96 protein-coding genes, 2 tRNA genes, 1 pseudogene and 1 riboswitch (1 of these 100 only partly in view) are annotated in these 113,795 nt (G+C 72.1%); of the genes and pseudogenes, 39 read left to right on the top strand and 60 right to left on the bottom strand.

What is annotated here, in order from left to right; all coding sequences use genetic code 11:
• Together AC0VY3_RS04630 and AC0VY3_RS04625 are read right to left on the bottom strand one after the other, a co-directional pair.
• Window positions 1–163, bottom strand: partial view of a hypothetical protein gene (locus AC0VY3_RS04630; RefSeq protein WP_103510908.1) — the start only. It extends 377 nt beyond the left edge of the window; the window shows 163 of its 540 coding nt (coding positions 1–163); the start codon lies at window positions 161–163; the stop codon falls past the left edge of the window.
• Between the two features lie 137 nt (window positions 164–300).
• Window positions 301–1,146, bottom strand: a complete 846-nt coding sequence (locus tag AC0VY3_RS04625; protein ID WP_103510909.1) for a MurR/RpiR family transcriptional regulator — start codon at window positions 1,144–1,146, stop codon at window positions 301–303.
• Window positions 1,147–1,309: 163 nt separating this feature from the next.
• Here AC0VY3_RS04625 and AC0VY3_RS04620 point away from each other — a divergent pair, with 163 nt between their 5' ends.
• Window positions 1,310–1,726, top strand: coding sequence for a hypothetical protein (locus AC0VY3_RS04620; protein ID WP_475549007.1), 417 nt, complete (start codon window positions 1,310–1,312; stop codon window positions 1,724–1,726).
• 450 nt (window positions 1,727–2,176) lie between these two features.
• Here the strand turns inward: AC0VY3_RS04620 and AC0VY3_RS04615 are convergent, their stop codons facing one another.
• Window positions 2,177–3,583, bottom strand: coding sequence for a cystathionine beta-synthase (locus AC0VY3_RS04615; protein WP_103510911.1), 1,407 nt, complete (start codon window positions 3,581–3,583; stop codon window positions 2,177–2,179).
• Window positions 3,584–3,742: 159 nt separating this feature from the next.
• Here AC0VY3_RS04615 and AC0VY3_RS04610 point away from each other — a divergent pair, with 159 nt between their 5' ends.
• From AC0VY3_RS04610 to AC0VY3_RS04600, 3 genes are all read left to right on the top strand, one after another.
• Window positions 3,743–4,744: an SGNH/GDSL hydrolase family protein gene (locus AC0VY3_RS04610; protein ID WP_103510912.1), complete on the top strand. Its 1,002-nt coding sequence runs from the start codon at window positions 3,743–3,745 to the stop codon at window positions 4,742–4,744.
• A gap of 153 nt (window positions 4,745–4,897) precedes the next feature.
• The gene (locus AC0VY3_RS04605; protein ID WP_475549006.1) at window positions 4,898–6,118 is read left to right on the top strand and encodes an acetyl-CoA C-acetyltransferase; all 1,221 of its coding nucleotides are present in this window, start codon (window positions 4,898–4,900) and stop codon (window positions 6,116–6,118) included.
• A gap of 569 nt (window positions 6,119–6,687) precedes the next feature.
• Window positions 6,688–7,575, top strand: a complete 888-nt coding sequence (locus tag AC0VY3_RS04600) for a hypothetical protein (RefSeq protein WP_242742622.1) — start codon at window positions 6,688–6,690, stop codon at window positions 7,573–7,575.
• Window positions 7,576–7,614: 39 nt separating this feature from the next.
• Here the strand turns inward: AC0VY3_RS04600 and AC0VY3_RS04595 are convergent, their stop codons facing one another.
• The 3 genes from AC0VY3_RS04595 to AC0VY3_RS04585 form a co-directional block, all read right to left on the bottom strand.
• Complete coding sequence (locus AC0VY3_RS04595; protein ID WP_030581455.1) at window positions 7,615–7,932, bottom strand: hypothetical protein; 318 nt, start codon at window positions 7,930–7,932, stop codon at window positions 7,615–7,617.
• A gap of 155 nt (window positions 7,933–8,087) precedes the next feature.
• Complete coding sequence (locus tag AC0VY3_RS04590; RefSeq protein WP_103510915.1) at window positions 8,088–8,972, bottom strand: Bax inhibitor-1/YccA family protein; 885 nt, start codon at window positions 8,970–8,972, stop codon at window positions 8,088–8,090.
• A gap of 187 nt (window positions 8,973–9,159) precedes the next feature.
• Window positions 9,160–9,245, bottom strand: a tRNA-Leu gene (locus AC0VY3_RS04585).
• Window positions 9,246–9,812: 567 nt separating this feature from the next.
• On the opposite strand from AC0VY3_RS04585, the gene AC0VY3_RS04580 reads away from it, so the two are divergent.
• Both AC0VY3_RS04580 and AC0VY3_RS04575 read left to right on the top strand, forming a co-directional pair.
• The gene (locus tag AC0VY3_RS04580) at window positions 9,813–10,583 is read left to right on the top strand and encodes an ABC transporter ATP-binding protein (protein WP_103510916.1); all 771 of its coding nucleotides are present in this window, start codon (window positions 9,813–9,815) and stop codon (window positions 10,581–10,583) included.
• A gap of 67 nt (window positions 10,584–10,650) precedes the next feature.
• Window positions 10,651–13,182, top strand: coding sequence for an ABC transporter permease (locus tag AC0VY3_RS04575; RefSeq protein WP_103510917.1), 2,532 nt, complete (start codon window positions 10,651–10,653; stop codon window positions 13,180–13,182).
• Window positions 13,183–13,280: 98 nt separating this feature from the next.
• On the opposite strand, the gene AC0VY3_RS04570 is transcribed toward AC0VY3_RS04575, so the two are convergent.
• The 15 genes from AC0VY3_RS04570 to AC0VY3_RS04500 all read right to left on the bottom strand — a co-directional run bounded on the left by AC0VY3_RS04570 (window position 13,281) and on the right by AC0VY3_RS04500 (window position 32,516).
• Window positions 13,281–14,612, bottom strand: a complete 1,332-nt coding sequence (locus AC0VY3_RS04570) for an SAM-dependent methyltransferase (RefSeq protein WP_103510918.1) — start codon at window positions 14,610–14,612, stop codon at window positions 13,281–13,283.
• Between the two features lie 328 nt (window positions 14,613–14,940).
• A complete protein-coding gene (locus tag AC0VY3_RS04565; RefSeq protein WP_475549005.1) occupies window positions 14,941–16,326 on the bottom strand; it encodes an NAD(P)/FAD-dependent oxidoreductase in 1,386 nt (461 codons plus the stop codon).
• Window positions 16,327–16,786: 460 nt separating this feature from the next.
• Entirely contained in the window at window positions 16,787–17,728 is a 942-nt protein-coding gene (locus tag AC0VY3_RS04560; RefSeq protein WP_103510919.1) for a Ppx/GppA phosphatase family protein, read from the bottom strand.
• Window positions 17,725–18,267 carry a DUF501 domain-containing protein gene (locus AC0VY3_RS04555; RefSeq protein WP_475549004.1) on the bottom strand — a complete coding sequence of 181 codons (543 nt, stop codon included), beginning with the start codon at window positions 18,265–18,267 and terminating at the stop codon, window positions 17,725–17,727. Before AC0VY3_RS04555 ends, AC0VY3_RS04560 begins: the two co-directional genes overlap by 4 nt.
• A 79-nt stretch (window positions 18,268–18,346) precedes the next feature.
• Complete coding sequence (locus AC0VY3_RS04550) at window positions 18,347–18,817, bottom strand: FtsB family cell division protein (protein ID WP_475551638.1); 471 nt, start codon at window positions 18,815–18,817, stop codon at window positions 18,347–18,349.
• Between the two features lie 303 nt (window positions 18,818–19,120).
• A complete protein-coding gene (gene eno / locus AC0VY3_RS04545; protein WP_030086171.1) occupies window positions 19,121–20,401 on the bottom strand; it encodes a phosphopyruvate hydratase in 1,281 nt (426 codons plus the stop codon).
• Window positions 20,402–20,735: 334 nt separating this feature from the next.
• Window positions 20,736–21,440: a transglycosylase family protein gene (locus AC0VY3_RS04540; protein ID WP_475549003.1), complete on the bottom strand. Its 705-nt coding sequence runs from the start codon at window positions 21,438–21,440 to the stop codon at window positions 20,736–20,738.
• Window positions 21,441–21,445: 5 nt separating this feature from the next.
• Window positions 21,446–21,621: riboswitch (cyclic di-AMP (ydaO/yuaA leader) on the bottom strand.
• A 291-nt stretch (window positions 21,622–21,912) separates the two neighbouring features.
• Window positions 21,913–22,941, bottom strand: a complete 1,029-nt coding sequence (locus tag AC0VY3_RS04535) for a transglycosylase family protein (RefSeq protein WP_475549002.1) — start codon at window positions 22,939–22,941, stop codon at window positions 21,913–21,915.
• 176 nt (window positions 22,942–23,117) lie between these two features.
• Window positions 23,118–24,419, bottom strand: a complete 1,302-nt coding sequence (locus AC0VY3_RS04530; protein ID WP_475549001.1) for a cytochrome P450 family protein — start codon at window positions 24,417–24,419, stop codon at window positions 23,118–23,120.
• On the bottom strand, window positions 24,416–25,981 hold the full coding sequence (locus tag AC0VY3_RS04525) for a tetratricopeptide repeat protein (protein WP_475549000.1): 1,566 nt from the start codon (window positions 25,979–25,981) through the stop codon (window positions 24,416–24,418). The genes AC0VY3_RS04530 and AC0VY3_RS04525 overlap by 4 nt, the downstream gene beginning before the upstream one ends.
• 41 nt (window positions 25,982–26,022) lie before the next feature.
• A complete protein-coding gene (locus AC0VY3_RS04520) occupies window positions 26,023–27,051 on the bottom strand; it encodes a nucleoside triphosphate pyrophosphohydrolase (RefSeq protein WP_278191922.1) in 1,029 nt (342 codons plus the stop codon).
• Window positions 27,052–27,094: 43 nt separating this feature from the next.
• On the bottom strand, window positions 27,095–27,751 hold the full coding sequence (locus AC0VY3_RS04515; protein ID WP_475548999.1) for a SurA N-terminal domain-containing protein: 657 nt from the start codon (window positions 27,749–27,751) through the stop codon (window positions 27,095–27,097).
• Window positions 27,752–27,873: 122 nt separating this feature from the next.
• Window positions 27,874–29,529 (bottom strand): serine/threonine-protein kinase, encoded by a 1,656-nt coding sequence (locus tag AC0VY3_RS04510; protein ID WP_278191923.1) that lies wholly within the window; start codon window positions 29,527–29,529, stop codon window positions 27,874–27,876.
• On the bottom strand, window positions 29,526–30,116 hold the full coding sequence (locus AC0VY3_RS04505; RefSeq protein WP_103507961.1) for a hypothetical protein: 591 nt from the start codon (window positions 30,114–30,116) through the stop codon (window positions 29,526–29,528). Before AC0VY3_RS04505 ends, AC0VY3_RS04510 begins: the two co-directional genes overlap by 4 nt.
• Before the next feature lie 99 nt (window positions 30,117–30,215).
• Window positions 30,216–32,516 carry an N-6 DNA methylase gene (locus AC0VY3_RS04500; protein WP_475548998.1) on the bottom strand — a complete coding sequence of 767 codons (2,301 nt, stop codon included), beginning with the start codon at window positions 32,514–32,516 and terminating at the stop codon, window positions 30,216–30,218.
• 208 nt (window positions 32,517–32,724) lie between these two features.
• On the opposite strand from AC0VY3_RS04500, the gene AC0VY3_RS04495 reads away from it, so the two are divergent.
• Entirely contained in the window at window positions 32,725–33,453 is a 729-nt protein-coding gene (locus tag AC0VY3_RS04495) for a hypothetical protein (RefSeq protein ID WP_475548997.1), read from the top strand.
• 35 nt (window positions 33,454–33,488) lie between these two features.
• Here the strand turns inward: AC0VY3_RS04495 and AC0VY3_RS04490 are convergent.
• Both AC0VY3_RS04490 and AC0VY3_RS04485 read right to left on the bottom strand, forming a co-directional pair.
• Window positions 33,489–33,635 (bottom strand): annotated as a pseudogene (locus tag AC0VY3_RS04490) (cysteine hydrolase); the annotation flags it as partial.
• Window positions 33,636–33,773: 138 nt separating this feature from the next.
• Window positions 33,774–34,520: a GNAT family N-acetyltransferase gene (locus AC0VY3_RS04485; RefSeq protein WP_103507964.1), complete on the bottom strand. Its 747-nt coding sequence runs from the start codon at window positions 34,518–34,520 to the stop codon at window positions 33,774–33,776.
• A gap of 116 nt (window positions 34,521–34,636) precedes the next feature.
• On the opposite strand from AC0VY3_RS04485, the gene AC0VY3_RS04480 reads away from it, so the two are divergent.
• Together AC0VY3_RS04480 and AC0VY3_RS04475 are read left to right on the top strand one after the other, a co-directional pair.
• Complete coding sequence (locus tag AC0VY3_RS04480) at window positions 34,637–35,239, top strand: GNAT family N-acetyltransferase (RefSeq protein WP_475548996.1); 603 nt, start codon at window positions 34,637–34,639, stop codon at window positions 35,237–35,239.
• Between the two features lie 92 nt (window positions 35,240–35,331).
• Complete coding sequence (locus AC0VY3_RS04475; RefSeq protein WP_475548995.1) at window positions 35,332–35,991, top strand: hypothetical protein; 660 nt, start codon at window positions 35,332–35,334, stop codon at window positions 35,989–35,991.
• A 54-nt stretch (window positions 35,992–36,045) separates the two neighbouring features.
• Here AC0VY3_RS04475 and AC0VY3_RS04470 read toward each other — a convergent pair whose 3' ends face one another.
• Together AC0VY3_RS04470 and AC0VY3_RS04465 are read right to left on the bottom strand one after the other, a co-directional pair.
• Window positions 36,046–36,831 carry an HNH endonuclease family protein gene (locus tag AC0VY3_RS04470; RefSeq protein ID WP_475548994.1) on the bottom strand — a complete coding sequence of 262 codons (786 nt, stop codon included), beginning with the start codon at window positions 36,829–36,831 and terminating at the stop codon, window positions 36,046–36,048.
• 144 nt (window positions 36,832–36,975) lie between these two features.
• Window positions 36,976–37,284: an ArsR/SmtB family transcription factor gene (locus AC0VY3_RS04465; RefSeq protein WP_103507967.1), complete on the bottom strand. Its 309-nt coding sequence runs from the start codon at window positions 37,282–37,284 to the stop codon at window positions 36,976–36,978.
• A 61-nt stretch (window positions 37,285–37,345) separates the two neighbouring features.
• Between AC0VY3_RS04465 and AC0VY3_RS04460 the strand changes: the two genes are divergently transcribed.
• On the top strand, window positions 37,346–38,338 hold the full coding sequence (locus AC0VY3_RS04460) for a zinc-binding dehydrogenase (protein ID WP_475548993.1): 993 nt from the start codon (window positions 37,346–37,348) through the stop codon (window positions 38,336–38,338).
• A 53-nt stretch (window positions 38,339–38,391) separates the two neighbouring features.
• On the opposite strand, the gene AC0VY3_RS04455 is transcribed toward AC0VY3_RS04460, so the two are convergent.
• Window positions 38,392–39,330: an SCO6745 family protein gene (locus tag AC0VY3_RS04455; protein ID WP_475548992.1), complete on the bottom strand. Its 939-nt coding sequence runs from the start codon at window positions 39,328–39,330 to the stop codon at window positions 38,392–38,394.
• 124 nt (window positions 39,331–39,454) lie between these two features.
• Here AC0VY3_RS04455 and AC0VY3_RS04450 point away from each other — a divergent pair, with 124 nt between their 5' ends.
• Window positions 39,455–40,042 carry a TetR/AcrR family transcriptional regulator gene (locus tag AC0VY3_RS04450; RefSeq protein ID WP_475548991.1) on the top strand — a complete coding sequence of 196 codons (588 nt, stop codon included), beginning with the start codon at window positions 39,455–39,457 and terminating at the stop codon, window positions 40,040–40,042.
• Window positions 40,043–40,179: 137 nt separating this feature from the next.
• A complete protein-coding gene (locus AC0VY3_RS04445) occupies window positions 40,180–41,028 on the top strand; it encodes a nucleotidyltransferase domain-containing protein (RefSeq protein ID WP_475548990.1) in 849 nt (282 codons plus the stop codon).
• 2 nt (window positions 41,029–41,030) lie between these two features.
• Here the strand turns inward: AC0VY3_RS04445 and AC0VY3_RS04440 are convergent, their stop codons facing one another.
• Complete coding sequence (locus tag AC0VY3_RS04440; RefSeq protein WP_475548989.1) at window positions 41,031–41,816, bottom strand: GntR family transcriptional regulator; 786 nt, start codon at window positions 41,814–41,816, stop codon at window positions 41,031–41,033.
• Window positions 41,813–42,352, bottom strand: coding sequence for a GntR family transcriptional regulator (locus AC0VY3_RS04435; protein WP_475548988.1), 540 nt, complete (start codon window positions 42,350–42,352; stop codon window positions 41,813–41,815). Before AC0VY3_RS04435 ends, AC0VY3_RS04440 begins: the two co-directional genes overlap by 4 nt.
• 143 nt (window positions 42,353–42,495) lie before the next feature.
• Between AC0VY3_RS04435 and AC0VY3_RS04430 the strand changes: the two genes are divergently transcribed.
• Window positions 42,496–42,888 (top strand): ATP-binding protein, encoded by a 393-nt coding sequence (locus AC0VY3_RS04430; protein WP_475548987.1) that lies wholly within the window; start codon window positions 42,496–42,498, stop codon window positions 42,886–42,888.
• 76 nt (window positions 42,889–42,964) lie between these two features.
• Here the strand turns inward: AC0VY3_RS04430 and mfd are convergent, their stop codons facing one another.
• Complete coding sequence (gene mfd, locus AC0VY3_RS04425) at window positions 42,965–46,498, bottom strand: transcription-repair coupling factor (protein ID WP_475548986.1); 3,534 nt, start codon at window positions 46,496–46,498, stop codon at window positions 42,965–42,967.
• Window positions 46,499–46,944: 446 nt separating this feature from the next.
• On the opposite strand from mfd, the gene AC0VY3_RS04420 reads away from it, so the two are divergent.
• Window positions 46,945–47,952 (top strand): helix-turn-helix transcriptional regulator, encoded by a 1,008-nt coding sequence (locus tag AC0VY3_RS04420; RefSeq protein WP_103507277.1) that lies wholly within the window; start codon window positions 46,945–46,947, stop codon window positions 47,950–47,952.
• Between the two features lie 55 nt (window positions 47,953–48,007).
• Here AC0VY3_RS04420 and AC0VY3_RS04415 read toward each other — a convergent pair whose 3' ends face one another.
• Both AC0VY3_RS04415 and AC0VY3_RS04410 read right to left on the bottom strand, forming a co-directional pair.
• Window positions 48,008–48,262, bottom strand: coding sequence for a hypothetical protein (locus AC0VY3_RS04415; RefSeq protein WP_103507276.1), 255 nt, complete (start codon window positions 48,260–48,262; stop codon window positions 48,008–48,010).
• Window positions 48,259–49,668, bottom strand: coding sequence for an amidohydrolase (locus tag AC0VY3_RS04410; protein ID WP_475548985.1), 1,410 nt, complete (start codon window positions 49,666–49,668; stop codon window positions 48,259–48,261). The genes AC0VY3_RS04415 and AC0VY3_RS04410 overlap by 4 nt, the downstream gene beginning before the upstream one ends.
• 196 nt (window positions 49,669–49,864) lie before the next feature.
• Between AC0VY3_RS04410 and AC0VY3_RS04405 the strand changes: the two genes are divergently transcribed.
• On the top strand, window positions 49,865–50,041 hold the full coding sequence (locus AC0VY3_RS04405; protein WP_003968635.1) for a thiazolylpeptide-type bacteriocin: 177 nt from the start codon (window positions 49,865–49,867) through the stop codon (window positions 50,039–50,041).
• Between the two features lie 100 nt (window positions 50,042–50,141).
• Here the strand turns inward: AC0VY3_RS04405 and AC0VY3_RS04400 are convergent, their stop codons facing one another.
• The 13 genes from AC0VY3_RS04400 to AC0VY3_RS04340 all read right to left on the bottom strand — a co-directional run bounded on the left by AC0VY3_RS04400 (window position 50,142) and on the right by AC0VY3_RS04340 (window position 70,856).
• Window positions 50,142–52,094 carry a TOMM precursor leader peptide-binding protein gene (locus tag AC0VY3_RS04400; protein WP_475548984.1) on the bottom strand — a complete coding sequence of 651 codons (1,953 nt, stop codon included), beginning with the start codon at window positions 52,092–52,094 and terminating at the stop codon, window positions 50,142–50,144.
• Window positions 52,091–52,846, bottom strand: coding sequence for an ABC transporter permease (locus AC0VY3_RS04395; protein ID WP_103507790.1), 756 nt, complete (start codon window positions 52,844–52,846; stop codon window positions 52,091–52,093). Before AC0VY3_RS04395 ends, AC0VY3_RS04400 begins: the two co-directional genes overlap by 4 nt.
• Before the next feature lie 58 nt (window positions 52,847–52,904).
• Complete coding sequence (locus AC0VY3_RS04390) at window positions 52,905–53,891, bottom strand: ABC transporter ATP-binding protein (RefSeq protein ID WP_242742399.1); 987 nt, start codon at window positions 53,889–53,891, stop codon at window positions 52,905–52,907.
• A gap of 61 nt (window positions 53,892–53,952) precedes the next feature.
• Window positions 53,953–55,065, bottom strand: a complete 1,113-nt coding sequence (locus tag AC0VY3_RS04385; RefSeq protein ID WP_475548983.1) for a site-2 protease family protein — start codon at window positions 55,063–55,065, stop codon at window positions 53,953–53,955.
• Window positions 55,062–56,129, bottom strand: a complete 1,068-nt coding sequence (locus tag AC0VY3_RS04380; RefSeq protein WP_103507787.1) for a lantibiotic dehydratase C-terminal domain-containing protein — start codon at window positions 56,127–56,129, stop codon at window positions 55,062–55,064. Before AC0VY3_RS04380 ends, AC0VY3_RS04385 begins: the two co-directional genes overlap by 4 nt.
• Complete coding sequence (locus tag AC0VY3_RS04375) at window positions 56,126–58,972, bottom strand: lantibiotic dehydratase (protein ID WP_475548982.1); 2,847 nt, start codon at window positions 58,970–58,972, stop codon at window positions 56,126–56,128. The genes AC0VY3_RS04380 and AC0VY3_RS04375 overlap by 4 nt, the downstream gene beginning before the upstream one ends.
• 13 nt (window positions 58,973–58,985) lie before the next feature.
• Window positions 58,986–60,575, bottom strand: coding sequence for a nitroreductase family protein (locus tag AC0VY3_RS04370; protein WP_475548981.1), 1,590 nt, complete (start codon window positions 60,573–60,575; stop codon window positions 58,986–58,988).
• 82 nt (window positions 60,576–60,657) lie between these two features.
• Window positions 60,658–62,730 carry a TOMM precursor leader peptide-binding protein gene (locus AC0VY3_RS04365; RefSeq protein WP_475548980.1) on the bottom strand — a complete coding sequence of 691 codons (2,073 nt, stop codon included), beginning with the start codon at window positions 62,728–62,730 and terminating at the stop codon, window positions 60,658–60,660.
• Complete coding sequence (locus AC0VY3_RS04360; RefSeq protein ID WP_475548979.1) at window positions 62,720–64,972, bottom strand: TOMM precursor leader peptide-binding protein; 2,253 nt, start codon at window positions 64,970–64,972, stop codon at window positions 62,720–62,722. Before AC0VY3_RS04360 ends, AC0VY3_RS04365 begins: the two co-directional genes overlap by 11 nt.
• Window positions 64,973–64,977: 5 nt before the next feature.
• The gene (locus AC0VY3_RS04355) at window positions 64,978–66,873 is read right to left on the bottom strand and encodes an AfsR/SARP family transcriptional regulator (protein ID WP_475551637.1); all 1,896 of its coding nucleotides are present in this window, start codon (window positions 66,871–66,873) and stop codon (window positions 64,978–64,980) included.
• A 14-nt stretch (window positions 66,874–66,887) separates the two neighbouring features.
• Window positions 66,888–67,136, bottom strand: a complete 249-nt coding sequence (locus AC0VY3_RS04350) for a hypothetical protein (protein WP_103507234.1) — start codon at window positions 67,134–67,136, stop codon at window positions 66,888–66,890.
• Window positions 67,137–67,485: 349 nt separating this feature from the next.
• Window positions 67,486–70,071 carry an ABC transporter permease gene (locus tag AC0VY3_RS04345; RefSeq protein ID WP_475548978.1) on the bottom strand — a complete coding sequence of 862 codons (2,586 nt, stop codon included), beginning with the start codon at window positions 70,069–70,071 and terminating at the stop codon, window positions 67,486–67,488.
• On the bottom strand, window positions 70,068–70,856 hold the full coding sequence (locus AC0VY3_RS04340; protein WP_103507236.1) for an ABC transporter ATP-binding protein: 789 nt from the start codon (window positions 70,854–70,856) through the stop codon (window positions 70,068–70,070). Before AC0VY3_RS04340 ends, AC0VY3_RS04345 begins: the two co-directional genes overlap by 4 nt.
• A gap of 473 nt (window positions 70,857–71,329) precedes the next feature.
• Between AC0VY3_RS04340 and AC0VY3_RS04335 the strand changes: the two genes are divergently transcribed.
• Genes AC0VY3_RS04335 through AC0VY3_RS04325 form a run of 3 tightly spaced genes read left to right on the top strand, consistent with a single transcriptional unit; the run spans window position 71,330 to window position 73,760 of the window.
• Window positions 71,330–72,976, top strand: coding sequence for an MFS transporter (locus AC0VY3_RS04335; RefSeq protein ID WP_475548977.1), 1,647 nt, complete (start codon window positions 71,330–71,332; stop codon window positions 72,974–72,976).
• A gap of 23 nt (window positions 72,977–72,999) precedes the next feature.
• Complete coding sequence (locus AC0VY3_RS04330; protein WP_475548976.1) at window positions 73,000–73,317, top strand: hypothetical protein; 318 nt, start codon at window positions 73,000–73,002, stop codon at window positions 73,315–73,317.
• 53 nt (window positions 73,318–73,370) lie between these two features.
• Complete coding sequence (locus AC0VY3_RS04325) at window positions 73,371–73,760, top strand: VOC family protein (RefSeq protein ID WP_030633142.1); 390 nt, start codon at window positions 73,371–73,373, stop codon at window positions 73,758–73,760.
• Window positions 73,761–73,848: 88 nt separating this feature from the next.
• On the opposite strand, the gene AC0VY3_RS04320 is transcribed toward AC0VY3_RS04325, so the two are convergent.
• Window positions 73,849–74,385 (bottom strand): ATP-binding protein, encoded by a 537-nt coding sequence (locus tag AC0VY3_RS04320; RefSeq protein ID WP_475548975.1) that lies wholly within the window; start codon window positions 74,383–74,385, stop codon window positions 73,849–73,851.
• Between the two features lie 167 nt (window positions 74,386–74,552).
• Between AC0VY3_RS04320 and AC0VY3_RS04315 the strand changes: the two genes are divergently transcribed.
• The 7 genes from AC0VY3_RS04315 (at window position 74,553) to AC0VY3_RS04285 (ending at window position 80,782) form a co-directional block, all read left to right on the top strand.
• Complete coding sequence (locus tag AC0VY3_RS04315; protein WP_103507238.1) at window positions 74,553–75,467, top strand: helix-turn-helix domain-containing protein; 915 nt, start codon at window positions 74,553–74,555, stop codon at window positions 75,465–75,467.
• A complete protein-coding gene (locus AC0VY3_RS04310; protein ID WP_158688325.1) occupies window positions 75,430–75,549 on the top strand; it encodes a DUF397 domain-containing protein in 120 nt (39 codons plus the stop codon). Before AC0VY3_RS04315 ends, AC0VY3_RS04310 begins: the two co-directional genes overlap by 38 nt.
• 476 nt (window positions 75,550–76,025) lie before the next feature.
• On the top strand, window positions 76,026–77,996 hold the full coding sequence (locus AC0VY3_RS04305; RefSeq protein ID WP_475548974.1) for a sensor histidine kinase: 1,971 nt from the start codon (window positions 76,026–76,028) through the stop codon (window positions 77,994–77,996).
• A 129-nt stretch (window positions 77,997–78,125) separates the two neighbouring features.
• Entirely contained in the window at window positions 78,126–78,542 is a 417-nt protein-coding gene (locus tag AC0VY3_RS04300; RefSeq protein WP_103508449.1) for a roadblock/LC7 domain-containing protein, read from the top strand.
• Window positions 78,539–78,895, top strand: coding sequence for a DUF742 domain-containing protein (locus AC0VY3_RS04295; RefSeq protein ID WP_103508448.1), 357 nt, complete (start codon window positions 78,539–78,541; stop codon window positions 78,893–78,895). Before AC0VY3_RS04300 ends, AC0VY3_RS04295 begins: the two co-directional genes overlap by 4 nt.
• A complete protein-coding gene (locus AC0VY3_RS04290; protein ID WP_103508447.1) occupies window positions 78,876–79,490 on the top strand; it encodes a GTP-binding protein in 615 nt (204 codons plus the stop codon). The genes AC0VY3_RS04295 and AC0VY3_RS04290 overlap by 20 nt, the downstream gene beginning before the upstream one ends.
• Window positions 79,487–80,782, top strand: a complete 1,296-nt coding sequence (locus AC0VY3_RS04285) for a cytochrome P450 (RefSeq protein WP_103508446.1) — start codon at window positions 79,487–79,489, stop codon at window positions 80,780–80,782. Before AC0VY3_RS04290 ends, AC0VY3_RS04285 begins: the two co-directional genes overlap by 4 nt.
• A 90-nt stretch (window positions 80,783–80,872) precedes the next feature.
• On the opposite strand, the gene AC0VY3_RS04280 is transcribed toward AC0VY3_RS04285, so the two are convergent.
• The 4 genes from AC0VY3_RS04280 to AC0VY3_RS04265 all read right to left on the bottom strand — a co-directional run bounded on the left by AC0VY3_RS04280 (window position 80,873) and on the right by AC0VY3_RS04265 (window position 86,973).
• Window positions 80,873–82,024, bottom strand: coding sequence for a cytochrome P450 (locus AC0VY3_RS04280; protein WP_475548973.1), 1,152 nt, complete (start codon window positions 82,022–82,024; stop codon window positions 80,873–80,875).
• Between the two features lie 229 nt (window positions 82,025–82,253).
• A complete protein-coding gene (locus tag AC0VY3_RS04275) occupies window positions 82,254–83,159 on the bottom strand; it encodes a cellulose-binding protein (RefSeq protein ID WP_475548972.1) in 906 nt (301 codons plus the stop codon).
• Between the two features lie 248 nt (window positions 83,160–83,407).
• Entirely contained in the window at window positions 83,408–85,990 is a 2,583-nt protein-coding gene (locus AC0VY3_RS04270) for an SUKH-4 family immunity protein (protein WP_475548971.1), read from the bottom strand.
• A 5-nt stretch (window positions 85,991–85,995) separates the two neighbouring features.
• Window positions 85,996–86,973 (bottom strand): SMI1/KNR4 family protein, encoded by a 978-nt coding sequence (locus tag AC0VY3_RS04265; protein WP_030633156.1) that lies wholly within the window; start codon window positions 86,971–86,973, stop codon window positions 85,996–85,998.
• Between the two features lie 235 nt (window positions 86,974–87,208).
• On the opposite strand from AC0VY3_RS04265, the gene AC0VY3_RS04260 reads away from it, so the two are divergent.
• Together AC0VY3_RS04260 and AC0VY3_RS04255 are read left to right on the top strand one after the other, a co-directional pair.
• Window positions 87,209–87,733 carry a YwqJ-related putative deaminase gene (locus AC0VY3_RS04260; protein ID WP_030086269.1) on the top strand — a complete coding sequence of 175 codons (525 nt, stop codon included), beginning with the start codon at window positions 87,209–87,211 and terminating at the stop codon, window positions 87,731–87,733.
• A gap of 10 nt (window positions 87,734–87,743) precedes the next feature.
• Entirely contained in the window at window positions 87,744–88,244 is a 501-nt protein-coding gene (locus tag AC0VY3_RS04255; protein ID WP_475548970.1) for an SUKH-3 domain-containing protein, read from the top strand.
• Window positions 88,245–88,568: 324 nt separating this feature from the next.
• On the opposite strand, the gene AC0VY3_RS04250 is transcribed toward AC0VY3_RS04255, so the two are convergent.
• Complete coding sequence (locus tag AC0VY3_RS04250) at window positions 88,569–89,900, bottom strand: sensor histidine kinase (RefSeq protein WP_475548969.1); 1,332 nt, start codon at window positions 89,898–89,900, stop codon at window positions 88,569–88,571.
• Between the two features lie 406 nt (window positions 89,901–90,306).
• Between AC0VY3_RS04250 and AC0VY3_RS04245 the strand changes: the two genes are divergently transcribed.
• The 6 genes from AC0VY3_RS04245 (at window position 90,307) to AC0VY3_RS04220 (ending at window position 95,144) form a co-directional block, all read left to right on the top strand.
• Window positions 90,307–90,379 (top strand) — tRNA-Gln (locus AC0VY3_RS04245).
• Window positions 90,380–90,488: 109 nt separating this feature from the next.
• A complete protein-coding gene (gene glmU / locus AC0VY3_RS04240) occupies window positions 90,489–91,937 on the top strand; it encodes a bifunctional UDP-N-acetylglucosamine diphosphorylase/glucosamine-1-phosphate N-acetyltransferase GlmU (RefSeq protein ID WP_475548968.1) in 1,449 nt (482 codons plus the stop codon).
• A 120-nt stretch (window positions 91,938–92,057) separates the two neighbouring features.
• Window positions 92,058–93,035, top strand: a complete 978-nt coding sequence (locus AC0VY3_RS04235) for a ribose-phosphate diphosphokinase (RefSeq protein WP_006125162.1) — start codon at window positions 92,058–92,060, stop codon at window positions 93,033–93,035.
• Window positions 93,036–93,242: 207 nt separating this feature from the next.
• Window positions 93,243–93,833, top strand: a complete 591-nt coding sequence (locus AC0VY3_RS04230; protein ID WP_103507389.1) for a 50S ribosomal protein L25/general stress protein Ctc — start codon at window positions 93,243–93,245, stop codon at window positions 93,831–93,833.
• 124 nt (window positions 93,834–93,957) lie between these two features.
• The gene (gene pth / locus AC0VY3_RS04225) at window positions 93,958–94,551 is read left to right on the top strand and encodes an aminoacyl-tRNA hydrolase (RefSeq protein ID WP_103507390.1); all 594 of its coding nucleotides are present in this window, start codon (window positions 93,958–93,960) and stop codon (window positions 94,549–94,551) included.
• Window positions 94,552–94,673: 122 nt separating this feature from the next.
• Window positions 94,674–95,144 carry a hypothetical protein gene (locus tag AC0VY3_RS04220; RefSeq protein ID WP_242742421.1) on the top strand — a complete coding sequence of 157 codons (471 nt, stop codon included), beginning with the start codon at window positions 94,674–94,676 and terminating at the stop codon, window positions 95,142–95,144.
• Between the two features lie 45 nt (window positions 95,145–95,189).
• Here the strand turns inward: AC0VY3_RS04220 and ppc are convergent, their stop codons facing one another.
• The gene (gene ppc / locus AC0VY3_RS04215; RefSeq protein ID WP_103507392.1) at window positions 95,190–97,919 is read right to left on the bottom strand and encodes a phosphoenolpyruvate carboxylase; all 2,730 of its coding nucleotides are present in this window, start codon (window positions 97,917–97,919) and stop codon (window positions 95,190–95,192) included.
• Between the two features lie 399 nt (window positions 97,920–98,318).
• Between ppc and AC0VY3_RS04210 the strand changes: the two genes are divergently transcribed.
• Together AC0VY3_RS04210 and AC0VY3_RS04205 are read left to right on the top strand one after the other, a co-directional pair.
• On the top strand, window positions 98,319–99,314 hold the full coding sequence (locus tag AC0VY3_RS04210; RefSeq protein ID WP_103507393.1) for an acyl-CoA desaturase: 996 nt from the start codon (window positions 98,319–98,321) through the stop codon (window positions 99,312–99,314).
• Window positions 99,311–99,997 (top strand): TetR/AcrR family transcriptional regulator, encoded by a 687-nt coding sequence (locus AC0VY3_RS04205; RefSeq protein WP_103507394.1) that lies wholly within the window; start codon window positions 99,311–99,313, stop codon window positions 99,995–99,997. The genes AC0VY3_RS04210 and AC0VY3_RS04205 overlap by 4 nt, the downstream gene beginning before the upstream one ends.
• A 49-nt stretch (window positions 99,998–100,046) precedes the next feature.
• On the opposite strand, the gene AC0VY3_RS04200 is transcribed toward AC0VY3_RS04205, so the two are convergent.
• Window positions 100,047–100,424, bottom strand: coding sequence for a VOC family protein (locus tag AC0VY3_RS04200; RefSeq protein ID WP_475551636.1), 378 nt, complete (start codon window positions 100,422–100,424; stop codon window positions 100,047–100,049).
• On the bottom strand, window positions 100,424–101,233 hold the full coding sequence (locus tag AC0VY3_RS04195; protein ID WP_103507397.1) for a trans-aconitate 2-methyltransferase: 810 nt from the start codon (window positions 101,231–101,233) through the stop codon (window positions 100,424–100,426). Before AC0VY3_RS04195 ends, AC0VY3_RS04200 begins: the two co-directional genes overlap by 1 nt.
• A gap of 89 nt (window positions 101,234–101,322) precedes the next feature.
• Between AC0VY3_RS04195 and AC0VY3_RS04190 the strand changes: the two genes are divergently transcribed.
• On the top strand, window positions 101,323–101,820 hold the full coding sequence (locus tag AC0VY3_RS04190) for a MarR family winged helix-turn-helix transcriptional regulator (protein ID WP_103507396.1): 498 nt from the start codon (window positions 101,323–101,325) through the stop codon (window positions 101,818–101,820).
• On the opposite strand, the gene AC0VY3_RS04185 is transcribed toward AC0VY3_RS04190, so the two are convergent.
• Window positions 101,776–102,561: a LuxR C-terminal-related transcriptional regulator gene (locus AC0VY3_RS04185; protein ID WP_475548967.1), complete on the bottom strand. Its 786-nt coding sequence runs from the start codon at window positions 102,559–102,561 to the stop codon at window positions 101,776–101,778. The genes AC0VY3_RS04190 and AC0VY3_RS04185 overlap by 45 nt on opposite strands.
• Window positions 102,562–102,843: 282 nt before the next feature.
• Between AC0VY3_RS04185 and AC0VY3_RS04180 the strand changes: the two genes are divergently transcribed.
• Window positions 102,844–103,284, top strand: a complete 441-nt coding sequence (locus AC0VY3_RS04180) for a GNAT family N-acetyltransferase (protein WP_242742427.1) — start codon at window positions 102,844–102,846, stop codon at window positions 103,282–103,284.
• Between the two features lie 36 nt (window positions 103,285–103,320).
• Here AC0VY3_RS04180 and galK read toward each other — a convergent pair whose 3' ends face one another.
• From galK to galT, 3 genes are read right to left on the bottom strand one after another with little or no spacing between them, the layout of a single operon-like run.
• Window positions 103,321–104,502 carry a galactokinase gene (galK, locus tag AC0VY3_RS04175; protein ID WP_103507691.1) on the bottom strand — a complete coding sequence of 394 codons (1,182 nt, stop codon included), beginning with the start codon at window positions 104,500–104,502 and terminating at the stop codon, window positions 103,321–103,323.
• On the bottom strand, window positions 104,502–105,476 hold the full coding sequence (galE, locus tag AC0VY3_RS04170) for a UDP-glucose 4-epimerase GalE (protein WP_475551635.1): 975 nt from the start codon (window positions 105,474–105,476) through the stop codon (window positions 104,502–104,504). The genes galK and galE overlap by 1 nt, the downstream gene beginning before the upstream one ends.
• A 14-nt stretch (window positions 105,477–105,490) precedes the next feature.
• Window positions 105,491–106,534 carry a galactose-1-phosphate uridylyltransferase gene (gene galT / locus AC0VY3_RS04165; protein ID WP_103507690.1) on the bottom strand — a complete coding sequence of 348 codons (1,044 nt, stop codon included), beginning with the start codon at window positions 106,532–106,534 and terminating at the stop codon, window positions 105,491–105,493.
• 236 nt (window positions 106,535–106,770) lie between these two features.
• Here galT and AC0VY3_RS04160 point away from each other — a divergent pair, with 236 nt between their 5' ends.
• Both AC0VY3_RS04160 and AC0VY3_RS04155 read left to right on the top strand, forming a co-directional pair.
• Window positions 106,771–108,441, top strand: a complete 1,671-nt coding sequence (locus tag AC0VY3_RS04160; RefSeq protein ID WP_103507689.1) for a sodium:solute symporter family protein — start codon at window positions 106,771–106,773, stop codon at window positions 108,439–108,441.
• Between the two features lie 15 nt (window positions 108,442–108,456).
• Complete coding sequence (locus AC0VY3_RS04155; RefSeq protein ID WP_475548966.1) at window positions 108,457–108,765, top strand: hypothetical protein; 309 nt, start codon at window positions 108,457–108,459, stop codon at window positions 108,763–108,765.
• A gap of 24 nt (window positions 108,766–108,789) precedes the next feature.
• On the opposite strand, the gene AC0VY3_RS04150 is transcribed toward AC0VY3_RS04155, so the two are convergent.
• The 3 genes from AC0VY3_RS04150 to AC0VY3_RS04140 form a co-directional block, all read right to left on the bottom strand.
• Window positions 108,790–109,512, bottom strand: coding sequence for a helix-turn-helix transcriptional regulator (locus tag AC0VY3_RS04150; RefSeq protein WP_103507687.1), 723 nt, complete (start codon window positions 109,510–109,512; stop codon window positions 108,790–108,792).
• 252 nt (window positions 109,513–109,764) lie between these two features.
• Complete coding sequence (locus tag AC0VY3_RS04145; RefSeq protein ID WP_475548965.1) at window positions 109,765–111,663, bottom strand: outer membrane protein assembly factor BamB family protein; 1,899 nt, start codon at window positions 111,661–111,663, stop codon at window positions 109,765–109,767.
• 106 nt (window positions 111,664–111,769) lie between these two features.
• A complete protein-coding gene (locus tag AC0VY3_RS04140; RefSeq protein WP_475548964.1) occupies window positions 111,770–113,695 on the bottom strand; it encodes an outer membrane protein assembly factor BamB family protein in 1,926 nt (641 codons plus the stop codon).
• Window positions 113,696–113,795: the final 100 nt, after the last annotated feature.

Raw genomic sequence — 113,795 nt, 5'->3', positions numbered from 1 at the left:
CGCGCGCCAGGGCCACGAAGGCCGCGGTGACGATGAAAAGCGCCGCCCCGGCCAGCAGCCCGATCCGCCGACCGGTCAGCCCCGGAACGAACGCCCCCGCCGCCGCGGCCACCAGACCCGGCCACCACAACGGGGCCGCCCCGGCCCGTACGGTCACGGCCACTCTCGCCAGCGACTGTCCTCCGCGCCCCACGTCCGTACCCCTCTCTCGCTCCCCGTCCGCCGGTCCTGGTGCCGGCCCTTCCGGGCGCGGAGATTAGCGGCCGCAGATGAAGGTGGCCTGAGAATCCGCGGCAGGGGTCACTCCACGAACAGACCGCGGGCCGCCGCCCGTACGTCGAACTCCTCCAACCGCGCCTGGGCGTCGGGCAGTCCGTCGCACATCGCCTCCAGCAGCACCCGGCCGAGCAGCATCGGCGCGCAGACGGTGTCGAAGGAGAGCCCGGAGCCGATCGCCGCCGGGAGCAGCAGATCGCTGTGCTTGGCGACGGGCGCGAAGGCCGAGTCGGCGACCGTCACCACGGTCAGCCCCTGGTCCTGGGCGTACGCGAGCGCGTCCACGGTCTCCTTGGGGTGGCGCGGCAGCGCGAAGCACATCAGGGCGGTGGCCCCGGCCCGGCGGGCGGAGTCGATCCGGTCGGGCAGCATGCTGCCGCCCTCGTCGAGCACCCGGACGTCGGGGTGCACCTTGGCGGCGAAGTAGCCGAAGCCGCGCGCCTGCGAGGAGGCGGCGCGCAGCCCCAGCACCGGCAGCGGCCGGGAGTCGGCGAGCAGCCGCCCGGCCCGCTCCACGGGCGCGGGGTCGGCGAGCACGGCACAGAGGTGCTGGAGGTTCTCGATCTCGGCGCGGACGGCCTGTTGGTACTCGTTGTACGACTCCCCCGCGTCCTCCTGCTCCGCGTCGGCGGGCGCGACCTCGCGCAGATGCCTGCGCAGCGCCGGATAGCCGTCGAAGCCGAGGGCCACGGCGAAGCGGGTGACGGAGGGCTGGCTGACCCCGGCCAGTTCGGCCAGCTCCACACTGGAGAGGAACGGCGCGTCGGCGGCCCGGCGGACCATGCAGTGCGCGATGCGCCGCTGGGTGGGTGTGAGCCGGTGGCCCTCGAAGAGCCGCTGCAACCGTGCGGCGGGGCTGCTCCCACTCATGCTGTCCCCTTGCTGGATCCGTCGCGCCACGACCGGCGCCGACCGTTCTATTCAGCCAGGAAGGTCGCTGTATGTCCATATGCAGGACTCGGGGGGGTAGCCCCAAGAGATTCGGGGGCTAGCCCTACTGTCACGCGGGCCCGGGCTCCGTACCGTCGTCCGCATGGAAGCCCGTGACCCCGAGATCCAGAAGGAGCTCGCCGCCACCCTTCAGGCCCGCGGCGAGCTGGGTGCGGAGTACGAGTCCGTGCTCATCGAATCGTTCCTGGAGAAGGTCGAGCAGCGCCTCGACAGCACGCTCGACCGCAGGGTCCGCCGCCAGCTCGCCGAGCAGCAGATGACCAACGCCCGAGGCGCGCGTCCGGCGCAGCCGGAGACCTTCGGGGAGCGGTACGCGCTGGGGATCGTCTCGTTGATCCTGGCCGTCCCGCTGTCCGCGATCGGCGTCGTGAACGCCGGGATCGAGGGGCTGGTGGTGGCCTGGCTCGGCATCGTGGGCGTCAACGCGTTCCAGGCGGCGCGGGGCGGGGGGCTGTTCCGCCGCCGGGAGGAGCAGGCGCGGTCCGACTGGAAGGACTGAGCCCGCCGCTCACGACGGGCCCCGATCCGTCCGGGCCCGGCCACCGGCATGTCCGGACCCGTCCAGGCCCGTCCGGGCCGTCCGACGGGCCCGGAACACGACCGCGCGGCCGGACCCACGGGGAGTCCGGCCGCGCCGACGTCTGCGGAGGTATGTCGCGGGGACCGCCGCACCCCCGGTTGCCCGGGGGGCGGGACGACGGCGGTCCCCGCGAGGGACGCGGTCCGGGTCAGGGCCGGATGCCCGCGTCCGGGCGACGGTGGAGGTCCGGGAGCCGCTCCGTAGTCCGGTGTCGCCGTTCTGGGTGCCGGCGGGTTTCCCTGCCGACACCCACCAATGTGCCGGAGCCGTGTTAAGCGGGTGCTGCGCGGACGTGACGCGCTCGTACCGTTTTCGCGAAGCCCGGCCACAGGCCACCACCGGGGGTGCCCCGGAGGTGTCCCCGGACCGTCAGGCCTTCGCCGTGCCCGCGTCCTTGGCGAGGAACGCCAGCAGGTCCTGCCTGCTCACGACGCCCTTGGGCTTGCCCTCGACGAGCACGATCGCCGCGTCGGCCCCCTCCGTGCCGCCGAGCACGGCCATCAGGTCCTCGACCGGTTCGCCGGAGCCGACCTGCGGCAGCGGCGCCGACATGTGCTTCTCCAGCGGGTCGGTCAGCGAGGCGCGCTGGGTGAACAGCGCGTCCAGCAGCTGCCGTTCCACGACGGAGCCGATGACCTCGGCGGCCATCACGTCCGGGTGGCCGGCGCCCGGCTTCACGATCGGCATCTGGGAGACGCCGTACTCGCGGAGCACGTCGATGGCCTCGCCGACCGTCTCCTCGGGGTGCATGTGGACGAGGGAGGGCATCGGGCCCTCCTTGAAGTCCAGGACCGCGCCCACATTGGCGGAGGTGCCGGAGTCCTCCAGGAAGCCGTAGTCGGCCATCCACTCGTCGTTGAAGATCTTGCTCAGGTAGCCGCGCCCGCTGTCGGGGAGCAGCACCACGACGACATCCTCGGGGCCGAGCCGCTTGGCGACCTCCAGGGCGCCGACGACCGCCATGCCGCAGGAGCCGCCGACGAGCAGTCCCTCCTCCTTGGCGAGCCGGCGGGTCATCTGGAAGGAGTCCTTGTCGGACACCGCGACGATCTCGTCGGTGACGTTCCGGTCGTACGCGCTCGGCCAGAAGTCCTCGCCGACGCCCTCGACCAGATAGGGACGGCCGGAGCCGCCGGAGTAGACCGAGCCCTCCGGGTCGGCGCCGATGACCTGGACCGCGCCGTCGCTGATCTCCTTGAGATAGCGCCCGGTGCCGCTGATGGTGCCGCCGGTGCCGACGCCTGCGACGAAGTGTGTGATCTTCCCCTCGGTCTGCTCCCACAGTTCGGGACCGGTGGTCTCGTAGTGCGACCGGGGGTTGTTCGGGTTGGAGTACTGGTCCGGCTTCCAGGCGCCCGGCGTCTCGGTGACCAGCCGGTCGGAGACGTTGTAGTACGAGTCCGGGTGCTCGGGGTCAACGGCGGTCGGGCAGACGACGACCTCGGCGCCGTACGCCCGCAGCACGTTGATCTTGTCCGTGGACACCTTGTCCGGGCAGACGAAGATGCACTTGTAGCCCTTCTGCTGGGCGACGATGGCGAGCCCGACGCCCGTGTTGCCACTGGTCGGCTCGACGATCGTGCCGCCGGGCTTCAGCTCCCCGCTCTGCTCGGCCGCTTCGATCATGCGCAGCGCGATGCGGTCCTTCACCGACCCGCCGGGGTTGAAGTACTCGACCTTGGCCAGGACGGTCGCCTGGATATCTGCCGTGACGTTGCGCAGCCTCACCAGCGGGGTGTTGCCGACAAGACTGATCATCGAATCGTGGAATTGCACCGTGTACTCCGGGATCTCCGAGATGGTCCGGCCCAGAGTATGCGTACGGGACGCACTGTGCGTACGGGAAGGAGTACACGGAGCCCCGAGCGGGGCAAGTAGGTACGTGTACGGCTGTACGGCGAGGAGGAGGTGGACCGGACTGTGTCGAGAGCAAGGGTGGCACGGCGGATCGCGGCGGGCGCGGCCTACGGCGGTGGCAGCATCGGGTTGATCGGTGCGGCGGCCGTGGGCGTGTTCCTGGCGGAGGTCCAGCTCGCGAAGAGGCAGGTGGGCGGCGGCACCGCTCCGGTTCCGCCGAGTGCGGACGGGCGGTACGGGGTGGCGTTCGCCGGGCCGAACGATCCGATGCGGCTCGGGATGCTCGGGGATTCGACGGCCGCGGGGCAGGGGGTGCGGCGGGCCGGGCAGACCCCGGGGGCGCTGCTCGCCTCGGGTCTCGCGGCGGTGTCCGAGCGGCCGGTGGATCTGCGGAACGTGGCCCTGCCGGGGGCCCGGTCGGACGATCTGGAGCGGCAGGTGTCGCTGCTGCTCGCGGATCCGGCGCGGGTCCCGGACGTCTGCGTGATCATGATCGGGGCGAACGACGTCACCCATCGGATGCCCGCGACCCAGTCGGTGCGCTGTCTGACGACGGCGGTGCGCAGGCTGCGGACGGCCGGTGCGGAGGTGGTCGTCGGGACCTGCCCTGACCTGGGCACGATCGAGCCGGTCTACCAGCCGCTGCGCTGGCTGGCCCGGCGGGTGAGCCGGCAGCTGGCGGCGGCGCAGACGATCGGGGTGGTGGAGCAGGGCGGGCGCACGGTGTCGCTGGGCGACCTGCTGGGCCCGGAGTTCGCGGCGAACCCGGGCGAGCTGTTCGGCCCGGACAACTACCACCCCTCCGCCGAGGGCTATGCCACGGCGGCCATGGCGGTGCTGCCCACGCTGTGCGCGGTGCTGGGCCTGTGGCCGGAGACCGACCGGCTGGACGGGGCGCGGCGCGAGGACATCCTCCCGGTGGCGAAGGCGGCCTCCCAGGCGGCCCGGGAGGCCGGTACGGAGGTCACGGGGGCTCGGGCGCCCTGGGCCCTCCTCAAGCACCGCAGGCGGCGGCGTCTGCCCGCCTCCACGGAACCCACCCCGCACACCCACCCGGACGCCGCCCACGGGCACGCGTAACGGGTGGCGTCCGACGGCAGGCCGTGCTGAGCAAGCGCTTAGAAAAGAGTTCCGCATCACACGGCCTGCCGGGTGACCCCGGCGATACGTCCGGGTAACTTCCAGAGGAGTTCTGCCGTCCACACAGCCTTCCAGCCCCCTTGGAGCCGCGTGATGCCCGAAGCCGTGATCGTCTCTGCCGCCCGTTCGCCGATCGGCCGCGCCTTCAAGGGTTCCCTGAAGGACCTGCGCGCGGACGACCTGACCGCCACGATCATCCAGACCGCGCTGGCCAAGGTTCCCGAGCTGGACCCGAAGGACATCGACGACCTGATGCTGGGCTGTGGTCTGCCCGGCGGCGAGCAGGGCAACAACCTGGGCCGCATCATCGCCGTGCAGATGGGGATGGACCACCTTCCCGGCTGCACGGTCACCCGCTACTGCTCCTCCTCGCTGCAGACCAGCCGGATGGCGCTGCACGCGATCAAGGCGGGCGAGGGCGACGTCTTCATCTCGGCGGGTGTCGAGATGGTGTCCCGCTTCACCAAGGGCAACTCCGACAGCCTGCCGGACACGCACAACCCGCTGTTCGCCGAGGCCGAGGCCCGCACCGCCGCCCGCGCCGAGGAATCCGGTGCGAGCTGGCACGACCCGCGCGAGGACGGCCTCGTGCCGGACGCGTACATCGCGATGGGGCAGACGGCGGAGAACCTGGCCCGGACCAAGGGCGTCACCCGCCAGGACATGGACGAGTTCGGCGCACGGTCGCAGAACCTCGCCGAGGAAGCCCTGAAGAACGGCTTCTGGGAGCGGGAGATCACCCCGGTCACCACGCCCGACGGCACCGTCGTCGCCAAGGACGACGGCCCGCGCGCGGGCGTCACCCTGGAGGGCGTGCAGGGCCTGAAGCCGGTCTTCCGCCCCGACGGCCTGGTCACCGCGGCCAACTGCTGCCCGCTCAACGACGGCGCCGCCGCCCTGGTGATCATGTCCGACACCAAGGCGCGCGAGCTGGGCCTGACCCCGCTGGCCCGGATCGTCTCCACCGGCGTCTCCGGCCTCTCCCCCGAGATCATGGGCTACGGCCCGGTCGAGGCCAGCAAGCAGGCGCTGAAGCGGGCCGGCCTGACCATCGACGACATCGACCTCGCCGAGATCAACGAGGCGTTCGCCGCCCAGGTCATCCCCTCCTACCGGGACCTCGGCCTGCCGCTGGACAAGGTCAACGTCAACGGCGGCGCGATCGCGGTCGGCCACCCCTTCGGCATGACCGGCGCCCGCATCACCGGCACGCTGATCAACAGCCTCCAGTTCCACGACAAGCAGTGGGGCCTGGAGACGATGTGCGTGGGCGGCGGCCAGGGCATGGCGATGGTGATCGAGCGGCTGAGCTGAGCCGCAGCGGAGGGTAGGGGTCGCGCGAGGTACGAGTGCGGCACCTGCCCGCAGCGGAGGCGAAGCTCAGCGCGACCACGAGCACGAGCGGCTGAGCTGAGCCGCAGCGGAGGGTAGGGGTCGCGCGAGGTACGAGTGCGGCACCTGCCCGCAGCGGAGGCGAAGCTCAGCGCGACCACGAGCACGAGCGGCTGAGCTGAGCCGCAGCGGAGGGTAGGGGTCGCGCGAGGTACGAGTGCGGCACCTGCCCGCAGCGGAGGCGAAGCTCAGCGCGACCACGAGCACGGGCGGCTGAGCTGAGCCCTCTCGACTCCCGCGCGGCGGGGGTTTCGAACCCCACCGAGCTCCGACCGTGACCGAATCTCCCCCAGGATGTGATCTGCGTCCCGGGGGAGAGTCGTTTCTGCAGGTCACGGCCTTTTGGGGCTAAACATCGGACCGAAAGACCTGTCCATTTCGTGACGTAATGCACTGACAGCACGTACCGGTACAGGCCAAGCTGATGTAGGAAGTCGGGGGTATCGATTGAGACCGGGAGTATGTCAGTGAGCGCCATGTCATTTGCCCTGTTGCTGACCACCGCCGCTGCCACGGCCGTCGGCGCCGCCGCACTGCACGCCGCTCACGGGCTGCGCAAGCAGGTCGCGGCGCTGCGCACGGAGCTGGCGGCGAGCCACGCTCTCGGCGCCTCGGTGCCAGCGCAGAGCCGCAGTTCGGCCACCCCCGCCGAGGAGATACGCGCGGCCGTCGCCGAGGCGCTCGCCGAGGAGCGGGAGCGCGAGCTGGCCGAGGCGCGCGCCTTCTGGGCCGCCCAGGAGGCCCGTGACGCCGCCGACGCCCCCTCCCTGCTGGGCGGGCTGTCCGGCCTCGGCGACGACACCCCGTACTACCTGCCCCGGCAGGCCGACTTCGCCGGTCTGGAGTCGATGGACCTGGAGGCGGCCGAGGCGATGGAGGAGCTCGTCGAGCTGAGCGAGCGGACCCTCGCGGAGCACGAGATCGGCGAGCTGACCGATCTTCCGGCGGACCTGCAGACGGACCTGTCGACCGGGCTTCCGGAGACCGCGGAGTTCCCCGAGGACTCCCCCGAGCTGGCCGCCGCCCGCCGCCGCCACCCCTCGCACCCGGACTTCGTCCCTGTACAGACACCGGTGGTCACCGACCACGAGCGCACCGTGAACCGGCTCGAAGAGCTGGCCGACACGGCGACCGAGCTGACCGATGTGCGGCCCGGCCCGCTGGGCACGCTCGATGTGTACGTCTTCGCCGACGGCACCACGCTCTGCATGACCCCCGGCCACCGCGAGACCGCCGAGCGGCTCGCCGACGCGCTGCGGGCGGGCCGGCAGCCGGTGCTGCTGGGCGGCTCGGGCGTCTCGGGCGCCTACGCGCTGACCTTCTCCTGCGGCGAGGACAACGTGTACATCCTCGCCGACCGCGTCATCGCCTCGTTCTGACCGCCGGGCGCGGGCCGCTCGCACGCGAACCCGCGCCGCTCACGCGAAAGCCCGCGCCGCCGCTTCCCCGACATACCGCACGGCCTCGTCCAGCTCCTGGGACGGGGCCGTTTCCAGTGCCACGGCCAGGTCCCGCCCGGCGACGGCGAGCTGGTCGCCCACGGCGAACACCCCGGCGTCCGGCAGCTCCCGCGGCTCCGCGTCCGGGTTCTCCAGGCGCTGGGCCCGTACGGCGAGTTCACGGGCGGCGGCCAGCGCCTCGGCGGCCGCACCGCGCTGGAGGCGGCTCTGCGGGGCCGAGCGCAGCCGGTCGGCGAAACGGTCCACGGCCAGGATCAGGGGCGTCGTATCGAGCACCCGACCGACCCTACGCGCCGCGCCCGCACGATCGCACCGGAGGGCGGAGGGCGGACGACGGAGGGGGAACGCGGAACGGCCCGCGGACACGAGGTCCGCGGGCCGTTCCGGTGCTACGGGTGCTGCGAGTACGGCGGATGCCGCTATGCGGTCGGTCAGTCGTCGCCGCTGAGGATCGCGACCAGGCGCAGCATCTCGATGTAGATCCACACCAGGGTCACGGTGAGGCCGAAGGCCGCCAGCCACTCCTCCTCGCGCGGAGCGCCGTACGCGATGCCGTCCTCGACCTGCTTGAAGTTCAGGGCGAGGATGCACGCGCCGATGACGATGGCCACGATGCCGAAGATCACACCGAGCGCGCCGCTGCGGAAGCCGAGGCCGTCACCGCCGCCGAACACGGCGAACAGGAGGTTGACCATCATGAGCAGCATGAAGCCGATGGCGGCCGCCATCACGAAGCCGTAGAAGCGGCGCGTGACCCGGATCAGTCCGGTGCGGTAGGCGATCAGCACACCGGCGAAGACCGCCATGGTGCCGATCACCGCCTGCATCGCGGCGCCCGGGGCGACGTACATGCTGACGATGTTGCTGACGATGCCGAGGAAGACACCCTCGAACGCCGCGTAGGTCAGGATCAGCGCCGGCGAGGGCCGGCGCTTGAACGAGTTGACCAGCGACAGGACGAAGCCGATCAGCGCGGCACCGATGGCCACGCCGTAGGCGGTGCCCAGATTCGCCTGGTCGACCGGCATGATCCACCATGCCGCCGCGGCGGCCAGGATCACGGTGCCGAGCGTCATCGCCGTACGCGTCACGACGCCGTCGATGGTCATCACGTCGGAACGGGCGGGCGCCTGCGGGGCGCCGTGCGTGTCCGTCTGCGCGTAGGGGTTGGTGGCGTACGGGTTGGCGGCGGTGCCCTGCGCGTAGGGATTGGTGCCCGTCGCGGTGGCCCCGGCCTGCGGCGGCGCGTTGAAGCCCGCGTGGCCGTTGTCGCGGCTGAACCCCCGTCGCGAGAAGACCGGGTTGCTGCTCCTCATCTCACTCCTCCATGGCCACACTGCGTGGCCTTGCCACAAGAGTAATGGGTAGGCAAAAGAATCACCCTAGTGCCAGGGGAGGATCTTTACGGCAGACCGCGACGTGTTCCCACGGCGACACGCGTGGGGCATGGATGCGGACACCTGGATGCGGACCGTTACGCCGGGTCACGCTCGGTGCGGCGCGTGGTGCCCGGAGCCGGACTCGAACCGGCACGCCCCCGAGGGGCAGCGAGGTTTAAGCTCGCCGTGTCTACGTTCCACCATCCGGGCGTGCCGCGCGGCTCCGCGTTTGGCTACCGACCCTATCCGGGGACGTCCCTCGATCAGCGGAACAGTGGCGCGATGTTGTCTTATTTTATTGACCGCTTGAGGGTCCGTCAGCACAACGGGCCGGGCTGACCACACGCCCGCGGCCGATCATGGGCGGTCGGCGCACCGCATGGGATTGACGGAAAGTCGCCGCACTCGTACGGCCCAACGCGCCAGGTCCGCGCCAGGCCTCGCCAGGGCGTCCGCCACCCTCGGGTCCGGCGCGGCTCCGGAAGGGCCCGCCCACCGCCGCGAACGCCGCCGCGAACGCTCCGCGGCCGCGTCCGTACGCGCTCACTCCGGGTGACCGTGGAGCGACGGCCACGACTCCGGTCAGGGTCGGTGTCATACCCGAGGAGGACGGATCGACGCCTGTGATGCGACTCAAGAGGGCCCCGGGAACGGGCATCGGGAGTGACGACCCGGCGTGATCCGGACGTAAGGATGGAGTAAGTCCCCGAGGCATGGCGTCAGCGCCCGCCTCAGCACGGCCCACCTCATCCGCATCACCGAACCAGGAGCGTCCCTGTGACCACCACCCCCACCGTTCACCGCGCCACCGCGGTGGCTGCCCGCGCCACGGAGCTGTCGAAGGTCTACGGCGAGGGCGAAACGCAGGTCGTCGCCCTGGACCGGGTGACCGTGGACTTCCCGCAGGGCGAGTTCACCGCGATCATGGGTCCCTCGGGCTCCGGCAAGTCGACGCTGATGCACTGCGTCGCCGGGCTCGACAGCTTCAGCAGCGGTTCGGTGCGCATCGGCGATACCGAGCTGTCCACGCTCAAGGACAAGCAGCTCACCCAGTTGCGCCGGGACAAGATCGGCTTCATCTTCCAGGCGTTCAACCTGCTGCCGACGCTCACCGCGCTGGAGAACATCACCCTGCCGATGGACATCGCGGGCCGTAAGCCGGACGCCGCGTGGCTCCAGAAGGTCATCGACATGGTCGGGCTCTCGGAGCGGCTGAAGCACCGCCCGACCGAGCTCTCCGGCGGCCAGCAGCAGCGCGTCGCCGTGGCCCGCGCCCTGGCCGCGCGGCCCGAGATCATCTTCGGTGACGAGCCGACCGGAAACCTGGACTCCCGCTCCGGCGCCGAGGTCCTGGGCTTCCTGCGCAACTCGGTGCGCGAGCTGGGCCAGACCGTGGTGATGGTGACGCACGACCCGGTGGCCGCCTCCTACGCCGACCGGGTCATCTTCCTCGCGGACGGCGCGGTCGTCGACCAGATGATCGAGCCGACCGCCGACCGGGTACTCGACCGGATGAAGGCGTTCGACGCGAAGGGCCGCACGAGCTGACGCGTGGGGCCCGAGGCCCCGCCGCGTCCCCGACCCCCTTCCGGAACCCATCACAGGACACTCAGACATGTTCCGTACCGCCCTGCGCAATGTGCTCGCGCACAAGGCCAGGCTGCTGATGACCGTGCTCGCCGTCATGCTCGGCGTAGCGTTCGTCTCCGGCACCCTGGTCTTCACCGACACCCTCGGCAACGCCTTCCGCAACCAGTCCGCCAAGAGCTACGACAACGTCGCCGTCGCCGTGGAGACGTACGCCGGCGACGACGAGAAGAACCCCGGCATCGACGAGGCCACCCTGGAGAAGATCCGGGGCCTGGACGGCGTCGCCTCCGCCACCGGCAGGGTCTCCGGCTTCGCCGGGGTCGCCGACCCGGACGGCAAGCTGATCGGCAACGGCTGGTCCAACACCGGCGCGAACTTCTCCCCCGGCAAGGACGGCAAGGACTCGCAGTACGTCTTCACCGACGGTTCGGGCCCGGCGAAGAGCGGCTCGGTCGCCCTCGACAAGGACACGGCGGACAAGGGCAAGTACCGCGTCGGCGACCCGGTGCGGGTCGCCACAAACGGGCCGGTGAAGGAGTACACCCTCTCCGGGATCTTCACCACCGAGGACGGCGCGGTCAACGCGGGCGGCAGCCTCGTGCTGTTCGACACCGCGACCGCCCAGAAGCTCTACCTGAAGCCCGGTGTCTTCAAGGACGCCACGGTCACCGCGGCGGGCGGCGTCTCCGACCAGAAGCTGCTGGACGAGATCACCCCCCTGCTGCCCGTGGACGCGACCGCGCAGACCGGCAAGGCGCTGGCCGAGCAGCAGGCGAAGGACATCGAGTCCGGGCTGAACGGCCTCAACGGCATGCTGCTGGCCTTCGCGGGCATCGCGCTGTTCGTCGGCATCTTCCTCATCGCCAACACCTTCACCATGCTGGTCGCCCAGCGGACCCGTGAGCTGGCCCTGATGCGTGCCATCGGCGCCACCCGCCGTCAGGTGAAGCGCTCGGTGCTGCTGGAGGCCGCCTTCGTCGGCGTGCTCGCCTCCGTCATCGGCTTCGCCCTCGGTCTCGGCCTCGCCACCGGTCTGCGCTCCGCGATGGGCCTCATGGGCGGCAAGATCCCGGCCGGTCCGCTGGTCGTCTCGCCGACCGCCGTGATCTCCGCCTTCGCGGTCGGCATCCTGATCACCGTGCTGGCCGCCTGGCTGCCCGCCCGCCGGGCCTCGAAGATCGCCCCGGTCGCCGCGATGAGCAGCGTCCACGCCACCGCCTCCGTCAAGTCCCTCGTCGTACGGAACTCGATCGGCGGTGCGATCGCCCTGCTCGGCTCGGCGGGCATCGTCGGCGGCGCGGCGAGCGGCGGCACCTCCGGCCGGCAGTTGGTCGCGGCGGGCGCGTTCTTCGCCCTGATCGGCGTCATCGTCCTGATCCCGCTGCTCTCCCGCCCGGTGATCGCGCTGGTCCGGCCGCTGCTGAAGAAGGTGTTCGGCGTCTCCGGGAAGCTGGCCTCGCAGAACGCGGTCCGCAACCCGCGGCGCACCGGAGCCACCGCCTCCGCGCTGGCCATCGGGCTGACCCTGGTCACCGGCATCTCGGTGCTCGGCGTCACGCTCGGACAGGCCATCGACAAGATGACCACGGACAACATCAAGGCCGACTACATGGTCACGATGGCCAGCGGCGACTCGCTGGACGAGTCCGCGCTCACGGCCCTGTCGAAGGCCGACGGCGTCTCCGCGCTCTCCCCGCAGCAGGCGGCCTGGTTCGAGGTCGACGGCGAGCACCACGCGGCCTCGGGCGTCACCCCGGGCGATGTGGAGAAGGTCTTTTCGCTGACCACCGAGTCCGGTTCGCTGGCCTCGCTCAAGGACGGCCAGGTCGCGGTCGGCTCCAAGACCGCGAAGTCGAACGGCTGGAAGACCGGCGACACCCTCCCGGTGAAGTTCGACGACGAGAAGAAGGGCGAGCTGACGATCGGGGCGACCTACGAGGAGAACGAGTTCCTCTCGCCCTTCGTGATCCCGAAGCAGCTGGCCGACCAGCACAGCGTCTCCTCCCGCCCCGAGATCCGCGAGATCTGGATCAAGACGGACGGCGGCGCGAGCACGGCCAACGAGCAGTCCATCGTGGACGCGCTCGGCGACAACCCGGCGATGAGCGTCATGGACCGGCAGGACATCCGTGACATGTTCGGCGGCTTCATCAACACCGCCCTCAACATCATGTACGGGCTGCTCGCCATGGCCCTGCTGATCGCGGTCCTCGGGGTCGTCAACACCCTCGCGATGTCGGTGTTCGAGCGGCAGCAGGAGATCGGCATGCTCCGCGCGATCGGTCTCGACCGGGGCCGCGTCAAGCGGATGATCCGTCTGGAGGCCGTCGTCATCTCGGTCTTCGGCGCGGTGATCGGGGTCGGCCTGGGCGTCTTCCTCGGCTGGGCGATCGGCCGGACCCTGTCCGCCGACATCCCCGGCTACGCCCTGGTCATCCCGTGGGACCGGCTCGGCATCTTCCTGCTCCTGGCCGGCCTGGTGGGCGTCCTCGCCTCGCTGTGGCCCGCCCGCAGCGCCGCGAAGCTCAACATGCTGACGGCGATCAAGACGGAGTAGCCGAGGTCCCGGGGCCGGGACGCAGGGGACGACGAGGGGCCGGTGCACCGCTGGAGAGCGGCGCACCGGCCCCTCGCCCGTTGCCGTACGGGTACGGGTCAGGCGTCCGTGTCCGCAGCCGTATCCGCGTCCTCGGCGGGCTCCGTCCAGCTGCGGGTGCGCAGCGGCAGCCGGGAGGAGCCGCTGTCCAGCGGGCGCACCGCGAGGATCTGGTTGACGCCGATCTTGTTGTGCTCGAAGGAGAGCGCCGAGGCGGCCATGTACAGCCGCCAGACCCTGGCCCGGCCCGGGGTGGTGGCGCGTACCGCCCGCTCCCAGTGGCGTTCCAGGTTGGCCACCCACTGGCGCAGGGTCAGCGCGTAGTGCTCGCGCAGCGCCTCGACGTCCCGGGCCTCGAAGCCGGCTTCCTCCAGGGTGGCCAGGGTGCGGCCGACCGGGGCCAGTTCGCCGTCCGGGAAGACGTACGCGTCGATGAAGGCGTCGATGCGGTAGGCGTCCTCGTCCTTCTCGGGGCGGCGGGCGATCTGGTGGTTCAGCAGGCGGCCGCCGGGCTTCAGGAGGGCGTAGAGGTCGTCCGCGTACTCGCGGTAGCGGACCGAGCCGACGTGCTCGGCCATGCCGATCGAGGAGATCGCGTCGTACGGCGCGTCACGGACGTCCCGGTAGTCCTGGACCCGGATCTCGATGCGGTCGGTCAGGCCCTCCTCGGCGATGCGCTTGCGGGCGTGGGCGGCCTGTTCCTGGGAAAGGGTGATGCCGGTGACGTGGGCCCCGTAGTGGCGGGCGGCGTGGATGGCCATCGAGCCCCAGCCGCAGCCGACGTCCAGGAGCCGGTCGCCGTCCTTCAGGGCGAGCTTGCGGCAGACCAGGTCGAGCTTGTCGCGCTGGGCGTCCTCCAGGGTTCCGCCGTCCTGCCAGTAGGCGCAGGAGTAGACCATGGAGGGGCCGAGCACCAGGGTGTAGAAGTCGTTGCCGACGTCGTAGTGGTGGCTGATGGCCTCCTTGTCGCGGCGTCTGGTGTGCAGCGGCCCGGTGCGGCGGCGCACCTCCTCCGCGGGCGGGGCGGGCGGCGGCCAGGGGCCCGCGAGGTCGAGCAGGCCGCGGGCGAAGGCGCGGACCTTGGGGTCGCGGACCGGGTGGACGGAGTCCTTGGCGTCGGCGCCCCGGTCCCAGAGCAGCCCGGCGATCCGGTCGAGCACCTCGTACAGATCACCGTCGACGTCGATCTCCCCGGCCACCCAGGCGCGGGCCAGGCCCAGTTCGCCGGGCTTCCACAGGATCCGCCGCAGGGCGCGGCGGTGGCGGATCACGAGGACCGGGGCGCCGGGCGGACCCGATTCGCTGCCGTCCCAGGCCCGGATCCGGACCGGCAGGGGTTCCGAGAGCAACTCCTCGGCAAGAGCGGTCAGCCGCGACGCGGCGTCTGCCATGGCGCACACCTCCGTGGTGTTTCCCCGACAAGCACAACAAGCACAGGCAACGGACATGCTCGTAGCCCCGTCGCGACACCTCGGTGCGGCGGCGAGGTACACCTGCGTCAACTCTCCTCGCACACTCCGTCATCCCGCTACCGGGCAACGAATCGGCAAAACGCGTGTATGTGCCATCCACATGGGCGGGAACGGGCCATCACCCCGGTCGCGGCCCCGGTCCGGGCCGATCGCCGGATACGCCGAAGGGGCCGTCCGCACCACGGATGGCGGACGGCCCCTTCGGGCGTCGTACGGGGTGCTCCTCGCGGAGCGGGTCACCGAGGGGTCAGGAGGCCTTGGCCTTCTCGCCCTCGGCCTTGGCGGCGGCCGGAGCCGGGGCCGGCTTGGCGGCCTCGTAGAACTCCTCGCGCGGCGTCTCCATGGCGCCGAGCGAGACGACCTCGCGCTTGAGGAACATCGCCAGCGTCCAGTCGGCGAAGATCCGGATCTTACGGTTCCAGGTCGGCATGGCCATGCCGTGGTAGCCGCGGTGCATGTACCAGGCGAGACGGCCCTTGAGCTTGATCTTCACCTTGCCCATGACGATCATCGCGACGCCCTTGTGCAGGCCGAGACCGGCGACCGCACCCTTGTTGGCGTGGCTGTACTCCTTCTGCGGGAAGCCCCGCATGCCGGAGATCACGTTGTCGCCGAGGACCTTCGCCTGACGCAGCGCGTGCTGGGCGTTGGGCGGGCACCAGGCGTTCGGGTTGCCGGCGCGGCGGCCGACCATGTCCGGCACCTGGGCGTTGTCGCCCGCGGCCCAGATGTAGTCGGTGCCCTGCACCTGGAGCTTCTCGGAGGTGTCCACGTGGCCGCGGGGGCCGAGCGGCAGGCCGAAGCGGGCCAGCGCCGGGTTCGGCTTCACACCGGCGGTCCACACGATGGTGCTGGAGTCGACCTCCAGGCCGTTCTTCAGCACCACGTGGCCGTCGACGCAGGAGTCCATCGAGGTGGAGAGGTAGATCTCCACGCCGCGGCTCTCCAGGTGCTCCTTGCCGTAGGCGCCCAGCTTCGGGCCGACCTCGGGAAGGATCTTGTCGGCGGCGTCGACCAGGATGAAGCGCATGTCCTCGCGCTTCACGTTGGTGTAGTACTTCGCCGCGTCGCGGGCCATGTCCTCGACCTCGCCGATGGTCTCCGCGCCGGCGAAGCCGCCGCCCACGAAGACGAACGTCAGCGCCTTGCGGCGGACGTCCTCGTCGGTCGTGGAGTCAGCCTTGTCCAGCTGCTCCAGGACGTGGTTGCGCAGACCGATGGACTCCTCGATGCCCTTCATGCCGATGCCCTGCTCGGCGAGGCCGGGGATCGGGAAGGTGCGGGAGACCGCGCCCATCGCGATGACCAGGTAGTCGAAGGGCAGCTCGTAGGCCTCGCCGACGAGCGGCGCGACCGTGGCGACCTTGCGGTCCTGATCGATGGTCGTGACACGACCGGTGAGAACCTCAGCCTTGGGCAGCACGCGTCGCAGCGGGACGACGACATGCCGAGGCGAGATGCTGCCGGCGGCAGCTTCGGGGAGGAAGGGCTGGTACGTCATGTACGACCGCGGGTCGACGACCGTGACGGTCGCCTCTCCGTATCGCATCTTCTTCAGAATGCGACGAGCTGCGTACAGGCCTACGTACCCACCGCCTACAACGAGGATCCTGGGACGCTCCGTGGTGCTCATGCCATCGAGTATCCACCCCGCCCCAGGGGGGTGCTCGTGAGCCCCTTCACAAGGATTGGCCGACCCTCTGCTACACTTCGCCGCCCACGTGACCCAGGTCATGGGCACGAAAGGGAACCACGACACCGTAGGAAACGTTGTTCACCGCTTGTGAGCTGGCCCTTGGCCCTGCGGACCGGGTGAACCACCGCTCCTCTTCATGCCGGCGCAACGCTCTCGGAACATGAGCGCGACACCTCCGCACGGCCTCCGGCGCGGCCGGCTGCGGCCCTACGGGCCCGAACCGCGACCAAGAGGGCCCAATTCCTTGTGAAGAACTTCACGAACTTATCTGCGGCGTGTCCCCGAGGAGGTCGCCCGGGCGGCCCAGAAGGCCCGGATCGGGGCTCAACGGTGCAGGTGACGGTGCGATTGAGCGGGCAGCCCGAGGGCTGCCCGCCCGTACCGGCCGGACCGTCGCCTACGCGGCGCTCCAGGCGATGCCGTCCAGGATGTCGTGCTCGCTGACGACGACCTCATGGGCTCCCGTCCGCTCCATCACGGCGAGCAGGACGAGCGCCCCGGCGCCGATCACGTCGACCCGGCCGGGGTGCATCACGGGAATCGCGGCGCGCTCCTCGTGGGTGGAGCGCAGCAGGTGCTCGGTGATCGCGCGGACCTGGCCGCGGGAGATCCGGGAGTGGTGGATGGCCGCGGAGTCGTACTCCGGCAGCTCCAGTGCGATCCCGGCGACCGTGGTGACGGTGCCCGCCAGGCCGACGAGGGTGCCGGCCCCGGTGAGCGGCACGGTCTGCTCGGCGAGGTCGAGGGCGGCGTCGATGTCCGCGCGGATCGCGGCGGCCCGCTCGTGGCTGGGCGGGTCCATGACGGCCCCGTCCACGACGAGGTGACGCTCCGTCATCCGTACGCAGCCGATGTCCACGGACCGGGCGGCTTCCACCCGGTCCGAGCCGAGGACGAACTCGGTGGAGCCGCCGCCGATGTCGACGACCAGATACGGCTTCGTCAGGTGGTCGCTGCCCGCCAGTTCCTTGGTGGCCCCGTCGAAGGAGAGCTGCGCCTCCTGGTCGCCGGTGATCACCTCGGGCTCGACGCCCAGGATGTCCCGGACCCCGGCCACGAACTCCGCGCTGTTCTCGGCGTCGCGGGAGGCGGAGGTGGCGACGAAGCGGATCCGCTCCGCGCCCAGTTCCCCGATCGCCGCCGCGTACTCCCGGCAGGCCGCGAACGTCCGCTCCAGCGCCTCGGGGGCCAGCCGGCCGGTCCGGTCGACGCCCTGGCCGAGGCGGACGATCGTCATCCGCCGGTCCAGCTCGGTGAAGGAGCCGGTGGCGGGGTCCGCGTCGGCGACGAGGAGCCGGATCGAGTTCGTACCGCAGTCGACGGCGGCGACCCTGGTCACGCGTCCTGCCCTTCCGCGTCCACGGCGCACGGCGTGACGCAGGGGCCCTTGGCCCACCACTCGGGCAGCATCGCGATGGCCTCGTCGCCCAGCGGGTTGACCCCGGGCCCGGCGGCCAGCGAGTGGCCGACCAGGACGTGCAGGCACTTCACCCGGTCCGGCATGCCGCCGGCGCTCGGGAAGCCCTCCAGGACCTCGATGGCGTCGCGGCGGGTGATGTAGTCCTCGTGCGCGGCCCGGTAGGCGTCGGCCAGCTCCGGGTCGTTCTCCAGACGGGCCGTCATCTCCTTCATGACCCCGTTGGCCTCCAGCGTGCCGATCGCCGAGGCCGCCCGGGGGCAGGTCAGGTAGTACGTCGTCGGGAACGGCGTGCCGTCCTCCAGACGGGGCTGGGTCTCCACCACGTCCGGGTTGCCGCACGGGCAGCGGTGCGCGATGGCGCGCAGACCGCGCGGCGGACGGCCGAGCTGCTGCTCGAACGCGGCGATGTCCGCGTCGGTGGGCTTGGTGGACTCGGTCTGCGGAGGGGGCGTTTCCATGCCTGCCTTGGTTCTGCTCGGAAGCTCGTAGAGGTGGACGTACACAGGAACGTTCGGAGGAACGTGCGGGGTCGGTCGGTCAGTCGCGGTCGGCGCTGTCCACGCCGTCCCAGAGGTTCGCGTGCCACGGACGGTCGCTCGCGCCGGGCTCGCCGCGCCGGTCCTCGGCCGCGTCCGGGTCGGCCACGGTGTAGGCGGTCTCCCCGGGCAGGACGTAGTGGAGGTGCTGGCGGGCCAGACGCATGATGTACGCGTCGTCCTGGAGCCGCGCCTTCTCGTCCCGCAGCTCCTCGGTGCGCCGCTCCGCGTGCTGCGAGAGCCGCTCCTGCTCGGCGATCTCGTCGCGCTGGGAGACGTACTGCCGCATCGGGTAGGCGAGCGCCACCACCAGGGAGCAGACCACCAGCGCCAGGAACGCGGCCCGGCCGGTGAGCCGGGAGCGGCGGGCCTGGCGGCGGTTCTGGGATCGGTACACGCGGGCCGCGGTCTGCTCGCCGAGCAGTCGCAGCCTGGTCGCGGTGGAGAACCGGTCGCGGTCCTTCCCGGCCATGTCTCCCGCCTCCCAGAGCTTGTCGTCGAACTGCCGTCGTCGCCCGAAGGGCGGCCGGGCGGCGACCGGTGCGTGCGATCGCAAGGCGCCGGGACGGCCTCGGATAGGGCCTCCCCTGCTCGAACGTAGCTGAGAGCTTGGGGAAGGAGCTACTCGGCCATTTCGGCAACGCCGCGAGCGTGCGCGTCAGACGCCGCCCGGCAGGCGGCAGTTTGACGACAAGCTCTGACGCACGTCCGTCCCCGCACACGGTACGGGACCGGGTGCGGGGACGGGCGGAGGCTACCTACTTGCGACTACGGGTCAGCCCTTGAAGCGCGGGAAGGCGGAGCGGCCCGCGTACACCGCGGCGTCGTCGAGGATCTCCTCGATGCGCAGCAGCTGGTTGTACTTGGCGACGCGGTCCGAACGGGCCGGGGCGCCGGTCTTGATCTGGCCGCAGTTCACGGCGACGGCGAGGTCGGCGATGGTGACGTCCTCGGTCTCGCCGGAGCGGTGCGACATCATGCACTTGAAGCCGTTGCGCTGGGCCAGCTCGACGGCGTCCAGGGTCTCGGTCAGCGAACCGATCTGGTTGACCTTCACGAGCAGGGCGTTGGCGGAGCCCTCCTCGATGCCGCGGGCCAGGCGCTCGGGGTTGGTGACGAAGAGGTCGTCGCCGACGATCTGGACCTTGGAGCCGATGCGGTCGGTGATGACCTTCCAGCCGGCCCAGTCGTCCTCGTACAGCGGGTCCTCGATGGAGACCAGCGGGTACGCGGAGACGAGCTCCTCGTAGTACTCGGTCATCTCGGCGGCCGAGCGGGACTTGCCCTCGAACTCGTAGACGCCGTCCTTGTAGAACTCGGACGCGGCGACGTCGAGCGCGAGCGCCACGTCACGGCCCGGGACGTAGCCGGCCTCCTTGATGGCCTCGACGATGAGGTCCAGGGCGGCGCGGTTGGACTCCAGGTTCGGGGCGAAGCCGCCCTCGTCGCCGAGTCCGGTGGACAGGCCCTTGGTCTTGAGGACCTTCTTCAGCGTGTGGTAGATCTCCGCGCCCCAGCGCAGGGCCTCGGAGAAGGACTCGGCGCCGATCGGCGCGATCATGAACTCCTGGATGTCCACGTTGGAGTCGGCGTGCGAGCCGCCGTTCAGGATGTTCATCATCGGAACGGGCAGCAGGTGCGCGTTCGGGCCGCCGAGGTAGCGGAAGAGCGGCAGGTCGGACGCCTCGGATGCGGCGTGCGCGACGGCCAGCGAGACGCCGAGGATGGCGTTCGCGCCGAGCGAGGCCTTGTTCTCGGTGGCGTCCAGGTCGAACATCGCCTGGTCGATGAGGCGCTGCTCGGTGGCGTCGTACCCGACGAGCTCCGGGCCGATCTGCTCGATGACGGCGAGGACGGCCTTCTCGACGCCCTTGCCCTGGTAGCGGTTGGGGTCACCGTCGCGAAGCTCTACAGCCTCGAACGCACCGGTGGAGGCGCCGGACGGAACAGCAGCACGGCCCGTGCTGCCGTCGTCGAGGCCAACCTCGACCTCGACCGTGGGGTTGCCCCGGGAGTCGAGGATTTCCCTGGCTACGACGACGTCGATGGACGGCACGAGGCATCTCCTTCTGGGATCTGACACTGGTTGTGCAGGGTCACTGTGGCCTTGCGACCCGAGCCTATCCGGCCCGGCCGCGTCGGCCAGCCGACCGCCCGTCTCCTGGGACGAAAAAGGACCCAAGGACCTGCGTAACGGGACAAAACTCTAGATATCTACTGAGCGGTAACACGTGTTGCCGACAAGAGGTGAACGCAACCGCACCTCCCTCGGCCCCCCGCCCACGAAGAACCCGGCCCGGCGCGCTGGGGGGGATGAGCGCGCCGGGCCGGGAAGCCGTGCGAGGAGAAGCGCCGCCGGACGCCTCTCCTCCGGGGAGGAGATACGGCGTCTACTTCAGGTGGAGCTGCTGACCCGGGAAGATCAGGTCGGCGTCCTCGACGATGTCGTCGTTGAGCTTGAAGAGCTTGCTCCAGCCGCCCTTGACGCCTTCCTTCTCGGCGATCTTGCTCAGGGTGTCGCCGGCCTTGACCTTGTACTCGCCGTCACCCTTCTCGACCTTCTCGCCGGTCGGAGTGGTGACGGTCTTCCTGCTCTCGGCCTTGGGGGCCTCGCGCTGCTCGGAGCGCGTGGTGGGCTGCTCGGCCTGACGCTCCGGCTGCGCCTGCTCGGGCTTGCTCTCGGACTGGCCGGAGCCGGTGTTCACGCCCGGGTCCACGCCGTCGTTGGTGAGGCCGCCGGCGCCGGCGCAGGCCCAGGCGCCCGGGCCCTGCAGGTCGAGGAGCTTCTCGGCGGTGGCGATCTGCTGGTCCTTGGAGGCCAGGTCGGCACGCGCGGCGTACTGCGTACCACCGGCGGCGGCCCAGCTGGACTGCGAGAACTGCAGTCCGCCGTAGTAGCCGTTGCCGGTGTTGATGGACCAGTTGCCGCCCGACTCGCACTGGGCGACGGCGTCCCAGGTCTCGACGGAGGCGGCGGATGCGTTGGTCGCGCCCATCAGCGGGACGGCGACGGCGGCACCGGTGACACCCGCGAGGGTGGCGATACGGGCGGCCTTGGACGGGCGGCGGTGCTTGCCCTTGCTGTTCAGCAGCATGGAACGAATCTCCTCACCGACGCCTACGAGGTGAGCTGTCGGGTTCGGGCTGATGAGTTGCCCGGCCGTGCGTCTTGCGCACGGCTTCACCCCTAGCCGGTCCCGTACACCCCCTGGAGGGGCTGTGCGGACCCGGCGGCCTACCTGGGTCCCCCGCTCCTGCCTACGGCGCTTACGCGTCTGTTCCCTTCGACCGACGGCAGGATTCGGCGTGACGGTCGACGGGGCCCGCGGTGCGAGCGGCTCCGACCGTAAACACAGGCAACCCCGACATTCAAAGATGGACATAGAGGGCAATCAACCCGAACTCACTGCGACCGATGGGGCATTTCCGCAGGTCGGGAGCGATACGCGCGGACCGGCCGGGCGAGACGCGCCAGTTGAAGCAAAGAGACCCATGTCTCACTTCCGCAAAAGTGGACATAGGTCTCTGAACTGCCTGATTTTCCCGGGCGTTTTCGCCCGAATTGAATCAGTTGGCGGCAGGCACCTCGGCGCTCTCCGGCACACCCTGACCAGCGCCCTGGTCCGCACTCCGCTCCGCGTCCTGACCCAGGCCCAGATCCAGGCTCTGGCCGGGCAGGATCAGGTCCGGGTCGGAGCCCAGGAGGTCCTTGTTGGTCTCGTACAGGCCGGTCCAGCCGCCGGGAAGTTCCTGGGCGTCGGCGATGGCCCAGAGGTTGTCGCCGGGCTGCACCGTGTACGCACCGGCGCCCGCAGCGCCACCGTCGCGCGCGTCGCCGTCACCGCGCGAGGCGTGCCGGCCGGAACCACGCGGGCCGTCGTCCTGGCCGCCGGCGGCCTCCTCGGGCGCGGGGGCGCCGCGGTGCTTGCCGCCCTGGCCGCTCTCTCCGGTCGAGGCGTCGGGGGCGTCGGAGGGGCCGGTGGCGTCGGGAGCCTCGGAGGACGGCGGGGTGGTGGGCGTCACCGAGGAGTCGGGGGTCTCGCTCCCCTCGCCCGTACCGTCGCTCTCCTTCTCATCCTTCTTCTCACCCTTGCCGGACTTGTCGGCCCCACCGGACTCGCCGGATTCATCCGCTTCGTCGGGTGCGTCCGCTTCGTCGGTCGGGGTGCTCGTCGGATCGGGAGTCGGCGAGGTGCCCGGGTCGACGCCCGGCAGGCTGCCGTCCACCGCGAGACCGGAGATCACCGCACAGCTGGGCCACGCCTTCGGGCCCTGGTCGTCCAGGACCTTCTCGGCGACGGAGATCTGCTGCGACCGGCTGGCGAGGTCGGCGCGGGGCGCGAACGCCGTGCCGCCGTACGCCGACCAGGTCTCCTGCGAGAACTGGAGCCCGCCGTAGTAGCCGTTGCCGAGGTCGGCGCTCCACATGCCGCCGCTCTCGCACTCCGCGACCCGGTCCCAGGTGGAGGCCTCGGCCGCGTGCGCGCCGCTCGCGCCGAGCAGCGGGATGGCGATGGCCGATCCCGTCACACCTGCGGCGACGACGATGGCGGGTGCCTGGCGAGGGCGGCGGTGTCTGCCGTTCGCGGAGCCCATGGGTATGCCTTCCGTGCGACTGACAAGCGAGTGACCCGTGTGCCGCGCGGCAGGAACAGATGCCGCCGCCGACGCACAAGTGACGCGTGAGCAACGTGCGACCGACGCGTCGAACCGTGAACCTAGCGGGACCCGAACGTGTGTCACAAGTCGATGCAGCGCAGATCACGTGAAAGTCACAGAGTTGACAGCGTGTCACTTCTTTCGGAGCGGCTGCCCGGCTCGAACTCGACGGGAAGCGTGCGCAGTCCGCGCATGATGAGCCCGCCACGCCAGCGCAAATCGCCAGGTTCTCCCGCAAGTCGCAGGTCAGGAAGGCGTCTCAACAGCGTTGCCAGCGCGGTCTGCCCCTCCAGCCGGGCCAGCGGCGCCCCCAGGCAGTAGTGGATGCCGTGCCCGTATCCGAGGTGCTGATTGTCACGCCGTGCAAGGTCCAGCGTGTCCGGATCCGCGAACCGCTCCGGGTCGCGGTCGGCCGCCGCGAGCACCACGAGTACGGGATCCCCGGCGGCGATCTCCTCGCCGCCCAGGGTCAGCGCCTCGGTGGCGTACCGCCAGGTCGCCATCTCGACCGGCCCGTCGAACCGGAGCAGTTCCTCCAGCCCGGTCGCCAGCAGCTCGCTCTCCCCGGCGTCCAGGGAAGCTTGCAGCGCGGCCCGCTGCTCGGGGTGGCGCAGCAGCGCGTAGGTCCCGTTCCCGATCAGATTGACGGTCGTCTCGAACCCGGCGAAGAGAAGGATGAACGCCATGGCGGCCGCCTCGTTCTCCGTCAGGTGCTCGCCGTGGTCGCTGGCCCGGATCAGCCCGGAGATCAGGTCGTCACCGGGGCTCTCCCTCTTCCGGTGGATGAGTTCGGCGAGATAGCCGCGCATCTTCTTCACCGACCGGGCGACCCCGCCACGCGGCCCGCCACCGTGCCGGATCATCATGCCCGCCCAGTCCCGGAAGTCGTCCTGGTCCTCGCGGGGGACGCCGAGCAGATCGCAGATGGCGTAGATGGGGAGCGGAAAGGCGAGGTCGTGAATGAGGTCGGCCTCCCCCTTCTCGATGAACTCGTCGATGAGCCGGTCCGTCAGCTCCTGCACGCGTGGCGCGAACTCCGCGACCCGGCGCGGGGTGAACGCCTTGGACACGAGCCGGCGCAGCCGGGTGTGGTCCGGCGGATCGATATTGAGCAGATGCGTCATCAGCTCCGCCTTGCGCTCCCCCGGGATCCCCGTCTTCCCCTTGGCGTGCGGCGACTCGGCGTGGTTGGCCGGATTCTTGGAGAGCCGTGCATCGGCGAGCGCCTGCTTGGCATCCCCGTACCGGGTCACGAGCCAGGCCTCGACCCCGCTGGGCAGCGCGGTGCGGTGCACGGGGCGGTGCTCGCGGAGCCAGGCGTATGCGGGGTAGGGGTCGGTGGCGAACTCCCAGGTGAAGAGTTCGGGGGTGCTTTCGGGGGTGGCGCTGTGGGGGCAGGCGGGGGTGTCGTTCACGCCTCGACGGTATCGGGCGGGAGGTCGGTGACCGTGCGCAGTGCGGGGAGGGCGCGTGCTGCCTCCGGGTGCCCGGAGGCAGCTGCCAGGGACAACCAACTGTGTGCGCGTGCGGCCAGCACCGTGCCCAGGTGGTACTGCGCTTCCACGTGGCCGGCCATGGCGGCCTTCTCCAGGTACGGGATCGCCTCGGTGCCCTCGCCCCGTGCGACCAGCAGCTCTCCCAACCTGGCCGCCGCCTCGATGTGCCCGGTGTCCGCCGCTCTGCGGAACCAGCTCTCGGCACTGTCGCGCCTGAAGCCCTCGGCGCAGATCTGCCCGAGCAGAACCATGATCTCCGGGTCGCCTTCCGCACGCGATGCCAAGGTCTGCTCGGCCTTGACGGCGACCCGCTTCCTGCCGAGGGTCGTCCAGGACATGGTGTCGAGGGCAAGCGCCCACATGCCGAGGGGAACGGCCGGGCTGTCGGGTCTGGAATCCACCTCGGCCACGAGCGATACGGACACTTTCCAGGTGTCGGGACGGCTACCGGGAGCCAGCAGTCCGGTCAAGCCGTGCCGATGCCCGATGGCCCAGTCGATGGCGTCCTCGAAAGACTCGGCCGGAACCGCCGCGCTCTCGTCCGGGTAGAGGGCCTGCGCCTTCTGGAGCAGATCGGTGGGCATCCTCACGTTCGGCACTCCGCACCGGACCAGGTCGATCGCCGCCCGTACCAGCAGATGGCCGCGCGGGTGGGCCTCCGGCCGACGGGCCCGCCACCACTCCTCCATGAGTTCAGGGCCCAGCACCAGGTATTCGGGCACGCGATGTTCACCGTGCAACGCGGCAGCGGCACGGAGGCGGAGGTCTCCGTCGAAAGTGCTCAGGCGCTCCAGTTCGTCCTTGCTCCACTCCCGCCTCAGCTCCACCGGCTCGGCCCAGCTCAGCACACCCGCCCGCCCCGACGCCCCGAACCGACGGGCGTCGTACTCCTCGTCGTCCATCGTGGCCAGCACGGGCACGCCCAGCCGTACGAGGTCCGCGAGGAGCGCGGGGGTCAGCCCGTGCTCCCCCAGGTGGTCTTCCAGGTCGTCCAGCCACAGGACGCACCCCTCCTCGCCCGGCGCCCGTAACACCGCCGGAAGCCCCCGCAGATCCGAACCGGGCGGCGGGGAGAAGACCCTCGTCGCACCGGACAGGTTGGCGCACAGGGAGACCCACGCCGTCCGGGTCCTGCCGGAGAGCGGTGCCCCGGTCACCACGACCAGCCCGCCCTCCTGGGCCACCACACTGATCCGGGCGTCCAGCTCGCGGTCGCAGTCCCGCTCCACGTACGGCGGCAGTGGCGGCTCACCGGGCAACCGCCGGGTGCGGTGCACGCCGAAGGTGACCGGGTCGGCCGCGTCCAGCCGCGTCCACTCGGTGACCGGCGGGAGAGCGAGGTAGGGCGGTTGCGCGTAATAGGTGTGTACGCCCCCGCTCACGGAACCCGCCTGGACCACCGGCGCGTGGAAGACGCCGTCCGAGACGGAGTTGCCCACACCGGCCACCACGGCGCTCGGCGCTTCCCGTTCCTCCGCCACGACCGTCCCCCGCCCCTCGTAGAACCCCTGCCGTCACCGTACTAACCCGCCCCGCCCTCCGCCGCCACGATCGCGTCGCGGTACGCCCGGGCCGCCGCGCGCAGGGCGGCTTCCGGGTCGGTGCCGTCCGCCTCGGCCTGTACGGCGAGGGCGAGGAGGTCGTAGCCGATGGAGTCGCCGGTGGGCAGATGAACATCGAGTTCGGCCGTGCGGACTCGGCTCGCCAGCTTCGCGGCGAGGGCCAGGCCGGGCTGGCCGAGGGGGACGCCATCGGTGACCGAGGTGCGCTGCTTCTCGATCGCCTTGGTGCGCAGCCAGTGCGCGTGGACGTCCTCGGGGGTCTCCGCCGTCTCGTCGCCGAAGACGTGCGGGTGGCGGTGGATCAGCTTCTCGACGAGGCCGCCCGCCACGTCGTCGATGGCGAAGGGCTCCGCCCCGTCCCCCGGGCTGCCTTCCTCCGCGATGCGCGCGTGGAAGACGACCTGGAGCAGGACGTCGCCCAGTTCCTCGCGCAGTTCGTCCCGGTCGCCGTCCTCGATCGCCTCGACCAGTTCGTACGCCTCCTCGATGGCGTACTTGGCGAGGCCCCGGTGCGTCTTCTGCGAGGTCCAGGGGCACTCGCGGCGGATCCGGTCCATGACCTGGACCAGGTCGAGGAGGCGGGCGCCGGGGAGGTCGTACGAGCCGGGGAGCAGTTCCAGGTCCGGCATGGCCACCCGGCCCGAGCCGCCCAGGCGGGCCAGGCCGTCGGTGAGGGGGGCGTTGCCCTCGCCGCCGGTCAGGACGACCACCGTCCGGCCGCCCGCGCAGTCCGCGACCAGTTCGTCCGCGGAGGGCGCGGCGTGTTCGACGTGTACGCCCGCCTCGCGGAGGTAGGGCAGTTGCGGCTGGTCCGGATCCGCGGTGAGGACGCGGTCGGCGGCGTGCAGGGTCTGCCAGGCCGGCCAGGACAGCAGCCCGGGCGCGACCCGGTGGCTGGCGGTGAGCAGGACGATGCGTCCGGGGTCGACGGAGCTGTCGTGCGTGCTCTCGGGGGTGGCGGAGGAGGCGTCGGGGGCTTCAGCGTTCACTCTGCGAACCTACCTCCGGCCCCGGCGTCTCCGGCCCGCCGGTTCAGGCGCCTGCCTGGGAGTCCTTCGGCGGGAACTCGGTGACCTGAGTGATCCAGGGCGCGCTGTAGTTCCCGAGCTGCATCTTCTGGTCGTCCCAGGTGCCGAAGCGCGGGTTGACGTCGATGTCGAGGGCCTTCGACGCCTTGGTGAGGGCCTCGCCGACCGCCTGCTGACCGGCGGGGGTGCCGAGGTCCGCGCCGATGGCCCGGGCCAGCTTCGGGAGCTGGACCTGCTGGCGCATGTCGGCGTCGATCTGATCCGGGGCGACCCAGCGCTGCTGGAGCAGCATCGCCTCGAACTGTTCCTTGCCGCCCTCCTGCGCGAGGCCGGCCTGCCGCATCTCCTGGATCTCCTTGCGGGTGACCGTGACCCCCGCGTCATCGGCGGCCCGGTCGAGGATCCGGCCGAAGATCAGCCCGTGCAGCTTGGCGCGGTTGAGCTGGCCCGACTTGTTCACCAGCTGGGCGGCCTGCGGGGAGCTCTCCTGGGCGCTGCGGACGTCGGCGGCGCTGGCCTGGACCGCCGAGACCTCGATCCGTTCGCCGCCCACGACGGCCGCGGCGCCGGGGTGGGCCTGGTTGCCGCAGGCCGAGAGGAGCGGCGCTGCGACGAGCGTTGCGGCGAGGACGGCGAGCGCGGTGCGACGACGGCGGTGCAAAGGAGCCTCCCGGGGAGAGTTTGTGCATGGGTGCACAAAGCCTTGCGGTGATCGATGTTAGGCAGTGGATGTGGGCTGTGCCACTGATTCGACCAACGATTCGGGAGGAGTTGGGGATGTGGTCAGCCGCCGCGGACGTCCCGCTGGTGGCTGAGCAGGCGGCGCAGGTCCATCGGCAGCGGGTGGTGCGGCCCGTAGCTGCGCTCGGCGTCGTACAGCAGGGCCTGGAGCTGGGCCCGGCCCGCGGTGTGGTCGCCGACCGCCAGGAGCAGCTGTCCGATGCGGTGCCGGATGTCGAGTGCGCGGCCGGGGTCGGAGGTGACCGCCCCGTAGGCGCTCTCGTAGAACGGGAGGACCGCGCGGTACTCGCCCAGCGCGGCCCCGGCCTCGCCGAGCTGTTCGAGGCACTGGGCCACGTCGTAGCGGAACTGGAGGGCCTGGGCGTCGCCCGGTCCCGCCTCGGCGGCGCGGTCCCCGGCGAGGCGGCGCAGTTCGGGCAGGGCGCGGCGGTACTGCCCGTCGTCCATCAGCGTCGCGGCGTACTGCTTGCGCAGGATGCGGACGACCGGTGAGTGCTCGCCGTGCTCGGCGGCGGCGGCCGGGAGGGTGGCGCCGAGGACGTCGACGGCCTGGGTGATCCGGCCCTCGCCGAGCAGCTTCTTGACCTCGTCCACGGCCCGCGCGACATCCGGCCGGGCGGGCGGCGGCGTGGCGTGGGGAGGAGTGCTCGGCGGTACGGGGGTGGCCGCCCGGGCGGGCGACGCGAGGACGGCCGGGGGCGGGGTGAAGGACGGCGGGGCGGCGCGCGTGGGCGGCGGCGCGGCGAAGGTGGCCGGGGCGGGCACGGATGCGGGGGTCGCGGCCCGGTCCGGCCAGGGCGCGTGCGGGCGCAGGAACGGGCGGGTCGGGTCGAGCGGCGCGGCGGGCGTCCCGTGCTTGGGCAGCAGCGGGGCCAGCTCCTCGTACACCTCCTGCGCGGAGGCCGGCCGGTCGCCCGGGTCCTTGGCGAGCAGCCGCAGCACGAGGGCCTCCAGCGCCACGGGGACCTCGGGGCGGGCCTGCCGGACCGGGAGCGGGGGCTCGTAGAGGTGGCGGTGCAGCACGCCGAGCGCGGTGGACCCGGCGAACGGCACGTCTCCGCTGAGGAGTTCGTGCAGGACGACCCCGAGGGCGTACAGGTCGGTGCGCGGGCCGACCGCGCCGCCCATCGCCTGCTCGGGAGCCATGTAGGCCGGGGAACCGATGGGTGAACCGGTGTGCGTGAGGCGGGTGGTGTCCGTGTCGAGGACGGAGGCGACGCCGAGGTCGAGGACGGTGACGGTGCCGTCGGGCCGGACCATGACGTTACGGGGCTTGAGGTCGCGGTGGACGATCGGCACCGCGTGCACCGCGCTGAGGACCGCGCAGAGCTGGGCGGCGACCGCGACGGCCCACGGCCAGGGGTACGGGCTGCTCTCGGCCAGATGGTCGGCGAGGTCGGCGCCCTCGACGTACTGCATGACGAGGTAGAGGTCGTCGCCGTCGCTGCCCGCGTCGTGGACGGTGACCAGGCCGGGGTGGTCGACCTGCGCGGTGACCCGGCACTCGCGGACGAACCGGCGGTGCAGTTCGTCGGCCGCGTCGCTGCCGGTGGGCCCGGCGACCCGGTCGGGGCGGAGCAGCTTCACGGCGACCCGGCGGTCCAGCCGCCGGTCGTAGGCCGTCCACACCTGGCCCATGCCGCCCTGTCCGAGGATGGTCGCCAGTTCGTACCGGTCGGCGATGATCCGCCCGCTCACCGGCCCTCGCCCTCCTTGTTCTCCTTGCGGAGGTAGTCGCTCAGTTCGTCCAGCTCGGCGCGGACCTGGTCGAGGCGCTGGGGCGCGGGCGTGGGCGTGGGCGGCGCGGTCTGCACGGTGTAGGGGTTGGGCTGCGGCTGCGGCTGCGGCTGGACGAGGTGCTGCTGCTGGTACGGGAGCGGCGCGGGGTGCACGGGCGCGGTGGCCGCGTACGGGGACGGCGGCGGGGAGCCGAGGGAGCTGTAGTGGCGTATCTCCGCGTACAGGTAATAGGTGATGACCCCGGCCAGCACGCCGACGAGCCAGAGGAACATGACCAGCGCCGCCGCGTCCGACATGTCGTCGGGGTCGTCCGGGGTGGCCATGATGAAGACGAACAGCCCGCCGTTGAGGAGCGCCACGACCACCAGCAGGATCCAGTCGCGCGGCCTGCGGGTGACGATCGCGAGCCGCAGCATCGCCGCCCAGCCCAGCAGGCCGCAACTCAGCACGGTCACCACCACGAGGATCACGCGCACGGCGGTGAGCGTCGCCTGGGAGGGCCGGGGTGTCGTCGGCTGCTGCGGCGTAGGGCCGTAGCCGTGCATGTGCTGCTCCTGGGGCGCGGATGGCGGACGTGTGGGGTGAGCGTATACACCTCCGCCTACCGGCAGTCCCCGGGTTGTACCCAACCGTTGTGGTTCACCTCATGCGGGTGCGACCGTTCCGTCCGTCAGGCCGTCGTACATCCCCTGGACCAGCTGCCCGCCGAGCCGCTCCGCCGTCCGCAGCGCGTCCTCGAACGCGGCCAGTTCGCGGAACCGTTCCCCGTACCTGCGCTGTTCCGTGAGCGGCATCCGGGGCAGTTGAAGGCGCCGGGCGTCCAGCCGGGCCGCCGTGGAGGCGTAGCTGCTGGCCTGCCGGTTGTTGGCGGTGCCGCGCAGGAATCCGGCCAGGAACCACGGATCGAGGGCGGCCGGATCGGGCCGCAGCAGCTGGAGGTTGCGGCCGAGCGCGGCGCCCACGTCCCCCTCGCCGACGACCCGGACGACGGTTCCGCCGCCGAGCACGGGCACCACGACGTCGCCGGGTTCCAGCACGACCGGGTCGTCGGGGGCCGCGCCCCGGGCCTCCGGACCGGTGAGCGGGGTTGCGGCCGGGAGCGCTCCGGTGAGGACGTCGTGCTCGGTGAGAACGGGTCCCGGGCCGCCGGGGGCCGCGTTGCCGGTGTGCAGCGAAAGCGCACCACCGCGGGCGAGTTCGCCGACGGTGGTCCGGGGACGGTGCGCGGGGGCGACGGGGGCAGCGGGGGGCGGAGTGAGGCGGGCAGTCAGCCGGAGGGTCTCGGCAAGCCGCTCCCGCACCTCGCCGAGTCCGCAGGCCTCTCCCCCGGGAGCGGGGCGGGGGAGGTACCGGGCCGGGGCCAGGTCCACGTCGTCGTCGAGGAGTTCGACCACGGGCACGACGCGGCTGACGCCGGGGAGGTCGGCCCGCTCACGCCAGGCGTCGAGCACGGCGGCGCGCACGACGGGCCAGTCGAGCCGGTCACGTCCCCCGCCCGCCGCCTTTCCGCCCGCCTCCCCGGCGGGCGTGGCGAGCCCGGCGGTGTCGGCCAGGAGGAGGTCCGGTCCGGGGCGGACTCCGGGCGTCGGCCTGCGCAGGACCCAGATGTGGAGCGGAATGCCGTACGGGGGTGCGGCGCCGGCCGGGAGGGCGATGACGGCACGGAGGGCTCCCCTGCGCAGGAGGTCGGCGCGGATGCGGCGGCCGGAGCGGCGGGAGGCGGCGGCCGGAGGCATCAGCAGGACGGCGGTGCCGCCGCCGCACAGCCGGGCCAGGGCGTGCTGGACCCAGGCCAGTTCGGACTCGACGCGAGCGGGAAAGCCGTACTCCCAGCGCGGGTCGTAGGCCAGCTCGTCGTGACCCCAGTTGCGGTCGTTGAAGGGCGGGTGGCAGAGCACGGTGTCGGTGGCGAGCCGGGCGAAGGCGTCGGCCCGCAGGGTGTCCCCGGTCCGCACGGCCAGGGAGGGAGGGGAGCTGTTCGCTCCGTCGGCGCCCAGGGCGAGGCGCAGTGCGGTGAGGGCGGCGAGCCCGGCGTCGGCCTCCTGTGCGTAGAGCGCCGCGGGTCCGGCTACGGCGCGGAGCAGGGCGCCGGTTCCGGCGGCCGGGTCGAGAACGCTGCGGAGCGGCTGGTCGTGGGCCGGCCGGCCCGCGTTCTCCGGGGGTTCGGCGAGGTCCGCCATCAGCTCGGCGAGGTGCGGCGGGGTCAGCGTGTACTGGCGGGGGTTGGCGTCCAGGTGCCGACCGAGCAGGAACTCGAAGGTCTGACCGGCCCCGATCCCGGCGGCGAGTCGCGCGGCGGCGCGCAGGAGCGGCACGGAGGGCAGCAGAGCCTGCGCGGTGGGGGTGTGAACGGCTCGCGTCGTGCGAACTCCCGAAGGCTCGGGCGGGTTCGCCGGGTGAACTGCGGTGGGTCCGGCCGCGGTGGTTCTGGGAGCGGTCGATCCGGGCGCCGTCGATCCGGGCGTGGCCGGGTCGGCGGTTTCCGGCGTGCCGACGGTGCCTGAGGGTGTGGCCCGCCCGGGCACTGAGATGCCGGGGGCTGCAGCGTCGAGGCCCAGCCGGGCGGTGAGCACCTGGTCCACGACGTGCGGCAGCGCCTCGGCCAGCCGCTCGTCGGACGCCGCCGCCAGTTCCAGCCAGGCGGTGGGCCGGTCACGAACGACCAGCAGAGCGCAGCCGGTGTGGACCAGGGCCTGCGCGGCCCCTGCGGGGTGCCCGGCCACCTCCTGCCAGACCCGCTCGCGCAGCGGCACCTCGGCGAGTTTTCCCTGGTCGCGCAGCCACTGCTCCACGTCGGACAGCGCGAAGGAGGGGCTGGCCGCGGTGCCGCCGACGGGCTGGGGGAAGTCGGCGTGACGGCGGCGCCAGTTGCTGACGGCGGCACGGCCCACTCCTGCCAGCCGCGCGATCCCGGCCGCGGTGACCTCCGTCGCGTTCTCCGGCACTGGCTCTCCTCTTGATCCGTCCGCGCTGGCTGCCCGCGAGCATAGCGAATCACTCGCACCACACCGGAAAGCATCGTTGCCCGACCCGTCACAGATCTTTCGTGTTGACTCGGTTCACAAGCTCTGTTGTTATAGGTCCGCCCCGCCAGGGCCGCCTTTCCTTCCCCGCTGACCGGCGCCACGCGCCTCTCCTACCGGAGCTTGACCCATGCGTCTCATCACCCGTATATCCGTCAACACCGTCTGTGCGATGACCCTGTTCGGCCTCGCCGCCTGCGGCACGGACGCCCCGAAGGAGACCGGGCCGTTCGCCGGAGTCTCCGGACCGGAGGTCGTGAACAAGGCCCTCACGAAGACGACCGAGGTGAAGTCCCTGCGGATCGGGCTCGACATGACCACCTCCGACGGCCGGGTCGAGGCCGACTTCGCCACGAGCCTGGGAGGTGACTGCACCGGAACCATGACCATGGGCGGCACAGGCACGATGGAGGTCCGCAAGACCGGCGACACGGTCTACACGAAGCTCGACGAGACCCTGCTGCGCGAGCAGTCGAAGGGCGAGCCGAAGGCGGACGTGGACGCGGCGGTCAAGCTGATCGCGGGCCGCTGGATGGAGTCGAAGGCCTCCGAACCGGGCACCAAGGACACCATCGAGTTCTGCGACCTGAAGGGACTGCTGGAGGAGTTCGAGGCGGGCGACAACGCCGCCCGCAAGAAGGGCCCCACGACGGTCGCCGGCAAGCCCGCCCTGCGCCTCACGGAGAAGGAGGGCAAGGAGACGTTCACCATCGACGTCTCCGCCGAGGGAGACCCGCACATCCTGCGCGTCACGTCCCAGGGCGGCGAGGAGCCGATGACGATGACCCTGTCCGAGTTCGACGTGCCCGTCGTCGCGGAGAAGCCCGCCGCGAAGGACATCGTCGATCTGGAGCAGTAGGACTCAGCCCGCCCGCACGGGCCCGCCGCCCCCGGTCACCCGGCCGCCGCCGGAACTCCGCCGCCGAAGTCCACCTCGGCCGCCCGCAGTACGCGCACCCGGCGGCCCGGGAAGCGGAGGTTGCGCTGGATCTCGTTGTGGTGCGCGACGGACGCCTCCGGTGCGGCGTACGGACCGGGCCCGCGCCCGGAGACCGGCGATGGCCGCGACGGTGCCGGACGCCCGGTGGGCGATCGCGACGAGGGCCCGCTGCATGTCGATGACGAGCAGCGCGGGAACCGCCCTCTCGCCCGTGTGCTCCCTCTCGCCCGGGTTCGCGGTCACAGCCGGTGCCGTACCCAGACGTTGGGCTCGACGTAGACCGCGTACCCGTGGGCGAGCGCGCAGTGCACCGGGACGAGCGCCCCCGGCACCTCCACCGGGCCGTCCGTGTCGAACGGCAGCCCGGTCCACTCGCGCCACTGCGCGAGCGAACCGCTCACGGTCATGGACACGGTGGCTACCGAGTCCACCGTGCCGCCCGCCCTGACGTGGACCCGCAGCCACGGGTCCTCGGGCAGCCCGTCCTCGGGGCGGGTCAGCCGGACGTACTCCTCCATCGGCAGGCCGGGCCGCAGATGCTTGCCGCTCGGCCGCACCGGGGCGACGATCTCCCGGAGGCCGTGCCGCTCCGCGTTGTCGCGCATCGCGGCGAGCATCCGGCCCGATATCCCCTTGCCCTGATGGCCGGTGGCCACCGTGATCTCGATCGCGCCGACCGTGTCGGGCGTGCGCCCGCGCCGCAGGTCCGCGAACGCCCAGAGCAGCATCCGGTCCCAGCCGCCGACGGGCAGCTCCCCGCGCCCGGGGGCGTCCAGCACGAAGGGCACGCTGTAGGCGCGGGCCACCACGACGCCCTCGGGGTCGGTCGCGACCAGCACGTACTCGGGGAACTCGACAGCGATCCGGGCGAAGTTCGCCCAGCCGACGATGTCCTCCAGCACGAACTCCGGCCAGGTGTCCGGCATCCGGTCCAGGGCGGCGGCCAGCTCCGGGCGCTCGGCGAGGGTGGTGATGTTCAGCTCCATGGCCGCGACCCTAGGCGGCCCGCACCGCTCCGACCAGCGAATATCGCCCCGGGGCCACCGCGTACCCCGGTGGGACACAGGGCCGGGCGGTCCGCCGCCCGCTACCGTCCCGCCCCATGACGACGACGCCACCGCCCGACTCCCCCGACTCCCCCGATTCCCTCGACTCCACCGCCACCTCCGAATCCTCCGGCCCCGTCCTGATCCGTCCCTGCCGGCCGACCGACCTCGAACCGCTGGAGCGGCACATGCCCTCGCCCGGCCGGACCCGGCGGCACGCGGCCCGGTTCGACCGGCAGGAGCGGGGCCTCAGCACCTTCCTCACCGCCTGGATCGACGACGTACCCGTCGGAACGGCGCAGATCCTGTGGCAGGGCTGCGCGGCCCCGGAGGTGCAGGCCCGCTTTCCCGGCTGCCCCGAGCTGAACGGGCTCGGGATCTGGCCACCGGACCTGCGCTCCCGGGGCATCGGCACGGCGCTGATCCGGGCCGCGGAGCAGCGGGTCCGCGAGGCGGGCCATGACCTGATCGGCCTCGGCGTGGACGACGACAACCACCGGGCGGCCGCGCTCTATCTGCGGATCGGCTACCGGGAGACCGGCTGCCGCTATCTGGACCGGTACGCGCTCCTCGACGCCGACGGGGTCCGGCGGGAGGTCGTGGATCCGGCCCGCTTCCTGGTCAGAAGCCTCAGCGAGGCCCCGGCCCGACCGGAGTGATCCGGCCGGAACCGGCCGGAACCATGAAGTGTGCATGCCGCGTCCCCACCCGTGACTTCGCCCCCGTGCACCACCCGTCGAGGAGCAGAACCATGACCCAGCCCGGCACGACACCGCCCCGCCCCCGGAGAGCCGCCGGGTGCCTGCAGAGCATCGTGGTGCTCGCGGTGATCCTCGGCCTGGGCTACGGGGCGTCCAAGATCTTCGGTGACGACTCGTCGAAGTCGGCGTCCTCCTCGTCCTCCTCGTCCGCCTCGGACGGCAAGGGCGGCTCCTGGGAGATCGGCGACTGCGGCGGTCCCGACCCGGAGAACAAGCCGGACGGCTACCGGGCCTACGACTGCGACGAGTCGGGAGCGACGTTCAAGGCTCTGGAGCTCAAGCCCGCGAGCTTCATGCCCGACTCGATCCAGTGCCCGGCCGGCACGGACCTGATCATCCAGGTCTCCCGGGTCTTCGGCTCCGGCGACGGCAAGAAGGGCGGCGGCATCCCCACCCACACGGTCTGCGGCCGCAACCTGTCCGACGACCACCCGGGCGACGCGGGCGCCGGCGGCGGCCAGCTCGTCGAGGGCGACTGCATCTCGGCGACCGCCAAGGAGATCACCTGCGCCTCGGCCGGGGCGGCCGACTTCAAGGTCCTCGGACTCGTCAAGGACAAGAAGGAGTGCCCGGCGGCGACCACCGAGCCCATGCAGCTGATGATGGCGATCGGCCGCCCGTACGACGTCATCTGCGGCGGCAAGGTCTAGGACCAGGTCCAAGAACCAGCCGCTCCCCGGTGCTGCGGTGACGGCGGCGGCCGCTCAGCCGCCGCACTGGGCGAGCATGGCCTGCTTGTCGGCCGCCGTGACGGGGAGTTCGTACTTCAGCGAGACCTGGGCGAACCGCACCGCGTAGGAGCAGCGGATCGGCTTGTACGGCGGCAGCCAGGAGGCGGGACCGGAGTCCCGCTTGGCGTTGTTGGCCGGGCCGTCCACCGGGATGAGGTTGAGCGGGTCGTTGGCGATCTGCTCGCGCTTCGCCTCGTTCCAGCGGGCCGCGCCCATCTGCCAGTCGTAGGACAGCGGCATCACATGGTCGATCTGCACCTTGGTCGCCTGCTGCTTGCGCCAGTCGATGCTCTCGCCGGTGTAGGGGTCCTGGAGCGTCATCGCCATGACGATGCAGTCGGAGCCCGACTTGTGCTCGATGTCCTTGCCGTCGCGGGCGAGCAGGTCGTTGCGGGTGTCGCAGCCGTTGCGGGCGAGCGGAATGCCATCGATGCCGTCCTTCCAGGCGTAGCCGAACTTCTTCCGCTCGTAACCGGTCTTCGGGCCGCGCCCCTTGGTGGCCACCTTCTCGATGATCTCCCGGGCGGCGGCCCGGTCCGCCTCGGTGGCGAGGGGGGCCAGGCCCGGCTTCGTACCGTCCGGGTTGTCCAGCGGGCTCACACCGAAGCCCTCGGCGGACTGCGCGCCGCCGTTGGCCCCGCCGTTCGTGCCACCGCCGTCGGCCGCGAGGTCGTCGGGGCTGCAGCCGCCCACCAGGGCGATCGCGACGAGGGCGCCGACGGCGGGCAGGGCCGCGCGGTGCGTACGGGGAGTTATCACGGGGAGCCGTCCTGACGGTGAGGAGACCGGACGCCGAGAATCCTATGGGCGGCCGGCCACGCCGCGTCGACCCCCGGTGACCGAACCGAACAGCGAGACATCGGAAGGCATCGGGAGGTGTCGCGAGATGTCGGGAGCAGAGATCTAGAACACGTCGCGCAGGGTCTCCAGGAGGCGGGCGATGTTCGCCTCGTCACGGCGGTAGTAGGTCCACTTGCCTCGCCGCGTGGCGACCACCAGACCCGCCTGCCGCAGGATCGCGAGGTACTGCGAGGTGGTCGACTGCCCCAGCCCAGCGCGCTGCTGGATGTCGGTCACGCAGACGCCGATCTCGACATCGCCGGGCTCCTGGCCCGGGAAGCTCATCGGCTCCTTCAGCCACTCCAGCATCTGCCGGCGGGCCGGGTTGGACAGGGCCCGGAACACAGCCAGCAACTCCGTCTCCGAGAACACGATGTGATCGTAACGCAATAACATATTGGTAATTCGCGATATGACGATCTATCCTTGCCGCATGTCGACCTCGATGCGTGTGATGGAACTCGTCCACTTCGGCGACGCGGACACCGCGTTCGCCGCCCGAGAACTGCCGAGACCCGCTCCCGGCCCCGGCCAGGTGCTGGTGCGTGTGCATGCCACATCCGTGAACCCTCTGGACCTGCAGACCCGACGCGGCGACTACCGCGACCAGGTGCCACTGCCGGCGGTGATCGGCAACGACGTGTCCGGCGTGGTGGTCGAGACCGGCCCCGGGGCGGACGACTTCCGGCCGGGCGACGAGGTCTGGTACCTGGCGCCGGTGTTCGCCGGGCAGGGGACGTACGCCGAGTACCACGTGGTCGACCAGGCCCTGGTCGCCCGCAAGCCCGAGGGGCTGTCGCACGTGGAGGCCGCCGGTCTCGCGCTCGTGGGCGTGACGGTGTGGGAGGCGCTGGTCGAGCGGGCCGGGGTGCAGGCCGGGGAACGGGTCCTGGTGCACGGCGGAGCGGGCGGGGTCGGCTCGGCCGCCATCCAGGTCGCCCACGCGCTGGGGGCCGAGGTGGTGACCACCGCGCGGGCGAAGGACCACGAGTTCGTCACCGGGCTGGGAGCCGACACCGTGATCGACTTCTCGGCCGGGGACTACGTACCGCAGGTCCAGGAGCTGGGCAGGGTGAACGTCGTCCTGGACACGGTGGGCCGGGACACCCTCAGCCGGAGCCCGGAGGTCCTCGCCGACCGAGGGCGCGTGGTGTCCATCGTGGACATCCCCGAGCCGCAGAACCTGCTCGCCGCGTGGGGCGTGAACGCGACCTACCACTTCCTCTTCGTCAGCCCCGGCCGGGCGAAGCTCGACGCCCTCAGCCGGCTGGTCGAGCGGGGCGAGCTCCGGCCGGTGATCGGCGAGGTGCTGCCGCTGGCCGAGATCGCGGACGCGCACACGCTGCTGGAGGGCGGCTCCGTCGGCGAGGGCCGCCGACGCCCCCGCGGCAAGATGGCCATCGCCGTGCAGCCCGAGAGCGAATGAGCCCCGCCTGAGCCCCCCGGCCCCGACCCCGGGGGGCTCACCTTCACCGCGGCTCACACCTTCCCGATGCCGAGGGTGTTCTCGGACGGCAGCAGCCCCGAGCCGATGACCTCCAGCCAGGGCTCTCCCAGCAGCCCCGCCAGCCGCTCGCGCCCCGCCTCCCCCAGCGCCCGCCACGGCGCGGCGGCCTCCTCGTCGGTGCGCAGCTCGACCTTCGCGCGCAGTTCGCGCCCCGCGTCCGTGGCCGTGCCGTCCGCCGCCAGCAGCCCGCGCTCCCGGAGCCGCTGCCGGGCCGCACCCCACTCCGCCGCGCTCCACCCCCGGCTCGCGAACACCTCGGGGGCCGCCGCGCCGACCGCCGCGAAGGACACCAGCGACTCGACCGGGTCGAGACCCGCCTCGGCCAGGGCGGCTATGTGCCCGTCGCCCCGGTGTTCGCGCAGCACCGTCGCCGCGTGCCAGAGCGCCAGGTGCGGGGGGTCGGGCCAGGGCAGCGCGGAGTTGGCGGCCCCGAGGCCGCCAAGCGCTCCTGGGGTGGTGACTCCGAGACCGCCGGGAGCCCCCAGGGCCTTGGCGACTCCGAGGCCGCCCGGGGCGCCCGGGCCCGCCGCCTCCGCCGCACGGCGGGCCAGCGCGGCGGCCTCCGCGAACTCCGGCCCTTCCACCCGGCCCCCGAACAGCGCCCGGTAGGCCCGGTCGACCGCCCGCAGCCGGGCCGCGAGCACGGCGTCCGGGGCGGCGGTCGCCCAGATGCCCGGAACGTATCCGTCCACCATCGCCGGGGCGAAGCTGTGGAACGTCCGCACCACCTCCGCCGCTCCCACCGCTCCCAGCGGAGCCGCACGCCAGGCGAAGTAACTCGACCAGCGCTCCTCGGTGTCGTACCCGAGCACGGCGGCCTCTTCGAAGGCTCCGGGGGCGTAGTACAGAACGGCGTGCAGGGGCTCCAGGAGGTGCCACATCTGCCGCACTCGGGCCGGTTCTCCGGTCATGATCTCCGCCTCTCCCGGGCTTCCCGGACGGGAATCGCACATCTAGTCAATGCCTAGATCGGATCTCCAGCATGCGCGTCCCATCCAAACTTGTCAATGACTAGATGCCGGGTAGGGTTCTCCCATGAGCAGCGAGCGCGAACGCACGTACCACCACGGCGACCTGCGGCGCGCCGTCCTGACCGCCGCCCTCGACGTCATCGCGACCGAGGGCCCCACCGGCCTGAGCCTGCGCGACCTGGCCCGCCGGGCCGGCGTCTCGCACGCCGCGCCCGCGCACCACTTCAAGGACCGCACGGGCCTGCTGACCGCCGTGGCCGCCGAGGGGTACGCCCTGTTCGCCGACGCGCTGACCGGGGCGCCGGACCTCCGGGAGCGGGGCGTGGCGTACGTACGGTTCGCGGCGACGCACCCCGCGCACTTCCAGGTGATGTTCCAGCCGGGCCTCTACCGGACCGACGACCCGGACCTGCTGGCCGCCCGCGCCAGGGCGACCGACGCGCTGCGCGCGGGCGTGGCGGGCCTCCCGCCGGACGGCCGGGGCGAGGACGACCGGCTCGCCGGGGTGGCCGCGTGGTCACTGGCACACGGCTTCGCGACCCTGCTGCTCAGCGGCAATCTGGCGGAGGCGCTGGAAGGCCGCGATCCGGAGGAGGCGTTCCGGTCGCTGACCGGGCTGGTCTTCGCGCCGGAGGAGCGGCGCGACGGCTGAGGCAGCCGTCCCCCAGGCTGCCCCCATGGGCGTTTCCTGAGCGCCGAACGAGGTCCCGCAGCGGGACCGGAAGCCGCCCGGCGTCGACCGCCGGGCCACGTTCGTATGCCCACGCACCCCACTCGGGAGACCCGGCCATGCCGCAAACACGCCCTGCCCGTACGCCTATGCCCGCCAACGCCCTGAACCGCCGCATCGAGTTGCTGCGCGCGACGGCCGAGGCCGACCCCCGCGTGGAGGGCGTCCTCCTCTACGGATCGTGGACGCTGGGCGAGGCCGACGCCAACTCGGACCTGGACGCGTACGTGTACGTACGCGAGGAGGACGCCGATGCCTTCGACGGGCGGGAGTTCGTGGAGCGGCTGGCCCCGCTGAAGCTGGCGTACACCAACATGTACGGGATCCTCGCCGTGGTCTTCGACGACCTGATGCGCGGCGAGTTCCACGTAGAGCCGGCCGGCCCCGGCATCGCGGAGATCGCCACCTGGCGCGACCAGGTCCACCTCCCCCGCCCCGAGGCGGCCGTGCTGCTGGACCGCACCGGCAACCTGACCGCCGCCGCCCGCGAACTGGCCGCCTTCAACCCGCCGGAGCCAGTGATCACCGCCCAGCAGCTCACGGACGAACTGGCCAACTGGACCCTGATGCTGGCCCACGTCCAGGCCCGGGGCGAGCACGCCCGCGCCCACAACCTGCTGCACGCCGTGATCGCCCCGCTCCAGCTCAAGCTCTGCCGCCTGCTGCGCGGCTCGACCACCCACTGGCTCACCCCGAGCCGCGCCCTGGAGGCGGACCTGCCGGGCGCGGACGTCGAGCGGTACGCCACGACCACCGGGCGCCTGACCCCGGAGGCCCTCCGTACGGCGGCGGCGAACAGCTGGCGGTGGAGCCGGGAGCTGACGGCCGAGGCAGCGGACCGGTGGGGGACACGGCTGCCGCTGGGGCTGCACGAGGAGATCGCGGGGGTGTTGTCCCCGGCTGAGTGACCTCAGCCGTTCTCGGGCGAGAACTCGTACTGCACCTCGTACAGATGCCCAGCCTTGACCATCACCGTGGCCTCGATGGGCCGGTCGTCGTCGCTGAACACCACCCGCAGGGTGCGCAGGACCGGCAGGTCACCCGGCAGCCGGAGCAGTCGGTACTGCTCCTGGGTCGCGACTCGCGCCGAGACGCGGTCGACGCTGAGCCGAGGCGGATAGCCGAGCGAGGCCAGGAGGGTAGGTGTGCCTCCCGGGATGCGGCGGCGTTCGGTGATGGCCGTGCCTTCGGCGATGCCCAGCGGGTAGTAGGAGGCGACAAGTTCGGCGGGTTCGTCGTCGATCGACAGGAGTTGGTGACGGAGGATCGCCGTGCTGCCCGGCGGGAGCGCCAGCGCGTCCGCGACATCTGCCGGCGGTTCGGCCTCCGTGACGTCCAGGAGTGTGCTGCGGGCGCGCGTACCGGAGTTCGCCGCCTCGGTCAGCCAGCGGTAGGGCTCTCCTGACGGGGACGGGGCCATGTACGCGGCAGGCCGTATCGTGCGCTGCCGGTGTTCGCGTACGGTCACCGACGCGCCCGCCCGGCCGACCACGAGGTGCTCGCCCTTGAGAAGCTGCAAGGCCTTCTGAACGGTGGCGTTCGCCGCGCCGAACCGCTCCTTCAGCTGCGCGGTGGAGGGCAGGCTGTCGCCCGGCGCGAGGTCCCCGGACATGATGTCGTCCCGCAGGTCGGCCGCGATCCGCTCATGCAGCGGACGGCTGTCCGCCTCTTCCGTCTCCGGTCCGTGCACCGTCATCCGATCCTGATCTCGTACCGCAGCTTCTGACCCCGGGGAGGCATGACCATCACATCGACCTGGATCGGCCGGCCATCGGCGTCCAGGGTGAGCCGGGTCAGTTCGAGCACCGGCTCGTCTGCCTTGAGCGACAGGGACGCCCGCTCGTTCTCGGACGGCATGCGGGCTGCCACGTCCTCCTGCGCCCGGGTGCCGACGTAACCGAGTTCGGCGAGCAGCCGGACGGCCCCACCACGGATCTTCGCCGTACCCGCCAACCCTGTGCCCCGCGCGATCTCCACGGGGTAGTAGGTGTCGGTCAACTCGCACGGTTCGCCGTCGAGATACATGATCCGCCGCCGTCCGACGACCTGTCCGCTCTGTTCCACCGCGAGCAGGTCGGCCACGCGTTCCGGGGCGGTGACTTCACCGGCGCTCACGATCTTCTGCGTGCCCCGTCGCCCCGCCGACGCCGCCCCGGCGCTCCAGACGTCGCCTCCGCCCTCGGTCGGCTTCAGGTAGTACGTGGACGCGCTGATCACTTCGCCCTCCCCCATGGCCTCCTCCTTCGCCGACGGCGGTCCTTGCCGGTGCACACGGTAGGCGACTCCGTCGAACACCCCAAAGAGTACCTTGCCGCCTTTCGCGAATAGCAGTACGGTCATCCCGTTGCGACCCACGAGCAAGGCGGTGAACCACCGTGTCCTCTTCGCAGTTACGGCGCTTCCCCCGACGGCGCACATCCGTCGGTGCCTCACGCGATTTCGTCGTCCATGTCCTCAGGGAATGGCAGCTCACGGACCTGATCGACGACATAGAGCTCTGCGCCTCGGAGCTGGCGACCAACGCTCTGCTCCACGGCGTCCCACCGGGACGGGAGTTCGCCGTCCGGCTCGACCTGACGGATGACCTCGTGCGACTGGCGGTCCGCGACAGCGGCGACGGAAGGCCGGAGGTTCAGCACCCCAACGAGAGCAGTTGCTCAGGGCGTGGGCTGTTCCTCGTCGGTGAACTCGCCGCGGACTTCGGCATCGACCACCACGTCGTGGGCAAGACGGTGTGGGCCGCCTTCAAGCGGCCCGCGACGCCGTAGCGAGCCCGGCTCAAAGGCCTCGGGCCCCGCCGGGCGAGCAACCCGGCGGGGCCCATCGTTCTCGAAACCCCGGGACCTACGACCCCAGGATCGTCGTCAGGAACTCGCCCGTCCATGCCAGCAGTTCGCGGCCGATGACCGGCTTGCCGCCGATCCTGCCCGTCGTCGGGCGCGGGACCAGGATCTGGTGGGCGGCCGGCTTGATGACCGTCTTGGGGTGCAGGCGCTTCAGGCGCAGTTCCTGGGACTCGCGCAGCTCCACCGGGGCGAAGCGGATGTTGGAGCCCTGGAGGACGATCTCGCCGACTCCGCAGGCGCGGGCCAGCATGCGCAGGCCGGCGACCAGGAGGAGGTTCTCCACCGGTTCGGGCAATGGGCCGTAGCGGTCGGTCAGTTCCTCGCGGACCGCGCGGATGTCGTCTTCCGAGGAGGCAGAGGCGATGGCGCGGTACGCCTGGAGGCGCAGCCGCTCGCCGGGGGCGTAGTCGTGCGGGACGTGCGCGTCGACCGGGAGCTCGATCTTGACCTCCAGCGGGGGCTCCTCCTCGACGCCGCCCTCCATCTGGGCCCGGTAGTCGGCTACGGCCTCGCCGACCATGCGGACGTACAGGTCGAAGCCGACGCCCGCGATGTGGCCGGACTGCTCGCCGCCCAGCAGGTTGCCCGCGCCGCGGATCTCCAGGTCCTTCATCGCCACGTACATGCCCGCGCCCATCTCCGTGTGCTGGGCGATCGTCGCCAGGCGCTCGTGAGCCGTCTCCGTCAGGGGCTTCTCGGGGGGATACAAGAAGTAGGCGTAGCCTCGGTCTCGGCCTCGGCCCACCCGGCCGCGCAGCTGGTGGAGTTGGGAGAGACCGAAGTTGTCGCCGCGCTCCACGATCAGGGTGTTGGCATTGGAGATGTCGATGCCGGACTCGACGATCGTCGTGGAGACCAGGACGTCGAACTTCTTCTCCCAGAAGTCCACCACCACCTGTTCCAGGGCCGCTTCGGACATCTGGCCGTGTGCCGTGGCGATGCGGGCCTCGGGGACGATCTCGCGGAGACGGGCGGCCGCCCGGTCAATGGACTCGACCCGGTTGTGGATGTAGAAGACCTGGCCCTCGCGCAGGAGTTCACGGCGGATCGCCGCGCCGATCTGCTTCTCCTCGTACGGGCCGACGAAGGTGAGGACCGGGTGGCGCTCCTCCGGCGGGGTGGTGATCGTGGACATCTCGCGGATGCCGGTGACCGCCATTTCGAGCGTACGGGGAATGGGCGTCGCGGACATCGTGAGGACGTCCACGTTGGCGCGGAGCTTCTTCAGCTGCTCCTTGTGCTCGACGCCGAACCGCTGCTCCTCGTCCACGATGACCAGGCCGAGGTCCTTGAACTTCGTCTCGGAGGAGAACAGCCGATGGGTGCCGATGACCAGGTCGACCGAGCCGTCCTTCAGGCCTTCGAGGGTTGCCTTCGATTCCGATTCGGACTGGAAGCGGCTCAGCGCCCTTACGTTGACCGGGAATTGGGAGTAGCGCTCGGTGAACGTGCCGTAGTGCTGCTGGACCAGGAGGGTCGTCGGGACGAGGACCGCCACCTGCTTGCCGTCCTGCACCGCCTTGAACGCCGCACGGACCGCGATCTCCGTCTTGCCGTAGCCCACGTCGCCGCAGATCAGCCGGTCCATCGGGACCGTCTTCTCCATGTCCTCCTTGACCTCGGCGATCGTGGACAGCTGGTCGGGCGTCTCCGCGTACGGGAACGCGTCCTCCAGCTCCCGCTGCCAGGGGGTGTCCGCGCCGAAGGCGTGGCCGGGGGCCGCCATCCGGGCCGAGTACAGCTTGATCAGGTCGGCGGCGATCTCCTTGACCGCCTTCTTCGCGCGCTGCTTCGTCTTCGTCCAGTCCGCTCCGCCGAGCCGGTGCAGCGTCGGGGCCTCGCCGCCGACGTACTTGGTGACCTGCTCCAGCTGGTCGGTCGGAATGTAGAGGCGGTCGCCCGGTTGGCCGCGCTTGGCCGGGGCGTACTCGACGAGCAGATACTCGCGGGTCGCGCCCTGGACCGTGCGCTGCACCATCTCCACGTACCGGCCCACACCGTGCTGCTCGTGGACGATGTAGTCGCCGACCTCCAGCGTCAGCGGGTCGATCGTCTTCCGGCGGCGGGCCGGCATCCGGCCCAGGTCCTTGGTGGCGGTGCGCTGGCCGGTCAGGTCGGTCTCGGTGAGGACCGCCAGCTTCAGCGCCGGGTCCACGAAGCCCTGCTCGATCGCACCGCAGGAGACGTGGACGAGGGAGGGGGAGATCTCGGTGAGGTCAGCGTCGAGGCGGGCCGCGATGCCCTCGCCGCTCAGCACCTCGACCGTACGGGAGGCGAGGCCCTGGCCCTCCGTCACGTACACCGTGCGCCAGCCGTCGGCCAGCCAGCCCTTGGTGTCGGCGAGCGCGCGGGCGGTGTCGCCCCGGTACGCCTCCGGGGCGTGCATGGAGAGCTGGAGGGTGTCGTCGTCGTGGTCGGCGGCGTCGGCCGCGAACGGCGAGATCGACCACCACATCATGTCCAGCTCACGGGCCCGGTCCCGGACGTCCGCGATGCCCCACAGCGAGGCCGCGCCCACGTCGATCGGGGCCTCGCCGCCGCCCGCGCTCGCCGCCCACGACGCCTGCAGGAACTCCTGGCTGGTGGCGACCAGGTCGGCCGCCCGCGTCCGCACCCGCTCCGGGTCGCAGACGATCGCCATCGCGTCCTTCGGCAGCACGTCGAGCAGCAGCTCCATGTCGTCGACCAGCACCGGGGCCAGCGACTCCATGCCCTCGACCGCGATGCCCTCGGCGATCTTGCCGAGCAGTTCGGCCAGCTCAGGGTGGGCCTCGGCGAGCGCGGCGGCCCGCTCACGGACCTGGTCGGTCAGCAGCAGCTCGCGGCAGGGCGGGGCCCACAGTCCGTGCGCCGCGACCTCCAGCGACCTCTGGTCGGCGATCTTGAAGTAGCGGATCTCCTCGACCTCGTCGCCCCAGAACTCCACCCGAAGGGGGTGCTCCTCGGTCGGCGGGAAGACGTCCAGGATGCCACCGCGTACGGCGAACTCGCCGCGCTTCTCGACCAGTTCCACCCGGGAGTACGCGGCGGCCGCCAGCGCGTCCACCACCTCGCCCAGGTCCGCGCTCTGCCCGCCGGCCAGCGCCACGGGCTCCAGCTCGCCGAGCCCCTTGACCTGCGGCTGGAGCACGGAGCGGATCGGCGCGACGACGACGGAGACCGGGCCGGTCTCCGGGTCGTCCTCGCGCGGATGCGCCAGCCGCCGCAGCACGGCGAGGCGGCGGCCCACCGTGTCCGAGCGAGGCGAGAGCCGCTCGTGCGGCAGGGTCTCCCAGGACGGGAACTCCGCGACCGTGTCCGGCGGCAGCAGCGTGCGCAGGGCGGCGGCCAGATCCTCGGCCTCCCGGCCCGTGGCGGTGACGGCCAGCACGGTCCGGCCGGTCTGCCGGGCCAGCGCGGCCACCGCGAACGGCCGCGCACCGGGCGGGCCCACCAGGTCGACATGGGCCCGGTGCCCGTCCCCGGCGGCCTTCACCGCCTCGGCGAGCGCCGGGTCCGTAACGACGACATCCAGCAGACCGTGCAGACTCATGAAGTTTCCGTCCGGGATCAGATCAGGGGCAACGCGAAGGGCCCGACACGTGGGACGCGCCGGGGGTTCCAGGTTACGACCCAGGGGTGACAGTCGCGCCCGCAACCGGCAGGCGGGCGGCTGTCGCCCGGATCCGCGGACCGGCCGCCCGTGTCGTGCCCGCGTCGCCGCCCGTGCCACGGGCCGCCCCGCCGCCCGTCGTGCCGACCCCGCCGCTCGTCGACGGTCGCGCACCGTTCATCTCCGTATCGCACACAGTTGTGCCGGAGATCCTCACAGGAGTGATCCCAGCGTCTAGTCTTTGCCCGACCCTTGCACAACAGGTGTTCCGAGAACGTCATACAGGCAGTACCGAGCACGGGCGGAGCGAGCAGCGGCCGGGACGGGCGGCGCGGGGTGATCCCCCTCGGTGCACGGTCCCACGGCATCAGGCATCGGGGGCGTACGTGGGCGAGAACGAGATGTCTGTCTTCGGGGTCCCGGAGGCCGAGGAAGAGATCTACCGGCACTTCCTGCGCAACCCCGGCACCCGCGCCGACGACCTCCACCTCCTGCTGCACTCCCGGCCCCAGGACGCCCGCGCCCGGATCGCCCGGCTCCAGGAGCTGGGGCTGCTGCACACCGAGGACGCGGAGCTGCGGATCTTCCCGGCGGACCCCGAGGTGGCGCTCGCCCGGCTGGTGGACGTACGGCTGGCCGCGCTCCACCAGGAGCTGCAGCGCGTCACCCGTTCGCGGCACGTCATTGATGGTCTACGCGCGGAGCAGGGGGCCCGTACGCCCCCTCCGCAGGGCATCGAGCAGCTGGAGGGGCTCACCCAGATCCGTAACCGGATCGACGACCTCGCCTTCTTCGCCCGCGACGAGATCCTCTCCGTGGAGCCGTACACCCGGCTGTCGGCGGAGAACATCGCCCGCTCCCGTCCGCTGGACCTGCGCTGTCTGCGGCGCGGGGTGCGGATCCGCAACGTCGTCTCCAGCGTGGCGCTCCAGGACCCGCCGACCGCGGCCTATCTGCGGGAGCTGGCCGAGCACGGGGCGGCGATCCGGGTGACGCCGGACACCACGGAGCGGCTGCTCGTCTACGACCGCCGGGCGGCGCTCGTCCCGCTGGACCCGCGCGACACCTCGCGCGGCGCGCTCCTCGCCCACCGCAGCGGCCTGGTCTCCAACATCATCTCCCTGTTCGAACGGATCTGGGACCAGGCGGACGATCTGTCCCGGGCGGCCGACGGCAGCGGGAGCGGGGAGGACGCCGCCGCGCCCCGGCCCTCCGGCATCGAGCGGCGGGTGCTGGTGTCGATGTGCACGGTGGGCAAGGACGAGGCGGGCGCACGGGAGCTGGGGGTGTCGGTGCGGACCTATCGGCGGCACGTCGCCGACCTGATGCAGACGCTCGGCGCGGCCAGCCGGGCGCAGGCCGCGCTGCTGGCCCGCGAGCGCGGCTGGATCTGACCGTCGGGGCGGACTCCTGCGCCCGGGGCGGGCCCCTGGGCCCCGTGGGTTACGCCTACGGCTCCTCCGCCCAGCCGCGCAGGGCCGTGTCCGCCAGGACGCAGGACACCGCCCGCCGCACCGCCGACGCGTCCGTCGCCCCGGCCAGCTCGACCCGCAGGACCACCCGGTCCTGGCCCACCTCGGGGTGGCAGGACCAGTGGCCGGGGAGGAGGCCCAGCAGCCTGACGACGGTGGTCCAGCCGGTCGGGGCCGCCCGGTCACGGCGTACGACGACGACATCGGCGACCCCGGGCCGCCCGGCCGTCATGACGCCGTCTCCGTGGCCCCGGCGGGCCCCGGGTCCAGCACCTGCCGGGCCGCCGCCGCCAGCGCCCCGATGCCGACGGGCAGGGCGGCCCGGACGTCGGGGGCGAAGCCGGGGGCGTGGTTGGGCGGTACGGGTGCGCCTCCGGCGCGGGCGGTCCGCCAGGGTCCCGCCCCGGTGGTCCCGAGCATCCAGTACGCGACCGGGACCGTGCCCGCCGAGCCTCCGGAGCCGCCCTGTCCGCCCGACGCGAAGTGCGGGAAGTCCTCCGTGGCCGCCGAACCGGCGAGGTCCAGCACCCGGCCGGGCCCGAGCAGCGCCTCGTGGGCCCGGCGCACCCGGGCGGTCAGCGCCGGGTCGGGGCGCAGGGCGGGCGAGCGGGCGGTGACGGTGAACTCGGGGGTGCGCGGGGCTCCGGACGCGGCGGCCTCGGCCCGGACGACGCGTTCGGCGGCGGCCGCCAGCCGGTCGAGCGCCTCCTCGGTGAACGCCCGGATGGTGAGCGAGAGTTCGGCGTGGTCCGGGGTGATGTTGCCGCGCTCGCCGGCCCGCACCGAGCCGACCGTGAGCACGGCCTGTTCGGCGGGCGCGGTCACCTCGGCCACCACCGTGCGCAGCCGCAGCACGGTGGCGGCGGCCATCAGGACCGGGTCGAGGTTGAGGTGCGGGGTCGCCGCGTGACCGCCCCGGCCGTGCAGGACCGCCTCGACGGCGACACTCCCGGCCATCAGGGGCGGCCCGCCCGCCGGCACATGGGCGAGGGCCCCGGCGGGCAGCGGGGCGGCGTGCTGGGCGAGGACCCCGTCGGGCACGCCGAACCGCTCGTACAGCCGGCCTTCCACCAGCATGGACCGGGCCCCGCGCAGCGTCTCCTCCTCCGGCTGGCCGACGACGAGGACCGTGCCCCGCCAGGTGTCCCGGGTGGCGGCGAGGTGCGCCACCGCCCCGGCGACCGCCGCGATGTGCAGGTCGTGGCCGCAGGCGTGCATGACGCCGGGGGTGGTGCTGGCGTACGGCAGTCCGGTGGCCTCGGTGACGGGCAGAGCGTCCAGCTCGGTGCGCAGCAGCACGGTGGGGCCGGGGCCGTTGCGCAGCACCCCGACGAGTCCGTGGCCGCCGCCCACGGAACGGGTGACCGTACAGCCGTGTCCGGCCAGCCGGGCGGCGAGGCGGTCGGCGGTGCGGTGTTCGTGGCCGGAGAGTTCGGGGTGGGCGTGCAGGTCGAGGTAGAGCTCGACGGCGGACCGGAGCAGCGGGCGCGGCAGGGGCCCGCCCCCTACCGCCGCCCCACCTGCCGGAGCCTGCGCGCCTTCCCGGGCCTGTGACGCCCCGTCGCCGTCGCCGTTGCCGTTGCCGTTGCCGTTGCCGTCGTCGTCCGCGTTCCTCGTCGTTCTCGCCGCTGTGACCACCGCGCACCTCATCTCTGCTCAACGAGCCTGCTCCGTACGGCTGTCACGCGCCGGGCCGTCGCCCTGCCACCGGGTGCCAGCGATGTGACAGCGAAATCGCGGCCGATCTGACAGCGGCCACCCCTCCAATGGGTCCAGCACCCGGGCACCGGACCGGAGCAGCCGGCCGGACCCCGACGAGACCAGGGAGATCACCATGGCCCCCAAGACCGAACTCGCCACCCTCGCCGACGAGATCCTGGAGCTGGAGTCGGAGACCTTTGAGATCTCGGACTACTCCGACGCTTCGGAGGTCGTCCTCGCCGGTTCCACGTCGTGTTCCTCGACGTCGACCTGCTCCAGCACCACCAGCACCACCTCCTGCAGCGCCTGACACCGGTTCGCCCGGCTCGCTCGCGCACGTCGGCCCCCTCCGTCGGTCGGAGGGGGCTGTCGCGCGTGGAGCGCGGACCGCGCTGCGGGCGGCGGCCCGGTCACGGGAACGGGTGCGGGACGGCCTTGATCTCCGCCTCCGGCAGCTCGTCGGCGCGCCGGCCCGCCGCCCGCAGCGCGGTCCGCAGCCGGGGCATGGTCAGCGCCCGCTGTCTGCTCCAGCCGAAGTCCAGCGGCAGCAGTCCGGGGACGATCGTGGAGACGGTGTGCAGGCCCATCCGGTGCTGCTCGGGGGTCGTCTGGTCGACGGCGATGACGTCGTACCCGGCCCCCGTCAGCCGGTCGCGCAGCAGCCGCAGATCGTCCAGCAGGTCACCGGTGCGCGGGCGCAGCGGCTGCCAGTCGGCGAACGTCTCGTCCAGCGGGAGGACGGCGGCCGGTTCCAGGTACTCGGCGGCGTGCCGCACCATGGACGGCAGCCCGTAGAGCTGGGCGTGGTCCTTGAGGTGCAGGACCTTGGTGAAGTCCCTTTCCATCGCCTCCAGTTCGGTCCGGCGCTCGGCGACCTGGTAGGGCAGGTGCGGGATGTAGGTGAGGACTTCGGACAGGGCCGCCTCGACCGTCTCCGCCGGGTCGAAGCCCGCCGCCGCACTGAAGGAGAGCGTGCCGTTGCCGCCGTCCCGGCGCACCGCGAGGGCGGTGACGACGGGGACCGCCAGGTCCATCCGCGTATCGAAGGCGTGCACGTCGTAGCCGTGCAGGGCCGCCCGGTCGAGCATCGAGCGGACGGCGGGGGTCGTCGCGGAGGCGAGGTCGATCGCGGTGAGGCGGGCGCGGCCGTACCAGGCGAGGAGGAAGGCGTCCCGCTCGACGAGTTCGAGCAGCCCGAAGAGGATCGCCTCCTCCGGACTCCCTCCGGTGGCACAGCCGTTGGAGCACTCGAAGACGAAGTTGTCGGCGTCGACGCCCGCGCTGTAGTGGGCCAGCCGGGCCGGGACCAGGACCGGGGCGTCGTCGCGCAGCGAGTGGGCCCACACCCAGGGGATCGCCCGGTCCGGGTCGAAGGGGCTGACCAGAGGGTCGGTGGCGTACGTCTCCGGGGCGTAGAAGCCGCAGTCGGCGGGGTTCAGGGCCTGGCCCGAGAGGTTGCGGTAGCTGTCGACGACCGGGGTCGTGCCGCGTCGGCGGTGGGTGCCCGCGTACCGCTCCAGGCCCTCCAGGTGGGCGAGGGTGCGGCTGGTGGCGTACCGGTTGGCCTGGCCGCTCCAGGTGACGTCGTTGAGGCCCGCGTAGCCGCGGACGAAGTGGGTTCCGGCGACCGGGGCGGTGGTGGTGGAGGTGGGGTTGATCCAGATGTCCGAACCGAGCGTGCCGCAGACCGGGTTGGCGAGGGCGGCGGTCGGCAGCGGGTAGGAGTCCAGGGTGCGGAGCCGGTAGCCGTCGGGGTCCGGTTTGGGGGCGGGGCCCAGCTCCATGCGGGCGGCCTCCGCCGTGTCCGGGACCTCCTGCACACAGGCGGGGCAGAGCGGTTCGGGCAGCAGCGGGAAGGTGGCCGTGGCGAGGGTGACCAGGTCGACGCGGGTGACCTGGGGCAGCACCCGGTCGGCGGGGGTGGCGTCGGTACCGGTGGTCCCTCCCCGGGCGACCGCCCCGTACGTGGCCCAGACCGCGTCCACCGCGTACTCCGTGAGCACCGGCCAGTGCACGGCCCCGCGCGGCTCGTGACCCAGCTCCAGGGCCTCGCGCTCGGACCGGCTGCGCAGCCGCTGCCAGCGCATCGCGAGGCACTGACCGCAGGCGGTGGCGTCGGGCCCGCCGCCCCAGGGGCCGATGAGCACGGCCCGGGAGGTCAGCTGCACGTTGGCGGCCGGCCGGGTGTCGGCGTACGGGTCCGGGTGGCCGAAGCCGAGGACGTCGGCGGCTCCGAGCGGGACGACGTAGGGCGCGGGAAGCGGCCCGTTCCCGGGCGAACGGGTGTGGCGGGCGGTCAGCGCGGACTGGAGGCGGGTGCGCGCCACGTCCAGGGGGGTCGAGGCGGTGGCCGTCGTCGTCATGACTTGTCGCTCCAGCGGAAGGTCTTCAGCGCCACCGCGCCGAGGACGAGGGCGAATCCGGCGAGGACGGCGCAGGCGACGCCGATGTCGCTCAGGGTGCCGCCGCCGGTCAGCGCGCCCGAGACCCCGTCGTTGAGATAGCGCAGCGGCAGGACGCGGGAGAGGCTCTGCATCCAGCCGGGCATGGCGTCCAGCGGGAAGAACGAGCCGGACAGGAACGCCATGGGAATCATCAGGCAGTTGGCGACGGCGGCGACCGCCTCGGGGGTCTTCGCATAGCTGCCGACGATGACGCCGAGCGCGAGGAACGCGGTGATCCCGAGGACCAGCACCGGCAGGGCGAGCGGCCAGCGGCCGTCCAGCTGGAGCCCGAAGGAGGGCAGCAGGGCCACGGCCACGAAGAGGACCGCCTGGACGGCTCCGATGCCGAGCGCCAGGACGTAACGGGAGGCGAGGACGGCGGAGACGGGCGTGGGCGTCATCCGGATCAGCCGGAGGATGTCGTCGCGCCGCCACTGCATCAGGACGAAGCCGACGCCGAAGACGGCGGCGTTGCCGACGCCCCAGGACAGCACGCCGGGCGCGATGTAGTTGATGTAGGGCTTGCCGCTCTCCTCGACGGTCTGGCCGTGGAAGATCAGCCCGAAGACGACCAGGAAGATCAGCGGGAAGGCGAAGGTGAAGAAGAGGGTGGTGCGGTCGCGGGTGTAGGCCCGGTACCCGGCCTGGCTCAGCGCGGTGTAGGCGCTCATCGGGTGTCTCCGTATCGCTGGATCACTGCACGGGGGGGGGAGGACGGATCGACCTGAACTACGGCTGCGGCGCCCCGGCGCCGGTGCTCGCACCGGCACCGGCCTCCGTGCCGGTCAGCTCCAGGTACACGTCCTCCAGGCTGGCCGTCCTGGTCTGTACGCCCTGGAGTCCGGCGATCGCGTCGACGGCGGCCAGGACCTTGCCCGCGGCGAGGGTCTCCAGCACGACGGAGCCGCCCTCCTCGGTCACCCGGTCCACGTCCGGGATGGCGCGGGCCTGCTCGGGGGTGAGGCGGTCGGCCGGGACGAGCAGCCGGGTGGTCGGGCTGGAGGCGGCGATCAGCCGGCCGGGGCTGTCCAGTGCGGCGACCCGGCCCGCGACCATGATGGCGACCCGGTCGCAGAGCGCCTCGGCCTCGTCCAGGTGGTGCGTGGTGTAGACGATGGTGCGGCCCTGGCCCTTGAGGTCGCGCAGGACCTGCCACAGCGAGCGGCGGGCCTGTGGGTCGAGCGCGGCGGTCGGCTCGTCCAGGAAGATCAGCTCGGGGTCGTGGACCAGGGCGGAGGCGATGGCGAGCCGCTGCCGCTGACCGCCGGAGAGGTCGTCGACCCGGGTGTCCCCCTGTTCGGTGAGGCCGACGGAGGCGAGCGCCCGTTCGGCGGAGGCGGCGTCGCACCGGTAGAGGGCCGCCATGGTGGCCAGGTGTTCGCGGGCGGTCAGCCGGACGAAGAACGCCGAGGCCTGGGTCTGCACGCCGAGCCGGGGCAGCAGGGCGGTGTTGCGCGGCCAGGGGCTCTCCCCCAGGACCGTCACCGTCCCGGAGTCGGCGCGCCGCTGGCCCTCCATGATCTCGACGAGCGTGGTCTTGCCCGCCCCGTTGGGCCCGAGCAGCCCGAAGAACTCCCCGCGTGCGACGGTCAGCGAGACCCCGTCGACGGCCCGGGTCGCGCCGTACGTCTTGTGGACGTCGGCGAGGGCGACGGCGGGCCCGGCGGACGGTCCCGCAGGGGGGTCGTGGGGGGTGCGGGGGGCGGTGGACGTCATGGGTCTCTCCTTGGGATGGAACACCGGGCGCGGATGGAACACCGGGCCTGGGCGCGGGACTTCAGGCCGTCAGCAGATGATGGGCGGCCGCGACGACCAGGGCGACGACCAGGGCGAGAACGAGCACCGTGACCGACACGTAGGCGGGATAGGCGATCCGGGCGCGGCGCGGGTAGGCGGCCGCTTCCGGGGCGCGGCGCAGGGCGAGCCGCAGATAGGCGCCGGCCGAGGCGGCGAGGCCGGTGGCCCCGGCGAGCTGGCCCGCGATCCGGTAGCCGTCCAGCGGCGGCAGCGGTACGAGCATGGCGAACGCCTGGACGCTGCCGAGGAGCAGCAGCGCGGCGAACGCCTCGTGCGTGGCGCTGTCCAGCGGCGCGAACAGCCACAGCGCGCAGAACGGGAGCAGGAAGAGCAGGTTCATCACCGCACCGGCGGCGGCCGTGGCGATGCGGTGCCGACGGCTGCCGAAATAGAGGTAGTCGTCGACCGTGCAGTACATGATGACGGCGGGCAACCGCCACCGCAGCCCGATCTCGGCGACCCGCCCGCCGTGGTGCCGGGCCACCACCCCGTGCGCCAGCTCGTGGAGGGCGGTGCTCACCCAGAGCAGCACCGCCGTACCGGTCAGCAGCACCGGGTTGCCGAACAACTCCCGCACAGCGAGCAGCAGTTCGCCGGACCGGGCGACGACCACCACCTCCATGGCGAGGATCAGCACCAGCAGCGGCACCATCGCCCAGGGCGCGAGCAGAAAGCCGACGGCCCGGTGCAGACGGGCGGTGGTGGCGTCGGCGTCGGCCACGAGCGGAAGGGTGCCGCGCAGGAGGGTGCGCTTCTCCGGCGCCGCGGCAGGGGCCTTCGGCGCGGGGGCTCCGGCCAGCAGGCCCTTCGTCCCGAGCAGGGTCAGGAGCTGCTGCCAGTGGGCGTCCGCCAGCCGTCGCCCGTACTCCCCCGCGTACGCCTCACCGATCTCCGCGAGGCTCCGCCCGCCGTCCATGCGGGCGATGAGGAAGTGCTCCTTGGCCCCGACCTTGAAGGAGTTGCCGGTCTCGGCGTCCTTGATCAGGTGGACGGTCGCGGCCCCGTCCAGCAGCGCGTCGCTGAGCAGGACGCGGGGCCGCAACTCGGGGCGGTAGGAGGCGAGCGAGCCGGGGGCGGCCCCGGATGCGCTCATGCGGACTCCTTGAGGACCCGGCCCAGGACGTGGCTGAGGTAGGCCTCGTCGCGGATGGTGACGTGCAGTCGGTTGTTGGTCATATGCATGTACGGGGACAGCAGCAGCGGCAGCGCCACGGCCGGGTCGGTGACCCGCTCGTCCCGCTCGCCGTCCCAGGAGCGGAAGACCAGGTCTCCGCCCTCGGCCAGTTTTTCCGCGCGGTCGCGGAGTTCGGCGCAGTGCTCGGCCCAGCCGGCCAGCGAACCGGGCAGCGAGCGGGCGCTTCGGGGCGGGGCGGTGGCGGCCCGGACCCGGGCGAACCGGTCCCGCAGCCCGTCCGCCGTGCGGGCGTAGTTGCGGTCGTACTCGTCGGTGCCGATGAAACCGGTGCCGGGGAAGGCGCGGTGCCAGAACTCGTAGTAGCTGTCCAGGTAGGCGGTCAGCTCGTCCCGGCCGGGCAGGAAGGTCGAGGACATCACCATCATCAGCTGGGCGGCGGTGCCCAGCAGGACGGTGCGCAGGTGGAGGTTCTTGGTGGCCAGCGCGTCGATCACCAGGTCGCTGGAGTGCCGGAAGTGCCACTCGGCCAGCTCGATCCCGGCCGGCCCGCCGTACTTCCCGAACTCCGGCTCGTAGGGCTCACGGTGGCGGGAGTTGTTGGGGCGCAGATTCATCCGGCCCCGGTCGTCGGTGTAGTGGCCGCGCTCGCTGCCGGGGAACTCGATCTCGAAGAGGGTGTTGTAGAAGTCGTTGAGGAACCCGGAGTCGACCTCGTACAGCGCGGGCCGTTCGGCGAGGAACGTGTCCACGGCCCGTTCGGTGCGGCGGGCCACCTCCGGTTCGGCGGCGGGCGAGGACGGCTTCAGGCGCAGCCGCACGTGGGGGCCCTCCAGCCAGTAGTTGATGAAGAAGTACCCGGCGAGCAGCCCGTCCGCCTCCAGCTCCGCGACCAGCGGGCGGACGCAGTTCAGGAGGAAGGGACGGGGGTTGGCGGCGTAGAAGACGTGGGTGGCCTGCCAGGCTCCGGCGGCGGTGCCGGTACCGGTGGTCGCGGTCTCGGACGATGGGGTGGGGGGTGTCATGAGGTGCTCCTCCTGCGGACGGGTACGGCCGTCTCCACGGCCAGTTCGGCGACATGGCGGCCGTGGCCGGAGACGGTGGACAGTGCGTCCTCGTCCGGCAGCATCTCCCGGAACACCACCCTGGCCTCGGGAGACTTGACGAGCGCCTCGAAGGCCGACAGGGACAGCGGGCTGTCGAAGTCGAGGTACTGCGGTTTGGCCCCGGTCGCGCCCCGGGCCCCGGTGTCCGACACGGTCGCGAAGACCCGGTCGGGCAGTCCGTGGGTGCGCCGGAAGGCGTGCCAGTCCAGGAACCAGCCGTCCTCCGGTGTGCCGGGGCGGTGCAGCGGCAGGACGGCGGCCGGGGCGCTCCAGCTGCGCCGGCTCAGGACGAGCGAGCCGTGCCGCACCCGGGGCCGCCCGGTGACCCCGCCGCGCGGCTCGCCCTCGGGGACGCCCGCCCACACGTTGAGCGGGGCCATCGAGGTCGGCGAGAGGAGGAGCAGGGTGCGGGGCAGTTCGGGCAGGGCGAGCGGGACCAGGTAGCCGAGGTAGACGGGGATCACCTCGCGGTCCAGGCGGACCGAGCGCAGGACGAGCCGGTCGGCCCCGGGGTCGTGCACGAGGTAGAGGTCGTCCAGCGCGATCCGGAACTCCGGTTCCAGTGTGCCGCGTTCACCCGGGCAGACGATCTCGTACGGGGTGAGCCGGCCGTGCAGGTTGAGGTTGCTGGTGACCGGGCCGCCGGTGACCTCGGCGAGGACCGCGCCTTCGGGGACGAGGGCGTCGGTGCCCGCGAGGAGCTGTTCGTCGAGGCCGTCGAAGAGCTGGGTGAACCGGGTGAACGAGAACGACACCCCGCCGTAGGACCGGTTGAGGACGACGAGCGGGTCACCCGGCCGGTCGGCGATCTGTACGTGGTGGCTCATCGGCGCGAACTCCGGTGCGAAGTCGGCCAGTTCAGCGGCTGTCGCGTCCAGGAAGGATGCGTCGAGCCGCACTTCGGCCGCGCCCGGTTCCGCCGCCTCCGCCGTCCGCCACACCGCGGCCATCCGGTCGGTGAAGGTGCGGCGGGCGGTGTCCAGGGCGCGCAGCTTCTCCAGGCCGAGCCAGTTGACCTCGGGGACGTAGGCGCCGTCGGCGTCGTACGGGGTGCGGCCGGCGGAGAACGTCATGTACTGGTCGAAGAAGTCCTCGTGGAAGTCGTGGACCAGCTTCAGCAGGTCGTCGCAGCGCCCGCCGTGGCCGTACCGGGCGAGGAAGAAGCCCTGGAAGGTGATCCGCTGCGGGAGGGTGAGGTCGAAGGCGGGCAGCACCCGCTCCACCGCCGACAGCGGTCCGGCGGCCAGGTCCTGCCAGGCGTCGGCATCCAGCATCACGCCGGAGCCCGCCGCCCGCGGGAAGCCGGAGGAAGCCGGGGAGCCCGAGGGGCCCGAGGGGCCCCAGGAGCCCGGAGAGCCCGGAGAGCCCACGGAACGCGGAGGGCCCGGAGAGCCCGCCGCCGCGTCCTCGTACAGCAGCGTCTGCGGGACCTTCGCCCGCTCCGCCCCCAGCTCCTCCTCCTGGACCGCCCGCAGCCCGGCCCGTACGGACTCCAGCAGGGCCCGCCGCTCGTCCGGGCCCGCGTCGGCGAAACGGTCGGCCCGGGCGGCGGGCTCCTCCAGCCGGTCCGCGAGCCGGTCGGCCCAGGGACGGTCCAGGCCGCGCAGCGCGTCCTGGAAGGCGCGGAGCGGGTCGATGTCGTGGACCTCGGTGCGCAGGCACGGCACCTGGACCATGCCGACGTCCAGGAGCGCCCCGAGATACTGCTCGCACTCCTCGCGCGCCGCGCCCCGGTCCTGCTCCAGCCAGGCCGCCAGCTCGCCGTAACGCAGAGTGCCGCGTTCCTCGAAGAGGCCGAGCAGCCGTTCCAGGGTGCCGCTGCGGCGCAGGAAGAACAGCCGGTCCTTCACCGCGTCGAAGGTGACGGCCGCGTCCTCGTCGCCCGTGGTGACCCAGCGCCGGACGTAGCGGACCCGGTCGTCGTCGCGCCCCCAGCCGGAGGCGAGGGCGAGCGGCAGATCGGCGCGGCGGACGGGGTCGGCGATCACCGCGTCGGCGAGCCGGCCCAGCGCCACGACGTTGAGCCGGACCTGCGTCCGCCACTCCTCGCCGACCCGCACGCGCAGCCCGTCGGAGCCGCCGAACACGCCGGGGGCGACGCCGGTGAAGGTGGAGAAGGGGCTGGTCTTGCAGGCGGTCCGGTAGACGTAGGAGAGCAGCGAGCGCTCGATCTTGCGCTGCTTGCGGTCCGGCCGCGCCCCGGCGTCGCCGGCCGTCTTCCGCCGGTAGCCGTCGAGTTGGGCGTCCAGGGTCGGCGAGGCGAGCAACAGGCCCTTGCGCAGGCGCTCGTGACCGGCGATCCGGGCCAGTTCGGTGCGGCTGCGTCCGGTCTCGGCGGCCAGCAGTCCGGCCCCGGCGCTCCGCAGCTCGTCCAGGGCCCGGCGGCCGGTCAGCCAGTCGGCGAGGGCCCGGGCGGCGGCCGGGTCGAGGGCGCGGACCCGGGCGAGGGCGGCGTCGGCGGCCACCGGGTCCGGCAGCCGGTTGTTGAAGACGTCACGGCGCAGTTTCAGCAGGGCGCGGCGCAGCGGTTCGTCGTCGCTGCCGCCGATCAGCCCGTGCAGCTGGTCCGCGGCCTTCTCGGCCGACAGCGCCAACTGCGCCGTGGTGTCCAGCACTTCGTCGGCCCAGCTGCGGCTTTCGGGGCAGCGCAGGGCCTGGACGTCCTCGACCGGGAGCCCGGCGACGCGCAGCATGAACGCGGGCCGCCCATCAGGAGAGTTCGTCAGGTCTGCGGCGTTCGGAGTGTTCACGGTGTCGGTCATCGTCGTCCCCCGCTCAGGCGATCTCGTAGCGGAAGTCGGCCGGGGCGGGGCGTTCGTTGCCGATCATCATGATCAGCAGGGGCGCCTCGTCCGTCCCTTCGAGCCCCAGCTCCTCGATGTAGGAGATGTTGTCGAAGCCGAGGGCGACTCCGCAGCCGAGGTCCACGGCCGCCGCGGCGGTGTAGACGGACTGGGCGACGGCCCCGATGGTGGCGTTGACCAGCCGGTAGCCCCGGTCTCCGACCGCGTCGAGCACGGCGGTGGTGCGGACGGTGGGCACCAGCACGGCTCCGGTCTGCTCCAGGTTGTAGTTGGCGAGGAAGTAGTTCTTCTGGAGGAACTCCCCCGGCCTGCCCTCCTTCACCCGCCGCAGGCTCCGCGCCTCGGGGTCGTAGGCGTACGAGCCGGGCTCGACGCCCTCGACATGGCCGACGAACGCGTACAGCTTCGCCAGCCGTACGTCACCGGTGTCGCCGCCGAGCCGTGATCCGGCGGCGGCCGCCGCCAGGCAGGCGGCCAGCTGGTCGGCGGTGACCGGCTTCCGGGCGTCGAACCGGCCGAAGCTGGAGCGGCGGGCGCGCAGGGCGGTGCGGACGTCGGCGTCCAGCGGCCGGGCGGCCGGGAGCGTGACCTCCGGCAGCCGCTCGTCGGCGGGGTGCGCGGCGGCCGGGGCCAGTGCGCCGGGGGCGGGCCGGGCGGTGGCGTCGGCGGAGGTGGCGGCCTGCATGCGGAGCAGCGCGTCGAAGGTGAGGACGGTACGGGAGCGCTCGACGTCCTTGTGCCGGACGGAGACAGGGGTGGCGGCGACCTGCGACCGGTCCGAACTCACGTCAGCACCGGCCCATGTGAGCGGCACGACGGCGAAGATGCCCTCCTCCCGCGGGTCGAACCCGAGCAACTCCGCGATCCGTTCCTCGTCGAACCAGAGGGCCGGCTCGACGGCCAGCCCCCGGGCGGCCGCCCACATCCGCCAGGTCTGGACGCAGGCCCCGAGGTCCATGGAGACGGCGTGGAAGGAGAAGCTGTTGTACTTGAAGGAGTTCTGCCAGTACTTGATGCCCAGCACCAGGTACTGATCGGTCTCCGGCCCCGGCGCGCCCGCGCCCAGCGCGTCGCGGACCCGGCCGGAGACATCGCCCGTGAGCAGCCGCTGCATGGAGTGGTGCCGGGTGGAGTAGTAGTGCACGCCCGGCGGAACGGGGCCGCTCGGCCCGGACACCCAGTGGATGCTGACGGGGTACAGCCCGCCGCCGGAGGCGGAGCCGCGCGACCAGTTGGCCAGCGGGTAGAACGGCAGCGCGTTCAGGTCCGTGTTGGCCTGGACGCCGAGGCGGCGGCCGGTCAGCCCGTACGAGTCACGGAGCATGCCGGAGAGCGAGCCGAGGTCGAACTCCCCCTGGCCCGGACCGCCTTCGGGGAACAGGCCCCGGTCGAGCGTCGCCCCGGGCGGGTAGGGGGCGTCCGGCAGCGGGAAGCCGTCCGTGCCCGGGTGGAACTTGGCCTTGCGGGGGCCGTCCTGCCAGTTCGGCACATAGTCCACGGGGTCCATCGGGACCCGGCCGCGGTGCATGATCGCGGCGGCGTATTCATGGGCGTATCCCATGGCGAGCTCCTTGGTCACGGCAAGAGGGAGCGGGAGGAGGAAGGGCCCGGCGGGCGCGGGCCGGGGGCGGGAGGAGGCGGGGTCATGGGAACGGGTGCGGGGCCGGGTTGAGGTCGGCGTCGGTGAGGTCCGCCGCCCGCAGGCCCGCCTCGCGCAGGGCGGTGCGCAGCCGGGGCATGCGCAGGGCGCGCTGGCGGGTCCAGCCGAAGTCGATCGGCAGCAGCCCGGGCACGATCACGCTCACCGTGGTCAGGCCCAGATCGCGCTGTTCCGGCATGGTCTGGTCGACGACGACCACGTCGAACCCGGCGGCGGCGACGGCGTCCACGCAGCGCGTGAGGTCCTCGCGGAGGTCGTCGGAGACCGGAAGCACGGGCCGCGCGCCGGGCCCGTCCCCGTACAGCTCGTCGAAGGAACGGAGGGGCGGGCGGGCGCTTCCCGGTGCGCCGAGCAGGAAGTCCGCGTGGTCGCCCATCTCCGGGATCCCGTACGCCAGCGGGTGGTCGTGCAGCGCCTCGACCTTCGCGAAGTCGTACGTCATCGCGCGCAGCCGCTGCTCGTCGCGCTCGGTGCGGCCCTGGAGGTTGACGGCGTCGGTGGCGATCTCGCAGAGCGCCCCGGCGAGCGCCGCCTCCGGGTCGAGTCCGGCCCCCGCGCCGAAGCACATCCGGCCGGGCCCGCCGTCGGGGCGGACGGCGACGCCGGTGACGACGGGGATCGGGAAGGTGATCCGGGTGTCGAAGAACCGCGCCTCGTAGCCGTACATCTCCAGCCGGTCCACCATCTGCCGGGTGGCGGGGCGGCGACTCGTGCGCGGGTCGATCTCGGGCAGGGCGGCCCGCCCGTACCAGGAGAGCAGGAACGCGTCCCGCTCGACGACCTCCATCAGGCCGAAGAAGACGGCCTCCTCCAACGCACCGCCGCTGGCACAGCCGTTGGAGCTCTCCTGTACGAACCGGTTCTCCAGGCCCGGCGCGTGGTAGTACGTGAGCACCTCGGGGACCAGGACGGTGTGTCCGTCGCGCAGCGACCAGCCGCGCACCCAGGGGATCTCGCGGTCCGGGGTGAAGGGCAGGACGCGGGGGTTGGCGCGGTGGAAGTCGTCGGAGTAGAGGCCGCAGACGCGCGGGTCCACGACGGCCCGCCCCTCGGCGCGCAGGGCGTGCAGGCTGGCCCGCACCTGGGCGCGTTTGGCGCGGGACCGCATGCCCGCGTACCGCTCCAGGCCCTCCAGGACCCCGATACGGAGGCTCTCGGCGAAGGTGTCGGCGTGCCCGCCCCAGAACGTCTCGCGCAGGTACGGCCCCGAACGCATGGAGAAGCAGCCGATGGTGGCGGAGGTGGACGTGGAGGAGACGTCCTGGACGACGGAGGGCCCGAGCGACCCGCAGACGGGGTTGGCGTACGGCGCGACGGGCAGCTCGTACGCCCCGATGTCCCGGACCCGGAAGCCGTCGGGCCGCAGCTTGGGCGCGGCCCGCAGGGTGAGGGCGGCCGAGGCGTCGCTGTCGGGCTCGGGCCGCCCGCAGCCGGGGCACTCCGGGTCGGGGACGAGCGGGTAGTGGCGGACGGCCAGGGTCTGGAGGTCGACGAGATGGACGGCGGGGAAGGCTCCGGTGCCCGGTCCGCCGCCGTCCGCGCGGGCGGCGACGACACCGGCGAGGGCTTCGGCCGCGAAGGGGGTGATGTACGGGGACGGGCCCGCCGCCCGGGTTCCGGAACCGAGCTCCAGCGCCTCGCGCAGCGCGACGGACCGCACACCCTGCCAGCGCCGCTCCAGGCAGCGGGCGCAGGGGCGTTGCCCGGCTCCGGGCCGCGCGGGGAACGGGCCGACGACGGCGTGCCGCCCGTAGTAGCGCACGGGGACGGTGCGGGCGGGGTCCGCCACGGCCTCGTCGCCCGCGACGGTACCGGGGCCCGCCGCCGTTTCGTCGCCCGCGACGGTGGCGGCGGAATCCATCGCCCCGTCGCCCGCGAACGCGTCGCGTACGCCGAGGGGTTGGACGTCCACCGGGGTGGCGCCCGTCGCCTCCCCGCCGTGCCGGGCGAGCCCGTCGCGCAGGAGCGCCGCGAGCAGCCGGGTGGACTCGGCCAGCACGGGTGCGGAGTGTGTACGGCTCACCGCCGGGGCGTCCGGCAGGGTCTCAACGGCCATCGGGGGCGCCCTCGCCGTCCACCGTGAGCAGCACCCGGGCCGTGGCGATCGGTCCGGAGTCCAGGTCCGCCGGGGTCGTCGGCGCGTACAGGGCGTCGCGGCCCGCGGACCGCAGCGCCTCCAGCACCGCGTCGAACGTGGTCTCGGCCGCGTCCGCCGCAACCGACTCCCCGCCCACCGCGATCGCCCCGGGGGCCAGATCGGCCACCAGCGGATCGCCCAGGTCGACCACCGCCCCCGGGTCCTCGGCGGCGAGCTGCACCTGGCCGAGCAGGTCACGCAGGGCGGACGCGGCCGCCGTACGCCGGGACAGCCCGGCCCCGACCGCCCAACGGGCTGCGGCGGCGGGGCCGTTCGCCTCGCGGGCCAGCACCACGTGCGCCGAGGTGCGGTCCGCCTCGCCCAGGTCCAGGAGGTCCACGGCGATGTCCAGGTTGGCGGCGGACTTCAGCAGGAACACCAGCTCCGGGTCCTCACCGCCGACCGCCAGCGGGCTCACCCGGCCCGCGCCCCGTACCGCGCGGAGCAGCGCGTCGTGGGCGAGCGCGGACAGCAGCCCGCGGCCCGCCGCCTCCGCCGCGCTGCCTCCCGCCCCCGCGCCCGCCGTGGTCGCCAGGTGCGCCCGGTCGTGGTTGTGCGGCCCGAACGGGCGCAGGGCGGCGGCCGGTACGCGTACCGGATCCTTGCCGATCAGCGAGGTGGCGACCGTCCAGGCGACGGGCACGGCCCCGGTGCCGCCGCCGGTCGTCAGGGCGTCGGGCCCGAACGTCCGCAGCGCCTGCCCACCGCCCTCCGCCTCCGAAGCCAGGGGGACCACGTGCTCCACATACGCCTCGGCCGCCGCGTACAGCGCCCGGGTCCGCGCCCCGGCCAGATGGTGCACGTCGAACGCGGCGATCCGGCGGCGCTCGCCGCCCCCGAGCGCCAGCTCGACCCGGCTGAGCTTCAGCGGGGTCTGGGTCAGCTCCTCGTCGTCGTAACGGCGGAAGATCCCGGTGTACGGGCGGACCAGTGCCGTGCTGATCCGGTTGAGCTCCTCGACCAGGCCCTCCGCGTCGCGGGCGGTCTCCACGGTCGCGGTGACGGGCAGCGCGAGCGGGCCGGGCAGGGCCGCGGGGCCGTCAGCGGGGAGCGCGGCGCAGCGGACGCACCGGGGGTGGGGCCGGACCGGTTCGGCCATCACGTCCAGCGATTCCAGGTCCTGGACGAGGACCTGGCCGGCCGTCTCGGCGGGCAGTGCGCCGGTGGTCAGGCGGAAGATCTCGTAGCCGACGAGGTTGCCGGCCATCGCGGCGACCGGCCCGGACAGGGCGGCCCCGCCGGCCGGTACGGCCCCGGCCGCCTCGCTCCACAGCCCGGCCGCCGTGTCCGCGTCGACGTTGCCGCCCAGCCGCAGCAGGGCGCAGGACCAGCAGCCGGTGGAGCCCGCGGTGGAGAGCGGGCCGACGATCAGGCGGCGGCCGAACAGCCAGGCGGGGATGAGGGTCACGCCCTCGGGCACCCCGGCGGCCAGCAGCCGGTGGGTGCGCGCCCCGGCGTCCGCGCCGGTGACCACGACGACGTCGTAGCCGTCCAGGGCGGCCCAGCCCGCGTCCGTCCCGGCGGTGAGCGTCCCGACGCGCGCCCCGTTGGCGGCGGCCTCGGCGGTGACGTCGTCAAAGGCCGCGACGGTGCCGATGCGCGCGCAGCCGTTGCGCACCAGGCTCAGCGCGCACCAGCGGGCCGTCTCGTCGTCGCCGAGGACGGCGACGCGGGTGGCGCGGTAGCGGGCGAAGCGGGCGGGGGCGTCGTCGGTGTAGTGGTCGACGTAGGCGATCTGCGCGGCGAACCGCTCGGCGGTCTCCGCGTCGAGGGCGTCCGCCGCCGGGTCCGCCTCGGGAATGTCGCGGGCGAAGCCGCGCGCGTACAGCGTCTTGACCAGTTCGGCGGCCATCGCCCGCTGTGCGGGCCCGAATCCGGCGCACAGGTCGGTCAGCCGGTGGTGCCCGGTGAGGTGCGGGACGACGAGGGAGGCGAAGCGGTAGGCGGTGCGGCCGGTGAGGTGGAAGCCGCCGTCGGCGTTGTGGAACAGCACCCCGCCGGGGGTCTCGGTGAACAGCACGTCGCGGCGGATGCGCGGCCGGGTGCCGGCGAGCGCGTCGAACGCGGTCGTCGCGGGCGCTGCGGGCGCTGCGGGCGCCGATGGGGTCGCGGCGGGTGCGGCAGGCGTGGCAGGGGCTGTGGGGGCGGCGCTCTCGGCCATGGGGGTCACACCTTCTCTGTGCGGCGGTCGCGGATCCGGGCGGTTCTTCGTACGTGGGCGCGGAGCAGGTCGTGGATGCGGTACGGGCCCGGCGGGCCGTCCTCCAGCAGTCCGGCGTCGGCGAGTTGCTCCCGTACGGCTTCGGGAACGGGGCCCTCGTCCTCGGGGCCCCGGTCGGCGAGCAGCTCCGGCGGGCCCTGGGCGAGATGGGCGAAGGCCTCCGACAGCCGGGGGTCGAGGCGGTCGAGCGCCCGGTCGAAGAGGCCGGTGACCGAGTGGTCCGGGGAGTCGGTCAGGGTGAGCCGGGCGAGCGGGTCGTCGCCCAGCCAGTCGACGGCGTCGGCGAGCCGCAGCCCCGGCCGGGTCAGCAGCCGGGCGGTGAGGATGCGCAGGGCGGCGGGGAAGTGGCCGCACAGGGCGGCGAGTCGGCGGGCGGAGCGGGGTTCGGCCTCCACCCGCTCGGCGCCCAGGGTGGCCAGCAGCAGGGCGTGCGACTCGGCGTCGGTGAAGGCGGTCAGGCGCTGCACCCAGCCGCCGTGGGTGGCGATGAGCCCGCCGAGCCCCATCCGGCTGGTGACCACGACGGCGGGATCCGGCCCGTCGGCGGAGACCGGCGGGAGCAGCGGGCGCACCTGGTCGGCGTCGACCACGTCGTCCAGGATCAGCAGGACCCGCCCTTCGCCCGACTCCCGCAGCGCGAGCGCCACTTCGGCGGCCACCTCGTCGGCCGTGCGGGGTTCGCCGTCCGCGCGGGTCATCCGGACGAGCAACTGCCCGGCGGGGAAGGCGTCCCGGACGAGCCGGGCGACATGCTGGGCGAGCGCCGACTTGCCGATGCCGGGCGCGCCGGACACCAGGACGGTGAGCGGCCGGTGGTCCTCGGGGCCGGAGGCCGCGGGTGCGGTGAGGCGGGCGGCCAGGGCGGCGGCCTCGGCGGCCCGCCCGGTGAAGTGCGGCACGGCCGGCACGGGCCCGACGCCGGATGCGGCGGCCGGGGCGAGCGCCGCGCCACCGGCCGGGGCGACCGCGGACGCGCCGCCGGCCGGAACCGCGGCGGCCGAGGTCGTGAGCGGAACGGCCACGGACGAGGCCGGGGCGGCGGCCGGGAGGGGGACGGTCTCGCCCCGGATGACGCGGGAGGCCTCGGGCCCGGCGGAGCCCAGGTCCTCGCCGCGCAGGATGGCCAGTTCGAGGCGGCGCAGCGAGGGCGAGGGGTCCACGCCCAGCTCCTCCAGCAGGAAGCCCTTGACCCTGCGGTACTCGGCGAGGGCCTGGGACTGGCGTCCGGTGCGGTAGAGGGCCTCGATGAGCTGTTCGTGGAAGCGTTCGTGCCCGGGATATACGCGCGTAGCGGTCCACAGGTCGACGAGCGCCTCACCGCAGCGCCCGAGCCCCAGCAGCAGGTCGCAGACCCGCTCGACCGCGCGCAGCCGTTCCTCCGCGAGCCGGGGCACCTCGTCGCGGTGCAGGACCTCGGACCGTACGTTGGCGAGCAGCGCGCCCTGCCAGAGGGCGAGGGCTTCCCTGAGCACGTGGAGCTCCGCCTCCGGGTCCCGGTCCAGACCGGCGGCCCGGCGCACCTGGTCGCGGAAGCCGAGGAGGTCCAGGGTGGGCGGTGCGGCGGTGATCCGGTAGCCGCCGGGCACGGCTTCGATGGCGGTGCCGGTGACCCCGTGCTTGGCGAACAGCCGGCGGAGCCGCAGGACGCAGGTCTGGAGGGCGGCCCGGGCGGTGGCGGGCTGTTCCTCGCCCCACACCGCGCGCTGCAAGTACTCGGCGGAGACCGTGGAGTTGGCGTTCAGGAGGAGTGCGGCGAGCAGGTTCGCGGGCTTGGAGGGCTGGAGGACGACGGTGTCGGGTCCGTCCGCGAGGGCCAGCGGCCCCAGCAGCTGGAACCGCATCACGCTCGGCACCTCTAGTCCCAGCCGTTGACCAGCTTGCACACCCGAACGGGCGGGGAATCCGGGGGGAGTCGGCCGATGACGTCCGCCAACTCCGTACAGATCATCCGGGTGATGTCGTCGGCGACGGGCGGGTGGCCCGTGGGCGTGGTGGCCGATGCGGTGCCGGTGGAGAGGGTGAGGGCGGCGAGGGCGATCCCGGTGACGAGGGCGGCGGCTCTGGCCGGGCGGCGCTGCTTCTGCGCGAGCGAAGACCTGGACACGTGTTCCCCTTCGACGGTGGCGTCGGAGCCGGGGTCCTCCCGGCACGGACGACGATGCCAGCGCGGAACGCGCCACGAGAGAGGCGGCGGTGTCAGCTTGCTGCACGGTCTCCCGCGGCCGTGTGCAGCAAGCTGACACGGTCCGCCGTGACCGTCCGGCCGGAGCGGGGAACGGGGGGCGAGGAAAGAGCCGTCGGCACCGGAGCCGGGGCCGGGGAACAGGTCGGCCCCGGGACGTTTGGAGGAACGCCCCGGGGCCTGCCGGTCATCCTACGGTGACGCCCGGAGGGTCACGGCCGTCGGGCCACGGTGACGCCCGGAGGGTCGCCGTCACCGGGCGGGACGGTGTTCACCCGTCCGTCGCGATGGCGTTGAGGACGTTCATCCGGCCCGCCCGGAAGGCCGGGACGAGAGCGGCGAACAGTCCGACGAGGGCGGAGCAGGCGAAGACCGTGAGGATCGTCGGCCACGGGATCTCCAGGACCTCCAGGCCCTCCAGCGCCAGCAGCTTCTGCGCCGCCGTGCCCCAGCCCATCCCGAGCCCGAGTCCGAGCAGCGCCCCGAAGAGGGCGATGACCACGGACTCCAGCCGGATCATGCGGCGCAGCTGGCGGCGGGAGAGCCCGATGGCGCGCATCAGGCCGATCTCGCGGGTCCGCTCGACCACGGACAGGGCGAGGGTGTTCACCACACCGAGCACCGCGACGATGATCGCCAGAGCGAGCAGACCGTAGACGATGTTCAGCAGCTGGCCGATCTGGTTCTTCAGGTCTTCCTTGAAGTCGGCCTGGTTCTGCACCTTGTAGACCGGGTATTCGGCCATCGCGCTCTTGAGGGCCGCGTACGCCTCCTTCTCCTTGCCCTCCTCCGCCTTGCCGAACATCGCCACGTTCTGCGGCATCTTGTCGGCGGGGACGTAGGAGGCGGCCGTGGTGAGGTTGGTGTACATCGCGCCGCGGTCGATGTTGGTGTCGTCGGAGGTGATGGCGGCGACCTTCAGCTTCGCCGTCTCCCCGGCCGTGAACGCGACGGTGAGGGTGTCGCCGACCTTGACGCCGTGCTTCTCGGCGTAGTCCTCGCCGACGGACATGGCGTCCTTGCCGTACGCCTTCGAGAGGTCGCCGGAGAGCGCGGTGCGGCGGACGTCCTGCTGATAGGTCGGGTCGGCGGCGGTGATGCCGTCGTCCTCCGTCGTGCCGTCCGGGGTGGTGATCTTCGCCTTGACGAAGGTGTAGGCCGTCAGGTGCTCCAGGCCCGGCACCGCCTTCAAGGCTTCGGCGGCCTGCGGCACGATCGGCCGCCCGGCGCCGCTGTCCTGGACGATGAAGTCCGCGCCGACCGACTTGTCGAGCTCCTCGGTGGCCGAGGCGACCATGGAGGAGCCGACGACGGACAGGCAGGCCACCAGGGCGAGCCCGATCATCAGGGCGGCGCCGGTGGCTCCTGTACGCCGGGGGTTGCGCAGGGCGTTGCGCTCGGCCAGCCGGCCGACCGGTCCGAAGAGCCGCAGGACGACGACGCTCAGCCCGCGCACCACCACGCCGGCCAGCAGCGGGCCGATCACGATGAAGCCGATGAGGGTCAGCAGCACGCCGAGGGCGAGGAACATCGAGCCCTCGGTGGCCTTGTCGGCCTGGGTGGTCGCCCACAGGGCGGCGCCGCCCGCCGCGGTCAGGAAGAGGCCGATACCCGCCCTGACCCAGCCGGACCGGCCGTCGGCGGGGGTTCCGGCGTCGCGCAGGGCGGCCATCGGGGAGACTTTGCCGGCCCGGCGGGCCGGGATGTACGCGGCGAGGACGGTGACGATGACGCCGAGCGTCAGGCCGATCGCCGGGGTCGTCCAGGCGACGGTGAGGTCCCGGGTGGACAGCTCCATGCCGACGGCGCCCATCAGCTTCATCAGCCCGACGGCGAGGCCGACGCCGGCCGCGACGCCGAGGACGGAGCCGACGATGCCGAGGAGGACCGCCTCCACCAGCACGGACCGGTTGACCTGCTTGCGGCTGGAGCCGATGGCCCGCATGAGGCCGATCTCGCGGGTGCGCTGGGCGACCAGCATCGAGAAGGTGTTGACGATGAGGAAGATGCCGACGAGGAAGGCGATTCCGGCGAAGCCGAGCATCGCGTACTTCATGACGTCCAGGAAGGCGCCCATCTCGTTCTTGTTGGCGTCGGCGGCCTCCTGCTGGGTCTGGAGCTTGTACGCGGTGGTGTCGCCGAGGGCGGCGGCCACGTTCTTCTTCAGCTGGGCGTCGCTGACGCCGCTCCCGGCCGTCACCAGGATCTGGTTGAAGACGTCGGGGGCGCCCAGCAGGTGCTTCTGCGCGGTGGCGGTGTCGAGGTAGACGACGGCCGCGCCCGGGTTGGTGACGGTGAAGGACGCGATGCCGCTGATCTTCGCCCGGAGGTCACCGGTGGCGGCGATGGTGCGCAGCTCGTCGCCGATCGCGAGCTTGTGCTTCTTCGCGGTGTCGGCGTCGACCATCACCTCGGTGGGACCGCGGGGTGCGTGCCCGGAGGTGATCTCCATCGAACGCAGGTCGTTCTTGGTCCAGTTGCTCGCGATGGTGGGAGCGCCGGTGTCGGAGCCCATGTTCTTGTTGTCGCGGTCGACGACGGTGACCGCCATGGAGAAGGCGGACCCCTCGGCCCGCTCCACCCCGTCGGCCTTCTCGACCTGCTGGATCACGGAGGCGGGCAGCGAGACGGGCTTGCCGTTGTCGGGCTGCTCGCCGTCGTCGGCCGCGCTCTTCGGACTGACGGTGACGTCGGGCGAGGAGATGGTGAAGAGCTTGTCGAACGTGGTGTTCATCGTGTCGGTGAAGACGAGCGTGCCGCAGACGAACGCCACGGACAGCAGCACCGCCACGGCGGAGAGAGCCATCCGGCCCTTGTGCGCGAGGAAGTTGTGCAGTGAGGTCTTCCAGATGGTCATGACGTCCGCCCACGTGCGTCGAAGTGCTTCATGCGGTCGAGGACCTGCTCCGCGGTCGGGTTCTGCATCTCGTCGACGATGGAGCCGTCGGCGAGATACAGCACCCGGTCCGCGTAGGACGCGGCGACGGGGTCGTGGGTGACCATGACGATGGTCTGGCCCAGCTCGTCGACCGACTTGCGGAGGAAGGACAGGACTTCGGCCCCGGCCCGGGAGTCCAGGTTGCCGGTGGGCTCGTCGCCGAAGATGATCTCCGGCCGGGCGGCGAGCGCCCGGGCGACGGCGACGCGCTGCTGCTGACCGCCGGAGAGCTGGGTCGGACGGTGCTTGAGCCGCTCGGCGAGGCCGACGGTCTCCACGACCTGCTGGAGCCAGGCGGCGTCGGGCCTGCGGCCCGCGATGTCCATCGGCAGCGTGATGTTCTCGATCGCGTTGAGCGTCGGGAGCAGGTTGAACGCCTGGAAGATGAACCCGATCCGGTCGCGCCGGAGCTGGGTGAGCTTCTTGTCCTTGAGCTTGGTGATCTCGGTCTCGTCGAGGAAGATCTCGCCCGACGTCACCGTGTCGAGCCCGGCCAGGCAGTGCATCAGGGTCGACTTGCCGGAGCCGGACGGGCCCATGATCGCCGTGAACTGCCCGCGGGCGATGTCCACGTCGACGTGGTCGAGCGCGACGACCCGGGTCTCTCCGGTGCCGTACGCCTTCACGACCTGCCGCGCTCGCGCCGCTACGGCCGTACGCCCTCCAGTGCCCCCGTGCCTGGGAATGGTCACAGCCGTTGTCACGGTATTTCTCCTATGTCGGTCGATGACTGGACGTCGTCGGCTACGTTCCGAGTCTGGGTTCCGGACGGTGTCCGGCGCGATGGTGCTCAGCGCAGTCTTCGGGTGGGGTTTTCCCCACCCGCCCCCCTGCGGTGGGCCGTAGCGGCGACGTAAGAAGAGGTTAAGGACATGCCCCCTGCCGCCACGTCCTCCGCCGGGAGGAACGGGCCCTGGCCCCTTTGAGGGGGCGCCCCCTAGGGGTCTCGTCCGCCAGGCGGAGGCGAGGTCAGGGGCACGGTTCGGCCCGGCGGGGCGGCGGGCGGCGACGCGGGCGGACCGGCCGGCGAACCGGAGCGGAGGGGTCCGCCGGAGACCCCTTCCGCACCCTGCCGGTCCGCCACCCCTGCCCGGCACCATTCCGGTGGACCCTCCCCTTCCGGGGCTCCCGGATGAGACAGTGCCCCGGGAGATACGTGCATAGGGAAGGAAACCCGGTGAGCGGCACGGACGGCGGCGGAAAGAGCGGCACAGGCGATACGGGGTCGCATGCGGGTGACAGCGCGGGCCCCGCCCCGGGCGGCAGGAGCGCCGCGCCGCCCGCCCTCACCACGCCCCGCGGCCGCCGCCCCGTCGTGGCGGCGCTCATGCTCGGCATGGCGCTGGCCGCCATCGACGGCACCATCGTCTCCACCGCCGTCCCGCAGATCGTCGGCGACCTCGGCGGCTTCACCGTCTTCTCCTGGCTCTTCTCCGGCTATCTGCTGGCCGTCACCGTCACCCTCCCCCTGTACGGGAAGCTCTCCGACACCTTCGGCCGCAAGCCGGTCCTGATCGCCGGGATCATCCTGTTCCTGGCCGGCTCGGTCCTCTGCGCGGCCGCCTGGAACATGGCGGCGCTCATCGCCTTCCGGATCGTCCAGGGCCTGGGTGGCGGCGCGCTCCAGGGCACCGTCCAGACCATCGCGGCCGACCTCTACCCGCTGAAGGAACGCCCGCGCATCCAGGCGAAGTTGTCCACGGTGTGGGCCACCTCGGCGGTGGCCGGACCGGTGGTGGGCGGGCTGCTCGCCGGATACGCGGACTGGCGGTGGATCTTCCTGATCAACCTCCCGGTCGGCGCGGTCGCCCTCTGGCTGGTCGTCCGCCACCTCCACGAACCGGCCCGCCCCCGCCCCGCCGCCCGGCCCAGGGTCGACTGGGCGGGCGCGCTGGCCGTCTTCGCGACCGGCGCCCTGCTGCTCACGGCGCTCGTGCAGGGCGGCGTCGCCTGGCCCTGGCTGTCGGCGCCCTCGCTCGGCCTGTTCGGGATCAGCGCGGTGCTGGCGGCGCTGACCGTCGTCATCGAGCGGCGGGCGGCGGAGCCGATCATCCCGGGCTGGGTGTGGCGGCGGCGCACCATCGCCTCGGTCAACCTGGCGCTCGGCGCGATGGGCCTGCTGATGGTCGCGCCGACCGTCTTCCTGCCCACGTACGCCCAGTCGGTGCTGGGCCTCGGCCCGATAGCCGCCGGGTTCGTGCTCTCGGTGATGACGCTGAGCTGGCCCGTCTCGGCGGCCCTGTCCGACCGGGTCTACAACCGCATCGGCTTCCGGCTCACCGCGATCATCGGCATGAGCTGCGCCCTGCTGATCCTGCTGGCCTTCCCGCTCCTCCCCTATCCCGGCGAGCCCTGGCACCCCGCCCTGCTGATGCTGCTGCTCGGCGCGGCCCTCGGCCTGTTCCAGCTGCCGCTGATCGTGGGCGTGCAGTCGACGGTCGGCTGGGCGGAGCGCGGTACGACGACGGCCTCCGTCCTCTTCTGCCGCCAGGTCGGCCAGAGCATCGGCGCGGCGGTCTTCGGAGCCGTCGCCAACGGCGTCCTGGCCGCCCGACTCCTGGACGCCCCGGTGACCGGCCTGCCCGACGACCTGGACGCGGTGGCCCGCACCCTGGAGGACCCGGGCGGCCTCTCGGCGGCGGCGACGGACTATCTGCGCCGGGCGGTCGACGCTGCGGTGGACCACGTCTACATCGGGGCCGCCGGTGCCGCGGCCCTGGCCCTGCTCGCCCTGATCACCCTCGCCCCGCGCCGCTTCCCGGTCATCACCGAGACCCCGGGTGACGCCGACGACCCGGAGCGGAGATCATTGACCGCTACGTGAGCCCGCCGGACCCGAGGATGACGATGACACCGCTGACTTTCGGCGACGACCAGGCCGACAGGCCCACCGAGACCGCCAGGCCCGACCGGCTCGACCGGGAGGCGGTGGACCGCTTCTGCAGGATCTGGGCCGACACCGGCTACAACGACCCGGCGGATGAGCACTACGTCCTCTTCGACGGCTACACCCTCGACGAGGACCCCGAAGCCCGCGCCGAACTCCTGAGGCTGGTCGGAACCCTCGGGCTGGAGCACGTCGACAACCCTCCGGGCGCGGCGGCCGGCGAGGTGTGGGTCCGTACGGACCCCCGTATCGACGCCGAACTCGGGAACTGGGCATAGCCTGGGCACATCGTCAGCCGATGGCTCGGGCCGAAAGCACCGGAGAACACCCCATGAGGATCCACGTGACCAGCGTCTTCGTCCACGACCAGGACGAGGCCCTGCGCTTCTACACGGACGTGCTGGGCTTCGAGAAGAAGCACGACGTACCGCTCGGCGGCGAGAACCGCTGGCTGACCGTGGTCTCGCCGGAGGACCCCGACGGCACCGAGCTTCTGCTGGAGCCCGACAAGCACCCCGCCGTGAAGCCGTACACGACGGCGCTGTTCGCCGACGGCATCCCGGCCGCCTCCTTCCGCGTCGACGACGTCCACGCGGAGTTCGACCGGCTCGGCAAGCTCGGCGTCCGCTTCACCCAGGAGCCGCTGGACATGGGCCCCGTCGCCACCGCCGTCCTGGACGACACCTGCGGCAACCTGATCCAGATCATGCACAGCGCCTGATCGCGACGGACGGCTCGTCGCCGACATCGCGCGGGAGGTGGCCGCCGCCACCGGCCGGACCGGGCCCCGGCCCTCCGGCCGTCCGTGATCACGCCTGTTCCCGGACCGCACCGGCGGGCGGCTCGGCCGCCACCTCCGCCCACACCGTCTTCCCGATCGGGTTCCGCGGCTCCCATCCCCACCGGGTCGCCAGGCACTCCACCAGGAACAGGCCACGCCCCGACTCCTGGTCGTCCGGCGGCAGGGCCGGAGCCTCCGGCGTACGGCCGAACACGGCGTCCGAGACCTCGATACGGAAGCGGGCCGCGGGCAGTTCGTAGTCCACCCACACGTGGAAGTTCCGCCCGCGCAATCGCCCGTGGCACACCGCGTTGGCGGCCAGTTCCGCCACCACCAGCGCCACCGAGCACGAGGCGTCGCTCATCGGCCCGAACCCCCACTGCCCCAACTGCCGCACCACGGTACGGCGGGCGAGCCGGGCCCCTCGCGGCGTCGACGGGAACTGCCGCGACAGACACCCGTATCCGTTCGGGGTCAGCCCGAAGCCGCGCGGACGAGGCGGGGCCGCGTCCTGCCGACCGGCCTTCGCCGCATCGATCGTCTTCTTGCCGGTCATGCAGGCCATCCGTTCGCTCGACTCTCCTCACGTCACCCACGCGTGCGGGTTCCGTGACGTTCCGTACTCAAGAGTCGGCAGTGCGGCCTAGCCTCGGAAGGTGACAGCGCCTTACCTTGCAGTCCGTAAGGAACGGAAGTATCGCCGTGGCCAAAGCAATTGACCCGCAGTCCTCCATGGCCGCCCTCTTCGGATCGCGCGTACGCAAGTTACGCGTGGCGGCCGGACTCACCCAGACCGAAGTGGGCTCGCTGACGCATGTGGTCGGCAGCCGCATCGCCCAGATCGAGCGCGCGACCGGCGCGAAACCGACCCTGGAGCTGGCCCGTGCCATCGACAGGGCGCTGGTCGCGGACGACCTGCTGATCGACCTGTGGCCGTATGTGCACCGGGAGGCGTTCCCGGACTGGTCGCAGGCGTTCATCGCGTACTCGGCCCGTGCGGCGGTGGTTCGCGAGTACGCCTCGCACGCCGTGCCCGGTCTGCTGCAGACCCCGGAGTACGCGCGTGCGTTGCTGAGCGTCGGTCACTCGCTGCGCGACGCCGATCATCTGGAGGAACGCGTCGCGGCCCGGCTCGACCGCCAGGTCCGGCTCACCGGCCCGGACCGGCCGCAGCTGTGGATCATCCTCGACGAGGCCGTGCTGCGCCGGCCGATCGGCGGATCCGCTGTGATGCGCGGCCAGTTGGAGAAGCTGCTGAGGACGGCCGAGGAGCCCGGCATCACGATTCAGGTGCTGCCGTTCAGTCAAGGCGCGCACGGCTCCTTGGGCGGTTCACTCACCGTGCTGGTGATGCCGGACGGCACCGAGGTCGCCTACACGGAAGGTGCGCACCAGGGCCGGTTGACCGAGGAACCGGACGAGGTCGAACGGTTCGTTCTGACTTACGATCAACTCAGGGCGATGGCGCTGCCGCCGCTGATGTCACTCGCCTTGATCCGATCCGTACTGGAGGCCGATTACCGTGCAGCGAGTGTCCCCACCCGATCTGACCGCCGCCGCCTGGCGCAGCAGCAGCTACAGCAACCAGGAGGGCGGCAACTGCGTGCAGGTGGCCGACGGATTCCCGGGTCTCGTCCCCGTCCGTGACAGCAAGAACCCCACCGGCCCGGCCCTGGTCCTGACCACCGCCGCCTGGACCGCGTTCGTCACCGGAGCCGTCGTCCGCTGAAGCACCGCTCCGGGCCGGCTCCACTTCAACGTCGGTTCCGCTTCGAGGACTTCCTGTTTACTGGTGTCATCACCCCTTTACCGGCCCCATTCCGGATCAATAGGCGACACCCGACGCAGGTGAATGACCCGACGAGGATTTTCGGATTGACCGAAAAGGATTCCTCCACTCGGGTCATTCCGCTCCACAGTCGGCACCGCCGACCGACGGCGAGCAGCGTGAAGGCGCCTGTCGGCGCGGGATTCCGCTTTCCGATTACCACAACATCACTGACCCACCGGTCGCTTCTCGACAAAATCACTCTGCCTACGGACTATGCCACTCACCGGATCATCCGGTGCATCAGGATGTCTACGATGAGGTCGCTCCTTTCCGGGAAACGGTAGGTTCCGCTTTCCCCCGAATCACCAAGGTGATCTGCACCTTCTCGGAGCGGCCGCACACCTTCTGCTCGGTAGAACTGAGGGACCGCATCCATGGCAAAACCCGTACCAGCCAGTCAGCGGCGGCAGTCGAACGCACCGAAGGCGGCGATAGCACCGCTTGTGACCGCGCTGTCGGTGAGCGCCGTCGCCGGAGCCGTGGCGGTGCTGCTGGCTCCTTCGGAAGCGCGCGGCTGGGCGGCAGTGGTGGTGACCGCCGCCTGGGTGGTCCTGGCCGTCACCCTCGCCGCCGCCCATCAGGTCACGCGGCGGACGCTGCGCACGGCCGCGACGCAGACGGCCGAGGCCGAGCGGCTCAAGGCCTCGCTGACCGCCCTCGAAACGGACACGGCGCACACCGCGGACGTCGCACTGCCCGCGCTGATCAGACTGGTACGCGGCGGCTGGAAGGCGGCCGACGCCCTCGGTCAGGTTCCGCTGCCGCGCAGCCCGCGCCAGCGGAAGCTGCTGCACGTCCTCGCGACCACGGTCGAGGAGCAGGAGCGGCAGACCGCCGCGCTGCGGACCGAGAGCACCCGATTCCGCGCGGAGGCCGAGGCGTTGACCGCGCAGCTCCGCGAGGAGCTGCACACCCTGACCTCCGAGGTCGAGCGCTTCGGCCGCGAGACGCTGCCGACCGTCACCGCCAGGCTCCGTGAGGGCGAGTCCGGCGCCGGCGTGCGGGCCGAGGTGCAGCTGCCCGAACAGCCGGTCCTGCGCGGGCCGTTCGAGGACGTGATCCGGGAGCTCGCGCTCAGCGAGCGCCGCGCTCTCGCGGCCACGACCGCGTCGGCCAAGGCGCTCAGCCGCGTCCAGGCGAAATCCGTCAGCATGCTGGCTGACCTGCGCGGCATGCAGGAACGTCACAGCGAAGAGGTGTTCGGCGATCTGCTGAAGCTGGACCACAGCACCTCGCAGCTCGGCCTGATGACGGACCGGCTGGCGCTGCTGATGGGCGGGCGGCCCAGCCGCGCCTGGAACAAGCCGATCGTCATGGAGAGCATCCTGCGTGGCGCGGTCGGCCGGATCGCCGCCTACCAGCGCGTGCGGCTGCACTGCTCCTCCAGCGTCTCCGTCTCCGGCTTCGCCGCCGAAGGCGTCATGCACCTGCTCGCCGAACTGATGGACAACGCCGCCAACTTCTCGCCGCCCATCGACGAGGTGCACGTCTACGTCGAGGAGCGCGGCACCGGCATCGTTGTCACCATCGAGGACAGCGGTCTGAAGATGGCCGACGCGGCGATGCGGCGGGCGGCGGACTCCGTCGCCGGGCGGATGACCGACCTGGCGACCCTCCAGGGCACGCGCCTGGGCCTCGCGGTCGTGGGACGGCTCGCTCTCAAGCACCGGATCAGCGTCAACTACCGGCCGTCCTCGCGCGGCGGCACCGGTGTGGTCGTCCTGCTGCCGAGGCATCTGATCGCGCAGGAACCCCGCGAGAACCAGCAGGCGCTGGGCCACCACGCGGCCGCAGCGGCCGCCGTGCCCGCGGCGGCGACACCGGCACCCGCCTCCGGCGCCGGAACCGCCACCGCCCCGGCACCGGCTCCCGCGCCCGTGTCGCCGTCCGTGACACCGCCTGTGGTGCCGTCCGTGCCGGGAGCCGTGCCCGAGACCGGTCCGGAACCCGTCGCGCCCGCCGCGCACGCCGCACCCACCGCCGTACCGCCGTCACCGGCCCCGCTTCCCACGTCCGCGCCCGTCACGGCGGACGAGCACCTCGTGGCCCGGCCGCGGCGCGAGCCCGAGTCCGAGCGCGGTGCCGCCCGGCCGGCGGCGACCGGCTCCACCCCCGGCGGCCTGCCCGTACGCACGCCCGGCCGCACCATGGCCGAGGCGGATCGGGAGCGCGGCCGTCATCGCGGCGCGCCCGCCTCTCCGGCGATGCCGCGCGGTGACACTCCACGGACCTCGCCGCCGCGCAGCGCGGGCGACCAGTTCGGCGCCTTCCATCGCGGCCGGAAGCCCCAAGGCGCACCAGGAGGACCGGACGGCCCGACCGCACCGCCGCCCTCCGCTCCGTAACCCGGAACGCCCATCCGTACGGTGTCCGGCCCACCGGACGCGATCCGCTCGCCAGCTCGCTCGAACATCCGAGATTGGAGGTACGGGCCCTCGGCCGGTCCCCCCGGCGCCACGGTCCCGTCACTCATCATGCAGACCACAGACAACAGCCTCACCTGGCTCCTGCAGAGGCTGCTGGAGCAGACCCCGGGAACGCGGCACGCCCTGGCCCTGTCGCGCGACGGGCTCAAGCTCTGCTGGACCGAGCACCTCACTCTGGACCAGGCCGACCAACTGGCGGCGATCTGCTCGGGCATGCAGGCGCTCGCGCAGGGCGCGTCCATCGAGTTCGGTGACGGATCCGGTGGCGTACGGCACTCGATGACGGAGTTCCACGGCGGCCTGCTCTTCATCGTCGAGGCCGGTGAAGGCGCGCACCTCGCCGTCGTCGCCACCGAGGACGCCGACCCGACCGTGGTGGGCCACCAGATGACGCAGATGGTCGAGCAGATCGGCGAACACCTGCGCGCCGCACCACGCGGCGAGGCGCGAGGGAGCGGGTCATGACCCTACGCCCCGTCGACACCGGCGACCCCGACCGGCTCTACACGGTCACCGGTGGACGCAGCCGCTCCGCGGACTCCTTCGACCTGGTGACCCTCGTGGTCAGCGAGTCCCGGCCGACCGCCGGAATGCAGTCGGAGCACGCGCGGATCCTCGATCTGTGCCGCCACCCGACCGCCGTCGTCGAGATCGCCGCCGAACTCTCGCTGCCCGTCACCGTGGTGCGCATCCTGCTGGACGACCTGCACGCCATGGGCCGCATCACCGCCCGCCATCCGCGTACGGCCGCATCGCCCACCGCTCTCCCCGACTCCGAACTGCTGAAGGAGGTGCTCCATGGGCTCCGTAAGCTCTGAGCTGCCGGGCGAGCGCACACCGCTGGCCGATGCAGCGGAAACCGGCCTGAAGATAGTCGTCGTCGGAGGATTCGGCGTCGGCAAGACCACGCTCGTCCGCTCGGTGAGCGAGATCCGGCCGCTGAACACCGAAGAGGTCATGACGCAGGCGGGCGTCGGCGTCGACGAGACGGACGGCGTCGACGCCAAGACGACCACCACGGTCGCCTTCGACTTCGGCCGGATCAGCCTCAACGAGCGCATCGTGCTGTATCTGTTCGGCGCTCCGGGCCAGGAGCGCTTCTGGTTCCTGTGGGACCGGCTGTTCTCCGGCACGCTCGGCGCGGTGGTCCTCGTGGACACACGGCGGATGGACGACTCGTGGTACGCGATCGACCGGCTGGAACACCACGGCACACCGTTCGTCGTGGCGGTCAACCGCTTCGACGACGACCACGCCCACTCGCTCGACGAGATCCGCAAGGCCCTGGCGCTGCCCGAGCACATCCCGATGATCGACTGCGACGCCCGGGTCCGGCGGTCCAGCAAGAACGTACTGATCACGCTCGTCGACCATCTGCGTACGATGGCCATCGCCCGGGAGACGACACCATGAGCACGTCCAGCCCTTCCAGCCCCACCGGCCCGTCCAGTGCCTTCGGCGCCCCCGGAGCCTCCGGCGTCTCCGGCTGCCCGGTCGCCTCCGGTGCGGTGCGGCTCTCCGGCGCCTCCTACCAGCAGACGCCCACGGAGCTCTACCGCTCGCTGCGGCGGGAGCACGGCGCGGTGGCGCCGGTCCTGCTCGACGGCGACGTTCCGGCCTGGCTGGTGCTCGGCTACGCCGAACTGTCCTACGTCACCACCCACGACGAGCTGTTCGCCCGGGACTCGCGCCGCTGGAACCAGTGGGACAGCATTCCGCCGGACTGGCCGCTGCTGCCGTACGTCGGCTACCAGCCGTCGGTGCTGTTCACCGAGGGCGACGAGCACCGGCGCAGGGCCGGGGTCATCACCGAAGCGCTGGAAGGCATCGACCAGTTCGAGCTGGCCCGCGACTGCCGGCGCATCGCCGACCAGCTCATCGCGGAGTTCGCCGGAAGCGGCCGCGCCGAGCTGATGAGCAGCTACGTCCACGCGCTGCCGATGCGGGCCGTGGTCCAGATGTGCGGCATGCCGGTCTCGGGCGCGGACACCCAGCAGCTGGTGGACGACCTGCGGATCTCGCTCGACGCCGGTGAGGGCGACGACCCGGTGGCGGCGTACGGACGCGTCGGCGAGCGGCTGCGCCAACTGGTCAAGGACAAGCGGGCGGCCCCCGGGCCCGATGTCACCTCGCGGATGGTGACGCACCCGGCGGACCTCGCGGACGAGGAGATCGTCCAGGACCTGATCTCGGTGATCGCCGCGGCCCAGCAGCCCACCGCGAACTGGATCTGCAACACGCTGCGGCTGCTGCTGACCGACGAACGCTTCGCGGTGAACGTCTCCGGCGGCCGGCTCAGCGTCGGCGAGGCGCTCAACGAGGTGCTGTGGCTGGACACTCCGACGCAGAACTTCATCGGCCGCTGGGCCGTACGGGACACTCAGCTCGGCGGACGGCACATCCGGGCGGGCGACTGCCTGGTCCTGGGTCTCGCCGCGGCCAACACCGACCCGGAGATCTGGCCGGAGTCGTACGTCGGCGCCGAGAACTCCGCCCATCTGTCGTTCAGCGGCGGCGAACACCGCTGCCCCTACCCCGCGCCGCTGCTCGCCGATGTGATGGCCCGTACAGCGGTGGAGACGCTGCTGGAACAGCTGCCGGACCTGATGCTGGCGGTGGAGCCGGCGGAGCTCGCCTGGCGTCCGTCGATCTGGATGCGCGGACTGTCGGCGCTGCCGGTGCGGTTCAGCCCGATGGCGCAGTAGCGGAAGCGGCAGCAGCGGTATCGGCATCGGCAAAGGTGTTGTGGGCGGCCGGAGTTCACGTCTCCGGCCGCCCACGATCGACGGTTCCGGTCAGCCGGACACCGGCGTGAAGCGGACCGGCAGGCTCTGCGGGCCCCGGGTGAAGACACCGTGCTCGACCGGTTCGAAGCCGTCGGCCGGCCGCAGATCCGGCATGGCGTCCAGCAACTGGTCCACGCCGACCTCGACTTCGGCCTTGGCCAGCAGAGCGCCGACGCAGAAGTGCCGGCCGAGCGCGAAGGCCAGGTGGTCGGCCGCCGCCGAGAAGGCGTTCGTGGCGGTCAGGTCCTCACGGAAGATGTCGAAGACATCGGGGTTCCCGTAGCGGTCCTCGTCACGGTTGGCGGCACCGATCAGGCAGGTCACGGTCGCGCCCGCCGGTATGGTGCCGCCGCTCACCTCCACCTCCGTCGCCGACTGGCGCATGATCATGTGCACCGGCGGCGTGTAGCGCAGCGTCTCGGCGAAGGCCCGGGCGATCAGGCTCCGGTCGGCGCGGACCGCCGCCAGCTGCTCGGGGTGGGCCAGCAGGTTGGCGAAGATACCGGCGATGGCCTTGTCGGTGGTCTCACCGCCGGCCGCCAGCAGCAGACTGCAGAACGCCTTGACGTCCTCGTCGCTCATCCGGACACCGTCGACCTCTGCCGTGCACAGCGCCGACAACAGGTCGTCGCCCGGCGCCTCACGCCGCTTCCGGATGATCGGCAGCATGTACTCGGCGAACTCGACGCGGGTACGTTCACCCGCCCGCGCCACGTCCTGATCGCCGGAGAGATTACCGAGAAAGGCGATGACGGCCGTATACCAGCCGTGAAATCGCTCATGGTCGGATTTGTCGAGACCGAGCATGTCCGCAATGACGTTCACGGGAAAGCGGGTGGCGTAGTCGGCGACCAGGTCGACGGAGCCGGAGGCGCGGAACCCGTCGATCAATTCGCGCGAATTGCGCTCGATGACCGGTAAGAACTTGTCCCGCAGTTCGCTGCCCCGGAAGGCGGGCGCGACCAGCGCCCGGCGGACGGCGTGTTCACGCCCGCTGAGCTGGAGTATCGTCCGCCCGTGCACGGGCTCGATCTGCCAGTCGTAGTTCTCGGTGGTGAATTCACCGGCTTTGTCCTTGAAGACGCGCTCGACGTCCTCATACCGCGAGACGATGTAGCTGCGGGTGGCCTCGTGCCACAGGAGTGGCGTGTCATGACGCATGAGGCGATATGCCTCGTACGGGTCTCTCTCGAACTCGGGTGACAGAATGTCCGGCGCTGGGACCGACATGAACACTCCCTTGGGATGCGAACGAGAACGGATAACTGGCCAAGCCAATCAGCTCTCGCGAACAGGTATTCGTCAAGGGTTGCCGTCCGTTGCACACCGGGCCGATGCGGATCGCGAAGGGCCGGTGCGGGGCCGGCCGCTCGCCCCGGCGGAGGAGCGCTCAGCTCTCGTCGTCCGGCCCCGCCGCCACCCGTCCGGTCAGCGCCGCCAGCGAGCTGCGTACGTGCGCCATGTGCGCCTGGACCTCCTCACGGCCCTCCTCGTGCTCGCGCAGGATCCGCTCCGTCTCCCGGGCCACCCGCTCCTCCCGGACCCGGGCCTCCGCCAGGATCTCCGCCGCCCGCGCCTCCGCGTCCTCCTGGCCGTGCCGGGCCGCCTCCTGTGCGGCGGCGAGGCCGCGGCCCGCCTCCGCCAGCAGCGCCTCGGCCCGCTCGGTCAGCTCCGTGTGCCGGGCCTCCAACTCCGCCTCGGCCGAAGCGATTTCGGCCTCCGCCGCCTGGTGCCGCTCCGCGTGCTCCTGGTCCTGGTGGGCCAGCACGCTCGCCGTACGGCTCCGGGTCTGCGCCATCGCCGCCTCGGCTGCCCCGCGCACCTGCTCGGCCTCCTCACGGGCCGCGGCGAGGATGCCCTCCGCCTCCCGGACCGCCACGGCGACCCGCTCCCCCGCCGCCGCCACGGCGGCCGCGCGCACCGCGTCCGCCGCCTCCCGCGCCGCCTCCCCGGCCGCCCGGCCCCCGGCGTCGGCCGCGTCCGCCAGCTCCTGGCCCGCCGCCTCCGCGTCCGCCCGCAGCGACGCGGCCTGCTCCCGCGCCAGCCCGAGAATCCGCTGGGCCCGCTCCCCCAGCTCCGCGTAGTCCGGCTCGGGCAGCGCCGCCGCGGTCTCCGCCAGCCGGGCCGCCTCGCCCGCCAGCTCCTCCGCCAGTGCCGTCAGCCGCGAGACCTCCGCGAGCGCGCGGTCCCGCTCGGCGGTCCGGGCGGCCATCGCCCGGTCCACCTGCTCCGGACGGTAGCCACGCCCCCGCACGCCGACGACGTCGAACGACGCGGACACCGGTCCAGCACTCATAGCCTGAAGCCCCTCTACGACATACGGACGCACGGATGCACGCGGGTCGCCCCGCGATACGTCAAGGATGCGGCAATTGGTGCCGGAAGTCGGAATCGATCAGCGGCATTCAGGCCGGAAGCGACCGGCATCACAGACCCGGGCGAACCGGTGGTCATCGGCCGGGCGACTGGGCACACGACGAGGCGCCCGGACCCTCTCCGGGTCCAGGCGCCTCGTACACGCTCGCCGTTAGTACCGCGTACGGCTCAGATCAGGCCGTCCCACATCTGCTCCAGCAGCACCGACCACCAGCTCTCCGGCGACGCCAGCGCCGCCGGGTCGAGCGCCACCAGCTGTGCCTGGAAGTCGACGGTCCAGCGGCCCGCCTGCTCCGGGTTCAGCCCGAACCTCAGCCGCCACATCCGGCCCAGCAGCGCCATCGACCGCACGAACTCCGGCAGCCCGGTGTTCACGAACTGCGGCGGCACCGACTGCCCGCCGGGCCCCGCCTCCACCGGAACGGCCACGATGTTCGCCGTCCCGTACTGGACGCAGAGCGCCTTGCCGAAGTCCGTACCCATCACCAGGTACGACCCCGCGTCCGGCGCGGCCTGCACCTGACGCTGCGCCGCCAGCTCTCCCAGCGTCGGCACCACCGGCTGCCCCGGCTGCGCCCAGAAGAACGGCCCGAAATCGGCGGGCAGCCCCGCCCAGACCAGCGTCTGCGCGACGATCTCGGGCACACCCTGACGGGACACCGCCCGCTGGTCGAACCGCAGGATGCCCTGCGGGCCGAACGCCTGCACCAGCTCCTCGGCCACCGCCTCCGGCGGCAGCGCGGGCGCGGGCGGCAGCTGCGGCAGCGGTGCCCGCACCGGCGCGGGCCGCGCCGGTCCGTCCGCGACCTGGTGCAGCTCGCCCTGGTGCGTCAGCAGATGCTGCATGCCCTGCTGCCGGCTGGCGTGATCCGTGCCGTACGGGGCGACGCTGGTGATCCGCACCTGCGGCCAGGTCTCCCGGATCATCCGCGCGCAGTAGCCGCCCGGCAGCTCGCAGGACTCCAGCTCGGTGTGCAGCTCGATGACCTGCTGCGGCGGCACGTTCATCGCCCGCAGCTCGTGCAGCATCTGCCACTCGGGGTGCGGGGTGCCCGGCGCCGAGCGGCGGATCAGCTGCTGCTCGCTGCCGTCCGGAGCACGGAACCGCAGCACGGCCTGGTAGCCGGGGCCCACGGTCGGCTGACCGGTGGGCTGCTGCGGATAGCCGTACGCCGGGGGCGGCGGGGTGTGCGGACCTGGCGGCGGACCGGGCGGGCCCGGCGGCTGCGGTACGGAACCGGGGGCGCCGCCCAGCGAAGCGCCCGGGGCTCCGGGAGGGCCGGGCGGACCGGGCGGACCGGGCGGACCGACCTGACCCGGACTCGCGAACATCGTCTCCGCGTGGTGCACCCCGCCACCCGGAGGCGGCGTGGCACCGGGCGGCGGACCCGGCGGACCGGGAGGCTGCGGGGCACCGGGGGCACCGGGGGCACCGGGCGGGCCCGGCGGCCTGGGCGCACCCGGCCTTGGCAGACCCGCACCGATGCTGCTTCCGTCGGCGAGCATCGTCGCGGCGTGGTGCACCCCGCCACCCGGAGGCGGCGTGGAGCCCGGCGGCGGACCGGGCGGCCCGGGAGGCGGAGTGGAACCCGGGGGCGGCGTCGCGCCGGGAGCACCGGGCGGGCCCGGAGGCGCGGGCGGTCCGGGCGGGCCGAGCTGGGAGACGAGCTGCGTCGGGACGTACCCGCCCGCCGGGGCCCCGGGCGCACCCGGGCCCGAAGGCGGCGGCGTGGCTCCCGGCGGCATACCGGGAACCCCGGGCGCACCGGGCGGCGGTGGGGTCGACGGACCGCCCCCACGCGCTCCGCGCGGCGGCACCACGGCCTTGCTGGTGGCCGCGTCGGCGATGTCACCGGCACGGTCCGACGCACCCTGCTCCGGCCGGAGCGCCGGCGCCACCTGCGTACGCGGCAACTGGCTGCCCCCGGACATCAGTGCGGTGGGCGCCTCCGCCGGGACGACCGGCGGCGGGGCCTCCTCGTCGTCCGTCCCCGACAGCGGCGGCGCGAACACCGTCGCGGGCAGCGGGACGGCCGCGTCGTCGGAGTCGGAGTTGGTGTCCGTACCCGCCCAGGGGGTCGCCCCGGCGGGCACGCCGTCGGAGGCCGTGGGCTCGTAGGCGTCGCCACCACCGGCGGCGGGCCACGACGCGGCGGAGCCCCCGGCGGAAGGAGAGGAAGAGGGGGAAGGAGGAGAGGAGGGCGGCGGCGTCGCGGACGCGGCGACCGGACCGGGAACAGGGGTCTCGCCCGAGTCCGCCGGGGACGGCGACGAGGACGGCTCGCCCGCCTGCGCGCCCGGGTTCGCGCCCGAGCCCGCATCCGACTCCGGCTCCGGCCCCGGCCCCGAATCCCGCCGCTCCGCACGGTGATCCGGAATCCCCAGCTTGTCCGCCGCCTCCTGGAGCCACTCCGGCGGAGTCAGCAGGAACGACGTCTGGTTCAGATCCACCCGCTGCGGCGGCTCCGGAGCGGGCGCCGGCGCACCGGCCGGAGCGCCGTACTCCTCCTCGTACCGCCGGATCACCTCGCCCACCGGCAGCCCCGGCCACAACGTGGCCTCGCCGCTGTCCCGGGCGATCACCAGCCGCTGACGGCCGCCGTCCGAGACGGGGCCCTCGGGCCGGTCCTCGGCCCAGACCACGAAACCCAGCTCGAACTCACGGACCCGCACCTCACGGTGCTGATACGCGGGCACGTCACCGTTGACCCACTCGTCCGCCCGCTCCTGCGCCTGCGCGAAAGTCACCACCGCGCTCACCCCTCCACCGGGACGGCGCGCGCGAAGCCGCCGTCCACCATCAGGTTCGCCACGGTCTCCAGCTCCGGCGGATTGCCCGCCAGCCGCTGCAGGAAGGCGTCGAAGTCCGTACCGCAGGGCAGCAGCAGCCGCTCCACACGCTCCTGGACACTCCAGCCGTCCTGGTCCCGGGCATCGTCGTACGGGCAGAACCACACCGAACCGACGTCCTGGCCGCGCACCTTCACCGCCAGAATCCCGCCCTGGACGAACGCGACGCCCAGGTAGTCCTTGGTGAAGTGGTCCCGCAGGCACTTGTTCACGTACACCAGGTCGTTCATCGCGGCCTCGTCACGCACCGTGAAGAACGGCTGGTCCACCAGCAGCCCCAGCTCCGCGTCGAGCGCCGCACCCACCGGGGCCGAACCGCCGGCCGCCTTCAGGAAGGAGCGGTACGCGCCGGGCAGCCGGTAGCCGAGGTCCTCCTCGACGCCCTGCACCTGCTGCTCGCTCACCGCGACCGCGCCCTTGGGCAGCCGGAAGTGCGCCGGACGGGTCTCCTGCAACGGGCGGGTGCCCCGCCGGTTCTGGTCCACGTCCGTACCCGCCAGACCGCCGTGATGACGCAGCAGCGCCTTCACCTCGACCGGCACCAGCTCCATCCGACGGCCGCCCGGCACGTGGTGCCAGGTCCAGCCGTGCGGGGTCGCCACCGCGGGAATCGTGTCCCACAGGTCGTGACCGCTCGCTGCCATCGCCGCGTTCGCCGACACGTAGTCGGTCAGGCGCAGCTCGTCGATGCCGAAGCCCGGAGGCGGATCGGCGATCTCCGCGGCGGCGCGCGCGTACGGCGAAAGAACCGGGTGGCCGCTTCCGTCCATCCGCACCCCTGCGGGGTGGCGGGCCGCCCGGACCGGGTCCGGGAAGTTCACGACCTGCCCGGCATAGGCGGCGTTCGGTGGCGCGGCTTGCTGCCCGAGCCGACCTGTCGTCATGGCTGATGCCCCCTGCTGCGTCCGGTGTTCCGCACAGCCTAAGCGGTGGGGCGACAGGGGGTCCCGTCCCGCCGGTTCCGTCACGAACGGTCACATTCGCGTGACGGTGAGGCGACGGTCTCGCACCTTCGGGCGACACGCAGACACGTTTCCCCGCCCCAGCTTCCCCACCACCTGGCACATTTGGCAGGCTGTCCCCGCAACTCGGGGGATTGCAGGGAGGGACGTCAACACGATGCATTCGACACAAACCGTCACATCAGGGGATCCACGACTCACCTGGAGCAGCACCGAGACCAGCCGTACGCCACGACTGATCCACCGCCGCGACGGGATCCTTCCCGCGGTGGCCGCCGCCCTGTCCGTACGCGGCGAGACGCTCACCTGCACCGCGGGCAAGGGGGACCAGCCGCCGGTGCTGCACCCGCTCGTCCAGGACTTCCTCGACACCCTCACCAGCGGCCAGCGCGAACGCTTCACCGGGCGCTGCCCCGAAGCGATACTCCTCTCCCGTCAGCTCACCGCCGCCGAGAGCGGGCGCTCCAAGCGCGCCCAGCGAAAACCCCTGACCAACGGGGAAGCGCGCCGTGCGCTCAAGCACTCACGGCTCACCGCCCGCCGTATCCGCGAGGACGGCGACCCGCTCCACGGCAGCTACGCACCGCCCTGCCGATCCTGTTCGGCACTCCTGTCCCACTTCGGCGTACGCCCCGTCGACCTGACCTCCACCGGCGCCGCGACCACCGCCGAGAAGGGCTGACCGCCCACCGATGCACAACCGTCAGCAGCACACCTCCACCACCCGCTTCCCCGTCGCCGTCGACGCCGCCCTGCGCGAGGCGGGCTGGCAGCCCGGGCGCTGGGACATCCGCCAGGCGGAGGAGTGGGCCGACGCGCTGCGCTCCCACGCCTCTCCGGCCGGCCACCGGCACGCGGTCTTTCCGGCGGCGGTGGAGGCCTGGGCCGAGTTCGGCGGCCTCCACATCACGGCTTCCGCGCCGGGCCGGCACATCGCGCCCGCGTCGGTACGGATCGACCCGCTGAGCGGGCTCCATCTGGCCCGGACGCTCGGGGACCTCGGCCGGGCCCTGGAGACGGAGGTCAGCCCGCTGGGGGCGGAGGGGGAGGAGCAGGCGGTCCTGGCGATCGACACGGAAGGCCGGGTGTACAGCATCGACCACACGGGGGACTGGTTCCTCGGCCAGGACATCGACGAGGCCCTGGCCACACTGGTAACGGGCACGCAGCCGTCCCGCCTGACGTCGCCCTGAGCCACGTACACCCAGCCCGTCCGTCACTTGAGGACGAACCCGGCCACCACCAGCCGGTCCGGCACTTGAGGACGAACCCGGCCACCACCAGCCCGTCCGGCGTTTGAGGACGAACCCGACCACCACCAGCCGGTCCGGCGTTTGAGGACGGAACCGTTGCTCGGGACGAACCGGCACCATTGCTTCCCGGCCAGGAAAAGGTGCCGCCGCCCCACCCAGGCTTCCGTCCTCAAACGCCGGACGGGCTGAGATGGGCCGCCCCTCGCACGCCGACCAGGCGGAGTGGGCGGCCCCCGAAGCCGGACGGGCTGAGATGGCCGGCCCTCACGCGCCGGACAGGCCGGGATGGGTGGCAGGGAGCACCGCAGAGACCCGGAAGCCCCCCGCGTCCGTAGGACCGGACACGAACACGCCCCCCAGCCCCTGCACCCGCTCCCGCATCCCCACCAACCCGTTCCCCCCGCTCGGCAGCCCCGCATCCGCAGCCGCCGAGTCCGAGGGCCCGTTCTCCACCTGCATCGCGACCTCGGCGTCCCGGTGCGCCAGCCGCACCCACGTCTTCGCGCCCGCCGCATGCTTGTGCACGTTCGTCAGCGCCTCCTGCACCACCCGGAACGCGGTCTGCTCGACCTCCGGCGGATACGGCTGCACCTCACCGTCCACCGACATCTCGACGGTCATCCCCGCCTGCCGCGACTGCGCGACCAGCGCCTCCAGCTCGTCCAGCCGGGGCCCGTCCTCCGAGGCGGCGGCAGCGGCGGCCGCGGCCACCTGCTTCACCGACGCCAGCGGAACCGCACCCGCCGCGGCCGGCGCGGTCAGCGCGTCCCCGGTCCGCAGCACCCCGAGCATCTCGCGCAGCTCCGTGAGCGCCTGCCGGCCCATGTCGCCGACCAGCGCCGCGTTGCGCACCGCCTTCGCCGGGTCCTTCGGCGCGACGGCCTGGAGCGCTGCGGCGTGGACCACCATCAGGCTCACCCGGTGGGCGACCACGTCGTGCATCTCCCGGGCGATCCGGGTCCGCTCCTCCGTACGCGCCCACTCGGCCCGCTCCTCGGCCCGGTCCGCGAGCAGCGACAGCTCCCGCTCCAGCGAATCGGCCCGCTCCCGCAGACTCTCCATCAGGCGTCGTCTGGCCCCTATGTAGAGGCCGAACAGCACGGACGGGGCCGTCAGCCCCACCGCCATGAAGACGGACATCAGCGGGACGTACCAGTCCCCCGGCCCGAAGTCGGCCTGTTCGGCGACGCTCTGGCGCAGCCGTACGTAGGTGACGATGAACGTCCCCACCAGCGCCATCCCGGCCAGGACGACGGTGATCCGGCGCGGCACCTCGGACGCGGCCAGGGTGTAGAGGCCCACGAGGGCCATCAGGAAGCCCATCTCGGCGGGCGTCATGGCGATCGTCACGAGCACCACGGCGATCGGCCACCGCCGGCGTACCAGCAGCACCGAACCGGCAAGAAGCCCGAAGACCACGCCCACCGGCACCGGAATCCCGGTGTTCCGGGCGAACTCCACCCCCTCCAGGCCACACTCCAGCGCCGAAACCAGCGCCAGTCCCACGTCCAGGGCGACACTGCGTCGCCGCTCCCACCACCAGTAGCCGCGGGTGGTCGATCCCGCCGCTTCCCGGTCTGCCCCCGTTGCGGTCATGGCATCCAGCCTACGGGCGGACGCATCTCATTTTCGGGTGACCGGCAACAGCACGTTCCGCATTCGAACAAGCACGAAACGCATGCCGATCGCCTGAAATAGCGAATCGACCACGCTTTCGACGCGGACGTTCGGATTCCGGACAACGATCCCTGTATGACGGAGACCACAGGCAAGTACGCCGACTCCAGGGCATGACCTACGACCGGATCCAGGTCGAGCCGGGCTGTTCGAAGAGTTCGGTCTCGCCGAGGGCAAGAACTCCGGGGAGACCTGTCGCGGTCGCCTCGTCATCTACGTGACCAAGAGCGCCGAGCTCTATCGTCGCGTAGAAGGCGCTTGGTACGGCATAGTGTTGGGTGCCGCTCCGGCGAGCCGACACGATGTCCGGTTTAGTCGGAATTAATCCCCCATGGTGTAATCAGGCAGCACTGCGGTTTTTGGTACCGTCTGTTCAGGTTCAAATCCTGATGGGGGAGCTCCGGCACGCGGGCCCCGACCACACCGGTCGGGGCCCGCCCCCGTTTCCACCGGAAACACCCCCGGTATCCTGCGGATGACCACCACCCGAAGCCGAAGGGCACATCCGTGAGCGCAACCAGCCCGGCAGCCGTCGTCGTCCTCGCAGCGGGTGAGGGCACCCGCATGAAGTCGAAGACTCCCAAGGTTCTGCACGAGATCTCCGGGCGCTCGCTCGTCGGACATGTCGTCGCCGCCGCCCGTGAGCTGGCCCCCCAGCACCTCGTCGTGGTCGTCGGACACGCCAGTGAGCAGGTCACCGCGCATCTGAACGCCGGCGACGCCCCCGTGCGCACCGCCTTCCAGGCCGAGCAGAACGGGACCGGGCACGCCGTCCGCATGGGGCTGGAGGAGCTCGGCGGATCCGTCGAGGGCACCGTGATCGTCGTCTGCGGCGACACCCCTCTGCTGTCCGGCGAGACGCTCGGCGCGCTCGCCGCCACCCACGCCGCCGACGCCAACGCGGTCACCGTGCTCACCGCCGAGGTTCCGGACTCCACCGGTTACGGGCGCATCGTGCGCGACCCCGCCACCGGTGCGGTCACCGAGATCGTCGAGCACAAGGACGCCACCGACGAGCAGCGGACGATCCCGGAGATCAACTCCGGGGTGTTCGCGTTCGACGGGCGGCTGCTGGGCGACGCCCTGGGCAAGGTGCGTACCGACAACAGCCAGGGCGAGGAGTACCTCACCGATGTGCTCTCCATCCTGCGCGAGGCCGGGCACCGGGTCGGGGCGTCCGTGGCGGGCGACCACCGCGAGATCCTCGGCATCAACAACCGGCTCCAACTGGCCGAGGCGCGTCGGCTGCTGAACGAACGGCTACTGGAGCGGGCGATGCTCGCCGGTGTGACGATCGTCGACCCGGCGTCCACGCTGATCGACGCGACCGTGACGTACGAGCGGGACGCGGTCGTGCATCCCGGGACCCAACTGCTGGGGGCGACGCATCTCGCGGAGGACTCCGAAGTGGGGCCGAACTCGCGGATCGAGGACACCCTCGTCGGCGCCGGGGCCCGGATCGACAACACGGTGACGCTCTCGGCCGAGGTCGGGCCCGGGGCGTCCGTGGGGCCGTACGCCTACCTGCGGCCGGGCACCCGGCTGGGCACGAAGGCCAAGGCCGGTACGTACGTGGAGATGAAGAACGCGACGATCGGGGAAGGGACCAAGGTCCCCCACCTCAGCTACGTCGGTGACGCGACCATCGGCGATCACACCAACATCGGTGCGGCGAGCGTCTTCGTGAACTACGACGGCGTCGCCAAGCACCACACGACGATCGGCTCCCACTGCCGCACCGGCTCCGACAATATGTTTGTGGCGCCTGTCACGGTCGGGGACGGGGTCTACACCGCCGCCGGGTCGGTCATCACGAAGGACGTGCCCGCCGGTTCGCTGGCCGTGGCGCGGGGCCAGCAGCGGAATATCGAGGGTTGGGTGGCCCGGAAGCGTCCGGGCAGCGCCGCCGCTCAGGCCGCCCAGGCTTCCGCGCAGGAGACCGACGGCCAAAGCTGACCGGAAACAGGTGCGCCGGTGACGGCGTACCGTGATAGATGCTCACCCCATTTCGGCTGGCTCGTTGCACATCGGGACCTATGCGTGCAGCGCCAGATACACGTCTGAGGAGACTGTGCTGTGACCGGGATCAAGACGACCGGCGAGAAGAAACTGATGCTCTTCTCCGGCCGCGCCCACCCCGAGCTGGCCGAGGAGGTCGCCCATCAGCTGGGAGTCGGACTCGTGCCGACGAAGGCCTTCGATTTCGCCAACGGTGAGATCTATGTGCGGTTCCAGGAGTCGGCACGTGGCGCGGACTGCTTCCTGATCCAGAGCCACACGGCTCCGATCAACAAGTGGATCATGGAGCAGCTGATCATGCTGGACGCGCTGAAGCGCGCCTCGGCCCGCTCCATCACGGTGATCGTGCCGTTCTACGGCTACGCCCGCCAGGACAAGAAGCACAAGGGCCGTGAGCCGATCTCGGCCCGCCTGGTGGCGGACCTGATGAAGACGGCGGGTGCGGACCGGATCCTCACCGTCGATCTGCACACGGACCAGATCCAGGGCTTCTTCGACGGCCCGGTGGACCACCTGTTCGCGCTGCCGATCCTGGCGGACTACGTGGGTGCGAAGGTCGACCGTTCCAAGCTGACGATCGTGTCGCCGGACGCGGGCCGCGTGCGGGTCGCCGACCGCTGGTGCGACCGGCTGGACGCGCCGCTGGCGATCGTGCACAAGCGCCGTGACAAGGACGTGCCGAACCAGGTCTCCGTCCACGAGGTCGTCGGCAACGTCGAGGGCCGCGTCTGTGTGCTGGTCGACGACATGATCGACACCGGTGGCACGATCTGCGCCGCCGCCGACGCCCTGTTCGCGCACGGTGCGGAGGACGTCATCGTGACGGCGACGCACGGGGTGCTGTCGGGTCCGGCGGCGGACCGGCTGAAGAACTCGAAGGTGAGCGAGTTCGTCTTCACGGACACACTGCCGACCCCGGGTGAGCTGGAACTGGACAAGATCACAGTGCTGTCGATCGCGCCGACGATCGCGCGCGCGGTGCGTGAGGTGTTCGAGGACGGTTCGGTGACGAGCCTCTTCGAGGAGCAGGGCTGACAGCAGTGCTGATCACCGCCTGGTGATCCACTTTGGGATGCGGCCTCTCCGCCGGGTAGACTCAGCGAGTTGCTCGGCGAGGGAGGCCGTACCTGTGTGTACGGCGGTCCGTTATCGACGCGCTCTTCGTAGCAGGCCTGTCGTGGGCCGGGTGACCGTTCGTGTTCCGTCTCCCGACGGCTCACCCACCTGACGAGGAGTGCAACCATGGCTGAGATCAAGCTCGCCACCGAGGTCCGTACCGAGTTCGGCAAGGGCGCCGCCCGCCGTGTCCGTCGTGCCAACCAGGTTCCCGGTGTCGTTTACGGCCACGGCGCCGAGCCGGTCCACGTCACCCTTCCCGGCCACGAGCTGCTGCTCGCGCTGCGTACGGCCAACGTGCTGATCGGTCTGGAGATCGACGGCAAGGACGCGCTGGTCATCCCGAAGGCCGTGCAGCGTCACCCCCTCAAGGGCACCATCGAGCACGTCGACCTGCTGACCGTGAAGCGCGGCGAGAAGGTCGAGGTCGAGATCGCGGTGCACGCCGAGGGCGACCTGGCGCCGGGCGCCAACCTGCTCGAGTTCGTCCTGAACACGCTGCTCGTCGAGGCCGAGGCCACCCACATCCCCGAGTCCGTGACGGTCTCCGTCGCGGGCCTGGACGCCGGTGACTCGATCGTCGCCAAGGACATCCCGCTGCCGAAGGGCTCCGTGCTCGCCGGTGACGAGGACGCCATCGTGATCCAGGTCGTCGCCGCGCAGGCCGAGGAGCCGGCCGCCGGCGAGGCCGCCGAGGGCGAGACCGCCGAGGCCTGAGCCTCACGCTCCACCCGCACCACTTCTGTTCCACCTGCTTGACTGACGGGGTGGTGGTTCCCTTCCGGGAGCCGCCGCCCCGTTTGCCTGTGCCGTAGGCCGTATGTGAGGAGACCGAGCGCTGATGTCCGACGCCACCGACCCCTGGCTCATCGTGGGCCTGGGCAATCCGGGTCCCGACTACGCGGCGAACCGGCACAACGTCGGGTTCATGGTCGCCGATCTGCTGGCGACACGGATCGGCGGGAAGTTCAAGCGGGCGCAGAAGGCGCAGGCGCAGGTCCTGGAGGGGCGGATCGGTCCGCCGGGTCCGGCGAGCCGGCGGGTGATCCTGGTGAAGCCGATGTCGTACATGAATCTGTCGGGCGGGCCGGTGACGGCGCTGCGGGACTTCTACAAGGTGCCGACGGACCATGTCGTGGCGGTCCATGACGAACTGGACGTCGACTACGGGGCGCTGCGGCTGAAACTGGGCGGCGGGGACAACGGGCACAACGGGCTGAAGTCGATGACGAAGGCGATGGGTCCGGACTATCACCGGGTGCGGTTCGGGATCGGGCGGCCGCCGGGGCGGATGCAGGTCGCGGATTTCGTGCTGAAGGACTTCTCGTCGACGGAGCGCAAGGAGCTGGCGTTCCTGGTGGACCGGTCGGCGGACGCGGTGGAGTGTCTGCTGGCGGAGGGTCTGGAGCGGGCGCAGAGCGCGTACAACTCCTGAGGGCCGTGCCCGGTTCGTCGCGCTCCCCCGCCGCGTACAACTCCTGACATTCCTGGTGCTGGTGGGGCGTTTTTCGGCCATAGGTTGACCGGGGACGCGGGTCTGGCAAAGGATCGGCCCCCATGAAGCGGAGCTCTTCCCGGCGTGCGGCGGTCGCGGGCCGTCGGGCGGCCATGGGGCTGGTCGTCCTGGTGCTGCTGGTCGCGGGTGCGTGGTCGTCGTGGGACACCGCGCACCACATCGTTCTGGCCAAGGGCCGTGACCACGGGACCGTGACGGTGACGGGGTGCGGCGAGGAGACGTGCACCGGGTCGTACGAGCCGGACTCGGTGTCGCGGGAGCGCCCGCGGGTGACCGTGGACGCGTCCGTCGCGGCGCGGAAGGGGGATCGTTTCCCCGTGGTGGTGAAGCCCGGTACCGATGTGGTGGTCCGCACGGGGCTGCCGGGCCTTCTGCATGCCTGGGTGCCGTTGGGCGGGGCGCTGGTGCTGGCCGCGTTCGTGATCGGCGGCGGGCTGCGGCTGACGCGTACGGCGTGGGGTGCGGGAACGGCGGGGGCGGCCCTGCTGGTGGCGACGTTCGTCGCGCTGTAGCAGGACCGCCCCGGGGTGTTCCGTACGGTCGGCCGGTGTTGACGGTCAGCCGGTGTTGCGCAGGCCCGCCGCGACACCGTTGACGGTGAGCAGCAGGGCGCGGGAGAGCAGCGGGTCGGGCTCCTCGCCGCGTTCGGCTGCCTGGCGCTGGCGGGCCAGCAGCGAGACCTGGAGGTAGGAGATCGGGTCCAGGTAGGCGTCGCGGATGGCGAAGGTCTGCTGGAGCACCGGGCTGGTGCCGAGCAGTTCGGTGGATCCGGTGACCTTGAGGACTTCGCTCACCGTGAGCGCGTGCTCGGCCTCGATGGCGTCGAAGACGTGCTTCAGCTCGTCGGGGACGAGCGTGTCGACGTAGTGCCGGGCGATGCGCAGATCGGTCTTGGCGAGCGTCATCTCCACGTTGGAGAGGAAGTTCCGGAAGAAGTGCCAGTGCTCGTGCATCTCTTCGAGGACGGTGTCGAGTCCGGCTTCGCGCAGGGCCTTGAGGCCGGAGCCGACGCCGTACCAGCCGGGCACGATCTGGCGGGACTGGGTCCAGCCGAAGACCCACGGGATGGCGCGCAGCCCGTCGAGCGAGACGCCGGAGCCGGGGCGGCGGGAGGGCCGCGAGCCCAGGTGCAGGTCGGCGAGCTGGTCCACCGGGGTGGAGGCGAGGAAGTACGCGGGCAGGTCCGGGTCCTCGACGAGCTTGCGGTAGGCGCTGTGGGCCGCGTCGGAGGCGGTGTCCATGGCCGCGTCCCAGCGGGCGAGGGCCTCGTCGGACTGGCGGGGCGCGGTGTGCAGGGCGGAGGCCTGGAGGGTGGCCGCGACGGTCAGTTCCAGGTTCTCGCGGGCGAGGGCCGGGATGAGGTACTTGTCGGAGATGACCTCGCCCTGCTCGGTCACCTTGATCTCGCCCTCCAGCGTGCCCCAGGGCTGGGCGAGGATCGCATCGTGCGAGGGGCCGCCGCCGCGGCCGACGGTGCCGCCGCGGCCGTGGAAGAGGCGCAGGCGTACGCCGTAGCGGTGGGCGACGTCGCGGAGGCGTCGCTGGGCGCGGTGGATCTCCCACTGGGAGGTGGTGATGCCGCCGAACTTGGAGGAGTCGCTGTAGCCGAGCATGACCTCCTGGACGTCGCCGCGCAGGGAGACGAGGCGGCGGTAGGAGGGGTCGGCGAGCATCGCGTCGAGGATGACGTCGGCGGCCTTGAGCTCGTCGGTGGTCTCCAGGAGCGGCACGATGCCGATCTTGGCCCAGCCGGCGTGCAGGTCGACGAGTCCGGCCTCGCGGGCGAGGACGGCGGCGGCGAAGACGTCGTCGGCGCCCTGGCACATCGAGATGATGTAGGACTCGATGACCTCGGGGCCGAAGCGTTCGAAGGCCTGCTTGATGGTGTGGAAGACGCCGAGGGTCTTCTCGCCGGCCGCGTCGAGCGGGGCCGGGGTGGGGGCCAGCGGGCGGCGCGAGCGCAGTTCCTTGGCGAGAAGCTTCTGCCGGTAGTCGCGGGGCATGTCGGCGTAGCGCCAGGACTCCTCGCCGAGCCGGTCGAAGAGCTGGCCGAGGGCATGGTGGTGGGCGTCGGCGTGTTCGCGTACGTCCATGGTGGCGAGCTGGAGGCCGAAGGCGGCCAGGGTGCGGATGGTGCGGTCCATCCGGCCGTCGGCGAAGAGGCCGCCGCGGTGCTCGCGCAGGGAGGTCTGGATGAGCTCCAGGTCGGCGAGGAGCTCGGCGGTACCGAGGTAGTCGCAGCCGGGGCGGTGGGGGGTGCCTTCGGCGAGGCGCTCGCGGGTGTTGACGAGCTTCTGCCGGATGCAGGTGGCCTTGAGGCGGTAGGGCTCCTCGGCGTTCAGCCGCTTGTAGCGGGGGCTGATGCCGGGGAGGCGTTCCAGGTCGGCCTGGAGGGAGGTGAGGAGTTCCTCGGTGGCTCCGGCGTAGCGGATGGAGTTGGAGAGGAGGCCGCGGAGGTGGTCGATCATCTCCAGGGCGTCGGTGATGCCGTGCTCGTGCTGGAGGATCAGGACGTCCCAGGTGACGGCGGGCGTCACGTTGGGGTTGCCGTCGCGGTCGCCGCCGATCCAGGTGCCGAAGGTGAGGGGGCGGGTGCCGGCGGGGAGTTCGACGCCGACGCGGTCCAGTTCGGCGGCGAGGTCCTCCAGGACGTCGCCGACGGCGTTGGCGTGCAGCTCGTCGAGGTAGTAGATGGCGTTGCGGGCCTCGTCGGCGGGCTCCGGGCGGACGACGCGGAGCTCGTCGGTCTGCCAGATGAGGTCGATGTTCTCGGCGAGCCGGAGGTCCAGGCGACGGCGGTCGGCCTCGATGGCCGGGGTCTCCAGGAGGGCCGCGATGCGGCGGAGCTTGTTGAGGACGGAGCGGCGGGCGGCCTCGGTGGGGTGTGCGGTGAAGACGGGGCGGACGTTGAGGTTCTTGACCGTCTCGCGCAGGTGCTCGGGGTCGGCGTCCTTGAGCCGGTCGGCGGTGCGGGCCAGCAGGCCGCCCTCGGCCGAGCGGCGGTCGCGCATCTCGTGGGCGCGGTGGACCTGCTCGGTGACGTTGGCGAGGTGGAAGTAGGTGGAGAAGGCGCGCACGAGCTGGGCGGCGGTCTCCAGGTCCGTGTCGCCGAGGAGCTCGGCGGCGGCCTCGCCGTCGGTGCGGGTCAGGGCGCGGACCCGCTCGACGAGGTCGAGGAGCTCCTGGCCCTCCTGGCGTACGAGGGTCTCGCCGAGAAGGTCGCCGAGGCGGCGGATGTCGGCGCGCAGCGCGGGGCTGGCGGCAGGGGTCTGGTCGGCACTGCTCACAGTGTGCGGCTCCTTGCAGTGAATGAGGAGGTGCGTTCGCTTCGCCGTCCCCATGTGTCCGGTGGTGGGGGCGGGAGGCGGGGTCCGGGGCCCTGCGGCTGGCAGCGGTGCTGTCGCCACGCCCCGACGAGCGGGTGCGGACCGCGCTGTCCGACGCTCCCAGGATAGGTGTCGTCGCAGGCGGCGTGTCCGTTGCCCCGGCGGGGTCGCGGTCGCCGCCCAGGAGGCACCCGGGCGGTTACCCCCTACCCCGGGGGCGGGCGGGTTACCGCGTGGGACGGGTTGGAGCGGCCTCTCGTGTTGTGGGGCCCGTCACTGCCATACTTACCAAGCCGTAGGTTACGGAACCGTAGCCAGGCAGTCCCAGTACCGCTCCCTCACCCTCCGAGGTACCCCCCAATGCCGAGCACTCCCCATGCTCCCCATGTGATCGACGAGACCGAGCCGCCCGGGGCGGCCGGGGCCTCGCTGCCTCCCGCCACGCTGGGCGGCGACAAGAAGCGGTCGATCGAGCAGTTCGCGCTGCTGGCGTTCATCCTGGTGCCGTTCGTGGCGCTGGTCGCGGCGGTGCCGCTGGCGTGGGGGTGGGGGGTGAGCTGGCTGGATGTGGGGCTGCTGGTGGCGATGTACTTCATCGGCTGCCACGGGATCACGATCGGCTTCCACCGGTACTTCACGCACGGTTCGTTCAAGGCGAAGCGGCCGCTGCGGATCGCGCTGGCCGTGATGGGCTCGCTGGCGGTGGAGGGGCCCCTGGTGCGGTGGGTGGCCGATCACCGCAAGCACCACCGGTTCTCGGACGCGGAGGGCGACCCGCATTCGCCGTGGCGGTTCGGCGGGACGCTGCCGGCCCTGATGAAGGGGCTGTGGTGGGCGCACATCGCGTGGATGTTCGACGAGGAGCAGACGCCGCAGCAGAAGTACGCCCCCGACCTGGTCAAGGACCCGGCGATCCGGGCGATCTCGCGTCACTTCCTGACCTTCACGATCGTCTCGCTGGCTGTTCCGCCGCTGGTCGGCGGTCTGGTGACGATGTCGTGGTGGGGTGCGGCGACGGCGTTCTTCTGGGGTTCGCTGGTGCGGGTGGCGCTGCTGCACCATGTGACCTGGTCGATCAACTCGATCTGTCACGCGGTGGGCAAGCGGCCCTTCAAGTCCCGTGACCGGTCGGGGAACGTGTGGTGGCTGGCGGTGCTGTCGTGCGGCGAGTCGTGGCACAACCTGCACCACGCGGACCCGACGAGCGCGCGGCACGGGGTGATGCGGGGGCAGATCGATTCCAGCGCCCGGCTGATCCGCTGGTTCGAGAAGCTGGGGTGGGCCACGGACGTACGGTGGCCGGATGCCGCGCGTATCGACTCCCGGCGCACGTCAGTACCGGCCGACGCGGCATGATTGACGACGTGGCGACCGACTCCAGCACGAGCAGCGAGAAGAGCAGTCCTACCCCCTCCCGGCGGGCCCGGCGGGTCCGGATGACGGGCAAGGAGCGCCGTGAGCAGCTGCTGGACATCGGGCGCGCCCTGTTCGCCGACAAGGGCTTCGAGGGCACGTCGGTGGAGGAGATCGCGGCGCGCGCCGGGGTGTCCAAGCCGGTGGTGTACGAGCACTTCGGCGGCAAGGAGGGCCTGTACGCCGTGGTGGTCGACCGCGAGATGCGTCAGCTGCTGGACATGGTGACGGGGGCGCTCACGGCGGGCCATCCGCGTGAGCTGCTGGAGCAGGCGGCGTTCGCGCTGCTGGACTACATCGAGTCGTACACGGACGGTTTCCGGATCCTGGTGCGGGATTCGCCGGTGGCGCAGTCGACGGGCACGTTCGCGTCGCTGATCAGCGATATCGCCACGCAGGTGGAGGACATCCTGGGCCTGGAGTTCAAGGCCCGGGGCTTCGACCCGAAGCTGGCCCCGCTGTACGCGCAGGCGCTGGTGGGCATGGTGGCGCTGACGGGCCAGTGGTGGCTGGACGTCCGCAAGCCGAAGAAGGCGGAGGTCGCCGCCCATCTGGTGAATCTGTGCTGGCACGGGCTGGAGAACCTGGAGTCGAAGCCGCGGCTGATAGGGCACCGGAAGAGCTGAGCACCGGGCGGGAGGTCCGACGGCCCGGTCCGTCGGACCTCCCGGCCGGTCATGCGTCCGGCTCCAGGAACTCCAGCCGGTTGCCGGCCGGGTCATGGGCGTAGAAGCGGCGGTGGCCGGGGAGGTGGTCGTCCCAGGTGACGCCGGTGCCGTGGGACTCCAGGCGGGCCGCGTACGCCACGATTCCGTTCACCCGCAGGCCCGGGTGGGCCTTCTTCGCGGGGCGGAAGTCCTCCTCGGCGCCCAGGTGGAGCTGGACCGGTCCGGCGGCGAACCAGCAGCCGCCGCGGGCGGCGAGCACCGGGGGTTTCGGGATCTCGGTCATGCCCAGGGCCTCGGTGTAGAAGGCGCGCAGGGCGTCCTCGGAGCCGGGCGGGGCGGCGAGCTGTACGTGGTCGACGGCGGCGAGGCCCACGGCGGCGGTCATCATGTCTCCTTGCGGGCTACGGCGAAGATGCGGCGGAACGGGAAGACCGTGCCGTACGGGCCCGGCGGATAGGCCTCGCGGAGCAGGTCGCGGTAGTCGGCGAGGAACGCGTCGCGGGCGGCCGGGTCGTCGGCGAGGGCGGTGAGGACGGGGCGCAGGGCGGTGCCCTTGACCCAGTCGAGGACCGCGTCGTCGCCGTGCAGGGTCTGGAGGTAGGTGGTCTCCCAGACGTCGGCCGTGCAGCCCAGGTCGCGGAGGCGGGTGAGGTAGCCGGCGGGGTCCAGGACGGATGCGGTGCGGTCGCCGACGCCGTGGAGGCGGGAGTGCCAGCGGTCGGATTCGCGGAGGCGGGCCAGGAGGGTGTGGCTGGGGGCGGTGAAGTTGCCGGGGACCTGGAAGGCGAGGGTGCCGCCGGGGGCGAGGGCGTCCAGCCAGCGGGGGAAGTGGTCGGCGTGGCCGGGGATCCACTGGAGCGCGGAGGTGGAGACGATCAGGCCGTACGTCTCGGTGGGCTGCCAGGTCGCGGCGTCGGCCTCGGCGAAGTCGAGCAGGGGCGGCCGGGCGCGGGCGGCGGCTTCGGCGAGCATCTCGCGCGAGGTGTCGTAGCCGGTGATCCGGGCTTCCGGCCAGCGGTCCGCGAGGAGCGTGGTGACGTTGCCCGCGCCGCAGCCGAGGTCGGCGATGCGGGGTGCGGGGTGGCCGGGGAGGTCGCCGATGTGGGCCAGGAGGTCCTGGAAGGGGCGGGTGCGATGGTCCGCGTGGCGCAGGTACTGCCGCGGATCCCAGGTGGGTTCGGGAGTGGGCGTCATGGGCAGCAGGATCACGCCGAGACTGTCTTGATGTCAAGACACTTGAATTCAAGAGACTTCACGTCGAGGGACCATCTACACTGATCGTCATGGAGGACGAGGTCGACCGTTTGGTCGCTGCATGGCGCCGGGAGCGCCCCGACCTCGACGTGGAACCACTCGAGGTGCTCAGTCGCGTCTCCCGCCTGGCTCGCCACCTCGACCGGGCCCGCCGCATAGCCTTCGCCGAGCACCACCTGGAGCCGTGGGAGTTCGACGTACTGACGTCGCTGCGCCGGGCCGGCGCCCCGTACCAGCTCTCCCCCGGGCAGCTCCTCACCCAGACCCTGGTCACCTCGGGCACGATGACCAACCGCATCGACCGGCTGACCAAGAAGAACCTCGTCGAGCGGCTGCCCGACCCGAGCGACCGGCGCGGCGTCCTCGTCCGGCTCACGGCCGAGGGCCGCGACAAGGCCGATCAGTCGCTGGCCGGACTGCTCGACCAGGAGCGCGCCATCCTCGGCGAGCTCTCCCGCCACCAGCGCGCCGAACTGGCCGGACTACTGCGCCAGTTGACCGCCCCGTTCGACAACATCCCCACCTAGCGGGCGCATCGCCGGCTCGGCCGGGCCGACCCCTGCCCGGCGGGCCAGCGCCACCGCCGCGAGCGTCGAGTGCACCCCGAGCTTGCCCAGCACGTTCTGCATATGGGTGCGCACCGTGTGCGGGGACAGGAACAGCCGCTCGGCCACCGCCTTGCGGCCCAGCCCCGCCACCATGCAGCGCAGCACCTCGCGCTCGCGGGGCGTCAGCGACTCCACCAGCCGCTCGCTGTCGGTGCGGTGCTTGCGGGCGGTGGTCAGCTCCCGCAGTACGCCGGTGAGCAGGGCGGGCGGCAGATGCGTCTCGTCGCGCAGCACGCCCCGGATCACCGACAGCAGCCGTTGCAGCGAGCAGTCCTTGGCCACCCAGCCCGAGGCCCCCGCCTGGAGCGCCCGCGCGGCGGCCCGCGGGTCGTCCTTCTCGGCCAGCACCACCGACCGTACGGCGGGCCGGTTCGAGCGGACCCCGGCGACCAGCGCGATGCCGTCGAGGGCGGGCGCCTCCGCCTGCCGGGGCCCCGGCACGGCGGGCGCGTCACCGGTGGCCAGGGCGCCCAGCTCGGCGTCCACCAGCAGCACGTCGTAACCACGCCCCTCGGCGGCCGCGCGCTCCAGAGCGCGCAGCGCGGCCGGGCCGCTGCCCGCGGCGGAGACGTCGACGTCCGGTTCGGCCGCGAGGGCGGCCGCGAGCGACTCGGCGAAGATGCGGTGGTCGTCGACCACCAGAACCCGGATACGCGCCACAGAACCCCCATCTGTGGGGGCGGACAGCTGCGGGTACGGCGTCGGGGGCTCCACTGCGGCCTGCCACGCCCGACGACCGCCGTCGTCGAACCGCCTGCCGCCCTGCCCCGGACGCCGTACCCGGCTCTCTCGCTCCCCTGAATCGGCACCGGCCCCCACCGGTGCTGAGCATCAGCGTACGGGCGGGGGGCACAGGGGGAAGGCGATTCGGCGAACTGGTCGCCTCGGGTGTCCGGCCCGCGACTCCGCCACCCCATCGCCGGTCGGTCTTAGGGTTGCTTCATGTTCCGTCTTGAGACAGAAGTAGACAGAGAACGTCGCATTCTGCTGAGCGGGCGTCTGCACCAGGACAACGTCGCGGCCTCGGCCGGTCTGCGGGCCCTGCTCGCCACTTCCGCCGAGCACGAAGTCCCGCTGGAGGTCTGGGCGCTGGACGAGCACGGGGCGGTGGCCGGCGGGCTGACCGGGCGGACCTGGGCGTACTGGCTGCATGTGGATCTGCTCTGGGTGGACGCCCCGCACCGGGGCCTCGGCCTCGGCGCGCGCCTGCTCGCCGAGGCCGAACGGACCGCCCGCACCGAGCGCGCCTGCACCCGCTCGCGGCTGGAGACCTGGGGCTTCCAGGCCCCCGGTTTCTACCGCGGGCAGGGGTACGAGGAGATCGGCCGGGTCGAGGACTACCCGCCGGGCGTCACCGAGTTCATCCTGGTCAAGGAGTTGTGAGCGTGGGCCTCCGGGGCGGGCCCGGAAGCCCCGGGCTCAGCGCAGCCGACGCGCCCCGGCCGACGGAACGGCGTCGAAGATGCCCGGGGCCGCGTGTCCGGCCGCCGCGAACGCCTCGCTGACCGCCTTGGCCACGGTGTCGGCCGCCGATGCCTCCACCAGGACGACCGCCGAGCCGCCGAAGCCGCCGCCGGTCATCCGCGCACCGAGCGCCCCGGCCGCGTTCGCCGCCTCGACCACCAGGTCCAACTCGGGGCAGGAGACCCGCAGATCGTCGCGGAGCGAGACATGGCCCTCGTTCAGGACGGGGCCGGCCGCCCGGACGTCGCCCGCGTCGAGCAGGGCGATGACCTGCTCGACCCGGCGGTTGTCGCCGACGACATGGCGTACGTAGCGGATCACGGACTCGTCCGCCCCGGCACCGGCGAGCGTGGTGAGCGCCGCGTCGAGACCGGCGTACGGCAGGTCGCGCAGCATCGGTATGCCGAGCAGCCGGGCGCCCTCCTCGCAGCCGGCCCGGCGCTCCGCGTACGCGCCGTCGCCGAGCGCGTGCTTGACCCGGGTGTCGACAACCAGCAGCGTCAGGCCCTGGGCGGCCAGGTCGAAGGGGACCTGGCGCAGCGAGAGGTCGCGGGTGTCCAGGTGGAGGGCGTGGCCCTCGGTGCAGCAAGCCGAGGCCATCTGGTCCATGATCCCGCAGGGCACGCCGACGAAGTCGTTCTCGGCGCGGCGGCCGATCACGGCGAGTTCGGCGGCGGTCAGGCCGAGTTCGAAGAGGTCGTTCAGGGCGAGCGCGGTGACGACTTCGAGGGCGGCGGACGAGGAGAGTCCGGCGCCCGTGGGCACGGTGGAGGTCAGCGCGATGTCGGCCCCGGTGACCGGGTGCCCGTCCTCGCGCAGCGCCCAGGCGACGCCCGCCGGGTAGGCGGCCCAGCCGTGGCCGGAGTGCGGGACGAGCTCGTCGAGGCGGAGCGAGACGACACCGCCGGGGACGTCGGTGGAGTAGAGGCGCAGCACGCCGTCGTCGCGGCGGGAGACGGCGGCGACGGCGGTGTGCGGGAGGGCGAGCGGCATGACGAAGCCGTCGTTGAAGTCGGTGTACTCACCGATGAGGTTCACTCGTCCGGGTGCCGCCCAGATGCCGTCGGGCTCGGCCCCGTACAGCTCGGCGAAGGTGGCGGCGGGGTCGGCCCCGGCCGGCTCGGCATGCTGGGTCATCAGGTGGTCGTGTCCTCTCGGCGGGCGAACTGCCAGGCGTCGGCGATGATTCCGGCGAGGTCGGCGCGGGACGGCTGCCAGCCGAGGCGCTCGATCGCGGTGGCGGCGGAGGCGACGAGGACGGCCGGGTCGCCGCCGCGGCGGGGGGCGGCGGTCTCGGGGACGGGGTGGCCGGTGACCTTGCGGACGGTCTCGATGACCTCGCGGACCGAGAAGCCGTTGCCGTTGCCGAGGTTGCAGATCAGGTGCTCGCCGGGGGCGGCGGCGGTCAGGGCCAGCAGGTGGGCCTCGGCGAGGTCGGCGACATGGATGTAGTCGCGTACGCAGGTGCCGTCCGGGGTGGGGTAGTCGTCGCCGTAGACATTGATCGACTCGCGCCTACCCAGGGCGACTTGGAGGACCAGCGGGATGAGGTGGGACTCGGGATCGTGCCGCTCTCCGCAACTGCCGTACGCCCCGGCCACGTTGAAGTAGCGCAGCGAGACGGCGGCCAGGCCGTGGGCGGTGGCCTCGCCGCTGATCATGTGGTCGACGGCGAGCTTGGACGCGCCGTAGGGGCTGGTGGGGGCGGTCGGGTCGGCCTCGGTGATGGGGCTGGAGACCGGCTCGCCGTAGGTGGCGGCGGTGGAGGAGAAGACGAGGGTGCGTACGCCGTGTTCGCGCATGGCGGCGAGCAGGGCGGTGGTGCCGCCGACGTTGTTGACCCAGTACTTCTCGGGGTTCGCGACGGACTCGCCGACCTGGGAGAAGGCGGCGAAGTGCAGGACGCCGTCGTAGGAGGGGTCGAGGTGGCGGGCGGCGTCCTGGATGCGGCCCTCGACGAAGGCGGCGCCGGCCGGGACGCCCTCGCGGAAGCCGGTGGAGAGGTCGTCCAGGACGGTCACCGTGTGCCCGGCCTCCAGCAGGTGCTGGGCGACGACGCTGCCGACGTATCCGGCACCGCCGGTGACCAGGTACTTCTTCGGGTTGCTCACGTTCTGGGGGCTGCTCACTCGCTCGCTACCTCTCGCAGTCGCTCGGCCGCGGCCTCCGGCGGCACGTCGTTGATGAACACGCTCATGCCGGACTCGGATCCCGCGAGGAACTTCAGCTTGCCGGAGGTCCGGCGAATGGTGAAAAGCTCCAGGTGCAGGGCGAAGTCCTCCCGGCCGTCGATCCCGAACGGCGCCTGGTGCCAGGCGCTGATGTACGGGGTCGGCGGCTCGCCGGGGCCGAAGATCCGGTCGAAGCGCCTCAAGAGTTCCAGATAGACCTGTGGGAACTCCGTCCGCGCTCCCTCGTCCAGTTCCCGCAGGTCGGGGACGCGGCGGCGGGGGTGGAGGTGGACCTCGTAGGGCCAGTGCGCCGCGTAGGGGACGTAGGCGATCCAGTGGTCGGTGGCGAGGACGACGCGGGTGCCGTCCTTCTCCTCGCGGGCGACCACGTCGTCGAAGAGGTTGGAGCCGGTCTCCTCGCGGTGGCGGGCGGCCGAGCGGAGCATCAGCTCGGTGCGCGGGGTGACGAAGGGGTAGCCGTAGATCTGGCCGTGCGGGTGGCCGAGGGTGACGCCGATCTCGGCGCCGCGGTTCTCGAAGCAGAAGACCTGGGTGACCTGGTCGAGTCCGGCGAGCGCGGCGGTGCGGTCGGTCCAGGCGGCGAGGACGAGGGCGGCCTGCTCCTCGGTGAGATCGGCGAAGGACGCGTCGTGGTCGGAGGTGAAGCAGACGACCTCGCAGCGGCCGGAGTCACCGGCCAGGGACGGGAAGCGGTTCTCGAAGACCGCGACGTCGTAGTGGTCGTCGGGGATCTCGCTCTGCCGTCCGTCCCGGGTGGGGCAGAGCGGGCAGGCGTCGGCCGGTGGGTGGTAGGTGCGGGCCTGGCGGTGCGAGGCGATGGCGACCGCGTCGCCGAGCAGCGGATCGCGGCGGATCTCGGACGAGGTGGAGACGGGGTCCAGGGGGCGGTGGTCGACGGCGTCGCGGACGGTGTCGTCGGCGGAGTCGTAATAGATCAGCTCACGGCCGTCGGCGAGGGTCGTAACCGTTTTCTTCACCAGGGTCCTCCACCAGATCCTCCCAACATAATCGCACATAACAAATCACAAGCAAACACACGCGTCAATGCCACAACGCACGGACGACTGTGACCGACTCCATGGTCCGCATACCCGGACATTCACCCACACTCGATCACGATCGAACAAAGAACCCCAACGAGAGTGTTCATTTCTCGAACATGGAGGCGTAAGTTCCGTCGGGTTCAGTTCGCGCAACGAAGCGAGTACCCCCCATGCAGACACTGGCCGAAGGGCTTCGGCTCCCCACGAACGGGCTCGACTACGCCATCCTGGCGATCTACTTCGTCGTCGTACTCGGCATCGGCTTCGCGGCCCGTGCCAGCGTGAAGACGAGCCTCGACTTCTTCCTCTCCGGACGGTCGCTGCCCGCCTGGGTGACCGGGCTCGCCTTCGTCGCGGCGAACCTCGGCGCCACCGAGATCCTCGGCATGGCGGCCACCGGCGCGCAGTACGGCGTCGCGGTGGTGCACTGGTACTGGATCGGCGCGATCCCGGCCATGGTCTTCCTCGGCCTCGTGATGATGCCGTTCTACTACCGCTCCAAGGTGCGCTCCGTGCCGGAGTTCCTGCTCCAGCGGTTCGACAGGTCGGCGCATCTGCTGAGCTCCGTCCTCTTCGCCTTCGCGGCGATCCTCATCGCGGGCGTCAACCTCTACGCGCTGTCGATCGTCGTGGAGGCGCTGCTCGGCTGGCCGCAGTGGGTCGCGATCGTCGTCGCGGGCCTGTTCGTGCTCGTCTACATCACGATCGGCGGGCTCTCCTCGGCGATCTACAACGAGGTGCTCCAGTTCTTCGTCATCCTCGCCGCGCTCATCCCCCTCACCGTCCTCGGCCTGAAGCGGGTCGGCGGCTGGGACGCCATGAGCGACTCGCTGACCAAGCAGCACGGCGGCGACTTCATGACCGCCTGGGGCGGCACCGGCATCGGTGACGCCAACCCGCTGGGCGCCAACTGGCTGACGATCATCCTCGGCCTCGGCTTCGTGCTGTCCTTCGGCTACTGGACGACCAACTTCGCCGAGGTGCAGCGCGCGCTGTCCGCGAAGAACCTCTCCGCCGCCAAGCGCACCCCGCTGATCGCCGCCTTCCCGAAGATCTTCATCGTCTTCGCGGTGATGATCCCGGGCCTGGTCGCCGCCGTGATCGTGCCCAGGATCGGCACCCCGGGCTCCGACCTCACCTACAACGACGCGATACCCCTGCTGATGCAGGAGCTGCTGCCCAACGGCGTGCTCGGCATCGCGGTGACCGGTCTGCTCGCCGCCTTCATGGCGGGCATGGCGGCCAACGTGTCCTCGTTCAACACGGTGTTCACCACCGACATCTGGCAGCGGTACGTGGTGAAGGACAAGCCGGACACGTACTACCTGAAGTTCGGACGGCTGATCACGGCGATCGGTGTGCTGGCCTCGATCGGCACGGCGTTCATCGCCGCCAGCTTCTCGAACATCATGAGCTACCTCCAGACGCTGTTCTCGTTCTTCAACGTCCCGATGTTCGTCGTGTTCATCATCGGCATGTTCTGGAAGCGCGCCTCGATGAAGTCCGGTGTCTGGGGCCTGGTCGCGGGCACCGCCGCCGCGATGATCAACTACTTCTGGATCTACAAGGGCGGGATCATCGACATCCCGTCCGACCAGGGCGCCAACTTCGTCTCCGCGATCGTCGGGTTCGTCGCCGGAGCCGTCGTCATGGTCGCCGTCACCCTCTTCACCGCACCGAAGCCCGACGCCGAACTGGCCGGTCTGGTGTACGGGACCGAGTCGCCGGACCCCGACGAGGCGCTCGACGAGGCCGACAGCGCCTGGTACCGCAAGCCCGCGCTGCTCGGCTGGGGCGCGGTCGTCCTCGCCGCCGCGTGCTACATCCCCTACTCGTTCTGATCGGAGGAACTCACCATGTCCGACCTGCGCAAGGAAGTCTCCGAGCTGGAGCTCAAGTCCGCGACCGCGGCCCGTCTCTTCGACATCCGGCGGATCATCGGCGGCCTGTTCGTGGTCTACGGGGTGATCGTCACCATCGCCGGCATCAGCCCGTCCGACGCCGACCTGAAGAAGGCCGAGGGCGTCCACATCAACCTGTGGACGGGCCTGGCCATGCTGGCGCTCGGCCTGTTCTTCCTGGCCTGGATGAAGCTGCGCCCGGCCGAGGCCCCGGCGGCCCCGGAACCGGACGCCCCGGCCGACCGGGAGCCCGACGCGGGCTGAGGCCCGTCCCGCAGGGGCCGTCCGTCACCCGCTCCGCCCGGGGACGTACGGCCCCTGCGGCGTGCCGCTGTGGTCGCCGCCCTGCCCCGCGGCCCGCTCCAGCAGGCCCGTACGGGCGGCGAGCGCGGCGGCCTCCAGGCGGGAGCCGACGCCGAGCTTCATCAGGACCCGCTGGACGTGGGTGCGGGCGGTGCTCGGGGCGATGCCCATACCGGCCGCGATCAGCCGGGTGTCCTCGCCCTCGGCGACCCGCACCAGCACCTCCGCCTCGCGCGGGGTGAGCATCCGCAGCAGCCGCCGGCCCTCGTCGTCGGGCTGGGCCGCCGGGTTGAGCAGTTCCGCGAAGGCCCCCCGCAGCAGCTGCGGGGCGATGGCGCACTCCCCCGCCCGCGCCTTGAGCATGGCGCGCTCGACGCCCTCGATGCGCTCGTCGTGCCGGACGTACCCCGCGGCCCCGGCCGCGAACGCCGCGGCGATCCCGCGCGGGCTGGGCACCGGCCCGAGGACCACCACCGCCACCTGCGGGCGCTCCTGGCCGATGCGCACGATCGGGTCGAAGACCCCCGGGGCGGCGGGCGAGGCCGTACCGAACAGGCAGACTTCCGGGGCCCTGCTGACCACCAGTTCCGCGGTCCCGGAGGTCGGCGCGGCCGCCGCGAGCACCCGGTGCCCGCGCAGTTTCAGCGCCGAGGCGAGTGCCTCGGCGAGCAGTCGGTGATCGTCGACCACCATGAGCCGCACGCCCATCGACCAAGCCTCCCAGCCCCGTTCACCCCGGCCCCCCGGCCGCCTGACCCGGCAAGTTACACGCTTGTTCGACCTCGCGCCGCCCTTACGTGGGAGAAGCCCCCCAGAATGCCGAATTCTGCGCCATTCGGGGCTCGTTGACCGTTGCCCGGTGATCGGTTCACGGGCGGAAAACGATCGGCCCTGCCGGTCGGTGATCGACCGGCAGGGCCTGGCGAACGGCTCGCGCCGCTCGTGGGGGTTGAGCGGTGGTCAGTCGGTGCGGTACCCGACGACGAGGTAGAGCTTGTCGTCGGCGTCGACGACGCTGCGCTTGCTGACCAGGCGCTTCGACTTGAAGAAGTGCCCGTCGGAGTAGAGGAGTTCGGAGTGGTCGTTGGAGAACCGCCGCTCCGCCTCACGGACCGCCTCGTCGCTCGGGTTCTCCATCAGCAGGGTCTGCTTGAAGGTCTCGCCGTCGATGGAGACGATCTGGCCGCCCTTGTCGTAGGGGGGCTCCTTGTACGCGATGATGCTGGTGCCGTCCATCCGCAGCGGGACCAGGCTGTAGCGGTCGCCCGCGTCGGCCCGGGCGCCGAGGAGCTTCCCGGTGGTCAGGTCGAAGGCGACGATCTCGTTGGTGTCGCCGTACTCGCTGGTGCCGTCGTGGTTCTCGGTCGGCAGGTAGAGCCGGTTGTTGCCGACGGCCAGGTTCTGGCAGCGCTCGACCTCGGTGGAGCCGCAGCGGGCCGCGTACTGCTCGGCGTCGGCGGGGATGCGCACGATCAGCTTGCCGGTCGCCGCGTCGATCGAGAAGAAGTCGGAGATGCTGCTGCCGTCGCCGGCGGTGTCGCCGACATCGGCCGCGACCACCAGCGGCTTGGTGGAGACGATGCTCGCGTAGTCGACGCCGGCGGGCATCTGGAACGAGGACAGCGGTGCGCCGGTCGTCGGGTTCAGCGCCTGCACGGTGAGCTGCGGGCTGTCGGACGTACCGCACTTGCGGACCACGGCGAGGGCCTCGCCGCCGCCGTAGCCGCGGTCGTAGCAGCCGTCCGAGCCGACCTTCGGCTTCCACAGCTCGGCGCCGGTCTCCAGCTTGAAGGCCGCGCCGCCCGAGGTGCCGCCCGCTGCGACGGTGGACCCGCTGAGCGTGACCTCGTCGAAGCGGACCTGCCGGTCACCGCCGGTGGCGGAGGTGACGCCCTTGCTCCACAGGAGCTTGCCGGCGGCCATGTCGACCACGCCGACCTGGTTGCACGACGGGTACTTGTTCTCCTTGGTCGCCTTCGTCTCCTCGAAGACGATCGCGGTCTTGTAGTCCTTGCTCATGTGCCGGGAGGCGGAGCAGACCTCGCCCGGCAGCGGGACGGACCAGAGCTTGGTGCCCTTGTCGAGGTCGTAGGCGACGATCTCGGCGACGCCGGACTTCACGTACGCCTTGTCGGTGATCCAGGAGCCCATCACCGTGGTGATGTCGGTGACCTGCGGCTCCGGGAGCTGGAGGGCGACCTTGGACTTGGTGTTGGCGGGCGGCTTCTCGTCGCCGCCGGCCAGACCGCCGCCCTCGCCGCCCTTGGCCTCGCCACCGGTGGAGCCGGACGAGGAGGCCTCGTCCTTGCCGCTCTTGTCGTCATCGCCGGTGGAGGCGTAGATGAGCCCGCCGCCGATGATCAGCACCACGGCGACGGCCGCGGCGACGATGATCTGCATCTGGGTGGAGAACTTCTTGCCGCCGCCGGGCTGCTGCGGGGCCCCGTACTGCGGCTGCATGGGCTGGGTCGGATAGCCGTAAGCCTGCTGCGGCGTCCCGGGCTGGCCGGGCTGGCCGGCGGGCCCCTGCGGGTAGCCGTACCCCGGCTGCGGGGCCTGGGGGTAGCCGTATCCGTTGGGCTGCGGCGCGGGCGGGGTGGGGTAGTTGCCCGGCGCCGGGGGCGGCGGGGTGCCGTAGCCCCCGGCGGGCGCGTCCTGCGGGGCTGCGGGCGGCTGCTGCGGCTGCTTGCCGAAGGGGTCCGCGGGCGGCGGGGTCGGCTGGCCGAACCCTCCGGGCGGCGGGTCCTGCGGCGCACCGAAGCCACCGGAGGGCGGACCGGCCGGCGGCGCCGGGGGCGTGTTGGACGGCTCGTCGGGCTCGTTGGGCGGCTGCTGCGGTGGCTGGGGCGGCTGACTCATGGCGTGCGTACCTCGGGGGACGAGTGGGTGTGGGGGCGCGTGGGGCAGGGAAGGGCCGACCGGATGCCGGGAGCGGACGTTCGGATCGTGCCGGGCTCGCGGGCCGTCACTTCTCGAACACCAGCATCGTCGACTGCTCCAGCTCTTCCTTGTCGTTGCTCGCGCTCACGCGGTTGCTGAAGATGAAGGAGCGGCCGCCCTGGTAGGCGACCTTGGCCGAGAAGAAGCCGTTCTCGATCCGGCCGGCCGCCTCCGGGTGCTGGAGCAGCGTCTTGGTGGTGCCGCCGGTCGGCGGGAGGGTCACGATGGCGCCGGCCGCGTCGTACTTCGGCCGCATGTAGAGCACCAGGTCACCGCCCTCCATGCCCAGCGGCTTCAGAACGCGCTCGGCCGGGGCGGGCGCCTCCCACTTGGGCTTTCCGGTGTTCAGGTCGAAGGCGATGACCTTGTTCGTCCGGGCGGTCCCGCTGCTGTCGTCCGCGGTCGCGATGTAGAAGGTGTTGGCGTCGGCGGCGACCCCGCTGCACCCTTCGAGCTTCTGGCCGAAGACGGCGAAGCTGCTCCCGCAGTCGTGGGTGAGCTTGTCGCCCTTGGCGGGCGCGAGCTGGGAGCGGAGCTTGCCGTTCTCGGTGAGCGCGGCGATGGAGTACTGCTTCTTCTCCTCGTGCTCCAGCCGCACGACGAGCGGGGTGACGGAGTAGACCTTGCTGATCTCCCAGCCGCGCGGCGGCTGGTAGGTCCACTTGGGCTTGCCGGTGGCCGGGTCCAGCTCCTGGACCTGGTGCTGCGGGTTCTTGACGTCGTCGGTGCGGCAGCTGGCCGCGGCGATGAGCTTCGGGCCGCCGGCGAAGGCGAAGGGCTTGCAGTTGCCGTCGGGGTTGCCGAACAGCTCCTTGCCGTCGCTGACCCGGTAGGCGTTGGAGTTGCTGGTGCGCCCCACGGTGACGGTGTCGCCGCTGATCGCCAGACCGATGTCCGACAGGAAGTCCCAGGTGCCGTTCTTCTTGACCTCCTTCTTCCAGCCGGGCTTGCCGGTGTTGAGGTCGATCATCTGGAGGACGGAGCAGTTGGCCTTGTCGGTGGTGCCGTTCTTCACCCCGATGACGATCTTGCCGTCGGCGGTGGGGGCGTTGGGCGCGGCGCACACGTCGGCGGGGAGCGGCACGGTCCACTTCTGCTTGCCGTCGGCGACCGAGTAGCCGGAGACGCCGCGGTACATGGCCTTGGCCACCACATCGCCGGCGAACCACGGGCCGTACACGGACGCGCCGCCGCGGGGCAGGTCGACGTCGTTCTTCTGGAGCCAGGCGACCTTCGCCTCGCCCGGCTTGCGCCCGGCGTTGAGGTCGTCGTTGCCCTCGCGGCCGTCGCCGCTGCCGTCGCCCTCGTCGACCGTGGGCGACTCGCTGGGGGGCTTGGGGTCGTTGCTGGTGTTGGCCAGCGGCTTCTTCGGGTCCTCGTCGCCGCTGTCGCTCACGAGGAACCAGGTGCCCGTACCGGCGACCAGGACCACGGCGACCGCCGCCGCGACGATGACGGCGGTCTTGTTCTTGAGGAACCCGCCGCCACCGGAACCCGGTCCGCCGGGGCCGGGGGCGCCGGGGTGCTGCTGCTGCGGGTAGCCGTAACCGGGCTGGGTCGGCTGACCGTACGGTCCGGGAGCCTGCTGGCCGTACGGGCCCGGGGCCTGCTGACCGTAGGGGCCGGGCTGCTGGGCGTACGGGCCGGTGGGCTGCTGACCGTACGGACCGGGGGCCTGGCCGGGCTGCTGCGGGTAGCCGTAGCCGGCCCCCGCCGGGGGCTGCTGCGGGTAGCCGTACGCCGGGGTGCCCGGCGGGGGCGTCTGAGGCGGGCCGGCCGGGGGCGCGGGCGGCTGGGCGGGGGGCGGCCCCTGGGGCGGCTGACCGGGCGGCGTCTGCGGCGGCTTCGCCAGGTTCGGCTGGTCCTGGGGTGGCTGAGGAGCTCCGTTCGGCGGCTCCTGCGGAGCCCCGAAGCCTCCCTGCGACGGTTGCTGGCTGGGCGGCTGGCTCATCAGCACGTCCCCCTTCGTGCGGTCCGGTGCCCGATCCGGTCTCCCCCGCGATTCCGAGTGGGGTCAATTCCCCTCGGAAAGGAGCGAATCGGGCATGGCT

Source organism: Streptomyces sp. iso_384 (genome assembly GCF_056172905.1).
This window is presented reverse-complemented; position numbering and strand designations above follow the sequence as displayed.

Coding starts and splice junctions, on each gene's coding strand:
- AC0VY3_RS04625 (WP_103510909.1), bottom strand. CDS start 1,146: ATGAGTGGGAGCAGCCCCGCCGCACGGTTGCAGCGGCTCTTCGAGGGC.
- AC0VY3_RS04620 (WP_475549007.1), top strand. CDS start 1,310: ATGGAAGCCCGTGACCCCGAGATCCAGAAGGAGCTCGCCGCCACCCTT.
- AC0VY3_RS04605 (WP_475549006.1), top strand. CDS start 4,898: ATGCCCGAAGCCGTGATCGTCTCTGCCGCCCGTTCGCCGATCGGCCGC.
- AC0VY3_RS04590 (WP_103510915.1), bottom strand. CDS start 8,972: ATGAGGAGCAGCAACCCGGTCTTCTCGCGACGGGGGTTCAGCCGCGAC.
- AC0VY3_RS04575 (WP_103510917.1), top strand. CDS start 10,651: ATGTTCCGTACCGCCCTGCGCAATGTGCTCGCGCACAAGGCCAGGCTG.
- AC0VY3_RS04570 (WP_103510918.1), bottom strand. CDS start 14,612: ATGGCAGACGCCGCGTCGCGGCTGACCGCTCTTGCCGAGGAGTTGCTC.
- AC0VY3_RS04565 (WP_475549005.1), bottom strand. CDS start 16,326: ATGAGCACCACGGAGCGTCCCAGGATCCTCGTTGTAGGCGGTGGGTAC.
- AC0VY3_RS04555 (WP_475549004.1), bottom strand. CDS start 18,267: ATGGAAACGCCCCCTCCGCAGACCGAGTCCACCAAGCCCACCGACGCG.
- AC0VY3_RS04550 (WP_475551638.1), bottom strand. CDS start 18,817: ATGGCCGGGAAGGACCGCGACCGGTTCTCCACCGCGACCAGGCTGCGA.
- AC0VY3_RS04540 (WP_475549003.1), bottom strand. CDS start 21,440: ATGCTGCTGAACAGCAAGGGCAAGCACCGCCGCCCGTCCAAGGCCGCC.
- AC0VY3_RS04535 (WP_475549002.1), bottom strand. CDS start 22,941: ATGGGCTCCGCGAACGGCAGACACCGCCGCCCTCGCCAGGCACCCGCC.
- AC0VY3_RS04505 (WP_103507961.1), bottom strand. CDS start 30,116: ATGCACGGCTACGGCCCTACGCCGCAGCAGCCGACGACACCCCGGCCC.
- AC0VY3_RS04495 (WP_475548997.1), top strand. CDS start 32,725: ATGCGTCTCATCACCCGTATATCCGTCAACACCGTCTGTGCGATGACC.
- AC0VY3_RS04485 (WP_103507964.1), bottom strand. CDS start 34,520: ATGGAGCTGAACATCACCACCCTCGCCGAGCGCCCGGAGCTGGCCGCC.
- AC0VY3_RS04480 (WP_475548996.1), top strand. CDS start 34,637: ATGACGACGACGCCACCGCCCGACTCCCCCGACTCCCCCGATTCCCTC.
- AC0VY3_RS04475 (WP_475548995.1), top strand. CDS start 35,332: ATGACCCAGCCCGGCACGACACCGCCCCGCCCCCGGAGAGCCGCCGGG.
- AC0VY3_RS04460 (WP_475548993.1), top strand. CDS start 37,346: ATGTCGACCTCGATGCGTGTGATGGAACTCGTCCACTTCGGCGACGCG.
- AC0VY3_RS04455 (WP_475548992.1), bottom strand. CDS start 39,330: ATGACCGGAGAACCGGCCCGAGTGCGGCAGATGTGGCACCTCCTGGAG.
- AC0VY3_RS04450 (WP_475548991.1), top strand. CDS start 39,455: ATGAGCAGCGAGCGCGAACGCACGTACCACCACGGCGACCTGCGGCGC.
- AC0VY3_RS04445 (WP_475548990.1), top strand. CDS start 40,180: ATGCCGCAAACACGCCCTGCCCGTACGCCTATGCCCGCCAACGCCCTG.
- AC0VY3_RS04440 (WP_475548989.1), bottom strand. CDS start 41,816: ATGACGGTGCACGGACCGGAGACGGAAGAGGCGGACAGCCGTCCGCTG.
- AC0VY3_RS04435 (WP_475548988.1), bottom strand. CDS start 42,352: ATGGGGGAGGGCGAAGTGATCAGCGCGTCCACGTACTACCTGAAGCCG.
- mfd (WP_475548986.1), bottom strand. CDS start 46,498: ATGAGTCTGCACGGTCTGCTGGATGTCGTCGTTACGGACCCGGCGCTC.
- AC0VY3_RS04415 (WP_103507276.1), bottom strand. CDS start 48,262: ATGACGGCCGGGCGGCCCGGGGTCGCCGATGTCGTCGTCGTACGCCGT.
- AC0VY3_RS04405 (WP_003968635.1), top strand. CDS start 49,865: ATGGCCCCCAAGACCGAACTCGCCACCCTCGCCGACGAGATCCTGGAG.
- AC0VY3_RS04400 (WP_475548984.1), bottom strand. CDS start 52,094: ATGACGACGACGGCCACCGCCTCGACCCCCCTGGACGTGGCGCGCACC.
- AC0VY3_RS04395 (WP_103507790.1), bottom strand. CDS start 52,846: ATGAGCGCCTACACCGCGCTGAGCCAGGCCGGGTACCGGGCCTACACC.
- AC0VY3_RS04390 (WP_242742399.1), bottom strand. CDS start 53,891: ATGACGTCCACCGCCCCCCGCACCCCCCACGACCCCCCTGCGGGACCG.
- AC0VY3_RS04385 (WP_475548983.1), bottom strand. CDS start 55,065: ATGAGCGCATCCGGGGCCGCCCCCGGCTCGCTCGCCTCCTACCGCCCC.
- AC0VY3_RS04380 (WP_103507787.1), bottom strand. CDS start 56,129: ATGACACCCCCCACCCCATCGTCCGAGACCGCGACCACCGGTACCGGC.
- AC0VY3_RS04375 (WP_475548982.1), bottom strand. CDS start 58,972: ATGACCGACACCGTGAACACTCCGAACGCCGCAGACCTGACGAACTCT.
- AC0VY3_RS04370 (WP_475548981.1), bottom strand. CDS start 60,575: ATGGGATACGCCCATGAATACGCCGCCGCGATCATGCACCGCGGCCGG.
- AC0VY3_RS04365 (WP_475548980.1), bottom strand. CDS start 62,730: ATGGCCGTTGAGACCCTGCCGGACGCCCCGGCGGTGAGCCGTACACAC.
- AC0VY3_RS04360 (WP_475548979.1), bottom strand. CDS start 64,972: ATGGCCGAGAGCGCCGCCCCCACAGCCCCTGCCACGCCTGCCGCACCC.
- AC0VY3_RS04355 (WP_475551637.1), bottom strand. CDS start 66,873: ATGCGGTTCCAGCTGCTGGGGCCGCTGGCCCTCGCGGACGGACCCGAC.
- AC0VY3_RS04345 (WP_475548978.1), bottom strand. CDS start 70,071: ATGACCATCTGGAAGACCTCACTGCACAACTTCCTCGCGCACAAGGGC.
- AC0VY3_RS04330 (WP_475548976.1), top strand. CDS start 73,000: ATGACACCGCTGACTTTCGGCGACGACCAGGCCGACAGGCCCACCGAG.
- AC0VY3_RS04325 (WP_030633142.1), top strand. CDS start 73,371: ATGAGGATCCACGTGACCAGCGTCTTCGTCCACGACCAGGACGAGGCC.
- AC0VY3_RS04320 (WP_475548975.1), bottom strand. CDS start 74,385: ATGGCCTGCATGACCGGCAAGAAGACGATCGATGCGGCGAAGGCCGGT.
- AC0VY3_RS04315 (WP_103507238.1), top strand. CDS start 74,553: ATGGCCGCCCTCTTCGGATCGCGCGTACGCAAGTTACGCGTGGCGGCC.
- AC0VY3_RS04305 (WP_475548974.1), top strand. CDS start 76,026: ATGGCAAAACCCGTACCAGCCAGTCAGCGGCGGCAGTCGAACGCACCG.
- AC0VY3_RS04300 (WP_103508449.1), top strand. CDS start 78,126: ATGCAGACCACAGACAACAGCCTCACCTGGCTCCTGCAGAGGCTGCTG.
- AC0VY3_RS04295 (WP_103508448.1), top strand. CDS start 78,539: ATGACCCTACGCCCCGTCGACACCGGCGACCCCGACCGGCTCTACACG.
- AC0VY3_RS04290 (WP_103508447.1), top strand. CDS start 78,876: ATGGGCTCCGTAAGCTCTGAGCTGCCGGGCGAGCGCACACCGCTGGCC.
- AC0VY3_RS04285 (WP_103508446.1), top strand. CDS start 79,487: ATGAGCACGTCCAGCCCTTCCAGCCCCACCGGCCCGTCCAGTGCCTTC.
- AC0VY3_RS04280 (WP_475548973.1), bottom strand. CDS start 82,024: ATGCGTCATGACACGCCACTCCTGTGGCACGAGGCCACCCGCAGCTAC.
- AC0VY3_RS04275 (WP_475548972.1), bottom strand. CDS start 83,159: ATGAGTGCTGGACCGGTGTCCGCGTCGTTCGACGTCGTCGGCGTGCGG.
- AC0VY3_RS04265 (WP_030633156.1), bottom strand. CDS start 86,973: ATGACGACAGGTCGGCTCGGGCAGCAAGCCGCGCCACCGAACGCCGCC.
- AC0VY3_RS04260 (WP_030086269.1), top strand. CDS start 87,209: ATGCATTCGACACAAACCGTCACATCAGGGGATCCACGACTCACCTGG.
- AC0VY3_RS04255 (WP_475548970.1), top strand. CDS start 87,744: ATGCACAACCGTCAGCAGCACACCTCCACCACCCGCTTCCCCGTCGCC.
- AC0VY3_RS04250 (WP_475548969.1), bottom strand. CDS start 89,900: ATGACCGCAACGGGGGCAGACCGGGAAGCGGCGGGATCGACCACCCGC.
- AC0VY3_RS04230 (WP_103507389.1), top strand. CDS start 93,243: ATGGCTGAGATCAAGCTCGCCACCGAGGTCCGTACCGAGTTCGGCAAG.
- pth (WP_103507390.1), top strand. CDS start 93,958: ATGTCCGACGCCACCGACCCCTGGCTCATCGTGGGCCTGGGCAATCCG.
- AC0VY3_RS04220 (WP_242742421.1), top strand. CDS start 94,674: ATGAAGCGGAGCTCTTCCCGGCGTGCGGCGGTCGCGGGCCGTCGGGCG.
- AC0VY3_RS04210 (WP_103507393.1), top strand. CDS start 98,319: ATGCCGAGCACTCCCCATGCTCCCCATGTGATCGACGAGACCGAGCCG.
- AC0VY3_RS04205 (WP_103507394.1), top strand. CDS start 99,311: ATGATTGACGACGTGGCGACCGACTCCAGCACGAGCAGCGAGAAGAGC.
- AC0VY3_RS04200 (WP_475551636.1), bottom strand. CDS start 100,424: ATGACCGCCGCCGTGGGCCTCGCCGCCGTCGACCACGTACAGCTCGCC.
- AC0VY3_RS04195 (WP_103507397.1), bottom strand. CDS start 101,233: ATGACGCCCACTCCCGAACCCACCTGGGATCCGCGGCAGTACCTGCGC.
- AC0VY3_RS04190 (WP_103507396.1), top strand. CDS start 101,323: ATGGAGGACGAGGTCGACCGTTTGGTCGCTGCATGGCGCCGGGAGCGC.
- AC0VY3_RS04180 (WP_242742427.1), top strand. CDS start 102,844: ATGTTCCGTCTTGAGACAGAAGTAGACAGAGAACGTCGCATTCTGCTG.
- galK (WP_103507691.1), bottom strand. CDS start 104,502: ATGACCCAGCATGCCGAGCCGGCCGGGGCCGACCCCGCCGCCACCTTC.
- AC0VY3_RS04160 (WP_103507689.1), top strand. CDS start 106,771: ATGCAGACACTGGCCGAAGGGCTTCGGCTCCCCACGAACGGGCTCGAC.
- AC0VY3_RS04155 (WP_475548966.1), top strand. CDS start 108,457: ATGTCCGACCTGCGCAAGGAAGTCTCCGAGCTGGAGCTCAAGTCCGCG.
- AC0VY3_RS04150 (WP_103507687.1), bottom strand. CDS start 109,512: ATGGGCGTGCGGCTCATGGTGGTCGACGATCACCGACTGCTCGCCGAG.
- AC0VY3_RS04145 (WP_475548965.1), bottom strand. CDS start 111,663: ATGAGTCAGCCGCCCCAGCCACCGCAGCAGCCGCCCAACGAGCCCGAC.
- AC0VY3_RS04140 (WP_475548964.1), bottom strand. CDS start 113,695: ATGAGCCAGCCGCCCAGCCAGCAACCGTCGCAGGGAGGCTTCGGGGCT.